This is a genomic window from Candidatus Hepatobacter penaei (assembly GCF_000742475.1).
Taxonomy (GTDB): domain Bacteria; phylum Pseudomonadota; class Alphaproteobacteria; order Holosporales; family Hepatobacteraceae; genus Hepatobacter; species Hepatobacter penaei.
The window spans coordinates 248,099-334,235 of record NZ_JQAJ01000001.1 but is presented as its reverse complement, the minus strand read 5'-3'; the positions used below and the strand labels follow the sequence as shown (position 1 = coordinate 334,235).

General features: G+C 49.4%; 77 protein-coding genes, 3 tRNA genes and 1 pseudogene (1 of these 81 only partly in view). 31 read left to right on the top strand and 50 right to left on the bottom strand.

Features of this window, described 5'->3' with window-relative positions; genetic code table 11:
* Positions 1-135: 135 nt before the first annotated feature.
* The 4 genes from rplU (at position 136) to IG82_RS0101875 (ending at position 1,801) form a co-directional block, all read left to right on the top strand.
* A complete protein-coding gene (rplU, locus tag IG82_RS0101885; protein WP_332840770.1) occupies positions 136-483 on the top strand; it encodes a 50S ribosomal protein L21 in 348 nt (115 codons plus the stop codon).
* A 13-nt stretch (positions 484-496) separates the two neighbouring features.
* Positions 497-754, top strand: coding sequence for a 50S ribosomal protein L27 (gene rpmA, locus IG82_RS0101880; protein WP_031933964.1), 258 nt, complete (start codon positions 497-499; stop codon positions 752-754).
* A 23-nt stretch (positions 755-777) separates the two neighbouring features.
* Positions 778-1,110 (top strand): hypothetical protein, encoded by a 333-nt coding sequence (locus IG82_RS07145; protein WP_156095305.1) that lies wholly within the window; start codon positions 778-780, stop codon positions 1,108-1,110.
* A gap of 127 nt (positions 1,111-1,237) precedes the next feature.
* A complete protein-coding gene (locus IG82_RS0101875) occupies positions 1,238-1,801 on the top strand; it encodes a hypothetical protein (protein ID WP_156095304.1) in 564 nt (187 codons plus the stop codon).
* A 91-nt stretch (positions 1,802-1,892) separates the two neighbouring features.
* Here the strand turns inward: IG82_RS0101875 and IG82_RS0101870 are convergent, their stop codons facing one another.
* The 6 genes from IG82_RS0101870 to nusB all read right to left on the bottom strand — a co-directional run bounded on the left by IG82_RS0101870 (position 1,893) and on the right by nusB (position 8,245).
* A complete protein-coding gene (locus IG82_RS0101870; protein WP_156095303.1) occupies positions 1,893-2,987 on the bottom strand; it encodes a hypothetical protein in 1,095 nt (364 codons plus the stop codon).
* Positions 2,988-4,281: 1,294 nt separating this feature from the next.
* Positions 4,282-5,019 (bottom strand): class II aldolase/adducin family protein, encoded by a 738-nt coding sequence (locus tag IG82_RS0101845; protein WP_052545599.1) that lies wholly within the window; start codon positions 5,017-5,019, stop codon positions 4,282-4,284.
* Positions 5,020-5,129: 110 nt separating this feature from the next.
* The gene (locus tag IG82_RS0101840; RefSeq protein ID WP_135958278.1) at positions 5,130-5,783 is read right to left on the bottom strand and encodes a hypothetical protein; all 654 of its coding nucleotides are present in this window, start codon (positions 5,781-5,783) and stop codon (positions 5,130-5,132) included.
* A gap of 373 nt (positions 5,784-6,156) precedes the next feature.
* A complete protein-coding gene (locus tag IG82_RS0101830) occupies positions 6,157-7,143 on the bottom strand; it encodes a hypothetical protein (protein WP_031933958.1) in 987 nt (328 codons plus the stop codon).
* 132 nt (positions 7,144-7,275) lie between these two features.
* Positions 7,276-7,737: a flagellar basal body-associated FliL family protein gene (locus tag IG82_RS0101825; protein WP_031933957.1), complete on the bottom strand. Its 462-nt coding sequence runs from the start codon at positions 7,735-7,737 to the stop codon at positions 7,276-7,278.
* A gap of 7 nt (positions 7,738-7,744) precedes the next feature.
* Positions 7,745-8,245, bottom strand: a complete 501-nt coding sequence (gene nusB, locus IG82_RS0101820) for a transcription antitermination factor NusB (RefSeq protein ID WP_031933956.1) — start codon at positions 8,243-8,245, stop codon at positions 7,745-7,747.
* A 166-nt stretch (positions 8,246-8,411) separates the two neighbouring features.
* On the opposite strand from nusB, the gene IG82_RS0101815 reads away from it, so the two are divergent.
* On the top strand, positions 8,412-9,269 hold the full coding sequence (locus IG82_RS0101815) for a DMT family transporter (protein ID WP_156095301.1): 858 nt from the start codon (positions 8,412-8,414) through the stop codon (positions 9,267-9,269).
* Here the strand turns inward: IG82_RS0101815 and IG82_RS0101810 are convergent.
* The 12 genes from IG82_RS0101810 to IG82_RS0101725 form a co-directional block, all read right to left on the bottom strand.
* Entirely contained in the window at positions 9,266-10,156 is an 891-nt protein-coding gene (locus IG82_RS0101810) for a LicD family protein (protein ID WP_031933954.1), read from the bottom strand. The genes IG82_RS0101815 and IG82_RS0101810 overlap by 4 nt on opposite strands.
* A gap of 412 nt (positions 10,157-10,568) precedes the next feature.
* Positions 10,569-11,075, bottom strand: a complete 507-nt coding sequence (locus IG82_RS0101800) for a hypothetical protein (protein ID WP_031933953.1) — start codon at positions 11,073-11,075, stop codon at positions 10,569-10,571.
* Between the two features lie 123 nt (positions 11,076-11,198).
* Complete coding sequence (locus tag IG82_RS0101795; RefSeq protein WP_031933952.1) at positions 11,199-11,936, bottom strand: hypothetical protein; 738 nt, start codon at positions 11,934-11,936, stop codon at positions 11,199-11,201.
* 496 nt (positions 11,937-12,432) lie between these two features.
* Entirely contained in the window at positions 12,433-13,275 is an 843-nt protein-coding gene (locus tag IG82_RS0101780) for a hypothetical protein (protein ID WP_031933950.1), read from the bottom strand.
* Positions 13,238-13,624, bottom strand: coding sequence for a hypothetical protein (locus IG82_RS0101775; RefSeq protein ID WP_156095300.1), 387 nt, complete (start codon positions 13,622-13,624; stop codon positions 13,238-13,240). The genes IG82_RS0101780 and IG82_RS0101775 overlap by 38 nt, the downstream gene beginning before the upstream one ends.
* 465 nt (positions 13,625-14,089) lie before the next feature.
* Positions 14,090-15,769, bottom strand: a complete 1,680-nt coding sequence (groL, locus tag IG82_RS0101760) for a chaperonin GroEL (RefSeq protein WP_031933948.1) — start codon at positions 15,767-15,769, stop codon at positions 14,090-14,092.
* Positions 15,770-15,783: 14 nt separating this feature from the next.
* Positions 15,784-16,092 carry a co-chaperone GroES gene (locus tag IG82_RS0101755; RefSeq protein WP_031933947.1) on the bottom strand — a complete coding sequence of 103 codons (309 nt, stop codon included), beginning with the start codon at positions 16,090-16,092 and terminating at the stop codon, positions 15,784-15,786.
* Between the two features lie 161 nt (positions 16,093-16,253).
* The gene (locus IG82_RS0101745; RefSeq protein ID WP_031933946.1) at positions 16,254-17,117 is read right to left on the bottom strand and encodes a LicD family protein; all 864 of its coding nucleotides are present in this window, start codon (positions 17,115-17,117) and stop codon (positions 16,254-16,256) included.
* Between the two features lie 97 nt (positions 17,118-17,214).
* The gene (locus tag IG82_RS0101740) at positions 17,215-18,942 is read right to left on the bottom strand and encodes a flagellar hook protein FlgE (RefSeq protein WP_031933945.1); all 1,728 of its coding nucleotides are present in this window, start codon (positions 18,940-18,942) and stop codon (positions 17,215-17,217) included.
* A complete protein-coding gene (locus IG82_RS0101735) occupies positions 18,926-19,684 on the bottom strand; it encodes a flagellar hook assembly protein FlgD (RefSeq protein WP_031933944.1) in 759 nt (252 codons plus the stop codon). Before IG82_RS0101735 ends, IG82_RS0101740 begins: the two co-directional genes overlap by 17 nt.
* A complete protein-coding gene (locus IG82_RS0101730; protein ID WP_031933943.1) occupies positions 19,681-20,658 on the bottom strand; it encodes a flagellar hook-length control protein FliK in 978 nt (325 codons plus the stop codon). The genes IG82_RS0101735 and IG82_RS0101730 overlap by 4 nt, the downstream gene beginning before the upstream one ends.
* A gap of 89 nt (positions 20,659-20,747) precedes the next feature.
* Positions 20,748-22,025 (bottom strand): HlyC/CorC family transporter, encoded by a 1,278-nt coding sequence (locus tag IG82_RS0101725; protein WP_052545594.1) that lies wholly within the window; start codon positions 22,023-22,025, stop codon positions 20,748-20,750.
* Positions 22,026-22,265: 240 nt separating this feature from the next.
* On the opposite strand from IG82_RS0101725, the gene IG82_RS07140 reads away from it, so the two are divergent.
* Complete coding sequence (locus IG82_RS07140) at positions 22,266-22,574, top strand: hypothetical protein (protein ID WP_156095299.1); 309 nt, start codon at positions 22,266-22,268, stop codon at positions 22,572-22,574.
* On the opposite strand, the gene IG82_RS06565 is transcribed toward IG82_RS07140, so the two are convergent.
* Together IG82_RS06565 and IG82_RS0101700 are read right to left on the bottom strand one after the other, a co-directional pair.
* Positions 22,496-23,800: a M20/M25/M40 family metallo-hydrolase gene (locus IG82_RS06565; RefSeq protein WP_040333048.1), complete on the bottom strand. Its 1,305-nt coding sequence runs from the start codon at positions 23,798-23,800 to the stop codon at positions 22,496-22,498. The two genes, IG82_RS07140 and IG82_RS06565, sit on opposite strands and share 79 nt — an antisense overlap.
* A gap of 5 nt (positions 23,801-23,805) precedes the next feature.
* Complete coding sequence (locus IG82_RS0101700) at positions 23,806-24,600, bottom strand: 2,3,4,5-tetrahydropyridine-2,6-dicarboxylate N-succinyltransferase (protein WP_031933940.1); 795 nt, start codon at positions 24,598-24,600, stop codon at positions 23,806-23,808.
* A gap of 104 nt (positions 24,601-24,704) precedes the next feature.
* Between IG82_RS0101700 and IG82_RS0101695 the strand changes: the two genes are divergently transcribed.
* From IG82_RS0101695 to IG82_RS06840, 8 genes are all read left to right on the top strand, one after another.
* Positions 24,705-24,789 (top strand) — tRNA-Leu (locus tag IG82_RS0101695).
* A gap of 30 nt (positions 24,790-24,819) precedes the next feature.
* On the top strand, positions 24,820-26,256 hold the full coding sequence (locus IG82_RS0101690) for a trigger factor (protein WP_031933939.1): 1,437 nt from the start codon (positions 24,820-24,822) through the stop codon (positions 26,254-26,256).
* 41 nt (positions 26,257-26,297) lie between these two features.
* Positions 26,298-26,900 (top strand): ATP-dependent Clp endopeptidase proteolytic subunit ClpP, encoded by a 603-nt coding sequence (clpP, locus tag IG82_RS0101685; protein ID WP_216476118.1) that lies wholly within the window; start codon positions 26,298-26,300, stop codon positions 26,898-26,900.
* A gap of 122 nt (positions 26,901-27,022) precedes the next feature.
* A complete protein-coding gene (clpX, locus tag IG82_RS0101680; RefSeq protein WP_031933937.1) occupies positions 27,023-28,285 on the top strand; it encodes an ATP-dependent Clp protease ATP-binding subunit ClpX in 1,263 nt (420 codons plus the stop codon).
* Positions 28,286-28,350: 65 nt separating this feature from the next.
* Positions 28,351-30,750, top strand: a complete 2,400-nt coding sequence (gene lon / locus IG82_RS0101675) for an endopeptidase La (protein WP_332840769.1) — start codon at positions 28,351-28,353, stop codon at positions 30,748-30,750.
* A 406-nt stretch (positions 30,751-31,156) separates the two neighbouring features.
* Positions 31,157-32,848, top strand: a complete 1,692-nt coding sequence (locus IG82_RS0101670; protein WP_031933935.1) for an F-box protein — start codon at positions 31,157-31,159, stop codon at positions 32,846-32,848.
* 265 nt (positions 32,849-33,113) lie between these two features.
* A complete protein-coding gene (locus tag IG82_RS0101660; RefSeq protein ID WP_031933934.1) occupies positions 33,114-34,304 on the top strand; it encodes a multidrug effflux MFS transporter in 1,191 nt (396 codons plus the stop codon).
* A 71-nt stretch (positions 34,305-34,375) separates the two neighbouring features.
* Positions 34,376-35,296, top strand: coding sequence for a helix-turn-helix domain-containing protein (locus tag IG82_RS06840; RefSeq protein ID WP_156095298.1), 921 nt, complete (start codon positions 34,376-34,378; stop codon positions 35,294-35,296).
* 172 nt (positions 35,297-35,468) lie between these two features.
* On the opposite strand, the gene IG82_RS0101650 is transcribed toward IG82_RS06840, so the two are convergent.
* The 3 genes from IG82_RS0101650 to IG82_RS0101635 form a co-directional block, all read right to left on the bottom strand.
* Positions 35,469-36,983: an F-box protein gene (locus IG82_RS0101650; RefSeq protein ID WP_031933932.1), complete on the bottom strand. Its 1,515-nt coding sequence runs from the start codon at positions 36,981-36,983 to the stop codon at positions 35,469-35,471.
* A gap of 164 nt (positions 36,984-37,147) precedes the next feature.
* Positions 37,148-39,406, bottom strand: coding sequence for an ATP-dependent helicase (locus IG82_RS0101640; RefSeq protein WP_031933931.1), 2,259 nt, complete (start codon positions 39,404-39,406; stop codon positions 37,148-37,150).
* A 32-nt stretch (positions 39,407-39,438) separates the two neighbouring features.
* A tRNA-Arg gene (locus IG82_RS0101635) sits at positions 39,439-39,515 on the bottom strand.
* 90 nt (positions 39,516-39,605) lie between these two features.
* On the opposite strand from IG82_RS0101635, the gene IG82_RS0101630 reads away from it, so the two are divergent.
* Positions 39,606-39,803, top strand: coding sequence for a zinc-finger domain-containing protein (locus tag IG82_RS0101630; RefSeq protein ID WP_031933930.1), 198 nt, complete (start codon positions 39,606-39,608; stop codon positions 39,801-39,803).
* Positions 39,804-39,851: 48 nt separating this feature from the next.
* Here IG82_RS0101630 and IG82_RS0101625 read toward each other — a convergent pair whose 3' ends face one another.
* The 6 genes from IG82_RS0101625 to smpB form a co-directional block, all read right to left on the bottom strand.
* Positions 39,852-40,568, bottom strand: coding sequence for a YebC/PmpR family DNA-binding transcriptional regulator (locus IG82_RS0101625; protein WP_031933929.1), 717 nt, complete (start codon positions 40,566-40,568; stop codon positions 39,852-39,854).
* A gap of 168 nt (positions 40,569-40,736) precedes the next feature.
* Positions 40,737-42,077, bottom strand: coding sequence for a type VI secretion system baseplate subunit TssK (tssK, locus tag IG82_RS0101620; protein ID WP_135958253.1), 1,341 nt, complete (start codon positions 42,075-42,077; stop codon positions 40,737-40,739).
* A 29-nt stretch (positions 42,078-42,106) separates the two neighbouring features.
* Positions 42,107-42,676 carry a hypothetical protein gene (locus tag IG82_RS0101615; RefSeq protein ID WP_031933927.1) on the bottom strand — a complete coding sequence of 190 codons (570 nt, stop codon included), beginning with the start codon at positions 42,674-42,676 and terminating at the stop codon, positions 42,107-42,109.
* A 5-nt stretch (positions 42,677-42,681) separates the two neighbouring features.
* Positions 42,682-43,101: an SPOR domain-containing protein gene (locus tag IG82_RS0101610; protein ID WP_168338559.1), complete on the bottom strand. Its 420-nt coding sequence runs from the start codon at positions 43,099-43,101 to the stop codon at positions 42,682-42,684.
* A 310-nt stretch (positions 43,102-43,411) separates the two neighbouring features.
* A complete protein-coding gene (locus tag IG82_RS0101605; RefSeq protein ID WP_135958251.1) occupies positions 43,412-43,954 on the bottom strand; it encodes a hypothetical protein in 543 nt (180 codons plus the stop codon).
* Between the two features lie 237 nt (positions 43,955-44,191).
* Complete coding sequence (gene smpB / locus IG82_RS0101595) at positions 44,192-44,653, bottom strand: SsrA-binding protein SmpB (RefSeq protein ID WP_031933924.1); 462 nt, start codon at positions 44,651-44,653, stop codon at positions 44,192-44,194.
* A gap of 232 nt (positions 44,654-44,885) precedes the next feature.
* Between smpB and IG82_RS0101590 the strand changes: the two genes are divergently transcribed.
* A complete protein-coding gene (locus IG82_RS0101590) occupies positions 44,886-45,278 on the top strand; it encodes a hypothetical protein (protein ID WP_156095297.1) in 393 nt (130 codons plus the stop codon).
* A 41-nt stretch (positions 45,279-45,319) separates the two neighbouring features.
* Here IG82_RS0101590 and IG82_RS0101585 read toward each other — a convergent pair whose 3' ends face one another.
* From IG82_RS0101585 to tsaE, 5 genes are all read right to left on the bottom strand, one after another.
* Positions 45,320-46,171: a phosphatase PAP2 family protein gene (locus IG82_RS0101585; RefSeq protein ID WP_082191997.1), complete on the bottom strand. Its 852-nt coding sequence runs from the start codon at positions 46,169-46,171 to the stop codon at positions 45,320-45,322.
* Positions 46,172-46,309: 138 nt separating this feature from the next.
* Positions 46,310-49,177, bottom strand: a complete 2,868-nt coding sequence (addB, locus tag IG82_RS0101575) for a double-strand break repair protein AddB (protein ID WP_172642851.1) — start codon at positions 49,175-49,177, stop codon at positions 46,310-46,312.
* A 181-nt stretch (positions 49,178-49,358) separates the two neighbouring features.
* On the bottom strand, positions 49,359-50,075 hold the full coding sequence (locus IG82_RS0101570; RefSeq protein ID WP_052545590.1) for a nucleotidyltransferase family protein: 717 nt from the start codon (positions 50,073-50,075) through the stop codon (positions 49,359-49,361).
* Complete coding sequence (locus tag IG82_RS0101565; protein WP_172642850.1) at positions 50,072-51,160, bottom strand: aminoglycoside phosphotransferase family protein; 1,089 nt, start codon at positions 51,158-51,160, stop codon at positions 50,072-50,074. Before IG82_RS0101565 ends, IG82_RS0101570 begins: the two co-directional genes overlap by 4 nt.
* The gene (tsaE, locus tag IG82_RS0101560; RefSeq protein ID WP_052545589.1) at positions 51,157-51,666 is read right to left on the bottom strand and encodes a tRNA (adenosine(37)-N6)-threonylcarbamoyltransferase complex ATPase subunit type 1 TsaE; all 510 of its coding nucleotides are present in this window, start codon (positions 51,664-51,666) and stop codon (positions 51,157-51,159) included. The genes IG82_RS0101565 and tsaE overlap by 4 nt, the downstream gene beginning before the upstream one ends.
* Positions 51,667-51,726: 60 nt before the next feature.
* On the opposite strand from tsaE, the gene IG82_RS0101555 reads away from it, so the two are divergent.
* From IG82_RS0101555 to IG82_RS0101530, 4 genes are all read left to right on the top strand, one after another.
* Positions 51,727-53,196, top strand: a complete 1,470-nt coding sequence (locus IG82_RS0101555) for a leucyl aminopeptidase (protein WP_052545588.1) — start codon at positions 51,727-51,729, stop codon at positions 53,194-53,196.
* Between the two features lie 362 nt (positions 53,197-53,558).
* Positions 53,559-54,062 carry a hypothetical protein gene (locus tag IG82_RS0101540; RefSeq protein ID WP_156095296.1) on the top strand — a complete coding sequence of 168 codons (504 nt, stop codon included), beginning with the start codon at positions 53,559-53,561 and terminating at the stop codon, positions 54,060-54,062.
* Between the two features lie 128 nt (positions 54,063-54,190).
* Positions 54,191-55,024: a hypothetical protein gene (locus IG82_RS0101535; protein ID WP_156095295.1), complete on the top strand. Its 834-nt coding sequence runs from the start codon at positions 54,191-54,193 to the stop codon at positions 55,022-55,024.
* 308 nt (positions 55,025-55,332) lie between these two features.
* Positions 55,333-56,148, top strand: coding sequence for a hypothetical protein (locus IG82_RS0101530; RefSeq protein ID WP_156095294.1), 816 nt, complete (start codon positions 55,333-55,335; stop codon positions 56,146-56,148).
* A 156-nt stretch (positions 56,149-56,304) separates the two neighbouring features.
* On the opposite strand, the gene IG82_RS0101525 is transcribed toward IG82_RS0101530, so the two are convergent.
* Positions 56,305-56,721: a hypothetical protein gene (locus tag IG82_RS0101525; RefSeq protein WP_156095293.1), complete on the bottom strand. Its 417-nt coding sequence runs from the start codon at positions 56,719-56,721 to the stop codon at positions 56,305-56,307.
* 213 nt (positions 56,722-56,934) lie between these two features.
* Here IG82_RS0101525 and IG82_RS0101520 point away from each other — a divergent pair, with 213 nt between their 5' ends.
* The 3 genes from IG82_RS0101520 (at position 56,935) to IG82_RS0101505 (ending at position 59,251) form a co-directional block, all read left to right on the top strand.
* Positions 56,935-57,537: a hypothetical protein gene (locus IG82_RS0101520; protein ID WP_135958239.1), complete on the top strand. Its 603-nt coding sequence runs from the start codon at positions 56,935-56,937 to the stop codon at positions 57,535-57,537.
* 269 nt (positions 57,538-57,806) lie between these two features.
* A complete protein-coding gene (locus IG82_RS0101510; RefSeq protein ID WP_031933910.1) occupies positions 57,807-58,412 on the top strand; it encodes a hypothetical protein in 606 nt (201 codons plus the stop codon).
* Positions 58,413-58,468: 56 nt separating this feature from the next.
* Positions 58,469-59,251: a hypothetical protein gene (locus IG82_RS0101505; RefSeq protein WP_031933909.1), complete on the top strand. Its 783-nt coding sequence runs from the start codon at positions 58,469-58,471 to the stop codon at positions 59,249-59,251.
* 46 nt (positions 59,252-59,297) lie between these two features.
* On the opposite strand, the gene IG82_RS0101500 is transcribed toward IG82_RS0101505, so the two are convergent.
* Together IG82_RS0101500 and IG82_RS0101495 are read right to left on the bottom strand one after the other, a co-directional pair.
* A complete protein-coding gene (locus IG82_RS0101500) occupies positions 59,298-59,903 on the bottom strand; it encodes a ribonuclease D (protein WP_031933908.1) in 606 nt (201 codons plus the stop codon).
* 37 nt (positions 59,904-59,940) lie between these two features.
* A tRNA-Leu gene (locus IG82_RS0101495) sits at positions 59,941-60,027 on the bottom strand.
* A gap of 304 nt (positions 60,028-60,331) precedes the next feature.
* Here IG82_RS0101495 and dksA point away from each other — a divergent pair.
* Positions 60,332-60,697, top strand: coding sequence for an RNA polymerase-binding protein DksA (gene dksA / locus IG82_RS0101485; RefSeq protein WP_245591049.1), 366 nt, complete (start codon positions 60,332-60,334; stop codon positions 60,695-60,697).
* Here dksA and IG82_RS0101480 read toward each other — a convergent pair.
* Both IG82_RS0101480 and IG82_RS0101475 read right to left on the bottom strand, forming a co-directional pair.
* Positions 60,694-62,736 carry a sensor histidine kinase gene (locus IG82_RS0101480; RefSeq protein WP_031933906.1) on the bottom strand — a complete coding sequence of 681 codons (2,043 nt, stop codon included), beginning with the start codon at positions 62,734-62,736 and terminating at the stop codon, positions 60,694-60,696. The two genes, dksA and IG82_RS0101480, sit on opposite strands and share 4 nt — an antisense overlap.
* Before the next feature lie 5 nt (positions 62,737-62,741).
* The gene (locus tag IG82_RS0101475; RefSeq protein WP_031933905.1) at positions 62,742-65,099 is read right to left on the bottom strand and encodes a tetratricopeptide repeat protein; all 2,358 of its coding nucleotides are present in this window, start codon (positions 65,097-65,099) and stop codon (positions 62,742-62,744) included.
* A 302-nt stretch (positions 65,100-65,401) separates the two neighbouring features.
* Between IG82_RS0101475 and IG82_RS07135 the strand changes: the two genes are divergently transcribed.
* Positions 65,402-65,551 (top strand): hypothetical protein, encoded by a 150-nt coding sequence (locus IG82_RS07135; RefSeq protein WP_156095292.1) that lies wholly within the window; start codon positions 65,402-65,404, stop codon positions 65,549-65,551.
* 284 nt (positions 65,552-65,835) lie between these two features.
* The gene (locus IG82_RS0101460; RefSeq protein ID WP_156095291.1) at positions 65,836-66,201 is read left to right on the top strand and encodes a hypothetical protein; all 366 of its coding nucleotides are present in this window, start codon (positions 65,836-65,838) and stop codon (positions 66,199-66,201) included.
* A gap of 341 nt (positions 66,202-66,542) precedes the next feature.
* Here the strand turns inward: IG82_RS0101460 and pth are convergent, their stop codons facing one another.
* Positions 66,543-67,193: an aminoacyl-tRNA hydrolase gene (gene pth / locus IG82_RS0101455; protein WP_031933902.1), complete on the bottom strand. Its 651-nt coding sequence runs from the start codon at positions 67,191-67,193 to the stop codon at positions 66,543-66,545.
* A gap of 160 nt (positions 67,194-67,353) precedes the next feature.
* Complete coding sequence (locus tag IG82_RS0101450) at positions 67,354-69,009, bottom strand: ribonuclease J (protein WP_031933901.1); 1,656 nt, start codon at positions 69,007-69,009, stop codon at positions 67,354-67,356.
* Positions 69,010-69,148: 139 nt separating this feature from the next.
* Between IG82_RS0101450 and IG82_RS0101445 the strand changes: the two genes are divergently transcribed.
* The gene (locus tag IG82_RS0101445; RefSeq protein WP_172642848.1) at positions 69,149-70,210 is read left to right on the top strand and encodes a mitochondrial fission ELM1 family protein; all 1,062 of its coding nucleotides are present in this window, start codon (positions 69,149-69,151) and stop codon (positions 70,208-70,210) included.
* Positions 70,211-70,285: 75 nt separating this feature from the next.
* Here IG82_RS0101445 and IG82_RS0101440 read toward each other — a convergent pair whose 3' ends face one another.
* The 6 genes from IG82_RS0101440 to argS form a co-directional block, all read right to left on the bottom strand.
* Positions 70,286-71,581, bottom strand: coding sequence for a hypothetical protein (locus IG82_RS0101440; protein ID WP_156095290.1), 1,296 nt, complete (start codon positions 71,579-71,581; stop codon positions 70,286-70,288).
* 78 nt (positions 71,582-71,659) lie between these two features.
* Positions 71,660-72,508: a hypothetical protein gene (locus IG82_RS0101435; protein ID WP_031933898.1), complete on the bottom strand. Its 849-nt coding sequence runs from the start codon at positions 72,506-72,508 to the stop codon at positions 71,660-71,662.
* Between the two features lie 262 nt (positions 72,509-72,770).
* Positions 72,771-74,075 (bottom strand): hypothetical protein, encoded by a 1,305-nt coding sequence (locus IG82_RS0101430; RefSeq protein ID WP_031933897.1) that lies wholly within the window; start codon positions 74,073-74,075, stop codon positions 72,771-72,773.
* A gap of 103 nt (positions 74,076-74,178) precedes the next feature.
* Positions 74,179-75,180, bottom strand: a complete 1,002-nt coding sequence (locus tag IG82_RS0101425; RefSeq protein ID WP_156095289.1) for a glycoside hydrolase family 3 N-terminal domain-containing protein — start codon at positions 75,178-75,180, stop codon at positions 74,179-74,181.
* A gap of 2 nt (positions 75,181-75,182) precedes the next feature.
* Positions 75,183-76,043 (bottom strand): hypothetical protein, encoded by an 861-nt coding sequence (locus IG82_RS06560; protein WP_040333044.1) that lies wholly within the window; start codon positions 76,041-76,043, stop codon positions 75,183-75,185.
* Positions 76,037-77,821 carry an arginine--tRNA ligase gene (gene argS, locus IG82_RS0101415; protein ID WP_052545586.1) on the bottom strand — a complete coding sequence of 595 codons (1,785 nt, stop codon included), beginning with the start codon at positions 77,819-77,821 and terminating at the stop codon, positions 76,037-76,039. Before argS ends, IG82_RS06560 begins: the two co-directional genes overlap by 7 nt.
* A 65-nt stretch (positions 77,822-77,886) precedes the next feature.
* On the opposite strand from argS, the pseudogene tilS reads away from it, so the two are divergent.
* A pseudogene (gene tilS, locus IG82_RS07295) lies at positions 77,887-78,534 on the top strand (tRNA lysidine(34) synthetase TilS); the annotation flags it as partial.
* A gap of 553 nt (positions 78,535-79,087) precedes the next feature.
* On the opposite strand, the gene dapF reads toward tilS, so the two are convergent.
* From dapF to IG82_RS0101395, 3 genes are all read right to left on the bottom strand, one after another.
* Complete coding sequence (gene dapF / locus IG82_RS07290; RefSeq protein ID WP_031933893.1) at positions 79,088-79,924, bottom strand: diaminopimelate epimerase; 837 nt, start codon at positions 79,922-79,924, stop codon at positions 79,088-79,090.
* Positions 79,899-83,423 (bottom strand): DNA polymerase III subunit alpha, encoded by a 3,525-nt coding sequence (gene dnaE, locus IG82_RS0101400; protein WP_052545583.1) that lies wholly within the window; start codon positions 83,421-83,423, stop codon positions 79,899-79,901. The genes dapF and dnaE overlap by 26 nt, the downstream gene beginning before the upstream one ends.
* A gap of 131 nt (positions 83,424-83,554) precedes the next feature.
* Positions 83,555-84,193 carry an alpha/beta hydrolase gene (locus IG82_RS0101395; protein ID WP_031933891.1) on the bottom strand — a complete coding sequence of 213 codons (639 nt, stop codon included), beginning with the start codon at positions 84,191-84,193 and terminating at the stop codon, positions 83,555-83,557.
* A 132-nt stretch (positions 84,194-84,325) separates the two neighbouring features.
* On the opposite strand from IG82_RS0101395, the gene IG82_RS0101390 reads away from it, so the two are divergent.
* The 3 genes in view from IG82_RS0101390 to IG82_RS0101380 are tightly spaced (at most 52 nt apart) and all read left to right on the top strand, a layout consistent with a single transcriptional unit that may run on beyond the window.
* Positions 84,326-84,796 (top strand): Rrf2 family transcriptional regulator, encoded by a 471-nt coding sequence (locus tag IG82_RS0101390; RefSeq protein WP_031933890.1) that lies wholly within the window; start codon positions 84,326-84,328, stop codon positions 84,794-84,796.
* On the top strand, positions 84,793-85,995 hold the full coding sequence (locus IG82_RS06825; RefSeq protein ID WP_052545582.1) for a cysteine desulfurase family protein: 1,203 nt from the start codon (positions 84,793-84,795) through the stop codon (positions 85,993-85,995). The genes IG82_RS0101390 and IG82_RS06825 overlap by 4 nt, the downstream gene beginning before the upstream one ends.
* 52 nt (positions 85,996-86,047) lie before the next feature.
* Positions 86,048-86,137: the start of an IscS subfamily cysteine desulfurase gene (locus tag IG82_RS0101380; RefSeq protein ID WP_031933888.1), read on the top strand. It continues 1,149 nt past the right edge of the window; the window shows 90 of its 1,239 coding nt (coding positions 1-90); the start codon lies at positions 86,048-86,050; its stop codon lies off the right edge, out of view.

Genomic DNA, 86,137 nt, shown 5'->3' with positions numbered 1-86,137 from the left:
CACAACCTAAGAACCTGTTTTTGAGGAGGGAAGAATGAAAGACAATTGCCCGCATGCGTAAGGCACAAGATTTTTGCGCGATGTCTTGACAAGGGGGTGGCTTTTTTACACCATAAAGGCTGAACCTTAGAAAGGATGAGCCTTGTGTTTGCTGTTGTTGTAACCGGAGGAAAGCAGTATCGCGTATCGCCTGGCGATGTGGTGTCTGTGGAAAAGTTAGAAGCCGATGGCGCTGTGGTGTTTGATCACGTGTTGATGGTGAATGATGGCAAGAACACACACATTGGCGCGCCCAAAGTGGATGGCGCTGAAGTGAAGGCTGATGTGATGGAAAACATTCGCACAGACAAGGTGCTGGTTTTTAAGAAAAAGCGCCGCAATAACTATCGTCGTCTCAACGGCCACCGTCAGTCTATGACGTTGGTGCGTGTGCGTGATATCCTTCTGAAAGGTCAATCTGTCAATCGTTCTGGCAATGCTTAGCTGAGGAGCAAACATGGCACAAAAGAAAGCAGGTGGAAGTTCAAAAAACGGTCGCGACTCGAAGGGTCGGCGTCTGGGCGTCAAAACCTTTGGTGGAACCCATGTGTTGCCGGGCTGGATCTTGATTCGTCAGCGTGGCACAAAGTTTTATCCCGGAACGGGCGTAGGGATGGGCAAAGACCACACCTTGTTTGCGCTTACGCCAGGGGCCGTGAATTTTTATAAACGGCGGGGCCGCTCTTTTGTGGCCATTGAGCCGCTGGCCTCATAAGTCATTGTGACCCATCGGACCTATTGACTCATCGATCTCTTGCGCTGCTGAACCGAACCTTTGGATGGGCTTCTGAGCTTGCAGCGTTGACCAGCGTACCTGAAGCGCGTATTGATGCCTTGCTATCTCAAATTTTTGGTGATCATGATCCAGAAGACCCTACGCTTGTGGAACAAGAGCACTATCTAGGAGCTCAAGGCCAGGCTTTACGGGATGAGCAGGACAATCTTTCTCCGGCGGCACCGACAGAAGCTTCACCTGCCACCATACTACCTACGCCTGAAGTCATTGAGTCACCCGCTGCCCCTGCTGGAACCTCGCCTGCTACACCTATGGTCGAGAGAGACGATTTTTAACGGGCCCTCACCCCTTTACCCCGCACAAGAAAAAGGTCAGCACCTTTTCGCCACGGGGCTTTGGGGGGGGCACGTACACACGCCTGAAGACAGCTCAGATGATGAAGAATTTTTCCTAGCCCCAGAGATGGTGCAAACTTATCCTGCGCCTGGCGGTCACAAAGACATTCTCACCCATCAAACCCAGCGTATTGAAGACCTTGATGCACAGGTGGCCGATCTTATGCAGCAATTGGCCGAGGCCAAAAGGGTTCACGCTGAAGATAAAGAACACCACGCCCAAGAGCAAGAGGAAGATGCGGATGTCTTGCAAAAAGCCCAAGAGGCCTTAGAGGTCGCTAAAGCCGAGACGGATCAAGAACGGGCGTCAAAAGAAACCGCCGAAGCGTTTATTCGTAAAAGAACAGAAAATCTGCGACAGATTGCTGTGAAAGGATGGGAAGCGGAGCATGAAAAAGAGTTGAAAGCCCTTAAAGAGGCTTTGGCACACAAGCAGGACATTATCAATGACCAAAAAGAAGATATCAATATACTGGCAAAGAGAATTAAGGACCTGCATTTTGCTATTGTTGATTTGAGAAAGAAGCATGAAAGTCGGTGTGCAAGGTGGACGGCTATAAGAAAAGAAGTGAGAGATAGGGAAGCTTCATCCGGTGAAAAAGATGCAGGCAATTGTGCTGGAGAGGACTGACTAGCTGGTCCCGTTAAGGGAGGCGCCCTTGAGGGCGCCTTGTCAGCTATGCTAGCCCTAGCCTGTGAGGCCGTGATAGGGGGGGCGTGATTTAATCAAACGGGCACACCACCACCTGTTTCACCAGCGCATAGGGCGCAGCATCATCATTGGGCATCACGTGCATGGCCCAGTTCATCCAGCACACAAAGGTCTCCCTATCGGCTATCTCTTGCACCTGGTGGTATTTCTTGAGCAAAGATCTGTAACAAGAACTGCCATAACCATTTTTGAAAAAATCACTCAAATCTTCCCATAGGCACGCGGGCATCACACCAGTCTGCGTGGGGATAATTAGGTTGTCATCCAGCATATTGTCACAGGAAAGGCCCTGGCACGTCAGCATCTGCTTGAGGGAGGCTTGAAACCCCGGCACATCGAAGGTGGGATCAAACAGTCCTTCTAGCGTGAGGGATGTGATGCCAAAAAGCAAATGACAGTCACGCCTGGCCTGCGCGGGGGCGTTCATGAGGCTGTTTACCAGAGGGCGCACGTGGGTGCGCAGGGAGGCAGCGATGGGCGCAAGGCAATCGTCAGGGGTTGATGACCCACGATGGGATGTAGCGGTTGTGCTCTTCCAACGTGCATCTTCGTGGGTTTTTTCATGTGAATCCTCTATCTCTTCCTCTGTATCCCCATAGCGCGCACGCGTCGTTTCCATACTGGTCAGCACATGTGTGGTGAGTCTATCTATGTCTAAAGAGCTCTGGGGGCCATGGGCTTGACCATGAGGGGTGGTCATATTTAAAGGCGCTTCTGATGTCGTGAGCCCCCAAGAAAAGGTGGTGAGGTCAGCAGCCTGAGCGTGAGATGAAAAAAGTTTTGTGAGTGCCATCACAGCTGTGATCACGCCTGCAACCATGCCTGTGCCTCCTGCGATCACCTTGTTTTTTGTGGTCCAAAAACGTGAAGGGGCGGGGGTCGTTTCTGTAGAAAGTGGGGAGGAAGAGGTAATAGGGCCATAGTCATTATCAGCATTGCCATAGACCCAGGCGGAGGGTGATGAAGGTGGGGTTTTGGTCGGCATTACCATCACCATCTGGTCTTTTTGTGGCGTCAGGCTGTCAGATTCGTCTAGCCGCATGCCCAACACAGGGGTTTGCCATAAAATAACAGAAGAAAGAGCAAGGAATAGAAGTCTTCTCATCAAAAATAACCTTAAAAACAATAAAACATGAGCGCACTATCTATAAAAAAAGTCCAAAAAGAAAGCTTTTTTGTATGTTTTTTATTAAATTTTTGATATTGACGGTGATTTTTATGTATGTGCCCTATAATTTTGCGTATAGGTGGGCTGTATTATCGATTTTTACAGTCAAGCAGTTGTGATAAGCAGGCTGAGCGGCTTTTCACAAAACAAGGGCAAGACAAACTATAGACTGTGTGGTGCACTGGTGAATGAAGGCTAGGTAAGCGTTTTATGAAGAGCAACATGTTCACCTAAAGGCACGGGGTTATGAGCCCCGCGCCCCAGCGTCGTTAATTTTTCGCTTAAAAAGGTGGTTTTATGCCTATCTTTGGATGATGCACCCTCTGTCTGGGCAAGAAAAGCCTTGATCGATGGCGCGCTCCAAAAGAGGAAAGTGTTTTTTGATCTCCTTTTTCTCCTCGAAAGAAAAGGTGCATAATATCCAATGCATACTGCCCACAAAATCTTTATCTTATGCCAATTCAGAGAGGCGTGAATTCCTGGCCACCTCTGTCTTTAAAAAGGAGAGCATCGTTTGACCCCACATATCGGATGTGTCACGGAAGCGTGTCATTCCTTGATGTGGAACAAGTATTTCCCTATTCACCTCCTTGTCACACTCAGGTGTGGTCTCACGTTTCAAGTATAAAACACCTTCAAAGGTGAGGTCTTTAGGGAGCCGGCCATATTGAAGATGGCATCTGACCCATTGTTGTACCGTGGTGGAGTCAAGGGTGGAGCTGGGGGGTGTGAAGGCTCTCTCTTCCGTGATGGATTCAAGGGTGGAGCTGGGGTCGTGGAGGCAAGGGGTGCAAATGTGGTAATATTGCTGGCAAGCAGGGCGGTAAGGGATGCCCAAGACCCACCCATGGCAACATAGGTCACAGCGCTTCCGACAGGGGCGCCCACAATAATGCCAATAGCGGAAGCCAAACCAAGGAAGGCCAGCTTCTTGGTTTTTGTGGTAGGAAACCAAAAAGAGTGAGAAAGTGCGCGGGAAGAGGAGCCTGATTCATCAGGGCTGTCTGACGTTGACGAAGAAGTTATGAGAGGGATAGCACCCTCTAGACCAGGATCGCCTGGATAGCATGAAAGCATGGTTCACACAGGATAAAGAAGCACTGACACAACACAATAACAAAAACGATTTTATCAATTAACACCATCTTATAAAATAAAAATATGCGCTAATTTAAGATAAAATTATTTTTTTAAAATATAAAAAAGTATCTTATTTGTTTTTATTAATTTTTTATTGGCTATTAATTTTGTGGCCAAGCACCCGTTGCCAGGCTTGCCAATCGCGCCTACCTAGGTCTTTTTCAAAAGCGAGCAACACCTCGTTGGCTTTGGTGCAGACGTCTTTGCTTAGGTGACGGAGCGGTGCGTTCATGCCTTTGGCTAAACACTGGGTTTTGCAAGCTTGTTCAAGGTGGTAGGTGTAGAATAAGGCTTCAGCTGCGGTGCGTCCTGTGGTGACAAAACCGTGATGACGCATAAAAAGCACGTGTTCTTGACCCATGTCGCGGACCATGGCTTCGCCTTGCGCGTCTGAAAGCAGAAGAGCGTCATAGTCATGATAGCGCACGCGCTGATAGAAATGGAGAGCCCACTGACTGAGGGGTAAAAGTCCGTCTTGGGTGGCCGACACCGCCACGCTGGCTGGGGTGTGGAGATGAAAAATGGCCTGCACATCAGGGCGCGCTATATAAAGGGCTTTGTGGGTGATATAGCCCGTTTGGTTATAGTGAAGCTCATGGCCTTCTAAGATATCGCCTGCCAAAGAGATGCGTAATAAAACTCCAGGGTGCACCTCCTCAAACCTAAGGCCAAAGGGATAGATATAGAATGAATCACCCCCAGGCGCACGCATGGAGAGATGGGTGTAGGTGTGATCATCGAGGCCAAGGTGAGCCAAAATGTGATAGGCCAAGCACAGCTCTTGCTTGACCGTATCATGGCGCGTGTGCGTTTTGCTGAGTGCTGTCATGGTGCCTTTGCGTTTGTTGTTTAGGCACAGGGCCATACTGAGGTCAAGGCATCATAAAAGACGAGCGCTGAAGAAACACTTAACTCTCTTTGCCCCGAGGGTGAGGGGCCTTATTGAGAGGCGTCATCCTCGTTGGTTGATAAATAATTGCGCATAGCTTTGCCTAGAAGAAGGGCATCCATTTTATGTTTATGCGCTATTTTTTGAGGCGTGAGGATCGAAAACGTTAACAAGAGCCCCAGCAGCATGACCACCATGACCACCCATCCACGCACTTTGGCCAAAGACATAAGACGGTCAGGCGAACCTGTCTCAAGCCTGACAAGGGCGATGCCATGAGCCAGCACAAAAAGAATCACCCCTACGCGTATGGTGCGAGAAAGCAAGAGAGGGTCATGGTAGAAATAATCATTGACAAGCCCTGCAATTTCAAAAGCGCCATAGGCTACGCACAGAAACCCCAAAGCATAAAACCAATAAAGACGCGTCGGTGCATCAAAGGGTATGCGCTTTTGTTTGAGAAACGTTGTTTCTAACGCCATGAGCACAAGAAGAACGAGAGAAGCCATAATCAAGGCGCCTGGATAGACAGAGGTTGAGACCCTGCCAAAAAAACTGAGGTCGGGTGGATAGGTGACCCATCCCCAATCGATGCAGGCGGCACGAAAAATGCTGGCCACAGACATAAGAAAAACAAGGCTGGCGCTGGTGAAGCCAGCATAAAAGAGACCAACAAAAATGGGTCGTGTTGATTTTGCGGACATAGCAACCTCAATAAAATGCTTTTTAAACAATTATATAACGACCATCCCTTGAAATCAACAATTTTATCTAAATTAATCAAAAATTCGATAAAAAGGGGTGAAAAAGGCACGCGGAGCCTGCAAGAAGGTTAGGGAAAAATATCAAGAGAAGCGTCTGCATACCTATCACGCGCGTGGTTTTCAGCGCCGTCTGTGCTAGGCTACAAACAATGACGTCAGGTAACACGAAACTCCTTGGGATTTGTCATCCTTTAAAGGATGTGTCCTAAACGTAGCGTATGGTTTATGAAAAGGTCTTTTCCTTAAAGGGGTCAGGCTGTGTGGAGAAGGGCTGGGCCCTCTTCTTTATCTACCAGTCAAGAGACGATCTAATCTAAGCGTTCATAAGATCAAGGAGCTCATCACGAAGTCGCTGAAGAGACGCATCTAGCGAGTGAGGGTGGTCTTTTGCTTCTAGGTTTGATGTATGTCCTTGCGGAGAAGAAATGTTGGGTACGAGGTATCCGTCCTCCATCTCTATGGTGTGATCCATGCTTTTAGGGTTAAGATCAAGGGCATTGGGGACAAGATAACCGCTTTCTTCAAGGAGAAGGCTTTTTGCCTCTGGTTGAAGCTCCGTAGCTGATAAAACAGACGGAAACGCATGATGATCTGTCTCATCGTGAGGGCAATGTTTTTGTTCTTTCTGCTCTTGTGCCCACAGTTTACAGGCCTCTGGAGAATCCCATGTTTGTTGTGAATCGTCGAAAAAAAGTGGTTCTGCGAGGATGTCACCATGTTGCGTGCAAAGGTGACCAGATCGTGTGACATATCCGCCGTGTCCGTTGGGCAAAACCTGAGGGGGCTCTTGGTTAGGTTTTTCTGCTAAGGCTTGAAGAAGCTCTTCCATGTCGTTAAGGCTTTCAAGTGTACATGTGGCGTAAGGTGTGAGCTCATCGTCTGCGGGTTGAGAGAGACTGTTTATTGAGCCGGAGGATCTGAAGTCAGAATCATTGCGCTCACTTGTGGAACCCAAAGACTCGAAGCCAGAATCAACACTTTGTTCAGATGACTGACTGGGGGGACGTTTTTTCTTGAAGCTGAAGGAAGAGAGGCTAAATGAGGATCGGCGAAAACGCTCTTTCAAAGACTGAGAGGGTGCGCTGGTTTTTGTAGCCTCTTTTTTTCTTAAGGCTGGTGCATCAGCGGGGCTAACGTTTTCGGATGAGGCACTGTAGGTTTTTTGTGTGGAAAATGATCCATATCTTTTGATTTGTGAGAAGAGCCCAGAAAAAGAGCGTCGGCTATATCTTGACGTTTTAGCAAAGCATGTTTCTCCTTCTTGCTGCAAAGAACTCTGTTTTGCCAACAAAGGGGACATACTGCAACAAAGGCTCAGCACAAGGAACAAAAACCGCATAGATAAACCTTACTTAAGAAGACGAGTATTCTTCTCACAAAAAGGTCTTCATGTCTTATTTGTGGTCTTTTTGGTTATAAAGTAACGATTTTATCAGAAAGCCTTGTCATTGCGCACGGGCGGCATGGGCTTGATGAACACTTTTTGCACAAAAACGTCGCGCACCAAGTCTTCATGAACTTCCTTGCGCACCAGGCGTTCTGTGCGGTTTTTGATGGACATAAGGTCGGGGTGATAGCCTGACCCCCACAAAAGATAGGCCAGGCCATAAAAATCTTCTAAGAGCCGGCTATAAATGCGGGGTAAAAATTTTTCCAGCTTTTTCTTTGAGGTTTCGTCATGGGTTTCCACAATAACGTCAGCGCGTAAAATGGCGATGGGCCCTTTATCACTGAGCACCATGACGCGAAAGGGTTTGAGAAGAAAAAAGGGGGCCTTGTCCACCACGGCGTGGTTTTGTATATGAACCTTGCCAACACTGGGGTTACGATTTTCAAGCTTGGTTTCCTCAGCGATGCCCAGGGCAGGAAACGTGATCCACAAAAGGATAGCCAAGGTGAGGTTAAGGCGTTTCGTTGCGTGTTTCGTGGGGGTGGCGAAAAAGGTGTGCCATTTTATCCAAAATCGTGTGCACCAAAGCTGGCTCTTTTTGATGAAAAAAACCGTGGGCCAGCGTGACATATTCATTGATGATGAGTTGTTCAGGGACATCCCTCATGGAAAAAAGTTCAGCAGATCCAGCACGTAAAATCGAAAGAAGAATGGGTTCAAGACGCTCAAAATGCCAAGGTAAAGTTAAAAAACCATTAATCCGTTCGTCAAAAAGGTGGATATCGTGTTCAAACACAGAAAGTAGTTTTTTAAAATAGGCCGGGTCTGCCACAATGCCCTCATCCACCAAAAAAGATTTTAACGGATCCTCACAAAAATCTTTGCCCAAGACATGGAGGCTGTCTTCACTATGTTCGGACTGGTAGAGCGCCTGCACAAACATAAGCCGCGATGAGGTGCGTTTTTTAAGGTCGGCGCGCCGGGCGCTCGGATCAGGTGACGTCTTGGTCAAAGAAAGCTCCTTGGTGGGGATGACATCTTTACGTCTCTAGCGTAGAAGAATAGGTAAGACTTGACAATAGACATCCGTTGCGCAGACTTTCTTGACGTTGTTCACCCCCTTCACTCGCTTTCTCTCACGTGCATGCACAGACACAGGCTATAACCATTTAAGGGGCGTGTTTTGGAAGTTTGTTTCCACAACATGTTTTGCGGTGATTTCTATGCTGGCGTGCTGGATGCAAAAGAAAGGCACGCACCTGTCGCCCAGCGTGGTGGCTTTTTTTCAGGTGGGGGTGCCGTTTTTGGGGCTTGCCCTTTGGCACATCCAATCGCCGCGGTCATTTATCGCGTCTGTGATTACCCGTGCGCCCTTGTGGGCCGTGGCGCGCAGCATGATGGCCAGTTTGGCGTTTTTAGGGTGGTTTTGCGCCCTGCGCATCTATCCCTTAAGCATTGCGGTGTCTTTTCGCTTGATGGCGCCCCTGGTCACGTTTCTGGCAGCCTTGTGGTTGTTGAAGGAAACCACCACGCGTGCACGCTTTGGTGCCTTGTGTCTTCTTTTGCTAGCAGCGCCGATTTTGATTCGTCAAGAAGTGTGGTCTGCCCAATTCCACCATCAAGGCACGCCGCTTGAAGCGTGGTTGTTGCCTGTCGTGTTTATTCTGGGCTATGTGGGTGCGAATGTGGCTGCCAAGAAAATGTTGGTCAGTGTGCCGCCCTATGAGGCCACCTTGTCTTTACTGGGTCTCAATAGCCTTTTTATTGGCACAGCCGCGGCCTTGAAGTGGTCGATGCCTACGGGGGAGGAATGGCTTTTTTTACTGCTGATTGGCGGCATTGAGTGGCTTGCGCAATGGTCCCTGGCCAAAGCCTTGTCGTTGACAGACCTCAATGTGTTGGCCCCGCTCAGTTTATGGCGTTTTGCCATCAGCGCCTTGTTTGGCGTTCTCTTTTTGGGCGAGATGGTGAGCGGCACGTTTGTCATAGGGATGGTGGTGATGATTGCGGCCACGCCTTTCGTGATTCGCCGCTAACCTTCTGGTTGTGGCGCGTTCGGGAAATCGCGCGTGATATCGATCGTGGGCGGCATGGCCGCTTGTTGGCCTGGGATATACTCAAACCCCGCCCGCCAAGGGGCAGGTTTGCGCAGTTCAGGCGTGAGGGGCACCGTGAAGGGCTCAATGGGGTTGCCAGGTTTGTGGTAATTCGAAATATACGCGCGCGTGTTCCAGCCGGGATAAGACAAATCTAGATGAGGGTAGGGATCATAGGGGACAAAAATCATCAACGGCCCAAACGGTTTTTTCTGTAAGGGAAAGACGTGACGCTTATGATAAAAGTTTGTGCCTGACCATAACGCGTCTGCGTGGGCGTTGCTGTAGGTCAAGATGCCCGGCGTTGCTTCTTGCATGGGGAAGATATCAACGCCTGTGGTCGGCTCGAGATAACGGTCGGCCTCACCTTGGCTCTGTGGGTTCACTTTCAGGTCTTTGATAAAGCATATTTTATAGCACGGCTCAACGGCAATGATGGTGCAACCGCGGGCCTCGAGGTGACGCTTCACCTCGTTCATAAGCTTGGGTTCATCTTTGTGTAAAATCGCCAGATCCACGTCATCATCTGTTAAAATCAGGCCGGCATTGCGAATCGCTCCTAACAGCGTGCCGCCATCCGCCCAATAGGTGATGTGGAGCGTGTCAAAAACCTCGTGGCTGATCTGCATTAATTGATAAAGGTCGTGCGCCAGGTCAGGAGAGGTTTGTGATGCGAGAATCTTGCTCTGCGTGTCTAAAGGAGGCGAGGCATCGGCGGTCCGATGAAAGCGCACCCGGTTCCACTTTTTGTAAAGCCGGTCGCCTGTCATGGTGAGGGCACCCCCAAGGAGAAAGATGAAGGTAGGAAATAAAAGGCGCTTCAACATGCACGCTATTCTTTTATATAAAAAACACTTTATTGGCACTTTCTGTTATTATAAACAAAAAATAAATGTATAAAAATTATTTTCTTGCTTTTTTTTAGATAAAAAAGAAAGGGTTGCGCCCAGAAAAGCGTTTTTTTACCAATAATATATTTGCCAATGTTGACTCTATCGCATTTTTTTTTGGCAAGTCAATCGTGGGTTCTTAAAAAAGAAATAAAGAGCACAGCAGACCACAACAATCTGTTTTTGGGGGGCCAAGAAAGCACATGCTATGCTGAGGGGGTGCCCCTCTAAGCGTGCCTTTATAAGGATTGAGGCGGCAGCCGGATTGAGGCAGACCTGATCCCAGACGCCCGGATTACCCCAGGTGCTCGGATTTGGGCATGCTGATGATTGACCGAGCGATGCTTTGTTAGCTGCCTGGCTCTCCCAGCAACCTATAGGCCACACAGGGAAAAAATTTTACGATGGCCTCTTCGGGGTCAAAGCCCCCTCTGTCGTTCCTATATACGTAAGGAAAAACGTGATTCATATAAAATTTTTCATAAAGTGTCTTAGTACTATAGGAATCCTTAAAATCTTTGTCTCTTTGATTGCGGGTCAACACAAAACGAGGCCCCACGGCCAACGGCCCTGCCAGGTATCGAAGCTCAAGCATCCGCAAGAGGCTGGGGATAGCCGGCCCTTCTCTTTCTGCCAGCGCATCGTATAGGCGCCCTGCACGGTGTACAGCTCTTGACCACAAGCTCGTGGGTTGTTGATAGTTAGGGAAATATTCCTCAGGAAAGGGGCCAATTTCTTCGATAGGCAGAAATCTCCGCAGAAAGGCCAGGGTAAAGGTTGTCTGATGGAGTGCCCGCGGTTCTGGGAATCTATCACATGGGATGAAGCCAGGAAAGGTGTGATCATCAAGGCGCATACCGTTCAGTTCATGGAAAAAACGGTGAATGGTGAGGGGGGCATGAAGTGCCCATTCAAGGTGGCTCAGCTTAAGATTGTCACGGTATGCGATGGGAGCCTTGATTCTGGGATTGGCACACTCTTATTTGCCATGCCACATGATATCGGGCTCTTCAAGACAAAAAGAAGAAGAGGTCAAGGGTGCGCCAGCTTCATCGTCTGAAGGATCAAACGCAACATCGCCATAGGTGCGGTCTTCATCCCCATACCCGGGGGCACGAAAAAGTTTTACCCTCACCCTTGAAGGAAATGGGGGCTCGATGCTGTGCCAGTCGGACGGAAACCTCCCCTCCTGGTTTTCAAAAAAGACGATGGCAAACCATGCGTAGCGGCCTTGATGATCACGGGTGTCAACCATCATGTCACCATAGTGAGTTAAGCGCACCACCGTAGTAAGCGTGTCATAGTTTGGGGATTGAGGGTAAAAAGGGACGTTAAAGACAGGCGTCTCAGCAGCCAAGTCTTTGGTATCAAACCATGGTTCCTGATAGCTTATCTGCCGACATGTGTTTTTTACCCTTGAAAAAAGCTCTCCACCAGATTGCAAGAATCCCTCATTAACATCTTCATTAAACTGACAGAGGCCATCCTTGTTTGGTGAAGTTAATAAGGTGTTAAGAAAGAGCTTCAGTTCTAGGTCCGTACGTTTTGCTTGTAGCAACAGCAGAAGAGTAGAAATATTTTCTCTCTCATAATGTGCTTGTTTTTCAGAAAAGCCAGGCATAAACACCATTCTTGGATCTTGCAATAAAGCTGTGATCCTATCCAGTTCTTTTTCTGCGCCTTCAAGGCAACGGATGGCAGTGGTGAAGTCATGCATATGTTTTTCAACAAAAGCAAACCCAAGTGTTGGCGCGACCTTTTTATTCAGGTGTTCTTCAGTGAAAGAAAGAGGGGCCCCTTGGGGGGCGCGCTGCGATGTTCATCGGGTTGATCTTGGTTTGAGGGCGTGGGTGGGGCCATCAGGTTGCCCACAAAACCTATCCATAGAAAAAAAGCTACCATGCGCATGAGATCATCCCTTGCCATTAATGATTTGATATTGTGTCATTTTTTGTCAAAAAGTCAAGATTGGGATGCAGGGGTGAGAGACAAATTGTTGTGCACACGTGTGAGATAAGGGCTTGAAAAGTTTGAAAAGCCTAGGCGAAGAAACAGATTGTCGATGTGCACCACATGACCGCGATGCATCACTGCCACATCATCGCAACGCCTATCCGCGTTCAAGAAACCCTCAGGCCACAGGTCAACAGAACGCATATCCATCAGGTGTGGATGCCCTCACGGGGAAGGATGCGGCTTTATGATGATGCCTTTCAGGTGTTCGTGCTTTGATCATCCACAAAAGAATATCGATTGCCAAAGACATAATGCAGGGGTTTGCGATCCTTGCGCTCCACGTTTTTTTCTTGGCCGCGTAGGGTGTTGAGCGCACGCAAAACAAAAGGATTTTTGTATTGTTCATAGCATGCCTCTGCATATCCGCCATCATCTTTTGGCTTGATGGTGACAATATCTGCCCACTTTTTGTCTTTGAGATAGGCGTTAAACACGGTTTCAAGGGTGATCATGTGACGCACTTCACTTTGTTTGTTCAGGATATACGTAAGAGGCAGGCCAACCCCAGCGCCCGCGCCAGCGCCTACACCCGCCCATAAGGCTATGAGTGGCCATGCTGTCGGCATGATCAACAGGGACCCACAGTAGCCAACCAGGAAACCCAATCCGGTACTTCTTAAAGGCATAGGTCCTGTGATATGGCCCAAGGCTGTGGGCTGTTGATATTCTGGCAGAAGGTGAGGGGGGATAGACTCACGTCCCTTCAAGCTCTTGAGAAGCGTCATGGCAAACGTCACACAATTGAGAGCGCCGCCACGTGTGTCATAGCCATACAGGTTATAGTGAGGAAAGTGACCGTCCATACGCATGTCTTGTAGTTTGTAAAAAAAACGAGAAATGGTGAGGGGGGCATCAAGGCGCCATTCAAACAAGCTGGATGCCAAGGCTTCTTGATGTTGGCTGACACATCTTTTTTCATCGATGCTTAGAAAAAGAGGATCTGGTTCTTCAAGCGTGAAAGAAGAGGCTTTCAGAGGGATATGCGCACGATCGGTGGATGTGTTATGAGCATCGCCATACGTGCCGGTCTTGCTCGCCATATCCGGGGGCACGAAACAACTTCACCAGCACTTCAGAGGCCACACACCGTGTGACCAGTGTTGTGATCCCTTTTGTTTGGGGTCTAAAAAAAACAGTGGCAAACCATGCATAACGGCCTTGGTCATCGCGGGTTTCAACCATGAGTGAAGCCCCTGTGGAGGTTAATGTATCTAAGACCATCGATGCAGCAAGACACGAATCGTCCAGGCCTGTCGTCCTATTCAGTCGCACCACGGTTTGGAGGGTGTCATAGTCAGGGGGTTCTGGGCGCAGTTTCACAGGCAAGGGGGGAGCCAACACATGATGGCTGCTGAGTAACAAGCACAAGAAGCATAGAAAACGTTTCATGGACGTTGTTATGGCATGACCTCTGAGGATAAAGATAAGGTATTGGACAATGTGTCATAAGCATTGTCAATGGCTTGGTTGTCAATGCTTGGCTTTTGTGTGGCTCTTCTACCCAAAATGATAAAAGAAAGATCAGGGAAAAGACAATAGGCTCATAACATTGCCAAGGGGAGGCTATCAAGCACGAAACTCTAGATCAGAGAGGGGTCACAAAAGGGATGGCCAATAAAAGGGGTGCGGCAACGTTCGTTACCAAAAGGGTGCGATGAAGCAGCCTTATGAGGAGGTTTTATATCCAACAAAGAGGTTCCTTGAGGGGGGAAAAGGGGCTGCCTCAAGCAGCCTGTGTAGTAAAAAAGAGGCCTGCCTTGGTAAAGCAGACCTCCTAAACTTAGCTAGGCTAGGTTAGCAATAGAGCTAGGTAAGGGGCTCAATCTCCGTAGAGGTAACCCCTTAAGGGCCGGGTTAGAAACCGCCCATGCCGCCACCCATGCTCATGCCGCCCATGCCGCCCATACCAGGATCACGGGGCGCCGATGCAGCCTCAGCCTTTTCAGGCCTGTCTGCAATGGCCACTTCCGTGGTGGCAATCAGGGAAGAAATGGAGGCTGCGTTTTGAAGGGCGGAGCGTGTCACCTTTTTGGGATCAATAATGCCCATTTTGAGCATATCGCCATAGGTGTCGTTCTGCGCATCATAGCCAAAGTTGATCTCATTTTTTGTCAACACGGCGTTAACGATGATGGAGTCTTCTTTGCCCGCGTTTTTGGCAATCTGGCGCGCGGGGGCCTGTACGGCGCGGGCGACGATGTCCAATCCGGCCTTTTGATCTGCGTTGTCAGTGACCACGCCATCAAGTGCCCGTCCGGCCACCAAGAGGGCTGTGCCGCCGCCGGCGACAATGCCTTCTTCCACCGCAGCTTTTGTGGCTTCTACCGCGTCATCCACACGATCTTTCCGCTCTTTCACTTCCACTTCCGTGGCGCCACCTACACGAATGACGGCCACACCTCCAGCCAATTTGGCCAAACGCTCTTGCAGCTTTTCGCGATCATAATCTGAGGTGCTTTCCTCAACATGGGCACGAATTTGGTTGCAGCGGGCCTCAATGTGATCTTTGGTTTTGCCTACACCGCCTTCGATGATGGTGGTTTCATCTTTGTTGATCAGCACGCGCTTGGCTTGCCCCAGCATGGCCAAGGTGACATTCTCAAGCTTGACGCCTGTCTCTTCTGAGACCAGTTCACCGCCTGTCAACACAGCCAGATCTTCAAGCATGGCTTTCCGGCGATCCCCAAAGCCAGGAGCCTTTACGGCCGCTACTTTCAGGCCGATGCGCAATTTGTTGACTACCAGGGTGGCTAAGGCTTCCCCTTCCACATCTTCGGCGATAATCAACAACGGACGCCCCGAAGCTTGGTTCACTGCCTCAAGGATAGGCACGATGGATTGAATGGTGGAGATTTTCTTTTCATACATAAGGATGAAAGGATTTTCCAGCTCGATGGACATTTTCTCTGTGTTGGTCACAAAATAAGGTGACACATAGCCCCGATCAAACTGCATGCCTTCCACAACATCAAGCTCTGTATGAAGGGATTTGGCTTCCTCCACCGTAATCACGCCCTCATCGCCCACGCGCTTCATGGCCTCAGCAATCATGTTGCCGATTTCACTTTCACCATTGGCGGAAATGGTGCCCACCTGGGCAATTTTTTCAAAATCACCCTTGATGGTGACCTTGTTTTTATCAAGCTCTGCTGTGATGACGTTTACAGCCGTGTCGATGCCGCGCTTAAGATCCATAGGGTTCATGCCAGCTGCCACGGCTTTGTTGCTTTCGGTAAGAATGGCCTGAGCCAGCACTGTGGCTGTGGTGGTGCCGTCACCGCCCACGTCCGAAGTTTTTGACGCTACTTCGCGCAGCATCTTTGCGCCCATGTCTTCAAAAGTATCATAAAGCTCAGTATCGCGGGCCACCGTCACACCATCTTTGGTGATGCGGGGGGCACCAAATGATTTTTGTAGCACCACATTGCGGCCTCTGGGCCCCAAGGTCACCTTGACGGCATCGGCCAAGGTGTTGGCGCCCTTAGCAATTTTGTCGCGGGCTCTGCCGCCAAATTCTACGTTCTTTTTTGCCATTGTGTTTTATCTCCTTAGCTTGCCTGACTAAAAACGCCCATTACGTCGGACTCTTTCATAATCATAAATTCTTCATCACCGTTCAGCTTGACTTCGGTGCCTGACCACTTGCCAAAAAGAACGCGATCACCAACCTTGAGTTCTAACGGGATGATTTGACCCCCCTCAGACCGAGCGCCGGTGCCCACAGCCACCACATCACCCTCCATGGGTTTTTCTTTGGCGTTGTCAGGGATGATGATACCACCTTTGGTTTTTTCCTCTGCCTCAACGCGCTTGACAAGAACGCGATCGGCCAGAGGACGCAGCTTCATTGATGTCATGAATGATCTCCTCGCTTCATTTTTTGTTAACGTTGGCACTCTATCACAGAGAGTGCCAGATTTCTAGGAAAAACGCCTTTTTCTTTTTTGGTCAAGACCCTAAGGGAAACCTGACAGGGTCAGCTTTAAGGCTAGAGATCATTTCTTGAGCATAAGCACCTTCAAGGGGTGGCGTCACGCGGGTCTCCACAGGGTGTTTGAGGTGTGTGAATAGCTGCAGCGCCAGAAGAAAAGGTTTCTTCACACCAAGGCGCTGGTTTGCGCAGCTCGGGCGTGATGGTCATATAAAAAGGCGGGAAGGGATGGCCATGATTCCACACATACATCACACTGTTCCAGTTTTTATAATATTTATCTAGGTGTGGGTAAGGCACGCGGGGCACCCACACGTGTGTGGGGCCAAAAGGCACTTTTTTAAGAGGGAACATGTATTTTTTTTCAAAGCGAAACGTGGGCCAGATTTTTTCAGCTTTAGGTGAGCTCAGCACCACTTCGTGTTTGCCCTCACGCACCACCTCCTTCATCACAAACAAGCCCAGGTATTGATAGCTATCCCGTGGATGGGTCATGGATTTGATTTTCACCCCACCATGCTGAATGCGGAGGCTAAACCCTTGTTGCTTCAAAGCTGCACGTGCCTTTTCTAATTTAGGCAAATCCTTCTCAAAGACACAGAGGTCAATGTCATCATCGGTGGGGATAATGCCACCATTTCGGATAGCACCAAGCAGCGTGCCACCACAGGCCCACCAGGTGACACCATGATCATCAAAAATACGGGTGAGGACAGCAAGGGTGACATAAAGTTTTGTCGCCTGAGCTTTAGGCAACAGGGCAGCCCCGATGCGCCGACTTAACGTTGGGTCATTTTCGGGGATATAGGCGTCCCAGTTATGGATGCGCTCCATCTCTGCTGCGTTGCGCATGCGCCACCAGCAGGCCTTATAGATGCGTTCACTGCCCACGGCCACAATACCGCCCAGTAAAAATAGGAAAGCCCATGAAAAATAAGAATTTTTGCCCATTTAAAAACAATGCAAACAAACTCTTGCAAATTTTTTCACTTTTAAAACAAAAAAGCAAGATAATTATGACATTCGCTACACTTATTTTTTGTGCAAGTTAGGCCGTTTGTGAGATCATGCCAATAATGAACTTGTCAAGATCCACCGCGATTTTGAACACCGTGGTGTTCATTTGCGTGGCCATCGACATTTTTTGGCTCCCTAACATGGTTTTTGTATCATCTACGTTGGATGTCACCAGAGATTTGGCCTGTGTGGCCCCCAAATTGGAGGTAAGTGGGGTAGAAAGCACATAAGGGTCGCCACACTCAATGGTGGGAAGAAGCAGGTTCCTCCCATGTTGCTCCATGGCGTTGTTGTTGGGAAAGTTCACCAAAAACAACTGCCATTCAGGTTTGGGGTCTTGACCAAAAAATTCAGAAGAAATCACCCCGGTATCGCTGATGCTAATGCCTTTGAAAGGGGCGGCCATACGCCCATCTTGCTCGGGCGTTTGCAGTTGATATTGGTTGCCAGAAAGAGCCATGGTGCTGGGATCTAGGGCAATGGTGCTGTCTGCTGATCCCACAGGCACCCCTTCGCTGTTGAGCCAGCCTTGGGCAAACACCTTAGGCGGCATGCTTTGGGGCGTGAATTGGGGAGACAGGGTGTTCCACGTGTTACCAAGGGTTGTTTGTTTGCCTGTGATGTCTGTGGTGCCCGCTGCTTTGATGGCATTGACGTTCACAAAGGGCCCGCCAACACCAATAGTGCCTGCAACACCGGTCAGGTCCGCAACAATGTCTTGAGACGATGTATATTCAATGGTATCTGCAGCAGCCAGATTTCTGGCAGGATAAGTGGCAAGCGCAAAGGCCATAATTTGAGCGTCAAAATCGGCTTTGGTCATGGTGGGGTTGGTGTCTAACAAGATGGTGGCGTGGTCGTTCACGATCTTCGCCGCTTCATAGGCACGCAAGGCATTATCCCACGCCACATAATTGGCGTCTGTGGCCGCCACGGCGCCACTATAATCCCCATTTTCTGTAAAATGAACCACGGCGCCACCGCGCGTGGCAAAAATGCCATCAGCATTGTTGCCATCGACCCATGAGTTACCACCAGCTGTCTCTTGAAACACCGGTGTGTTGGTGGAATCTTGAAGGGTCATTTGCCACACGCGTGGGGCCAAAAAGGTCCAGGTAAAGCGAAACTGGTGACCTACCCCGAGTGAATCCGCCACATCCACGGCGCTTTCATGGGTGTCACCAAGAGACACGTTATCAGCAGGTAAAATGCCGTTGAATCTGACATTTTCGGTGGCATCGGCCTGGTTAAAGGTCATGGGCATTTTTACGCGATCGAGATCAGACATGAGGCTGCAGGGATCCACGGTGCCATCGTTGTTAATTTTTTTGCCCAACAAGGTGTTGCCGCCTTCATCATAGACATAGCCGCTGGCATCCACCTGAAAACTACCGGTGGTTTTAGCGCACGGAAGGGTGTCGGCGCTTTCATCTGCGCTGCCTGACGCATCCACCAACAAAAACCCACGCCCCCGCACACCGATGTCCAGCTCGCGCTCGGTATGGCGCATCGGACCTCTGGCACTCACGTCAAAATTGTTCATCTCCACGCCGCGCACGGTTTCACCATGGGGACCATTGGTCAGATGGCACAGGTTGTCGTGCATATAGCCTATGGTTTCCACATTCGCCAAATGCTTAGCAAAATGAGCCACACCTTCTTCATATACATCCATGCCTGTGGCAGAGATATCTGAGGCATCGCCTTGGGTGCAAAAGGCGGGGACAGCGCGAACAATCTCGTTAGGTGATGTTGGCATGGCTAAGGGCTCCTTCTAGGATAGATGGAATGGCGGCGCTGTGAGGGGCAAGCCCTTTCAGGCTTTCCAAAGGAAATAGCCGGCTTGATGAAGAGCCAGACCAGATTTTGCCGCCTTCAAACACCACGCGGGTGAGCTTTGATGTGATCAGAGGTGACAATGCCACCGCGCGATCGTCATGAGAGGTGCCTGACACCTGAAGGTGGTAGCGCCCCTCAGGCAATGTGTTGACCAAAGAATCGAGGGTGTGAAATCCATCGGTGGCCGGTCCTGACAATTGCTGAATCTTTTGCCCATAGCCATTAAATACGTCAATCACAACGCCTTTCAGGTGAGATCCTTCGGGCACCTCATAAGAGACAGCATCTTTGTGGTTGGCGCTGACAGAAAAGCTGTTGGTATAGAATTGCCCACTTTTGCCCACCAAATTGGCAGCCTGAAGGCGGTTGTTGTCTTGCAAAGCCTGCACCATGTCTTTCAACCGCTCTCCTTCTTTGATAGAGGCTTGGGTGCGAATCATATCTTGGATGATCTGCATACCTTTGGAAGGGTCTGTGTCTCCTAGCGGATTGCTTGATACACTTTTGAGCATCGCCATAAACAGCTCGGTGCTGTTTTGTTGGGCGCTGTCTGCCTCCCCATGGGGCTTGGCTTGCTGTGTGTGGGCCCACACTTCAAGAGGTGAGGAAAACGTTTGGGAGGCCGCAGATGAGGTGGCCGCTAAAGGAGGTGGCAGGGTCATGCAAAAATTCCTTCTTTGAGTCGTTGATAAAGGGCGCCTACAGCTTTTTTGCCCATCCAGGGCGCAGAAGTCGGGGGATCAGGCTGCGGTGTTTCGCGTTCAGGGTCATTGTTTTTGCCAAAAGAAAGGCCCTGATCCTTCACAGCAATACCTTGATGGGAAAGCGTTTCGATCAAAAGGTGTTGGTGGGTTTTCAAAAGCTGCAGTGTGTGCGTGTTGCCATGAAAGAGGGCTTCCATGTTCGGTCCCTCAAAGTTCATTTCAATGGTTAAGCGGCCCAGCTCTTGCGGAATAAGGGTCAGTTCAAGGGTGGTGTTCTCACTTGGACCTGTATGGGTTAGCCCCTGAAGCGCCGTGGTGACTTGGCTCAACAAAAAGGAAGGCGAAATCGAGGCCACAGACACGAGGGGCGGTGCCGAAGACACTGTAGGCATGGTTATGGGAGGCGCGGCTTCTGGCGAAACGAGCCTTGAAACACTGGCCAAGGGTTTGGTGGACTTTTGTGATGGGGCCATCCCTTTCTTGTCTGATGGAGTGCTTTCTAAAGCGCGTTCGGTAACTCTTGGGGCGGCATCTTGGTTGACAGGTTGCTCTTGTAGAGGCACAGAAGAGGGATGATCCGTTGTTTCACGGCTTGACTCTGACAAAGCGGGGGGGAGAAAGGCTTGTTCGTGGGCCTTGTGAGGCGTTTTTGGTCCTGATACCTGGGTGGCTAAGGGGGGGTACGTCTCAGAGGAAGCCTTTTCTTCAGATGCCAGAACATCAGGCGGCACAGTTTCTTGGCTTAGCTTTTGAGTTTTTTCAGGGGAAAGTGCTCCAGGTTGGTCCATGTCAGGGGTGGCCTGAAACGTGTGGAGGAACAGAGAGAAACTGGATGCAAAGTCAAAATCATCTGTTTCTCCTGTGTGTGTGAACCCGCTGACAGGATTTGGAGAGGATTCTCCCAAGGAAGTGACTTCTTGGCAAACAGACATAGAGACACACGCAGGACATGAGGAAAGTCAGGCGCACTGTCTCATAAAACGCTTTATTTTTGACAAACAAAGCGTTGTAGATTGGTTGCCTAGGGGGCGTTGTCTTGGTGGTTGCCTGCATGGGTGGGGTGGAGCGTCACCTCAAGCCGGGTGATTTGATTGCGCCGTTTTTCTATCACCTTGATGGAAAAGTGATCCACATGAAACGTTTGACGGGTTTTGGGAATATACCCCGCAATGTCAAGGATGAGACCCGCCAGCGTGGTGGGTTTGGTGTCTGAAAAGTGCCACCCATGGTTGCGGCTTAAATCACGCAAGGTCATGCTGCCATCCACAAGAAACCGGTTCTTTGCCAAGGGCGTGACGCCGGCAATGGGGGCATCGTGCTCGTCTTGAATATCCCCCACAATCTCTTCCAAGATGTCTTCTAAGGTGACCATGCCTGTAAGGGCACCATATTCGTTGACCACAAACGAGAAATGCTCGCGCCGTTCTTTAAAGGCCCGCAGCTGGTCGGTGAGGGTTGTGGTTTCAGGAATAAACCACGGTTCTGTTTGAATTTTGCTGATATCCACGGGTTCTTCAGGCTCTTTTTCCAGGGCTCGTGCCAGCGCCTTGATGTGCAGCAGTCCCACAATGGTTTCGGGGTCACCTTGCCATAAAGGGATACGCGTGAAGGGTGAGCCCAGGGCGCGTGAAATCAATTTTTTTGTTTCAAGCTTTTTATTCAAGCTAAACATGTGATTGCGGTGAATCATCACCTCTGACACGGTGACCTGCGTGAGATCCAGAATGTTTTTTAGCATCATCCGTTCGTTGGATGTGCCATCTGTGGGGTGGTACAGATCAATCGCGCCACGCAGTTCTTCAAGGCCCAACAGCTGTGTCGCTCCTTTTTGCGTGGAGAACCCAAAGATTTTAAGTGACATGTGCGCTAAGCTATCTACGAGTCGTGTGAGGGGCTTAAAAACCTTTACCAACACAGAAACAAAGGGTGCCAAACCCATGGATACACGTTCAGCCCTAGAGAAAACAAAGATTTTGGGCAAGACCTCAAGATAGATCGTGATAAAAGCGCTCAGCAACAAGGCGGCATAGAACACCCCCACCTCACCCATCCATTGGGTAAAAAGGGTGGTGGCCAGTGCGGTGAGGGAGGTAAGAGACATGGTGTTGGCCAGCAATAAGGTGGCAATCACCTGTGTCATATTTTTTTGTAAAGAAAGGGCCGTTTCCGCATGGCCAAAGCCCTGGTTGTTAAGCTGGTGAAGGCGTATGCGTGATGCAGCTGTCAGGGACGTTTCCGCAGCAGATAAGACCCCTGAGAAAAGGCAAAGCCCGCCCACAACAAAAAACAAGATAATCACAATAAGATTGTCTCACCAGAGAAATCTTCGCCCACAGGGCACCACATCGTTGGCAATGTCAACAGCAAGATCACACAATGTCCACAGACAGCATAGGGAAAAATAATGGGAAGCACAAAAATTCTTCTTAAATCCTAGCAAAATCTAGAAAAAAAACCCTTGCAAAAGGTTAATTCTCTACCTTTTTATCCTAGCATCCTGTATCTTGAGGTCAAGAGTCATCACGTCTATGACCTTCCCATGATCGCACCTAAAAAAAAGAGTCAGCGCGGCCCAGCGCGTATCGTTAAATTTTCTGGTGGTGTCCGTGAAAAATTTTCTCATGATCTTGATATGCTTTTTCAGGCCGCTCTTTTGGCGGGGAATTTTGCTGCGGCCCTCAAAGCCAAAGAGCTGATCGGGAAAGAGAAGGGCTTTTTCCGCGAATCTAAGGCGTCTCACCCGTTATGGTCTTTGGACACGCTTTCAGATCAAGAGCTTGAAAAAGCCGTCGCCGTGTTAGAAGAGGCCACCTCATTGTCAAAAAAAGATGATAGCACCGAGGTGTAAAGGGCGCTAAGGGTCGCAAGGTCCTCTAATGGTACGCGCTCATTGATTTGGTGCATGGTGTCGCACTTAAGACCCAGCTCGATGGCAGGGCATAGGTTGGCAAAAAAGCGTCCATCGCTTGTGCCCCCATTTGTGATCAGCTTTGGGTCTTTGTGGGTGATCTTTGTGATGGCGTGGCTTAGCAAAGAAATCGCCTTTTCATCGCGCACAAGGTCGGCCTCGCCGTGAAGAGACAATGAGAGGTCATAGTCTTGAGAAAGCACCTGTGACACGATGTCGCGAATATGCTCTTCAAGAGTCGCTCCTTGGTGGTGTGGGTTAAAGCGTATGCCAAAGTGGGCTGTGCCTTCAGCAGGGGGCATGTTCATCACGCATGTATCGCTTTCAAGACCTGTGAGGGTCAGGTGAGACGGGGCAAAGGGACCATATCCTTCATCAAGATAACACGTGTTACCTGGGGGGGCCGTTTTCTTCCCGTGGGTTTGTGTGGAGGCAGCCACCATGGCCGGGGCAGAAGGAAGAGAGGCGGATGCCTCCAATCGTTGAGGCAACGTGCGGTGCAGATGATGCAAGGCAGCCAGCAACGGGGGAAGGGGGTTAACCCCTTTTTCTGGATAGGCAATGTGCGCACTTTTCCCCCGAATCGTTAATGTGCCCGTCAAGCTGCCCCGGCGTCCAATTTTCAGGCTATCCCCAATAAACGCATCACTGGTGGGTTCGCCTACCAAACAAAGGTCAGGAGGAAAACGGTCGGCGGCGTGGGTCGTCATCCAGGGCACCATTTTCTTGATTCCATGACAAGCTGGGCCCTCTTCATCGCTGGTAAGCAGCAAACTCAGGGTGCCGAAGGCAGGTTCATAGGTATCGAGCGCGGCCAAAAACGCGGCCAGTGCTCCTTTCATATCTACAGCGCCGCGACCCCACAGCACCTGATCATGAATCTCACCACCAAAAGGAGGGTGCGTCCATCCTTGAGAAGGGCCAGGCGGTACCACGTCAACGTGGCCTAAAAACATTAAGTGTTTAGTGTTATGTTTAACTTTAGGGTTTTGGGACAAAAAATCTTTATAAGCCCACATGTTGGTCACAGATTTATAGCGTTGAAATGTGAGGGTAAAGCCTTTATTTTTGAGAAAGGTGCCGATGATATCAAAAGTTTCGGCAGGATCTGGCGTGATACTTTGGGCGCGTATAATTTGTTGGGCCAGAGTGGTGAGCAGGTTCATGACCGCTATGTCCTCAATAGCTCATTGACTGCCGTTTTTGCGCGAACCTGGGCGTCCACGGTTTTGACAATCACGGCGCAGTGAAGGGCGAGCCCTGGCTGATGGCTGTCTGTATAGCTGCCGGGCACCACCACAGAATAAGGGGGGACCTCCCCTTGATAGCGTTTGCCCGTGCGGCGATCGATGATTTTTGTGGATTGCCCTAGGGTGGTGCCCATGCCAATGACAGATCCATGGCCAATACGCACACCTTCCACAATTTGACACCCAGCCCCCACAAAACAATCATCTTCCACAATGACGGGGGTTCCTTGAATGGGCTCAAGCACCCCGCCTAAGCCGGCCGATCCTGAAATATGGCAGCGCTTGCCCACAAATGCGCATGATCCCACATAGGCCATGTTGTCAATCATGGTGCCCTCATCCACAAAGGCGCCGATGTTGATAAAACTGGGCATCACCACGCACGATGGTGCCACAAACGCGCCGCGCCTGACGGTGGCTCCTGGCGTCATCCGAAACCCAGCGGCTTCAAAACGCTGCTCATCCCACCCTTCACATTTAAGGGGGATTTTATCATAAAAAGCCTGTCCACCCGTGTTCATGCATGTGCTTTTGTGATGCCGGAAGTAGAGCAAGATGGCTTTTTTGATCCAAGCGTTGACGTGCCACCCATTATCTTTTTTTGATACAACACAAAGCTTTCCTTCATCAAGATTGTCTAGAATGTTCTTAAAAACAGAAGCAGAAGGGGCTGTACCTTGCTCCCAACAATCGTGAATAAGGTCTTCGTGTGTCATTGACACCTCGCGTGGAAAGGATTAACTGTGGGGAGAGTGTCAACGTTTGATGGGTAAAGTCAAGAGATCTGAAAAGATATCTGGCGCGGAAAATATTTTTTAAGGCGGGCGTGGTGGAATTGGTAGACACGCCAGATTTAGGTTCTGGTGACGCAAGTTGTGGGGGTTCAAGTCCCTCCGCCCGCACCAAGGACGTTGTGTGAGAGGTGAAAGGACAACATGTCAGTCAAGGAAGTGGAAAAACGTGGGCTCTACCAAAAGGTGGAGATCACCGTGGCAACCAAGGTGGTTGAAGATTTGTTTGAGGATGAACTCCAACGCTGGGGGTCACAGCAAAAGATAGCCGGGTTTCGCCCTGGCAAGATTCCTCCGCCCATCTTGAAAGCAAAGTTTGGTGAGCACGCCTTACGTGAAGCCATTTCGCGCGCCATTTCGGATGAGGGCGCTCGTTTTTTTAAGGACAAAAACATTGAGGTGGCGCGCCAGCCTGCCTATGCCATCGTTTCACAACCTTCTCTTCAGGATATGGCCAAGCCTTTGGTGTTTTCCATCGCCTTTGATCTGAAACCTCAGGTGGGTAAGGTGTCTTTGGATGACTTAACGTTGTCGCAAGCAAAGATATCCATCAAAGATAAAGATGTGGATGAGGTCTTAGAGGCATGGGCGCAAAATTATAAAAAATCTGTGGAGATCAAAAGACCCAGCAAACCCGGTGACATTTTGGTGGTGAATGTTGAGGTGACGCCGCCAGGCAAACCTGGACAAACCATGGAAGGCATGGAGCTTTGGGTGCATGAGCAAGATATGGGGGAAGCACTTTTCAAAAAGTGTGTGGGTGTGAAGCCAGGGGATGTGGTGGAAAGAAAAACACCTATTCCCAAATCAGAGGCGGATAAAACCATTGCCGGCAAAAAAGTGCCTACTAAATATACCGTGGTGGCTGTGAAGGAGCGCACTGCCCTGGCAGGGGTCAAGGATCTGCCCGAAGCTTTGGGTGTGAAGGCGATGGATGATGTGCGTAAGAAAGCTCAGGACGAATTGAAGGCAAAGGCTGAAAAACTTTCCTTCTTTTGGTTAAAAAGACAAATCCTTGATTATTTGGCCAAACATAACACCCAGGATATGCCTGAGAGCCTGGTGACAGAAGAATATCAAAAACTTTGGCAGACAGCGTGGCTGGAGGCCGGGTTACCTGTGCGTGACATGCCAAAAACCTTTGGACAGGCTGTGCCATCATCGGCGTCCCCTGAGGAGAAAAAAGCGGCCAAGGCTCATGCAGAAGCCCTTCACAAGACGTTTGATAAAACAGAGAAAGAGCTGGACACCTTTTTTAAGAACGTATCCCACCGCCGTGTGTGCCTGGGGTTTGTGTTGTCAGGGCTTGGGGAAACCTTGGGTGTTTCTTTGACCGAAGAAGAGCTTAAAGGCGCCATTCTGGCAGAGATGCAACAGCATCCTGGCCGTGAGCAACAGGTGTTGGCCTATTATCAAAAAAATCCGGCCGCCGTTGACGCTTTGAAAGGCCCTTTGTTCGAAGATAAAATTGTACGCGCATTGATTGAAAAAAAGAAACCTCAACAAGAGGAAACTTTTTCTTTAGCAGGGATTGAAAAGCGCCTTGAAGAGGAAGAGTCTGTGCAGCCGAAAGCATCGTGAGCCCTATCAACAAGCAGAGAGGATTTATGTCAGATACTATCATGAATACACTTGTTCCCATGGTCATTGAGCAAACATCGCGCGGGGAGCGGTCGTTTGACATTTTTTCTCGCCTGCTAAAAGAGCGCATCATCTTTCTGACAGGGCCTGTGGATGATCATGTGTCCAGCCTCATTTGCGCGCAGATGCTTTTTTTGGAATCAGAAGAGCCTGAAAAAGATATTTTCTTTTATATCAACTCCCCCGGTGGCGTTGTCACCTCAGGCCTGGCGATTTTTGACACGATGCAATACATCAAGTCTGATGTGTCGACCTTGTGCTTTGGGCAAGCGGCGTCTATGGGGTCTTTGCTTTTGTGTGCGGGGGCAAAGGGGAAACGGCATATCCTGCCTAATGCCCGCGTCATGATCCACCAACCGCTGGGGGGCGCGCAAGGTCAGGCCACCGACATGGAAATCCAGGTGCGTGAAATTCTTTCTGTGAAAAAACGCATTCATGAGATCTATCGCCAGAAAACAGGAAAATCTCTGAAAGACATTGAAAATAATATGGAAAGAGATCGGTTTTTTACGGCTGAAGAAGCTGTAGAATTTGGCCTTGTGGACAAGGTGGTGACTCATCGCGGAGCCAAGAATGCCAAATAAAAAAACAGGGTGCACCTTGGATTTATCTGCCTTTTGGGATGCCCGTTTGAAACTCGTTAAGTTTCACCGGAATATAATGGGTGTAATGAGAGGGTGATTTTGTTTAGCTTAGAGGACGTGGCATGGTGAGACAAGGTGGATCTGACGTGAATGGTATTTTGTGCTGCTCGTTTTGCGGTAAAGACCAGCGAGAAGTGCGCAAGCTTATTGCTGGCCCCACGGTTTATATATGCGATGAGTGTGTTGACCTGTGTTCAGAAATCATTCGTGAAGAAGAGCGGCAAGTGCTGCGGAAAGAGGGAGGTGACATCCCTTCTCCTAAAGAGCTGAGAGAAAACCTGGATGCCTATGTGGTGGGGCAAGATCGCGCTAAATTGATTCTTTCTGTGGCGGTCTATAATCACTATAAACGTCTTCAATCCTTAGGCCATGGCGATGTTGAGCTGGCCAAATCCAATGTGTTGTTGATTGGCCCCACGGGGTGCGGTAAAACACTGCTTGCCCAAACCCTGGCCCGCACCTTGAATGTGCCGTTTACCATGGCAGATGCCACCACACTGACAGAAGCGGGCTATGTGGGGGAAGATGTGGAAAACATTATCCTCAAACTGTTGCAAGCTGCCGATTATGATGTGGAGCGGGCACAAAAAGGCATCGTGTATATTGATGAAATTGATAAAATTTCCCGCAAATCTGACAATCCATCCATCACGCGAGATGTCTCAGGCGAGGGTGTGCAACAAGCGCTCCTCAAGATTATGGAAGGCACCACAGCGTCTGTGCCGCCACAAGGGGGGCGCAAGCACCCTCAGCAAGAATTTTTGCAGATTGACACCACCAACATTCTCTTCATCTGTGGCGGGGCCTTTTCAGGCCTTGAAAAGCTGATGACCAATAAAAAGAAGAAAACGTCCATCGGATTTGGTGCTTCTATTGGTGATGAACACAAAGATGCCAACCTTTTGCATGATGTGGAGCCCGATGACCTGATTAAATTTGGCCTCATTCCTGAATTTGTGGGCCGTCTACCTGTGGTAGCCACGCTGGACTATCTCGATGAAGTGGCGTTGGTTGAAGTGCTGACAGGGCCCAAGAATGCCATCGTTAAGCAGTTTAAGCGTCTTTTTGATATGGAAAACGCACGTCTTAATTTTACGGACGAAGCACTGCTCAAAATTTCTCAACGTGCTATGAAGCACAAAACGGGGGCCAGAGGGCTCAGATCGATTATTGAAGAACTGTTGCTCAAGACCATGTATGAGTTGCCCTCTCTTAAAAATGTGGATGAGGTGATTGTCAATGAGGAGTGTCTTGATAAACAAAAAGATCCCTTGGTGACCTATACATCACGCGATATCAACAAAAGAACCGCAAAGGGGAGTTGAAATTTTTTTCATTTTTTGTCACAATAGCCTCTCTGAGTGAATCAAACTTTTGATAGGAGATGTGCTTGACACAAGAATTAGAAGAAGGTTTTCTCTCTGTTCTCGCTCTTCGAGATATTGTCGTTTTTCCTCACATGGTTGTGCCGCTGTTTATTGGCCGGGATAAATCCGTTCAAGCCATAAGATCGGTGGACAAAACCCGTGAGGTGGTGTTGTTAACACAAAAAGATCCATTGTTAAGCAAACCGTCTGTGGACGGTCTTTTTGAGGTGGGCACGCTGGCCACAGTGATTCAGGTGTTGACGTTGGCGGATGGCACCATCAAGGCGTTGGTGCGTGGTGGCGAGCGGGTGCGTGTGAAAGAGTTTGGCCCTGATGATGATTTTTTTCAGGTCAAGACGGCCCCTTTTGAAACGATCATTGAGGGTGACACCGTCCTTGAGCCCTTAAAACGGACGCTGCTCAGTGAATTTGACCATTTTATTCGTCTTAACCGTAAAGGGGCTTCAGATATTTTAGGTTCGATTAACCAAGTTGAAGATTCTTCCCAATTGGTGGACACCATTGCTGGTCATATGCCGCTGCGTAATTTGAGGCTGAAACAAAACCTTCTTGAAGAAGTGTCTTTGGCTAAGCGTATGGAGCTGTTGATTGGCTATATAGACTCTGAAGTGGAGATGCATCAGGCAGAAAAGCGCATCAAAAACAGAATTCGCAGCCAGGTGGAGCAGAATCATCGCGAATACATCCTCAATGAGCAGATGAAGGCCATTCAACGGGAGCTTGGTGAGGGCGAAGACGATAAAAATGACTTTAGCGTCTTAGAAAAGCAGATTGAATCCACCAAGCTTTCGAAGGAAGCCCGCGTCAAGGCGAAATCAGAGCTGAAGAAACTGAAAAACATGAACCCGATGTCGGCAGAAGCTTCGGTGATTCGTAATTATCTTGAAACATTGCTGGCGCTGCCTTGGGGCAAGTATACGCGGTTGCAGCGCAATTTAAGCAAGGCTGAAGACACGCTTAACAAAGACCATTATGGCCTGAAAAAAATTAAAGAGCGTATTTTGGAGTACCTCGCTGTGGGCGCACGGGTAGAAAAAATCAAAGGCCCGATCTTGTGCCTTGTGGGCCCACCTGGTGTGGGGAAAACATCTTTGGGCAAATCCATCGCGAAGGCAACGGGGCGGAAGTTTGTGCGCATTGCTTTGGGCGGCGTTCAAGATGAGGCTGAGATTCGTGGCCATCGACGCACTTATATTGGCTCGATGCCGGGGAAGATCTTGCAGGCCCTAAAAAAGGCTCAAACCTCAGATCCGCTTATTCTTTTGGATGAGATTGATAAGTTGGGCTCAAGCTGGCGTCGTGACCCTGTGTCTGCCTTGCTGGAGGTATTGGATCCAGAGCAAAATGAGCATTTTCAGGATCATTATTTGGAGCTGGGTTTTGATCTTTCGCGGGTCATGTTTGTGACGACAGCCAATAGCGCGCAGATGCATCCAGCTTTGTTGGATCGTATGGAAACGGTGTCGCTGGCTGGGTATATGGAGGATGAAAAGGTGCATATTGCGCAAAAACACCTGATCCCCAGACAAAAAACGGCTAATGGCTTGAAGAAGGGCGAATTTACCTTGAGTGAAAAGGCCATACGCACGTTGATTCGCAACTATTGTCGTGAGGCAGGTGTGCGTAACCTTGAGCGCGTCATTGCAAGCCTAGCCCGTAAAACAGTTCGTCTGATTGATAAAGGCAAGATTAAGCGCCTCAACATCACCACACAAAATCTTGAAAAACACGCCGGCGTGCCGCGCTTTCATACAGAAGAAGCGGGGCTTGAGAATGCTGTGGGTGTAACGAAAGGTTTGGCATGGACAGAAGTGGGCGGCGAGTTGTTGCACATCGAAGCCCTGATGTTGCCCGGCAAGGGGCGGATCACCGCCACCGGCAAATTGGGGGAAGTGATGCAAGAATCTATTCGTGCTGCTTCCAGCTTTGTGCGCGCGCGGGCCATTGATTATGGCGTAAAACCCACGGTGTTTGAAACGCGAGATATTCACGTGCATGTGCCTGAAGGCGCAACGCCTAAAGATGGACCCTCAGCAGGTGTGGCTATGTGCACCTCCATTGTTTCTGTACTCACGGGGATCCCTGTGCGTGGTGATGTGGCCATGACAGGTGAAATCAGTTTGCGTGGTCGTGTGCTGCCCATTGGCGGGGTGAGAGAAAAACTGTTGGCGGCGCACAGAAGCTGTTTAACAACGGTGCTGATTCCCAAAGATAACGAGCGTGATTTAAAAGATATCCCCAGTCATATCAAAAGGGGTTTGGATATTGTGCTGGTCTCACGCATTGATGATGTGCTGAAAAGGGCCCTTTCTAAGCCGCTTACACCCGTGGCGTGGACAGCAGAAGATCAACGTCTTTTTGACGAGCATCTTTCTACGGGTCGTTCCTTTTTGTCGCACTAGCCGGTTTTTCTCACGTATTTCCAAAGATACGAGGGCTCGTTGTCTCTTGTGATTAGCATGACTGGTGACCTAAAAGGCCTTATATATCTCCATGCATAATAGCCTTTCGTGCAGGGTTAAAAGGTTGCTTGAGATGCCGTAACAATCACACTCTGCCTTAATACATACGCAGGAGCGGTATGCGTAAAGACTTTTTTAATCTTCGTTTTCTTTCTTAATTCTTGTCCATTATGGAGAAACAATTTTATTCCGTCCTACTGGGTTGTAGAAAAAAATATTTCTTCTTGTGCCAAGCTGAGCGTTCTCAAGCACTTATAAAAAACATTTGATTTGAGTCTTGCCTTTTATGCTACAATATTCATGCCTGCGGCAAAACTAGTTATGTTGTGAGTGAGTATTGTTTTTTATGTATATTGTTCTTTTTTTGTGTGTCTGTTTATCTTCATCCCTTTCTTTATTTGCAACAAGACGCACTTTTGATAAGGTAAGTAATCTTCATCCTGAGATGTTAGCAGAGCCGTCCTCTAAAAAACGCTCGGCACCTTCTGAATGCTTACAAAAAGAATCAACAGCACACGGCTTATCTTGTGAAATAAGGCAGTATCAGGGCCGCTCTCCTATAGAAATGCTGCCGGCTGAAATGTTGGATAAAATCATTGATCTTGCCATTGAAGATAGCACAGATGTGAAAAACATCACATCTACATGCAAGCGGTTTCGAGACATTGTTCATGCCCGCGTTTTACCTTATCGCAAATTTTTAGATATCCATCTCGACAATGTTTCTGAAAATTCTTTCATCCCGCTGGCTCCATGGCAGCTTATGTGGAATAAGTCATCTCAAGATATGATGAAAAAAATTTCATATCTGTCTACGATATTAGCCCGAAAAAAGCATCCTCTGAAAAAACTCAACCTTTTTTACAGTCCAGGTATTTTATATCATGATGAAGGTATTTCAGAGTTACTGTCTTCTATAGATAAGGTATCTGAGAATGCTCCTTTCTTTTTGAACGGCTTGACATCTTTTGAGATGTGGGAGGTCAGTTTTACCGAAAGCGAGAGCAGCGGAATTGAACGAGGTCAAAAACTTAGATGTTTGAATAATATTCTTTCCAAAATGCCCTTGTTGAAGAGACTTTCTTTTGAGTCTACTGAGCTATCAGATGCTGCTTTTTATCCTTTAGAGACATTCAGGTCCTATTTAGATGCGATGAGGACGCTGGGGGAAACAATTAAGAATAAACCTCTAGAGTTGCTCAGTATCGACGCCAATGTGGATGATAGGAAAAGCCATGACAATAAGTGGCAAGAACAGACCTTGTTTTTTCATATGGGTGACTTTTTTCCGAAAACATTACGTTCTCTGGAAGTGCGGGATATCTATATGGCACCACAAAACGCTCTTTTTGAAAGGCGTGATCAGCTGGTAGAGCTTATATTGCAGAGTGCACTGCTAGATAAAGACCTTCTCTTGAAAAAGATTCCTTTCATGGAGAAGCTTAAGACGCTTACGATTGTAGACTGTTTTTCATATGAACAGGATAGTCGACCTCTTTTTCATACACGTGGAAGTCATCCTTTTTCTATGACGCTGCGTGAGTGGTTCACACTTCTGCCGCCCCACATTGAATCTATGGCCTTTTCGGGCAACCGTATTCGTGGGATGGGCGGTGATGTATCTGAGGTTAAATTACCCTCATCACTTGCGACACTGATTTTGCAAGACTGTATTAACAACGGGAAGGTTCTACTCGCCTTGGGATCAAAAATGGCTGATATTAAGAATCTGGACGTAAGCTCACGGGTTTATAAGAAAAACAGCGGGCTCACCGTTCAACACGTCAAGACATTTCTGGCACAATTCAGGCCTCACACACGCCAACTGTCCGTGGGCTACAATCATATTCTTCTCAAAGAGGTGCATGAGGTGATAGCGATTCATCTCGGTGTCATCTTTTTGAAAGAGGCCCATTTGCAATCGTTGGATATAGGTGCCTTTGCCCCAGAAGGGGTGGACGAAGTTACAAGAAATGTATTATGCACGCTGGCAGAGAAAGCAGGCGTAAAGTTGTCGGGTTTACCGTGGCATGGATAACCCTTGATAAGGGTCGGTCAAAAAAAATGAATATCACTTTTTTATCTTTTATTTTGCCAAATGAGCGTGGGAGTTTTGATGTGTGCACATGTAATGCAGGTCAATGACCTAGCTTCGCATAAATGGTAGATCTTCTTTTTATTTCAGGTAACCAAAAGAGATAAATTTCATGCATTGCCATAACGCTTTTTTTGTCGTTTCCTAAGGATAAGTTCCCCTTTTGTGTTGACGTCGGTTGTTACAAAAACATTTTCCTACTGGTGCGGTGCCTTCTGTCTGGCTGATTGCCATGGTTGCAGGGTTTCCTATTTTGTCGGAAACCATGTACACGCCGGCACTTCCGAATATTGCCAACAACCTGAATGTCCCGAGTGCCTGGATTGAATATACATTGTCCATTTATTTTGTAGGGACAGCTTTGGGCACAATCCTATGGGGGCGTCTGTCAGATCAATATGGCCGCAGGCCCATTTTGTTTGGCGGGTTTTTGACATATATTGTGGGGTGTTTATTGTGCTTTTTATCCACAAGCATTACCTCGCTTTTTGTGGGGCGTATTGTGCAATCCTTAGGGGCCAGTGTGGGGGTGGTGTTAGGGCAAACGATGGCACATGACCTTTATCGGGGGCGACAACGTGGCCAAGCTTTTTCAACCATTGGTTCTATTTTGTCATTAGCGCCCGCCATTGGCCCTCTCATTGGTGGTTTTGTCGATCAATATATCAGCTGGCAGGCCATCTTTTTGGTCCTGATGATGTGCGGTGTGATGGTGGCCTTCATCGCCTTTTTTCATCTTCCCGAAACGCTGGATAAAGAGCGTCGGGGAAAAGCGATGGTGCGACAACTGGTGCTTTCCATGGCGAAAGACCCGAAGATCATTATTTGTGGAATCACCGTTGGGATCTCCAATGGCCTTGTGTTTAGCTATAACGCCGAAGGCCCGTTTTATCTTATCAATATGTTAGGTCTGACGCCGATGACCTACGGTGCTGGACTTGCGGGTTTTGCGTTAGCAGGTTCTTTGGGTAACCGTTACTCAAAATATCTCCATAATTTTTATGAATCCTCCACTATTTTAAGGATGGGCCAGGTGATCATTTTTTCAGGAAGTTTGATCTTTGCGGTACTGGTGTCACTTCTTTATTTTTATGATGGTTCCCGCATGAGCTATGTGATCTTGACTTTTTTCTGTATGCTGATTGTCGCTTTTGGACGTGGATTGACCATTGCTAACTGCCTGTCTCTTGCCCTTGAGGGGTATAGCAAAGTGTCCGGCACGGCGGCCTCATTTTTTGTGTGCTTTTATTATACCATCATCTCAAGCGTAACAACGGGTATGGGGCTGCTTCATAATGGCACGTTATTCCCCATGCCTTTTTATTTTTGTGCGCTTGGCCTATTTCTTATGATTGTACGATTTTTTGTTCCTTCGCTGTCATCTCACATAAAATCGTAATACTCTGAGAACCAAAAGAGTGTAGAAAGAGGAATTGCTATATTGCATACAAGGGGGGTAGAGTGCTGATCATGAAGTGGCAGGATATAGAAGAAAAACAAAAAAAAGCAGTTTCTTTTTCTAAGGACCATGAATTGTGGGACACACTTCTTGTGGCCAAATCATTAGAATGGGCGCCTTCGCTTTCTTTTCAAAAAGCCATGGCCTTGCGCGAAGGGCAAGAGGCCGTCACGGTTGATAAACCTCGTGACGTGAACGCGTTTTTTTCCGCGCTAGCGTTGCTGAGGTGGTGCGCGCATCATAAGGGTGGAACCTTAGACAAGAAAGACCTTTTTGGGTTGGCCGCCTTGTTGGGCATTGCCCCTTTGTCTTGGCGCCAAAGTCAAGGGGATGGCGGCATGGGTGTCAAGGTGGTGCCAGCTAAAGATATCGATCCCTTGTTGACACAGTTTTTTTCTTGGCTTGCCTCAGCTGAAGATTCTCCCTTGTGGCTTGCCGCAGAGTCTGCCCATGCGCTTTTGTTAATTCAACCCTTTGAGGGACGCACTACGGACCTTGCTCAATGGATGGCTACACTGGTGCTTTTGCGACATGGATATCCGCCTCCGTTACTCTCAAAGCCTTTTCGGGGAAACAAGGAGGCTCTGCTTGCCCTTCTGGCCGAAGGGGTGGAAGCCGCCACGACGTTTACGCCGCCGCCAGTTTCACCATCCTCGCCAGTTTCCCCCTTGCGGGTGGTTAAAAAAGAACCTCTTCCCGAAACAGATGTAGATCAAGCATGGGTGAAAATTGGCGCGTTGGCCAAGCGTGTGGGGGAAACGGTTCCTACGCTGCGTTATTGGACAAAGGAAGGGTTGCTCAAAGCGGCCAGCATCACGCAGGCGGGGTATCATCTTTATGCGGAAGAAGCCGTGCAAGATGTGTTGACCATTCAAAAAATGAAAAAACGTCGGCTAACATTGCAAGAGATTAAAGAAAAACTCAACACCTGACACGTTTCATGGTCATGGATGTGTCCCGAACTCCAACATCAATAATCGTGTGAGCTGCAAGGGTGGTCAGCATCCTCACAGGAGGCAAGAAGGCTGCACCGAGTTTAAAAGGGAAGCCAAGGAGGGTGTCCACACACCGTCTCCAAGGCTATGGGTGTGTTATGTAAGGGGCTTACGCAGCGTGTTTGGCATGCCAGTCGTCAGCTATGAGTTTTGAAGAGACCATGATCAACTGAAGCTGGCGCAAAAGTTCGAAACGGGCGTTTCCTCCTTCAAGGACATGTCGATAAAAGGGCCCCACCGTTAGCAATTTTTTCTGAGGTTGGTCGCCGGGAAACAGGGTGAGTTCAATGCGTTGATAAAAGGATTGATCTTGCTTGCAAGAAGCGATGTCTGAAAGGATGTGAATGTTAAAACCTGCACGAATATTTTTTTGTGTTATCACATCCTGGTCGTAGGGTAGAGAAAGCGTACAGTCAAAAAGCCCCTCTTTACTGCGGACTTCTAGATTATTGCTAATGGTGACAAAAGGCGCTTCAAACAAAGCATTTTTCGCATTTTTTGGAAGATCGAAGCCCGAAGTGTGGGCCAGTATGTCTTGATAAAACTTTTTGTTACTTCTTTTGCCCAAGACAATTCTCTCAAAGCGTTTGCAAGTGTTTTTGAAGGCGATCACATCTCTACCAGAAAGTATTTCTATAACTCTCCTCACCATTTCATCGGGAAGACCGTTCCAGTAATTTATCTTTGCAGAATTTGTGGGGCTATACTCAGGCACACTATTTATAGAAGAATTTTTTCTAAGACCAGGATAGGTTACAGTACAGTGCTGTGCGCCAATGCCCCATGGATCTTCTCCGTGTGCAAAGAACGCTATGTGGCTTTTGACGCCGGTGCGCGGTTGTTGACCCAAATCTCCGTATCCCACATAGGCACCGGCATAGGCAAACGAAGGGGCAATGTTTTTCCAAGACGCATCATGCACAATGGACGTGTTTAAAAAGTAACCTGGGAAGAAAAAAGGAGATGCCTGTGTGTGAACGTGATTGAGCTTGGGAAAGCGCTCCACATCCCAAAAAAGAGGTTTACTTATGGTAACATAGGTGATCGAGGTGAGGGGGGCAGAAAGGTAGCGCAGGCGATGAGGTGTACGATTACTTTTTGTGAATATCACATGGGTTAGTTTTTGGCTGTTAAGGGCATGTTTTGGGTCAGCCAAGGCTATGGGGTCATTGATGAAAAGAGTATATTCTGGCATGGCAGGTATTTTTTTTTGGGTTGTGAGCGGGGTGATGAGCCAATGAAAAAGGTCATCGAGGGTCTGAGAGGAGGTGTATGATGCATCAGTCACAATCACCTCTCCAGCTTGTCTTTGGATGGCCCCAGCGAGAGCAGTAAGTTCTTGAGGCGTGTCTACATAGCGGATTTGACACAGATCATCCTTGTACGTGATATAAAGCATAGATGCCTTTCTTTCCCCATCCGACACACAATCGCCAGGAATGATAAGAGCCGGCGTCACTTTTCCTTTCAGTGAGGGGGGAAAGGGCGTGTCTTTTTCTGCGCAAGCGGGGTGGTTTGGCGTGATGCTCGCCCCATCTGTGGCTTCTGGATTGGCTATGTCCATAGCATTCATGGGCCAGGCGCTTAAAGAAAAGATACTGGTTAACAAAAAAAAGAATTTCATATAAACCTCACTGTTGATCAAGAATTATCGCTTTTTCGGCAAGCACACGTGTGTGATTTCTTGCACAAAAAAGCTTTTTTTCAAGCTACTATCACAAAAGAGCAAGAACATCGATTCTTTTTTAGCTATAAAAGCACAAAGGATTGTTTTTAGCGTTTGTTCTCTTATTTTTTTTCTAAAAAGCGCGCCATGATCTTGCGCACGCCGACGCCTACAAAATCTACCACGATAATGGGGCCTTCTGCCTTTACAACGACGCCCTCACCAAACGCCTTGTGCAGCACAGGTGTACCTTTTGCAAAAAAACCTTCTGATGGTGAAGAGGAGCCGCTTTCAGAGGATAGTGGTGTTCCTGTCTTCAAAAAGGGGGGGGTGGTTGCCTGTGACGCTGACAAGGGCGTTCTTGATGAAGGCATGTAAGGCATGCGCTTTTCATGTTCGATGGCTGTAGCTGGCAGTTCATCTAAAAAGCGTGAGGGAAAGCTGGGTTGCCAGCCGCCGCCAAAAAAGCTGCGCCGCTGGGCATAGGTGATGGTGGCTTTGCGTTTGGCGCGGGTAATGCCCACATAGGCCAGCCGTCGTTCTTCCTCAAGGCCGCGATCCCCTGATTCTTCTAGGGCCTTGGGATGAGGGAAAATATTTTCTTCCCAGCCCGGCAGAAACACCGTATCAAACTCTAACCCTTTGGCGGTGTGGAGGGTCATAAGTTGTACGGCTTCTTGCGTTTCTTGCTTGGTGTTGTCGGTGACAAGGCTGATGTGCTCTAAAAATTCATCTAAGGATGAAAAATCTGTCAGCACCTTCAGCAATTCTCGTAAATTTTCCAGGCGCCCTTGGGCCTCATCCCCTTTCGCGTGACGCCAGTGTTGCATATAGCCTGATTTCTCAAGCACATGTTCGGCTATTTTGGAAGGGGTTTCTTCATGCATCAAGGCTTGCCAGGCTTTGATGTCCGTCACGAAGGCAATCAACTTAGCCAAGGCGCTTTTGGTGAGGGGAGGGCCACCGCCGGTAAAACAATCCTCAAGACTTTCCCAAAGAGAGAGGTTATGCATGCGAGCATGGGCATAAAGCTTTTGAAGGGTGGTGGCGCCAACACCGCGTTTGGGGGTGCTAAGGGCCCGCTCAAAGGCCAAATTGTCTGTGGGGTTTACCATGAGTTTTACATAAGCAACGGCATCTTTGATTTCAAGGCGCTCATAAAAGCGCGTGGATCCCACCAGACGATAGGGAATGCCCAGCCCCAAAAGGGCTTCCTCAAAGGCTCGGGTTTGAAAGGTGGCCCGCACCAAAACGGCGATACTGGTTGGTTTATGACCAGCTGAAAGCATGGTGTGGATGTCATGGGCAATAAAACGGGCTTCAGATCTATCGTCGGTCGTGCTTTTGATGCGGACTTTTTCTTCTTGGGGGTGTGTGGCGGCGGCACGCAGTGTTTTTCCTAAACGGCCTTTGTTGTGATCAATCAAGCCAGAAGCTGCGTGCAAGATAGAGGAGGTGGAGCGATAGTTATCTTCCAACTTAATCAAGGTGGTGCCGTGAAAATCCTGCTCGAATTTTAAAATGTGGTCGACTTCGGCGCCGCGCCATCCATAAATAGATTGATCATCATCTCCTACACAGCATATATGCGGTCGCTCGCCCGCCGCCAGCAAACGCAGCCACACATATTGGGCCACGTTGATATCTTGATACTCATCCACCAACAGATAACGAAACCTTTTCTGATAGCTGTGTAGAATATCGGGATGTTCGCGAAAGAGTTTGAGACACAACAGAATCAGATCGCCAAAATCAGCGCCACCACAGCGGTGCAAGGCCTGTTGATAATCTGTATAAAGGCTGATCAGCAATTGACTTTTGTCGGCGCCCAAAAGGCGCGTGGCTTCTGTGGGCGTCACTTGATGGGGTTCGAGGGCACGATCTTTCAGGCGACCAATGGCCCACGAAAATAATTTGGGCGGATAGGCTTTTTCATCTATCTGACGGGCTTTCATCACTTGTTTCAGAAGACGCAGCTGGTCTTCGTTATCCATAATCAAAAAGCGGGGTGGCAGACCCAAAAGGTCGTGATAACGTCGGCATATCTTCAGCCCAATGTGGTGAAACGTGCCCACCCAGGGATAAAAAGTATCGTCTCCACCAAAAAAGGCGTTGAGGCGCTGCTTCATTTCGTTGGCAGCTTTGTTGGTGAACGTCACGGCCAACATATGGGAAAAAGAACATTGCTTTTCAAGGGCCAAATAGGCCAAGCGTGTGGTGAGCACGGTTGTTTTGCCCGTGCCCGCACCGGCCAAAATCAGCACGGGGCCTTCTGTTGTTTCCACCCCTTGGCGCTGCGAGGGGTTCAGCTTGTTTATTTGCGTCCACAAACGGGTTTGGGGAGAGGGGGGCTGTTGTTCAGGCGGCGGAAGTGTGGTCATGGGGCTTATCACAAATCATAAAAACAAAGGGCTGGTACGCCCGAAGGGATTCGAACCCCTGACCTTTGCCTCCGGAGGGCAACGCTCTATCCAGCTGAGCTACGGGCGCATGGTTAGTCTTTAGTTGTCTCTTTATGTATATACTTGAAAGCAAGGTGCTGAAAGGCCTTCTTTGGTTTTTTCTTTTGGAGGGGGAGTTATGATCAAGTCATCACAAGGGCGCCATGAACGCCATGGTGAATCTATCACCATCTCGATGCCCATTGCCCGTTGTCAGGGCGAAGGAAGCCACGGACACCCCGTGGTGTTTTTGAATCTCCAACCTTCAGGGCGCGTAGTGTGTCCTTATTGCAGCCAGGTGTTTGAGTCCCCCCAACATTACCAAGAGGGGGTGTAGAGACAACCCAAAGGACTTGCCCTTAGTGCTGACACGCCGTGGGGGTGGCTATTCTCCTTCAGCATTGTGCCATACGGCTTGCACATCGTCACAATCTTCTAACAGGTTCACCAGTTTTGTGAAGCTTTCTTTTTTATCGCCCAACGTCACCATCACATCGGGTACCCACACAAGGGCTGCGTTTAAAGGAGGGCCAAATTCTTTTTCCAGTTGTTCTCTCACGGTGTGCCACGCTTCCTTAGGCGCCGAGATTTCAAACCCATCGTCAAGGGCGATAAAATCGTCTGTGCCGGCGTTGAGGGATGCTTCTAGAAGGGCCTCTTCGTTGTTCTCTTGGCCATAAAGGATCATGCCCTTGTGTTTAAACACAAACGTTACACTGCCTGTGTCTGCCATGCGCCCGCCATGCTTGGTTAAAATAGAACGTACCTCTGCGGCTGTGCGATTGCGGTTGTCAGTAAGCGCTTCAATAATGATGGCTACACCACCCGGGCCATAGCCTTCATAGCGCATTTCATTATAAATTACATCAGACGCTTCCCCTGAGCCTTTTTTGATAGCTCGTTCAATATTATCTTTGGGCATGTTGGCAGCGCGGGCGGCCAAGAGGGCTGTGCGCAGGCGAGGATTGGCGTCTACATCAGCCCCCCCCATTTGGGCAGCCACCGTGATTTCGCGAATAATTTTGGTAAAAACTTTGGCGCGTTTGGCATCTTGCGCACCTTTACGGTGCATAATATTTTTAAATTGTGAATGACCGGCCATGAATTCATCTCACAAGGTATGTGCTTGAGGCAAGTGTACAAAAGGTGTGCCCGCTGTGTAAAGTGTGGCGTTAAGGGTTCGGGCTCTTGGGGTTTCCCCTCTAAAAAGCTCATGACAGGCACTTTTTTTCGTACCTATAAAGTGAACACTATCTTTTAAGAAACGGCCTCAAGCATCCTCGTTTTGAGGTGCATAAAAGATAATTTGTTCAGGTCGTTTGGCCGGGTCATCTGACATATTGAAGATGTGCAACGGCTCATCCGGTTTAATAAAATCATTGTCTGGGATGATTTCACATAACACGGTTCCTCGATCAGGAATAAGGCGGATTTTCTCTGCCGTTTGTATATAATTGCGTGTGGCCCCCAAAATACGATTTTCCTGAACGGTTTTTATGCGACTTTGCGACACAATCACGGCATTTTTAATCCACGAAACCATTCTCTCTTCTGTTTGGTTGGGTGGTGCTTTCAGGCCAATGATGAGCGGTTGGTCGAGCCAGGCTTGATCTACTGTCAGGGTGAACAAGCGATCTGTTTTTTGGAAAGCATAGACGCGATAGGCTTCTTCGATTTCAGCAAGGGATTGTTCAATAAAGGTGATGATGTCGTCAAAACACACATGAAGGTTCTCATGCTGATAAGGGGGCAGAGAGGGCGCTGCCCCGCCCCATTTAATGGCTGCGCATCGTGAGGCCACATGAAGCAGCTCGCGATAGAGCACATAAGGGCTCAGCTGTGCTTCTTGTAAGAGCGCTTCAAAATTAATCAAGGCCACAATGAGGTGTCGCCGCATGGTATCAAACTGCCAAATGGACTGTGCATCAAAAAGGGAGGTGGTGGCGCGGGCGCGTTGTCTCACTTTTTTCTGCAAATACATCACCTTATCCCGTAGCGATTTTGACAGCGTGCGGCACCTGGTGAAAAAGGGGGTGCTTTTATCAAGGTGAATGCATGGGGGCATATAAGGAGTTGGTGTTATTTTCAACCCATCTCGCGTCAGGATCGCCAGGGGCAAAAACACCCGTTGTGCTTGATTCTTTTTGTCAAAGCCCAAGGTCAGGATGGGTTTTAGCCGTGTGATGTTGATGTGAGAATCTGGTGCGTTGATGTCATGACTGGCACTTTCCACGGGTTTGTGCCGCGAAGAAAACGTGTCTTTTTTGCCTTCATGAACGCTTTTCTTAAACAGGGAAAGAAAGAGGGTATGGGGTTTTCGATCATCCTCAAGATGGTCGTGGAGAGAGAGCTCAAGAGATTCATCATGGGCATCAGGAAAGAAAATAACCGTGCCATCAGGCATGACGGCTTGAAGTTTGAGGATTTTAAACACACCCTGGGCCAAGGCTGATTCATCAAACGACATATGGGTGATGCCCCAGTGATAGGGGGCCAAATACTGTAAGTGGTGTTGCCACAGGTTTTGATGCAAGGTGTCGTTTTCTTGAAAGTGGTGCGGCATCATGAACATACCTTCATACCACTGGATGGGATGCGCATTAAATGACACGTCAGATTCTCCTTATCGCCTCATGACTCTTATGATGATGCCGTATCTGCTGAAGGTATGGCAAGGGAAAGCGTTGCATCAGTGGGATACACATGAAGGGTTTTTTGTGAAACATAATCAGATTTTTCTTTGTTTTCAACGGCTTGTATTTTTTCTACCCCCAAAATGACGCGTGTGCTTTTTGTTTCTGGCGCAATGGTGAAGCGATGATTGCCTTCTGCAGGATAGTCGGCAAACACAATCACGCCCCAAACATTGCTTTTATCGTTAAACGTGGGGGTATAATCTTCAAGAATTTGCGTGGGCACCACCTCCCAGCGGAAAATTTTAAGCAAGGAAATATTGTCTCGGCGCAATTGGTCAACATCACTGAAATACTCTCCTGAAGACATTTTTTTCAACCTTTCAAAGAGATCCTTATCATAGCAAATTACCAGATCCAAAGAGAGTGCTGAGCTGTGGTTCAGCTTTCTGTGCGAGATAACGGAAAAAGAAGATAAAGATGTGCCAGGCGGTTTTTCTGGGGCGGGGGTGCTTGAGCATCCTGAGAGAATGGCAAGAACACTCAACAACGCAAGAAAACTAAACCAAACGCGCACTCTCTTTACCCTTTACCCACCTTTACAACCGTTGCTGACAGCATGTGCTTACTGATAAGCGTGTCTGCAATCGTCTTGGCTTCCGTATAACTGGCGTACTCTTGTGTCCTGACAATGAAAAGAGGGGGCGCGTTTCGTCGTTGTTTTATGACGATTTTTGATGATATATTTTCTTGTTGCAGGTATTTTGCTAATTCTTCGGCATTCAGGCGGTTGAGCAAAGCACCTAACTGGACGCTATAGAGTGTTTCTGGTTCTTGTTTCAAGATCTTGGCGATATTTTTTTTCAAAGGGTCAAGCTTGCTGGCTGTTTTCTTTTTCGCATGTGTGTATGACGCCGATGCGTGTTTTTTAGCAACCCACAGGCCGTAAAAAAAGCCTGCACTAAATAGGCAAAGGCCAACCAGCACCAACATCAATACCATCAGAATAAGCGCTTTTTTTGAGAACAACGATTTCAATGATTTCGCCGGCGGCTCTTTCCCTCCTTCAAGGTGAGGTGGAATGGCTGAGGGCGTAGCTGAGGGGCGCGCATAAAAAGGCAGGGGTGGGTTTGAAACAGCATGAGGTTCGGGTGGGTGGTCCCACGTGATTTGACCAGCGTCAGAATGATTGTTTTTGTCTGTCATAAGTGCTGTGTGGCCAATCAATAATCAATCAATCCCCTTTGTTAAGAAAATACACATCCTCTTAAGAAAAGATAAACTAAATCCTGAGAAGTCTATGTTTGTAGATCTATTTTGTCGTGAAACATAAGGTATAAATAACACCTTTGTCTGACATATTGTTTGTCAATTTAAAATTTTTATAAGAAATATTCATATCTAAAAATTCTTTAATAGAGCCATAAAGAGGATGAGATGTGTCTTTATGGGTCGCATCACACACAAGGTGTATGTCATTTTTCTTAAAAATAGCTTGCACCTGCGTCAGGCCAGTATGCGTTTTGAGGACCCAAAGAAGCAACAGAAACAGCGGCGGTAACACCTCTTTTTCATGGGAACCTTGGGCTGTGTATGAGAACGCTACTTTTTTTGTCTGACAATAACTTGCCGCATACTGCAGGCCTTGGGGTATATCGATAAGGAGACCGGGAGGGGCAAAGGCAATTCTGAAAAAATCCACGTAAACCCGCAATTTGTGGGTGCTGTCTTTTAAGAGTGTTGAGGTTGTTTGATCAAAGGAGGGGTTGATGTCGTCTAGGCTATAAGAAAGAGCTGTGATGGGTGAGACAAGTTCATGTAAAAGAAAAGAAATAAGGTTTTCTGCTGTGGGCATCAGCATTGCCTCCTTTTTCCTCAAAAGGTACATGCAAAAATAGTTTTAAAAAAGCAATTGTTAAAAAAAAATAAAAATTCTCTTGTTTTTTTTTGTTAGTTTTTACTATGATAACGATGTCTTCTCTTGAAGACTTTTTGAGCGGCCTTGAAACAAATAGAAGCCGTGTGTATATGGGCAAGCCTGTCTTGCTGTGGGGGAGGGGGTAGTCTTCATGGTTCCATGAATTGCGTTTGGCTAGAAGCGGACGTCTTTCTTTAGGAGTCGTTGCTTCTGACGCTGCCAGTCTTTCTTTTTAAGGGCTTCTCTTTTGTCGTGTTTTGTCTTGCCTGATGCGATTCCTATCTCTGCCTTGATCCTTCCTTTGGGTGTTAGGTAGATTTGGATGACTGCTATGGTTGTGCCCGGATTGCTGGCAGCGTTTTTAAGTTTGTTGATTTCTTTGGCATGTAGGAGGATGTTTCTTGGTCTTCGGCTTTGTCCTTCGCCGCTCTTGGGCGCGTTTTTGTAGGGCGGGATGTAGAGGTTTTCTATCATCAGTGTCCCCTGGTTTTCTTTTGCAAAACTGTCTTTGACAGCCCCTTGTCCTTGTCGCAGGGATTTGACTTCCCATCCTTTCAGCACAAGGCCGGCTTCGTAACTCTTGATAATATCATAATTGTGGTGGACTGTTCTGTTTCTTAAGAGTATTTTTCTCACGGGATGACAGCCTTGGTGCCTGGGGTGTGCCTGTGGCCTGGCAGGAGTGCTAGGGGAAGAGCGCATGTGCCAGCCCCCCCTTTGGGGCCTATGAAAAAATGTGTTGGACCCGGGTATGCTAGATTGAGCCTTTTGGGGGTGGGTATATGTAATGTTCTTAGGCGCCGACCCCAAGCGTGTGTGCGTCTCTTACAGATGCAGCACGATTGTTTAAGGTTGCCCTTTGGCGACCGTGGGGGTTTCTCGTGCGTGTGTCGCCAACCGTTTTGATCCATTGTCTTTTCTGTTTACAGCAAACGTTGAGGTGTCTCTCAGCAATTTTCACAACCTACTTCACTTTTTGTGTAACATACAAGCCTTTAGAAAAAGAAATCTGAATTTTCTTTTGCTGTGCGAGGATGCGTGGTGCTTTTTATCGATCCTCAGGCTCTACAACCTGCTGAATCCTAGCCTACAGATGATGATCCATGGATGGCCCATGGCGATACAAGGCTGGTCGGGCCAGCGCTCGCGTCGATGGATACAAAAAAGAATCGATCGGGGGCCGGTGCGAAGGAAAGGGGAGCGTATCTCCAAAAAACTTCCTTCTCAAGGCCTTAAGGCAGCAAAGCTGATGACGTGTTAAGACAGGTGGGATGCTTGAGGATGGTGAGCGGCGCGGTTAGGCTAGGAAAGCGAGGGCTTCCTAAGGTCACTCAACACACAACACAGGATAATGGAGGTTGAGCCTCCTGCCATCCAGGGGAAAAGCGCCAAACCAAGGGGGAGATAGCCGCTTAACGTGTGGCACAAAAAACCAACACCCACAAAAGAGGAAAAAAGAAGCAAGACGGTGATCACGCGGTGCATGAAGGAAAGGCGAATATCAAGATAAGAGGGGTACAGGCGCGTGGCAGCTGTGAGCCCCAAAAGCGCATAGAACCCCATCCATGCATGAGCCGGCACAGAGCCCGACCAAGCCAAAAAGAAGAGAAACGGAAGCGTTGTAACCCACAGCCAGAGATCTTCCTGAAAATACTTCTTCTGGCTGCGTGTGTTCATGCGCACCTTATGATAAGTGTCAAGCAGGATAAACCCAATCACCCACGATCCCAACACATCCACGGGTTGGTGATAGCCCCGATAACAGATGGCCCCACCATAGGCAATCATGAGTAGCACGAAGAAAAGGCGTTGGGGTTGAGGTTGCCACCATAAAAGGGGGCCATAAAAAGCCATCACGGCTAGGGTATGACCGCTGGGAAAAATTTTTGTGTGAAAAAGGGCAGGAAGGCCCACGGCCACAGATAAAGCCTTAAGACTGGCCCCCACAACCATCATCCACAACATCAGCTGGAGGGACCTGACGAAAAGAAGCCGGTGCTGGCTCACAAAGCCCAAGATGAAAAGGCCCAGAATCACATACGGATTTGCCAATAAGCAGATCAAGCCAGAAATATTAAACGCGATCACAGACATCACGCCTTGCCCCTGTAACGCATGACCATGCTGGGCGTTCAGTAATAAAAAATACATCATTGAAGAAAAAGTAGTCTGTTCTTTATATGTGATTCTATGGTGAGATGATAGGCCAATAAAAGGCGTTTGTCTCTTCTTTCCTCAAGAAAAAGAGTGGGTCTGCTAGGCAAAGGTTTCATAAGGGGGGGTGGGGCCAACCTATGAACGCTGCCATGCTTGTGTGCGCGCAAGGTTGTCATACACAGGATATGTGGGCGCCTTTGACGACAGCGTTTGCACCTTAAACGGGGCTTTGCGTTCATAAAAAGGCCGAAGAAGCGCGTCGAGTTGGTCAAGCGCTTTTTGCGCATAGGATGGGGCGGGCGCTAGGGATTTACACAAAGAATGTGTGCCCAGGTGCCAAAAGCTAAGTTCGTGAAGATGTGTGACATGAGAAAAAAAGCCCCCCTTCATGAGCATGGCGCCCTCAAGGGGCAGCTGTGGGGATAACCCTTCGTCAATCTCGCGATCCGAGGGCACAGCGCCTGTTTTATAGTCAATAATGCGGCCCCCTTCAGGTGTGAGGTCAAGACGGTCGGCGCGTGCATAAATCGTGATGGGTTGGCCCACATGCACCGTCATACGCCCTGACACTTCGGGGTAGGTGTGGGATGTGAGAGGCTGTGATGCCAAAAACGTGGCGATTGAGGGAATGATGTGTTTGAGGCGTTGCCACCAAAACAAAGAGACCACCGGTGACATCCAAAAAGGATGAAGCTGGTCGTGGGCAAGTTCAAAAAGTTTTAACATTAATGTATCACGTGAGTGTTTCTGGTTTTTTTCTGAAGCCAAGATTTCCAACATACGGTGCACACGTGTGCCAAACAAGGCAGCATCCAGTGCCCCTCCCACAGGAGGTAGGGGTTTGAGATTCAGAATATAGCGGGCATAAAACGCATAAGGATCACGGCTGAGAAGCTCGATAGCAGTCACCGAGAGCATGCGCGGCAAGGCCTGAGAGGGTGGGTTGGGTCGTGGCGGTTTTGTGCGTATGGGCGGCGCGTCTGAGGCATCCATTGCTGTGACCCAAGCCAAGAGATGAGGCGCCTTAGGCAGCGCGCTGTGATGCTGCGCCAAGGTGTGCTCAAGGGCAAGGAGAAAACGAGACGGCGAGGTAGGGCCTTCTGGTCCGTGCTGGCTACGTGTTAAAAACACCTGCGGGGCAGCGGCCGTGCTCATAAAATCATGGGCTTGCAGGCTTTGTTTGCGTTCATCATCAAAAAAACCCAGGTGATGCCGCATGGATCGGTTGAGCCACGGCCCATCAGAGACATGGGTGGGCCATTCTCCTTCGTTGAGACACGCAAGGATCATCACATCCCCATGAATAAGGCGCGCTTCCCGTGTGCTTAACACTTGGACACGCGTGTGCCCTTTTTTCCCTGTGGTTGTGGCTGTTGCTAAGACATGGGCTAAAAGATCACGATAATCTTCCAGCGTGAGGGAAGAAAAAGAGGTTGCCTGTTGGCTGATCTCTTCAAGGTGAGAAAGAAATACGTTGTCGTCAGGGGATAAAGAGGCGGCATCGCCCACCATATGCTGCAGCGTGGCATAGAGTTGCTCTCCCCAGTGCGCCGCCGATTGTTGTGTGTGTTTATGGCGGACAAGGCTTTCAAGTCCTTCTCTCAGACAAGACATCAACCATGCAAAGCGCTTTGAAAAGGGCGATTGTTGGATGCGCGCATCTATATCGTCTTGCGTGAGCAAAGGCGTTGGTTGCCGCAAAATATCACACTCAAAATGACAAACAAGATGATCTTTAAGATGTTGGGGCCTATGTGCCAACCATAACGGATGTTTGAGCACGGCGAGGTTGGCTGTCATATCATGAGGAGAAAGCGCAGCTTCAATGACCAAGAACGCCAACTGCGGCCATGGCGCCACGGATAAGGGCATGCCCGTCGTATACTTTGCCTCAATATGCCAGCGCGTCAGCTGGGCCGTCAGGAGGTGACGCATAGGGGCACTGGGCACACAGGCCACCACAGAGGTGTGAGGATCCTCAAGGGCTTGTCGGATGATGAGCGCGATGGCCAAGGCTTCTTCCTGTTCATGAGACAAGGTGGTGAGCGACATGCCCTTGACCGCACTGGATACATCAGGGTCAGCCTCAGGTGCTGGCTCTTGATGCTCGTGCTGAAAGGCTGTTCTGATGAGGTGTTGGCGCTGTGTATGGTGCGGCGTTGTGTCTGTGGGGAAAAGACGTACCTGAGACGCATCCACATGCAAAAACGCCAAAAGGTCTTGTAGGTTTTTTTGAGGATGTGTGGCATGAAGCATTGCGTGATGGGTCTGTGGATCAAACCCTGGTAAGATGACATAGCCGCGCGGCAAGGAGAGCACAGCCTTCATCAAACGTCGCACATGAGGCACACTGCCCGTAGAGCCCACAATCATCACAGGGCATGTGGGTTGTTTTTGCTCAAAATAATCAACCAGCGCCTGGCTCTGGGCCACTTCATGTTCATAGGGCGTTAAGGCGTTCATTTCTTTCATCAGCTTGGGCCACACATGAGAGACAATATCCATAAACTGAAGTGTTTTTTGCCAATGGCGTGAGAAGGTTTCGGGCACCAAATCATGCAGGCGATCAAAAGACACCCCTTCCAGGGTAGCGGCATCCAAGATATCGCCTAAATCTTTGGCCAAAGCCAACATGGTGGGAAAGGTATAGGCCTCTTGATTGTCGGTCAAACGCTTTTTTTCATCAATCAGCTGAAGCAACAACCCCAAACGCTCAAGAGGAGCAAGCACTCGCTCAGACACAGGCGGTGGCAATCCTTGCTCTTGCAAAAGAGGTGCACTCTTTTTCAAGTTATAGAGCCTGGGCAAAGGCGTAGGGCGCTTTTGATGTCGACACACATGATAGGAGAAATCTTGAATAGCGAGCTGATAAGGCCACATGATGATAGTCTCTGGCCAATCGTCAGGGCAGACAAAATAAGACAGATGACGCGCCAGTGTCTTGGTGAAGGGCACACCCGGCGGCATTGCCCACAAGCCTGCTTGATGATCTGTGTTTTCCATACCCTTTGCGCTTTTATGCATAAGGCGTTGCTCTTGACCTTGACGGAACACCCCGTAAGAATCAAGCCCTCACGCCAAGATCAACGATAAAGCGTGACGAGTCTAGGAGACTCTCACCACTTTTTCTTACAAATCCACCACAAAGGGGTTCGCTTATCTCGTGCATGGGTAAGCACATACCTCACACATACCCCACAGCTTGATAGGCCTTTTTGGTGCCCACGTGATACCATGGGTCTGGGAAAACATAGCCTGCCAGCTCTTTTTTCTGCATCTGCGGTTGCCACAAATGATTGACAGGATAGGGCGCGGTCAGTCGCAACGAAGCCGCAACATGGTCATCTGCATAGGCGGGATGCACAATTTGAATCCCCGCATAAACATAAGGCGCCACTTGGTGCTTGTTGCGTTTCGGCACAATCGCCTGATCGTCATCAAGAAAAAAATCACCGTTGCCATCATAGCCCCAGGCTTTTTCCCGACCCACCAATGCCAAAAGCCCTGTGTGGGTTTGCTGCCAAGATGAGGCCATGGCATGAAGGGCGCTGCCAGCCCGCTCGCGCCACAAAACATCGCCATTGATCACAAAAAAAGGTTGACCCTCCACAAATTGGCATGCCTTCGTGACGGTTCCCCCTGTACCCAAGATTTCATCCTCTTCGATGAGAATCAGATCGGCAATGCGTTCTTTCCACGGCAAGAGATAGTCTTTCATTTGGGGCGCCAGATAATGCACATTAATCATAACCCGCTGAATGCCGGCGTTGACCACCTTTGTGAGGATATGATCCAGCAATGTTTTCCCCCACACAACCAACAAGGGCTTAGGTGTGTTTTGCGTCAGATTTTCCATGCGCTTGCCATAACCGGCCGCCAGAATCAAAGCATTTTCAATCAAAAACTCTCCAAACGTCTTTTAAAATCTAAGGATAAAAACCAATCGCGCACGTCATGCGCGGCGGGGTGCTTCAACCCTTGCTCTATAAATAGAAAGGCATTTGCCAAACAGTCAACCTTTTTTAGCTTGCCATCGCGCAACGCCAGGCGACAAAATACCCCAAAAATTTTGACCGCGCGCTGAAGGCTGAGGCGATCGTAGGTGGCTTCCCACTCATGGTTTGTAAACAGCGATTGTTTGTGAATAAAGTGGGATTTTTGGCGCATGATGCGCGGGCCGTCAAAGGGCAGCCTCACGTCTTCAATAAGTGACACCAGGTCATAGGCCGGCGGCCCCCACAACGCATCTTGAAAATCAATCACACCACAGCCTTGAGGGTTATCCTCACCCAAGGCGAGCAGATTTTCTGAGTGAAAATCTTTGTGGACACACACATACCCTTCTGTTGCCTGACAAGGCATGTGGTCAGCCAGGGGCGTTAAAAACATCTCCCACACGCGGCGCGCTTCGTGCCGTTCTGGCGCAGACAAAGAGCGCCCAATATAAGAAAGACCCCATTCTAGAAAAATATCCACCTCCTCAAGAAGTGTCTCTACCGTCATCATCTCTAAGGACGGGGGCGTAGAAGCATGATGGTGAGCCAGGGTAGAAAGCGAAGCGGAGGCAGGTGAGGCACCGGTTTGATGGCTGGCTTGCTGCAGGTGGATTAAGGTATCAAAGAGTGTTTCCCACAGGTCATCGTGGGCTGAAGGGTCATCCTTCAACACATCACGAAAACGTGTTTCGCCTAAATCCTCAATCAACAAAAACCCATGCTCTGAAGCCGCATAAATGTGAGGCACGCGAAGCCCCAGCGAGGCCAGATAGTGCGCGATGTCAGCAAAGCGCTTGGCATTGTCTGGGTCAGGGTCGTCCACAAACATGACTTGCCCATTGTTCCACATACCTTGACCTTGAAGGCGGGTGTAGACTCTGTTGGAGCAGTCTGGCACCAAAGGCTCTTGGGGTAAGTTGTTGGCTCCATACTGCCTCAAAAAAGCTTGTTTCTCATCCTCGCGGTTGAGCGAGCGCAGCGAGTTTGTCATGCCGTGCCTTCCCATCGTTGGGGCCAGGGATGCTTACCATAACAAGACAGTGTGCGTTTCCTGTGCGGTGCGTCCACGGTCAGGTCCAGCAACAGGGGGTGGGGCGGACATGCAGTCAACCGGTCCGGCCATTCAATAAAGGTGATGCGCTCGTCCCATGCTTCCTCCAACCCTAAGGAAGGTATTTCGTCAGGGGTGAGGCGATAAAGATCGGCATGCCACACAGGCCCTTGCGGCGTGTCATAGGTGAGAACCAACGGAAAGGTAGGGCTTTGCACCCTCACATCATCACCACGCATGGCTTGAAGCGTCAGGCGCACCAGGGCTGTTTTCCCTGACCCCAGATCGCCGCATAACAGCACCACATCGCCTTTTCTCACACATGCCCCTAACGCCTTTGCCACGTTTTTTGTATCTTGCCACGAGCAAAGCGAAAAGGTGTTGAGAAAATGTGAATGCCGCAATGTTTGTAAATTTTTTTTCAATTTTCCACCTGCCGTTGACATAGGGCCCCTGTTTCATTTAAGTAACAACCAAGAAATATTCTGACCTCGCAGGCCTTGTCTATGCTCTCTATCACATTCTCTCCTCAGCTGCCAAGGGATGTGCGCACCTTGGTGTTAGGCGTGGCCAAGGACCATAAGCTGGGTCCTGTTTTTGACGACCTTGATGCGCCTATCCAAGCGCTGATCAAACAACTGATAGAAAACAAAACCTTTAAGGCTGAGGCTGGGGAGGTGGTGCCTGTCTATGGTCAGGGGGATGTTGCATTGGTTATGTTGCTGGGGCTGGGGGATGACTTATCCTCTGCGCAAAAGGCCCTCACAGTGGGCGGCAAGGCTGCCGCTGCTCTTGAAAAGCACAAGATCGCGCAGGTGGCGCTGGCGGCGCCTTTTTGTGAGGATGACCCGCTGTCTTATGTGTTAGAAGGTCTGATGCTGCGCAGCTGGCGGTTTGATCGCTATAAAAAAAGCAATGCGGTGCCGCTCAAAACCGTCACGGTGGTGCGTGCCTCGTCTGAAGGCCTGGCTAGCCGCCTTTCTGCCCAAAGCCATGTGACCGAAAGCGTGCTCTGGGCAAGGGACTGCGTGAATGAGCCGGGCAACATGCTCTATCCTCAAACCTTTGTGGACAGGATCCGTGCCTTTGAGTCCTTGGGTCTTAAGGTCGAGGTGTTGGACAAAGCGCGCATGACCGCGTTAGGCATGGGGTCGCTGTTGGGCGTGGCGCAAGGCAGTGATTATGAACCCTTCTTGGCCGTGGTGCATTGGCAGGGAGGCGCAGAGCATGACAAGCCGCTGGCTTTTGTGGGGAAAGGGGTCACGTTTGATTCGGGCGGTCTTTCCATCAAACCTTCCCGGGGCATGGAAGAAATGAAGGGCGACATGGGCGGCGCGGCCGTGGTGATGGGCCTGATGCGGGCGTTGGCGCTGACCAAGGCGCCGATTAATGCCGTGGGCGTGGTGGCCTTGGTGGAAAATATGCCTTCTGGTAAGGCCATGCGTCCGGGTGATATTGTCACCAGCATGTCAGGGCAAACCATCGAAGTGCTGAACACAGATGCCGAAGGGCGCCTCATTTTGGCCGATGCCCTTTATTATGCCAACAAGCATCTCACCCCCCGCGCCATGGTGGATGTGGCCACGTTGACGGGCGCCATGCGCTTTGCCTTGGGGCCATCGTATGCGGGCCTGTTTTCCCCTCAAGATACCCTGGCACACACCTTAGATGCAGCCGGCACCACCGTGGGCGAACCTGTGTGGCGTTTGCCGCTTTGCGAAGCGTTTACCAAAGCCATGGAGAGCCGTGTGGCCGACCTTAAAAACATCTCTTCCCCCGGTTTTGGCGCGGGCAGCAGCACCGCCGCGGCCTTTTTAGAGCGCTTTGTAGGCGACACCCCCTGGGCGCACCTGGACATCGCCAATGTAGACTTTAACGCCAAAGATACAGATGTGGCCACCGAAGGTGGGTGCGCCTTTGGGCTGCGTTTACTCTATCATTGGGCCACCAAAGTGGCCCCCTCGCTCACGCTGTAAGGCCTCTGCTTTGCTTTTGGTGAGCTCCTTTTGCCCCCTCTCTGGGGGCTTTGGGGTGTCAAAAAACTATTGACATTTTGGCAATATGTGGCCACAATGCAGCGATTGTTGTGTGTAGGAAGAGGGAAAGATTATGACTATGCTTATAAACGTGCAGAGGCCCGTGAGGGGCGCGTGTGGAACAGCCTTTTTGGGTGGGGCTTTGCTTAGCCTGTTTTTATGGGCCCAAGGGGCACGAGGTGCAGATTCAGGCCCATCTTCTGACGAACCTTGTTCTCCATGGGCATTAAAGCCAGTTCCGGTAAGATTGCCTGCTGCCCCCCCCCCAAGATGTGCCTGAAGGTCCAGAAAACGATGTGCCTGTGGACTCACTGTCTAAAGATCCAACTGTGTGGGAAGATGATCAGGCTAAGGAACTTCTGCTACAATGGGTCGATGTTTTTCCTGCGTTTAGGTCAAGATATAGAAAATGGGAAAATCGACGCTGGGAAGAACACCAACAACAGCTTGGTGAAGAGGACTCCCTGGCGCCCGATGCATCCGCGACTGAGCCACAGGGCAAAAAGCGCGTGTCAGACTCTTTATTTCAAAACATGGATAAGGTGGGTAAAGGTTTTGTCATTCTTGAAAACAACCTCTTACCTATGCTCGCAAAATATGTCAACGCAAAGGATGATGCGAGGCAACGTCTGGCAACCATCAAAGAAAAACATGAGGCACATCAAGGGGCCCTCTTGCAACTCTGGAAAGAAGAGGACTCTTCAAAAAGAGAAGAACAAACCCTTAAGATCCGGGACGTGTATTTGCCGGACGTGACTGAAATCATAAGAAGCTTGAAGGAAGATCCGCTGCCAAAAGAAGTCTAGGCAAAGGTGGTTCTTAGTTAATCTCCTTCAAGAGCGGGACTGATAAGAAGCCTTTTGTGAAACGGCATTGACAATAGAGCAAAATGTCTTACCATGCCCATGGAGCGTGTGATCAAAAAGGGATTCAGATGATGCATTGGCGGGGTTTTCTTTCTGTTGTGTGGGCGCACGTTGTGGTGACCGCTTGGGCGTTCTCGCCCCTGGCCTATGGGGGTAATCCCGATCAGGTTTTTGACGTGGATACGCTTCGGGGCGCGTTGCCTCAAGGTGCAGATGAGGAGAAGCAGACGATCCACAAGGCCTTTAACGCCCTGCTTAACGAGATTGAAGCGATCATGAACGAACAGCCCAAACACGAAAAACGATGTCAAGAGATACAAGCTTTTGCGTGCGAAGTCTCCGCTAACTATCAACAGGGTGCTGAAGAAAGGGAAGAGCAATTAAAAAAGGCACTTGCCGCTGATGACAACAGCCTCTCACCGGCACTTTCTGACGCAGACGTGGTGAAAGAGGGCGAAGAGATTGATAAGATGCAGAAACCGGTCGATGACTTGGGTGCCATTGTCCATCATATGGATCCCCGTGAAGAGAGTCTTTCCATCATGTATCAAGGTTTGCGACGTGCAACGAACACTTTTGTTCAGCGCCATATAAAGGGTATAGGCATATTGCGTGAATTGTATGTACAGCTGAATGATACGTCGACTTTTAAAAGCTCTGATACGTTTGCGAATTATCTGATAACCTTGTCTTACGGTATGGACAATTATTTGGTCGGGCAAGCAGGAAGCATAGAAGACAGTGCCCTTCACAGTGCCTTTCAAGACCCTGCTTCGCAGGAACCTGTCCCAGGATTGCTTTCTCAGGAAGATCCGTCTCAACGCGTTCTTGCTCATGATCCTGCTCAAGGGGGTGAACCGGAGAGCTACCCAGAGGAAGATGAAGGAGGGGCGCCTTATTAACAGGGGGTTTGCTAAGAGGGCCCACTAGGTAGCCACCTTTGTGAGGAAAAGAAATCATCACGCCCCTCGTAACGAGGCGATAAGTCTCACAAAAATCCCGCGCATGCCTGTCGTTATACGCATAAGGCATAAAAGCCCAGCCAGGAAGACAGAATACACATCCCAGAGGCAGGCCCCAGAGCTGGGGCGCCCTTAACCAAAAAATAGCAAAAAAAGACAATAATAGAGACATAAACGCTAACCTATTGTTTTTGCTTTTTTTTGGGAGGGTCTGTATGTATCGATCCATGGTTGTGAGGGCGATGTGTGTGGGGGCTTGGTTAGGAAGCGCTTCGTGGTTGCACGGTGATCAGCGACTTCATGACCATGTGCCCGTTCACACTCATAAGCCTCATATGTTTACTGACCATCGACCGCTCGTTTATCATAGGCCTATATTTACTGGCCATGGACCGGCCGTTCATCATAGGCCCGTGCAAGACGTTGATCCTGGACCAGAGATTGCTACGCAAGACATGGGTGATGCTGTTATGGATGCCAGACAGCCGGGTCAAGAGACGCCGCAACAGGAGGGAACGCACCAGCTAGATACCCCCCCAAAAGCGACAGGGGAAGACAATGCAGGCGGGCAGCAATTCTCGCGGCGCAATTATATAAGGTTTGAGAAAAACCTTAAGCAAACACTGGGAAAATTGCATCACTCCTTTGATGTGCTCAAACGCAAAAATCACGCACAGCTTAAGGATTTTCAAGCTGTGCTAGAAAATTATGAATCGGCCATGAAAAAGACCCAAGATACGTTATCCCTGATCTTTAAGAACAAAAACGAAGAAATGATGTGGACGTCTCATGTTCTCCCCAACATTCTCGAGGCTTTCGAAAAGAGCTCAGAAATGCTGAAAAAGAACATGGAGGCGCTATCTGTGACCTATCAAGCATTGCGTGAAGGCCACCTTAAGATTTTGCCTTATCAAGGTTTGTTGCAAGCTCTTTTGGCTATACGAAGATTGCCCTTTATGCAGAAGGCAGACAAAGGGAGATTCACGGCAGAAGATCTTAAGGAGCTGGAAGAAGCATTGCGGGTTTTTACGTTTAGGGTAGAACGTGAAAGACGGTCTTCTTAACCCAAACATTTAAGGCACAGACGACCCTCACAGCTCATCTCAAATATATATGCTGCAAAATCTATGCTGAAAAGTGGGTTTTGCAGCACCTAAAGGTGCGCGGCGCCATGCAAGTGGTTTGTGGTTGCAGGTGGAGAATCGCCTAAAGGCTATTGTCTATCCTGCATCGCCTCCTTCAGCGGGGGTGGCATCCTTTTGAGAATTGAGAAAGGCGATGAAAGCGGCGGTAGCAACCCCACCCGCGGCGGCTGATTTGGCATCTAGTTTTTTCTTTTTCTTGCCACCATCTTCCGTACTTGCATGTTGTTCTTTAGCTTGTGCATAAGCTTGAGACGCGGCGCCATAAGCTTGGTTTGCCGTTGCTGCATGTTGGGACGCCTTGTCGACATGGTGTTGATACTTATGGGCGTTCGGGATTGGCGGCAAAGGCCCAGTAGCGACATGAGGATCAGGGGTGACAGTCTGCCCAGAAGGACTATGGCTTACGTCTTGGGTCGCGCCAGCATCTGCAAGGGCCGTGTGAGCCATCCATAACCCTGCACACAGCACACCCAAGGTATCGCGATACATCATAACCCATTACCCCACTTATCTCTCTGATACACCTCAGACCCCATCAAAGGTCATACCATCCTTGTCTTTATCATACAAAGCGCATGCCAATGCCAATACTGTTCTGATTGCATGAGGTTAAGCTTTTGAAAGTTAACCCCTTTTATTGACATTATGGCACAAAAAAGGAGATAATAAGGGGTAGAGTGTGAGGTTAAACGGAGTTATTGTGTCATGAGGTATGTTTATGTCGTTTTGGTGGGTTTTTTCTGTGCGTTGAGCGCTGGGTTTGGGCCCGTTCTCAAGGCACAACCTGCTGATCTTTCTTTGTTAACAGCTGAGGCGTTTGACGCGTTTTATGGGGCGAATATGAAGCCTGCCGTCCCTGATAATATTCATGATTTTAGAGATGCTCCGTGGGCACGCCCTGGGGTTTTGGCGAATGATGTTAAACGGGATTTGATCCGAGAAGATTTACGTCGTCATATCCTTGATGGCATCAATGATGGTTCATTTGAGAAAAGGGCTGATTATGGTGATATAGACCAGCTTATTCAAGACCAAAATTTGCTGGCCAACTGGCAAGTGCATAAGGACCTTGAGGACCGATCCACATACCTTGATGCGTGGACAGTCAACCTGGCAGGAGAAGATGTTGCCGATGAGGTGCGGGCTTCCAATGAAGCCATCAGAAATGAGGCAGAAGATGCGTCTGTAGGATTTTACGATCATTTATTTCAGTATCTCGCGCATGCGGAACCAGAGCCCGAAGATGCTGAAAATGCGGGTCAGCTTTTGCCCTATGATCTGTGGGTTCAAGAATATATCGGTGAATAACCAAGGGGGTTGAGGCGAAGGCGTGTTGTTTGGGGGGGCATTGTCTGTGATAATGAGCTCTCCCGAACATCAACCCTTTACCCCTTCGCGCTAACCTCGTGGGTGATAACACACACGCAGGAGCAACGTTTCTGTGAGCTTTGCCTATAAAAAAAGGACGCGCCTCTGGCGCAAGCCGCCCCTTATCATTTTTTCACTGTCTGCATTGTTTAGGGCGCGCGTGTTGCTTGGTCTTCTTTAACACTTGTGTGTGTTTTTCTCTGGCTGCCATGCGTCCAGGATCTGTGGATTACACGTGTCTGACGAATCACGATCTGTGGAATATTTATGCAAGAGAAGCGAATGTCGATGTTGAAAAGATTGACAATCAATTGCGAGAAAAATCCCACAGACCTCTTTATGCCTTGAATGTCCCCATGCCCAAAGGATGGCAAGAGGGCCTATTGGGACGCGTGATGCTTTTGCGGTTTACTGAGTTTGTCGATACACAGCTGGTCAAGAGAAAAGAGAAGTTCATCAAAGAAGAGTCCTTTAACTATCGATGGCATTTTATGGGTGACGAATCCTTGCAGCGCATGTTTCTCCATGTGGAGCACAATCTCCTTTGCCGCATGTTTTATGACCGCGTGGTAGCCATCAAAACAAAAGAAGCAACACTCGCCAGTCAGCCTTCAGAAGGACTTACAAAAAAAGAAAGGTTTTTTCTTAGCAAGCTTCAGCAGGATATATCTGATGACCTTGCGCAAGCAGGGCGTTATATAATTTACATTATCGCCACCAAATTTGGGTTGTTGCGCTATAAAGAATGGTTAAAAGTGAGCGCTACATCAAAACAACGCGTAAAGCCAGGCGTCTTCGCAGGGCCCAAATCTTGACATATAGGCATGATGGGACATATAACGCCAACAATGAAATGTCATAGGCTTTCGCAATGAGACCCCTTTTTCAATCGCTGCTCAACCTGTGTTTTGTTATGCTCTGTCAACACCAGATCTATGCAGGTTTTGGGGGAGAGCACGATATAGATGGATGCGTGGAACATTTCCACGTTGTGGCTGCCTCTTATGATGAGGAGACACATCATTATCTGTCGCATGACGTTGGTGAAACCCTCGCGATTGTGCCTCTCGGTGTGGATGGCAGGCTTACGCAATACCTAGCTGTATTGGCAGACTATTCTTGGGAGGGCTATAAGGGGTTTTATGATCTTTATGCGTGCGCCATGGTGCCTGATTTTGAGGACTTTGCCGAGGCAATCGCGTGTGATCCTTGTATTGAAAATATTGTGTGGGCGCATCCCGCAGATTCACCAGCCCTTTCGATAATGCAAACGTCTTTTCCGGGCCTATCCCTCGAAACCATGCGGTTTACATTTATGCGTGAGCGGTTGAGGCGGCATATTCATGATCAGATGTTAGCAGGCGTATTACTCAGAGAGGGGCTTCAAGAGGTGGGGGCATGGCTAGGGGACGAACACTTGCTGTTGGCCTTTGCGCATTATCAAGAGATCAGGGATAAGATTTATTTTTATGAAGATCTTGAACACCTCATCAAGGTTCAGTCCTCATTAGAAGGTGAGGAGCGTTCAGCATCCTATGACGAAGAGACCAAGCATAAGAACACAACCTTTCTTACGCGTTTGAGGGCCCTCAGCTCTGATGCATATCAACCTATCAGCGATTATTTCAGCTGTGTGCTTGCCATTGTCGGATGATCTGCCTGAGCCCACGTGAAACACCCAGGGATGAGGAAACGGGATACTAGTGCTGAAAGATGTCGTCTTGCCAGCCCCTTAAATCCAGTTTGACGCGAGTGGGCAAAAAGGTGAAGCACGCGTCTGCCAAATCATAGCGGTCTTCGCGCATTAAAAGATTGGTCAGCCTGTCTTTCAGGTTGTGCAAATAAATGACGTCTTTGGCCGCATAACGTTTTTGCTCATCCGTGAGGTCTTCGCGCCCCCAGTCTGATGTTTGTTCATATTTGGATATTTCCGTGCCGAGCAGCTCGCGGCATAGCTCTTTCAATCCATGGCGATCGGTGTAGGTGCGTGCCAATTTTGACGCAATTTTTGTACAATAAACAGGCTCAGGCATCACCCCAAAACGAAAATACAGGGCCGCCATATCAAAGCGGGCAAAATGAAAAATCTTGAGAATACGGGGGTTGGTGAGCATGGCTATCATGTGCTTCGGTGGTGGCGCCTCCTTTTGAATTTGCACAAGATAAGGTTGGCCATCTTGAGAGGATAGCTGAACCAGGCACAAACGATCTCTTTGTGTGTTAAGGCCCATGGTTTCGGTGTCAATGGCCACCGAGTTGCCATGCCAGGGCGCGGGTAAATCGTTATGGACGTGCTGAATATTCATAAAAAGCCTATGCGATACCTCTAACAGTTTAGTGATCTGGTGCCCAAGAGAAGACTCGAACTTCCACGAGATTGCTCTCACTAGGACCTGAACCTAGCGCGTCTACCAATTCCGCCACCTGGGCCGTTTCACGTATGTTTCTTATGAGGTATCGTGCTTTATCTCCCTTGTCAACCACAAGGTGGCGCAAGACACGGCAACAGGGAACATCTAAAAAAGCGTTTTTTTATGTGCAGCCTGGCATGTTTTTTTATTCTGGGCCATAACGCATTGAAATATCTTGTTGTTCATTCATTATAACCAATAAATAAATATATAATTAACTATTATACATAAAAATGTATTTACTAGATATTTTGTTTGCAGAGAGATGTGTTGTGTTTTGTGAGTTACCCGACGGTTATGAGCCGACAATTGACGAACCCTTCATGAATAAGCTTCAAAAAGAATATTTTAGAAGGCGTCTTATTGCGTGGCGCGATGCTTTGCAGCAACACTCTCTTGATACGTGTTCGCACCTGAAAGGCGACAACCTTCACGAACCAGATGATGTGGATAATGCATCTCTTGAAGAAGAGTTAACATCCGAACTGTTAGCCCGTGATCGCGAGGCTAAATTGTTGGTGAAGATTGACGAGGCGATTCAACGCTTAGAAAATGGCACCTATGGTTTTTGTGAGGCCACAGGTGACCCCATTGGTCTTGAACGCTTAAAAGCCCGTCCTGTGGCTGTTTATTGCCTGGAAGCGCAAGAACAATACGAAAAAGAAAAACATCTCTATGGCCTAAACTAGGCGTTGGTGGCAGTTGTGTCTTGATGGCCAGCGTCATCAGGTTTTTTTTCAAGAGGCAAGATAATCGAGAGGGCGTTGTCCTTTTCATCAAAAGAGAGCATGCCATCATGACCTTGAAGAATGGATATGCTTGAGGATATGGGCATAATATCACTTTTGTCTGTGCTGTCTTCCGGATGGTTCATTTTTTCAAAAAAGGCGCCTTGACGCTGTTTAGAAAAAGCAGGCCCACTATCTTGGATATGGATGACGAGGGTGTATTCTTTTTTGACAAGCGTCACAGAAACGTGCGCAACGGTGCTCTCATCTTGTTGCGTTTTATATCCATAAAGGGCTGATTCCAGCGCTTGCGCAATAAGGCTATACATAGCGCTGCCAAGCTGATGCTCAATGCCCAGGCAAATCATAGGATCTTTGGGTATATTCATCGACATGACAACAGGTTTTTTATTTTCTTTAGATAAAAAAGAGGCATAGGCGAGTTTTCCATATCTGATAAGAACAGGGCCGATGGCGAGAGGTACGAACACAGAACCACGCTCGCCTGGACATAGCAACACATCAAACAAAATGCGGCAGGCCTTGTCTATTTCTTGAGACATATGGTGAAGGATGGTCGGAAACTCTTTGCCAGCCTGAGGTTTTGTATGTGCATGAAGCTCTTGCAGGAGGTGGTGAGTCAGATGCTTGGTGTGATATAAAAGTTCATTAATTTCGTGGGCAACGCCAATGGCAATGCCGCCTAAGCTCACAAACTTTTCTTGCGAAATCAATTGGTATTGATTTTTTTCAAGATAGTCCATCATACGCCCTAAATCCCCCAGACGCTCTTTTAGGCTGTTTTCAAGCTTTAAAGAGCGGAGTCTTTTTTCCTGAAAGGATACAGCAATAAGGTTTTCCCACTGAGACCACTGTCCTTTCAGCGTGTGATGTGTTTTGATGTTGAGCCGTTCTTGATGAAGGCGATTCATCAGTGTACGCACGGGTTTGATAAAACCATAATGCACAAGGTAGGCGTTGAGGCAGAGTAAAAACAAAGCACATGCAGCGATGAGAAGCAGATCTTGGCTGAGAAACTCGAGGGAAAGCAGGCCAAGATTTTGATTCAGGACTGACACGTGATTGGCGAAAAAAATCAGGCGCCAGGGGGCATGTTCGAAGGGAATATCGTCAATCCAATAGCGTTTGGTGCGCACTTTGTGTGAAGCTCGGCCATCATGGCGATTCAGCTTGTGGATATAGCGCCTTACGGTTCGAGGCAGAGCACTGTTTTTTTGAAACCCTTTTTTGGTTTTTTCTATCAAAATATCCCCATGATGAGAAACCAATAACAATTTGCCAAAGGGCACATGGATGGTTTCAAGATGATGCTTGAGAAAAGCTTTGCCGATGTGAACAGAAAAAAAACCTATCAATGCGTTGTTATGCTCGCACGGATAAACATAGCGAATGTGCCACGCATTGTGCTGTGCTTGAGGTACGCTCCATCCTGAGAAATAGTGACTTAATTGAACCAAAAGGTCATAACTGTATGCCATGTTTTTCTTCACGACATCGCTTTTAAGGGTTGGGTCTTTCTGGGCAAACGGTGACACAAAAGAAAAGCCCTTAGAGAAAAAATAAAGACCCTCAATGTGGGGAAAGTGGCTTAAGAACGTGTTGATAAAGGAGGGGGCATGGGCCCGAAATGTTGAAAATATTTCTGAAGATGCAGGCGTGAGAGGCAACGAGGTGGTGAGCAACCCTTGATAAAAGGGGGCCTCGAGATCGAGGGGATAAGGCCCCGGATCCGGAGTAAAAGGATCTTTGGTTTTTTCATGAAAAATGTGGCGTAATTGCCTGACGCTTTCTTTGAAATGCCTCAGGGTCACATCAATAGCGTCTTTTTCTCGCAAGAGGTGTCTGTGAAAGTGGGTGAAGGACGACTGGGTGGTGCGTTTCCAAAACAGAAATCCAATCAGCAGAAAAAACCCCAGAAAGCACACCAATAACAGGCGCAAATATTTTTGCCCAGCGAGCAGATCAAGGAAGTTACGCATGGTTATTAGGGGAGGTTTTGTGCATAGTCTTTTATGAATTCATAGTGTTGGAGTTGTTCCCTCAGCTCTTGCACGCTTTTGGTTGTCTGGGCATGGGGTTTCATCATGAGAAGCGATATAAACGATGTTTTTGGCGCCTTGGCTTTGGTAAGAAACGTATCCAGTGCCGTCAGGTTGTCTTGTGCATAAAGCAGCATGCCTAGCTGGTCGACATAGTCAGGGTTTTTTGTTTCCTGAATGAGATATTTCAATACATGCGACATGTCATCGACATCACCCGTCGTGCGATAAATAGCCAACAAAACCTTGGCCTTTGCCGGGGTGAGGGGGAGGTTTCTCACCGTGCTTAAGGCTTCCTGTGCCTTATGAAGACGCGTCAGCGCCGTAGCTTTTTGAAGCGTCCACGTATCTTGAAGCGTTTCTGGGACAGGGATATCCTTATTTAAAATCCACAACGCTTCTTCATACCGCCCTTCTTTGACATAGTGTTTCACACACGCCAGCAAAAGCTTCGTGTTTGCTGTGGGCGCTTGAGGCCGTTTTTGGAAAAGAATCGGCACGATGTGGTCGATAAATCCTTTCTCAATAAACAGCATCGTAAAGGTAGATAAAACGCCATCTCCCCGTTTGTCAGCATGTAAAAACGCTTTATATTGCTTAAAAAAACCACAGCGGGTGAGGGTGTCCCACTCTTCGCGATACAGAGCCTGAATATAGATATCTTGCGCGGCTTTTAAAAAAACTTCACGCTTGGGGTCATCTTCGGGCGAATAGCGCAAGAGTTTGTCATAGGCGCGCATGGCGCGTGTGTAGTCTTTCTTTTTTTGATAGAGAAGGGCGAGCTTTTCAAGCACCTCAAACTCGACAACACCCCCTCGTCCTTCTTGGGAGAGCTTCTCAAGCTCAAACAGCGTGTGCGATAGGGTGGCTTGGCGGGTTTCATAGCGCAACAAGATTTTTCTTAATTTTTTCCGCACCTCCATGTGATAGGTTTGCCACGCAATGCTGGCCGCAGAAGCCCCCGCAATTTGCCGCTCAATAAAGGTTTGATCCACAAGCGTGTTATTTTTGAGCAAGGATAATAGGGCTTTTTTCTCATGGTTGAGGGGGGATTTTTCCAGATTAGATAAGAAAAAGTCTGCTTTTTTCTGACTGCCCAGCAAAAGGCTGCTTTCGGCGCCTAGAAAGAAAAGATTGCATTGAAACGTCATGGGCATCTTTTTAATTCTGGAAAAATACCGATTAAGCAGTTTCACACCTGTTTGATGGTGGCCACTTTTGATGTAAGGAACGGCATGGAAGGGTTGTGAGGCTTTCCACAGGGAAGGTGATGTTCCAAACGCCGCCAGGGCGCCCGAAGCGCATCCTCTAAAAGCTAGGATGATGCCCTTAAGGGCATTAAAATCTTGACTGCTTTCAAGCAAAGCGTTGTGGCTTTCAAGCTCGCAGATCCATTGCCAAGCCCTATCTGTGTGGCCGGAAAGAAGCGCTCTTTTGGCATGTTCAATGGCGGGATGTTCGTATTTTTTTCTTTGAAAGAAGTCATGAAAAGAAAAGGGGGACGTTTCTTTTTGACTGACCCAAGGGCGAAATCCATCGTCAAGAAGAAGCTGCTTATTTTTGAGCCCAAGCGATGGATGGTGGCCAGCGATGAACAATCCTTGATAGGTGGCGTGAAGAGAAAACTCATCACGACGAAGGGTGGGGCCCATGCCTGTATAATAATCATGTGTCAACATCACAAAAGCTGGATTTCCATCTTTTTGTGTAAACGAAATTGTATGTGAAACGTCGCACGTAATATTTATGCTTTTACGCCCCGCAAGCTTCAGGATTGAGGGGGACAGAAAGCGGGGATTTAAGTCCATCAGTTTGGGTTTTTTGTCCATCACAATCTCAATGCCCTGCGGGGTACGCTTGAGGGAGGGAAAGGTCTCACTATCTACCGCCAGGCTGTACAGATCCCCGCCGTTTGCTGCCACGCGTACAAACCGTGGATCCAGGGACGTGTCAGACAACGTGCCGTAAGGCACCCCCACCCAAATTTTATTTTGCCACTTAAACAGGGCAAAGGGCGTACCTTTTGGGAGTTTCATCACCAGTCGATGTTCTGGCAAAGCAGGGGAAGAGGTCGGGGCATGGGATGCTATGTCATGAGCAGGGGGGGTGTGTGGATCGGTAGGGGCTACGGAGGATGTGGGCAAAGCACCGGCCAATAATGGGGGATTCGTGCCAGAGCCTTCTGAGGCGCTTACGTTTTCTTCACCCCATAGGTAGGGCATGCTGAGTGTGCCTATGTGAAGCGGCAATGCCAAAACACAGGCTAGAAAAAGCGACATCACAAAAAGGCGGCCCAAGGGCATGGTTCCAAACCTGCGGCAGGGGGTGGTGTGCCCCTATTAAGATGGGGATAGGGTTAAGAAAAACTAAAATACATGGCATCTGTCCACTGTTTTGGCGCTATGGATTCTTTGGGAGCTAATGGCTCTTTGAAAGAAAGGGCCTTTAGGGAGGTTCAGAAGACAATAACAATAAGAAGAAATGATGATGATGCCCCTATGGGGCGCCATTCCTATCTTGCCTATTGAACATCAAGGAAACCACGTCTCAAATACAGGCGCTGGCAAATGATACAACGGTGGGTGGTGCTCAGAAACATGGCCGCATGATGACTCTATTTACCAACTGGGAGCGTGATATTCATCTTCTGGGGCTTGCCAACGCACACCTTGAAGAGGTGAGAAAGATGCCGATTGAAGAAAAGTCGATGACAAAAAGTGCCATGAAAAAAACCGCACACAACTCATCATCTTGAACCATTGTGCATCGGATGGGAGACATAGCTTTGGCAGGGCTGTCTTTGTGACGTTGTGTCGTGCCTTACCCGTTCCCGCTTGCCTGTATCTTGCCTATTTACGCTTTGTTGACAAAAAAAATCGTAAAATGTATGTATGTATTTGTTTTTCTTAAGATGTTAGGTGATTTATGAAAAAGATAAGCCAACTGTTAACAATCATGATGACAGGTGGGGCCTTGACGTTATGCCCTCTGTGTGTTGGGGCGCTCTCCCCAGAAGAGGAAGAGAAACTCAGGCATATTGTGCATCAACAGGATCAGCAGGTTGAAGAGGCTAAAGAGGATGTGTCTCAGGTAGAAAAGCATATAGGCAAGCTAGAGAATCGTGTAGAGATGTTAAAGCTTGAGATTGATCATTTAGAAAGCCCAAACAAATTCCCAAACACAGGACCTCACGCAAGAAAAGTGGCATTGGAGCGTCAAGAGGCATTAGCGCATAAAGAGCAGCATTTAGAGAGTGCAGAGAATGAATTAGAAACAGCAAAGCATGAACTCGCGGCTACAAAAGATAAATTGCAGGGTGAAATAGACGCGCGTTCAGAAAACATGAAGCTACTGGCCCCAAAGACAAAAGGAGCACATAAAAAACCAAAGAGCTCAAAGGACTAGGCCACTAGGCAAAAAAGGCAGGAAAAACAGGAAAAAAGAAAAAGAACTAGGCGCAAAAAAAATCTAGGCGCAAAAGAAGCAAAATAAAAGAATATATATTATGTAATATAATTATTCCGCCAAAACAGACAAATAAATCTTTTTTTATGGCTGAAAAAGATATCTTTATGCGCCATATCTAAAAAGGATAGTTTGAATGCGATGGTTTGGATTTTAACACCCCCTTGTTGCCGAGTGAAGCATCGTTATTTATTCCCAGGTTAAAGATGTTGATGTTAATAGCTGGATAATACGGCAAAAGCCTGCCCAAACACCCTGGTGCTTTTTGGGTTTCGCTGTTCTTAGGAAGACGTGGCGGCTTTGGTGCTTTGTGCCAGGCTTTCCTTCACCTTTGTGAGAAACATGCCGGCATCAAAGGGCTCACTTAGCATCAGCGGTGCATGGGTTGCCACATCGTGCACCACCGCGTCTAGAGTGTGGGCGTCTTCACGCGAAGGTCTCTCCAACACATAGCGCACAACATCGGTTTTGTAGGTGGGCCGACCAATGCCCAAACGCAAGCGCCGATAGCCTTTGCCGATGCGGCTGTCTATGTCTTTCAATCCATTGTGACCGCCGTGGCCGCCCCCTAGTTTGAAACGCACCGTGCCTACCTCCAGATCAAGATCATCATGAATGGCAATGATATGCTCAGGCTTGATTTTAAAGAACCGTGCCACCTCAGCCGTGGGGCCGCCCGAGCGGTTCATAAAGGTCATGGGTTTAAGAAGAAGAATACGCGCGGGTTCTGTGTTTGCAGGCCGTGTGTTGTGGCGACCCAGCGTTCGGGGCGTTAACGTGCCTTTGGCGATGTGATAGGCTTCTTTTTTGTCAGCCTCACGCACGTCATAGCGGCGCGCCATTTCATCAATAAACCAAAACCCGATGTTATGGCGGGTGTCAGCATAGGTGTCGCCAGGATTGCCTAGCCCCACAAATAACCACGTTGTCATTCGGCGCCCCCATTAGAGAGAACAGCTCACCCCTACGTTAACACAAATGAACGCATGGCTGTATAGATGATTAACAAACTATTAATGTAATCGTTAAGTAGATAAAGTGGAGGTTTGCTCGAGGCGGGGTCAATTGCTTGAGTGTGCTCTTTACGCCCCTTTATGTGAGTACATGAACCACCACCAAAGGTCGTTTACCGATTGTGTCATAGCAATAGCTGCTCACCTCTTTGGCCACGATGGCTTGCATTTTGTCTGGGTCATCATAATGTTTGGCTGACATATGCCCGAGCGTGCGTTTCACCAGCGCGGATAACTCGTGGGTGGCATCATCTTTATGATCTGCGCTGCAAAAAAGGCCCACGGTGTGAACCTTAAGCGCTTCCAAGCGGTCGTCATGAAAAACACCTGACACCAGCACTACCCCATCGTGAGAAAGGCGTTTGCGTTGGCTGAGGAGCGGGTTGTCCATAGAAATCAGACGTGACCCGTCAAGCCCCACACGGCCCGTGGGCACATGACCCACCTTTTTGGGTCCCTCTTTCGCATCAAACAGAATCACATCCCCATTATGGGGCGCGATGGAAGCAATCCCCAAATCATGGGCCAGCTGTTTGTGCGCTTCTAGGTGGCGATCTTCACCATGCACAGGAATCACGTTTTTGGGGCGCGTCCAAGCGTACATTTGCTTAAGCTCTTCACAGGAAGGATGCCCTGAGACATGGATATCCGGCACATCCTTGGGGGTAATCACCCGAACGCCTTTTTGGGTGAGTTTATTTTGAAGTGCAAAAATCTCTTTCTCATTGCCAGGGATAATGCGTGATGAAAAAATAACCGTGTCGCCCGCATCAAGCTTGAGAAAGGGATGGTGCCCTTCGGCCATGCGCCTGAGAGCGGCTTTGGGCTCCCCTTGGCTTCCTGTGGCCACAATGAGGGTTTTATCGGCTGCCAAACCCTTGCCTTCTTTGGGGGTAAGAGCCGTGAGGTTATCATCAAGATAGTCCGTTTCCCGAGACGCGGCCTCCATACGCTCGAGAGAACGACCCGCCAGCACAATGCTGCGCCCCGACTTCTTGGCAGCCTCAAAGCACGAGACAAGACGTGCCACGTTTGAGGCAAAGCAGGCAATGACCACGCGCCCCTTGGTGATGGATGACACCTGGTGAACAAGGGCATCTTGCACCGTTTTCTCCGACCCTGACCACCCCTTTTCAAACACGCAAGTAGAGTCGCATACAACGCCCAAAACACCTGCATCACCGACGGCTTGAAGGGCTTCTTGGTTTGTGGCTTCCCCCACCAACGGGTTGGCGTCAATTTTCCAATCGCCTGTATGCACCACAATGCCGGCCTCTGTTTGAATCGCCAGTGCGGAAGGTTCAGGGATAGAGTGCGTCAACGAAATAAAGCCCACACGAAACGGCCCCAAAGCCACTTCTGACGAAAGCGGCACTTCATGCAGAGGCGCGCGCACCCGGGCCTCGCGCAATTTGTGCTTGATGATCTGCGATGTAAAGGGGGTAGCATAAAGCGGCGCTTCCAGATCCGGCCACAAATGGCCAATGGCACCGATGTGATCTTCGTGGGCATGGGTGAGAACAATGCCTGCAATGTGTTTTTTTTGCTTTCTCAGCCATGACACATGAGGCATCACCACCTCAACGCCAGGAAGTTTTTCAAAGGTGACCCCCACGTCTACCACCAGCAGTTTCCCGCCATAGGCATACACATTGAGGTTCATGCCAATCTCCCCTGACCCACCGAGGGGAATGAAGTAGAGTCGATGAGGGTCGAATTGAAGTGTTTTTGTCATAAAAAATAGCTCTTAGGTATTGTACTTTTCATCAATGCGGGGCTAGATTGGACTAAAAAGAAGAGAAAATGGTGTCATACCTGGTGTTTCTCTTGCAAGAAACGGGGATAACATGGGCGTTTTGCCTGGGCCACACGCTATGACCACACATTCAAACCACCATCCTTCGCCCATTAATGCGTCCTCTTCCTCGCCTATAACATGGATTATAACAGATAATGGGAAGGTCGGTACAGAAAATCAAGCCCTTGGATTGGCAAAGGCCCTTTCTCTCGAGGCAAAAACCTTCTATGTCAAAGCCAGGCCTTTGTTTTTTTGGTGGCCACGCCGTTCGTGGCGTTTGTGGTCAGCCAAGGTTTTGCGTCGCGACACCCTCTCGCCCCCCTGGCCTCATATGCTGATCACGGCGGGGCGAAGCGCCACAGGCGTGGGGGCATGTCTCAAACGGCTGTTAGGCAGGCGCGTGTATCACATTGCGCTTATGGACCCCAAACTTCCTGAGGTTTTTTTTGATGCCATCATTGCGCCGGCCCATGACAAGCGTGAGGGGGGTCATGTCATTAACACGACCTTGTCTTTGCATGATATTTCTTCTCCCCAGCTGGCTTCAGAGAAGGTGGCCTGGCAAAAGCGTTTAGAAGGCTTGCCCCTGCCTTTTCTGGGCGTGATGTTGGGGGGATCCACCCGCTCTTTCTATTTTTCATCCGTATTTGCCCGCCAGTTGGCAGAAGATATTCTGGCCATCGCCCGCAGTCATAAAGTGACGCCGCTGATCATTCCTTCACGGCGCACGCCTCAAGCTGCCCTGGCCATCATAAAAAAAGCTCTCGAAGGCACGCCCCATTTTGTGTGGACGCGTGAGGGGGATAACCCCTATCATGGGGTGTTGGCCCTGGCTGATTATGTGTTGGTGACGGGTGATTCGGTGCAGATGATTTCAGAAGCTGCAAGTTTAAGAACGCCCCTGTTTGTTTATCCGCTTCCCTATACTTCAGATAAACTCAAGGCCTTTCACACCTCTGTGTTTCAAAAAAACATTGCCAGGCCCTTTGAGGGCAGCCTCTTTTCTTGGGCGCGCGAGCCTTACCGGGAGGAAGAGCATGTGGCGAACGCCTTAAAGAAAAAAATCAACGCGCACCTGCAAAGGTTAAAAGAAGCGTCAGACAAAGAACTGCCTTCTTTAAGGCACAAGGAGCCTTAGAAGGCCCCCCGCATCGCATCTCCCCCTAACGTAAAGTGCCAAAACACAAAAATTGCCCAACACAAGTGATGCGTTTTAGAAAAGCTCTCTAACAGCATTGAGCGCTTGCTGGACTCCCTTTTTTACATTGCCATACAAAGGCTCTCCGCCCTCTTTTGGCCATTGATCATGGTCATTGCGTACAATACGAATGCCCACAGACTGTCTCACCGGGGAGGGCACATCCTTGGGCAAGGTCGCCACATCAAGCAACCTTCCCGTTACAGACCGTTTCAGCCAATGGATGGTGGGTTCCGGTTTAAAGGCCGCGGTTTCAGAATCTGTGTCATATGCTGCCCCAGGTGTTTTTTCAAGCGTGCTATCAAGTGATTTCTCAGGCGTTTTGTCGGGCATGTTATCAGATGCCTTCTCAGGCGCTGGGGCAGACGTCGGACTCGCCAGCATGCTGTCAGGAACCAGGGCCCACGCATCAAAGCGAATCTCAGCCGTGACGTGTTGATATTTATCGTCTTCTGTCACCACACAATAGTGTTTTTTTTCTCTATCCCCAAGCCCTTGGAGCGGAAAGTCATGATCGTCAGCTTCTTTCTGACCGGCACAGGTCAGCGCGGCAAACTGAAGGTGCACCAGATCAAACACAGGGTCTAAGGGGCGGAATGTGAGATCTGTAACCTCGCCCCCTTCCATCAGTTGAAAACGTGTCTTATAACGCATGATGTTCACATTAACGGGGGTGTTTGTGTTCATGGTCCGTGTGTTTTGCCACACATAAGCATCCTTCCCTTTGCGCGTGGCCAAGAGGGTGCTCACATCCCACCAATCCTCCGCTATAAGCCAAGCTGAAGATTGGCGCATCACCTTTGTTACCACCTGATCATAAACCCTGTCGATCCACGCAGGTGATAAAGGCGCTGGGGCATGCCCCTCCCCTTCAAAAACATCATAATCCAAGTTCATCCCAAAATAATCCACCACACTGGTGACGCCCTCTTTATCGGCAGCCTCACCTATCGTTAAGATATTGTTGTGTTCATAGATCTTACCAGGTAAATAGAAGGTTTCACTCACGTCACCCGCTTTGGTGGCGGCTTCGCCTTCTTTTGGGGGGGCGGGCTGCAAGAAACCGACGTCTCTTGTCTCTACGTCTTTTTTTGTGGCGCTTGCAGGTTGGCTTTCGCCTTTGCTTTCATCGGGCCCTTCATCGCTTCTTAATGCCCCCTCTGATGCAGGCATGGCGGGAGAAAGTGAGGACGTCGCACCACCGCTCCCCTCCTCAGGAAGCGGCGCATAGACAGGCTGCATCACAGCGCCCATACAGAAGCAAAACACAACCCCACAAAGGGCCACCATCTTGAAACGATGTTGATGCATACACGCCCCCCCTTCTCATGTATTTTTTGAGAGGTTGTATGCCCATTATGCCGATATGTCAATGTTTTTCTTGGGGCCTCAGTTTATAAACAGAGATGCATCCGGGAGCGGGGCTTTGCCTTGTTCATAGGCCTCCAGCATGTCTTCAATCCTTTCCACCTCTTTATTCAAAATGCCAAACTCCTCTTGCAGGGAAGCCAACTTTTTTTGCGCAGGGGAGAGCGCACTTTTTATATTTTCGTGATTCTCTGATTCCTTCACTATCGACTTTTCGAGTGCGTCTATCTGGGTTTGTGTATAGAGCTTCTTCTGGGCTAAGGGGGTGAGCACATGCTTGGCAAGCATCTCAGCATCTAAAACGTCAAGCATACCAGGCAATGAGAGTTTCTGAATGAGGTCATCTCGCGCCGCTTTAAGGACGGCGGTGGTTTCTTCATCCGCACCTTCTTCACGGCCTGCCTCAATAACGCTGTTTATGACCTCTTGAAGCTTGGCGACGGAAAGGCCTGCCTCCTCACCGTCTCTGGCCTGATTAATGCTTGTTTCTAGGCCTGTGATCATAGTCTGAAGCAACTGCTTGTTTCTAAGTTTTTTTGCAGAACCTTTGATGAATTCGTCATACCATGTCTCATCCTCTTTCCACGCATCTACATCTGTTTGTGCCTCTTCCATTTGATGTTTGATGGAGGACCGCGCGCGCCACGCATAAGAATCTTCTATTTGGTAAAGAAGCAGGTTGTCTCCTTCATCATCGGTTCCTTCTTCCACAAAGATCGTTTGCATGGAAGGAGCAAGAGAGCGTTCGTCTGAAGGTGTATCTAAACGTTCGGGCTGGCCAGCCTGCACGCTGTGAAGCGACAGCGCCGTGGTGGTTACAAAAGCCGCCATCATGGGCAGCCACATCCAAATGCGCGTCATGTTATGCATACACAAAAACCTTCAAAAAAAAACCATTGGATACAACAACTTATACCCTTATTTCTAGCACATTTTCTTAATTTTGTCAAAATTTGACATTTGAGGAAGCGCAGTCGCATGACATCATGCAAAGGGCATGGAGGAAAGGCTTTCTTTAACCGTCAGGAAGTGGCCCCTCCCCCTCTCTTGCAAGGGTTTTGATAAGGCATGAGGGAGATTTTTGAGGGCATTGTGCGTTTAGGACACCTTGGAGAAAGCTTCAGAAAAACCTTTAAGAGGATTTGGCAGATGACGCCTCTTCACAAGGTTTGCCGGTGGCTGGGGCCTTTGCAGCCGCCTTTGGGGCCGTTGTTGACGCCTCACTCTGGGCAGAGGATGGCGGTTGGTGCCCTACAAGCACGCGTACGCCCGAAGCCAGCCGCAATGGACATGGGGCAAAGGTAAGGTTTGTTAAGGTGGCTACGCGAGACATCACCAATTCATTATGTTTATTCCACGGACCCACACCACGCAAGGACAACAGCTGAAAAGCAGGCATGCTATCGCGCCCTTCAGGGGGCACAATCATGCCAGAAGCCGCGATATCGAGAAACGTGAGCACGTGCTGATTATGCTCTTTTTCTGCCAGCTGCGCTGAGAATGTCTGGGTATCAGGGTCACCCTCAAACACCCATGTTTTATCCTGTTGTCCTTGCCATCTGTTGGCGATCTTTTCATCATCCTTGTCTTTGACCAGGCGGGCTGCATAGTGAAAATCGCGCACGCCGCTGCCAAAGGGGCCGACCAGGTCATTTTTGCCGCAACAAGACAACGTTCGCGCCCACACAAACATCACGCCGCTGCCCTTGGTCTCTTTTTTGCCGTTTTTTGATTCATACACCACGCGCAAGGGAACATCCGTTTTGCGCCCCTGAGGCCCTGTGAGACGCACCGTGCCTGCAAACAATTTGAGACACAACACATTAGGCACTTTGGTTTCCGCTTGATCTCGCGTATAGAGCCAAAGATGGCTTCCATACCCTTTGGGCGTCATGTTCCGCGGCACACGCGGACGGGAGAGGTAGCCATCCCCGCGCAAGCCACCGCCTTCATACTCTTGCTCTATATCCCACAGGCCAAAAATGGTGTCATACTCGCGTGGTTTACCGAAGGCCTGTGCGATGCGCCCTTTTTCATCCGATGACAGGGGTTTGCCATAAGGCTCCGCAGAGGTGAGCGAGGCATTGCCCAGCGATTCGATCATATTTTTTCGCCCGGTAAAGCTGAGAATTTCCTCGGCCTCCACCTCTAGGTCAAGATAGTTTTTGGACCAAAAAATCTGTCTCGGCGGCAGTGCTTTCAGCAGCACAGGCACCACAGACGCCAGTGTGCTTTTGTGGAGCACCTTTTTGCCCACCATAAAGGCCACGATAACGCACTGTCCTTTGCGGGGTTCGGTTATTCTTAAGATAAGCTCTTTAGGTTTGGTGTTAAGAGAGACAGGCCCCAGTTGATAACGTCCAGCCGCACAGAGGTGCGTAGATGACAAGATCCCTAAGAAGATCGAAAGAAAGAGAGCACCAGCAAGACGAAACACGGCCGATAGAAACCAGGCTTACATAGATCTATCATAGATAAAAATTGATTAAAAAAATCTTAAAAAAAAGATTTTATAACCAAAAAAGGGTAAGCCACTGAATTTAAGATAAGAAAAATGAAAGACGCTTTTTTGTGGCTTCAGACAGAGGGATAGCCCCTTTAAGGGCCTGAGCATACACCGCCACACCGCCTTTGCCAAAAATAACGCCATCACACCCTGCCGCCAACGCTTTGCGAACGCGCACGTCCGGTGGTTCGTGAGATACAGCGCCCATGGCCAAATCATCGCTCATTAAGAAACCTTCAAACCCCAAGGTTTGACGGAGGGTGTGCTGAATAACGCGCGGTGAAAACGTAGCCGGCACCTGAGGGTCAAGCGCGTCATAGGCCACATGGGCCGTCATTCCCCATAAAGGTACGGGAGATGCCTTCACCTCGGCGTGGGAAAGAACGGCGTGAAAAGGGTGCCTGTGGCGCTCAAGCTCTTGGGCCGTCAGATGAATGCTGGGACAGACAAGGTGAGAATCTTCTCTAGCAGCGCCGTGCCCGGGCATATGCTTGATCACAGGCACAATGCCTGCGTCTTGCAGAGCCCGCACCGCAGATAACCCCAAATCAGCCACAACGTGTGGGTCATCAGAGAAGGTGCGGTCCTCCAACGCATCTGTAGCGCCCGCTACAGATAGATCCAAAAGCGGCGCACAGTTCACCGAAAGGCCCAGCGTTTGAAGATAGCGCCCCATGGTGTGATAGTTCTCATAACAGGCGCGGCGCGCCTTCTCAGGAGACTGGGTATACACATCACCAAAATGTCGCGGCGGTGGTGGCGTTTTCATCATGGCGCTCGGCAAGCGAAATACCCTCCCCCCTTCACAATCCACCAACAGCGGAAGTGAAAGCCTGCCGGTGACAGTGGCCAGCTGGTGCACCAAATTTTTGAGTTGTTTCTCAGATTCAATATTGCGGCGAAACAAAATAAAGCCCAACGGGTTGCTGTTGGCAAAAAACGCTTGCTCTTCTGGGGTCAGGGAGAGGCCTTCTATACCTAAAAAAAGAGGCATGATGGGCTTGGTGGCAAGTGATGCAGCGTCTGTATGATGCATGGTCACCGTGTGCGCTTTCTGTTGTTCATTGTTGACAAGAGACTATCAATAGATCGTGCCGAGGATTTTGAAGAAAGCTTGGCAGATTGTCTTGAGGAAGGCCTGGTAGAAGTGTGGGAAGAGCGTTTTGCAGAAGGGCGCGCAAAAGGACGTTTCTGTTTTTTGACCCGAGGCAGAGAAGTTTTTTTGGATAAGGGCCAACCTGCACGTGATGACGCCGCACTTCTTGGCAGAGGGCGGCGAGACGCGGATGAGCGCGCATGCGACGACGCGTGGGGCGTACGCGGATGGGCATAGGTTGCTTTTCTACTCACGCGCCTTGGGGGGATCGATGCCTTCCCAGGCACCAGTTTTTTTGTGGAGGCTGCAGCAGAAGAAGAACGTCCCTTTGCTGAAAACTCTCTTTCTGAAGGCCCTTTTGCTTGAGGAGAGGGCACTTTTGGGGGATAAGGCGCGGCGCGAGGGGCCCCTTGGACAGGGGATGTGTTCACCCGCTTGTTCACCCTCGTTTTGCTTTTCTGTTTCACCTCAGGTTTCCGTGGGATCGCAGGGGGCCTTTCCTCCCCCACATTAAGGGTGTCTGGCATTTTTTTCTTAGCAGGTGCGACATGATCATAGACGCGATAAGAAGGCGTTTGGGAAGGCTCTTGGGGCGGGATGCGCATGGGCCCTGCAGGGGGATAAATCACAGGCAAAGGGGTGCGCGTTGGGGGGGCCAATACAAAATGGGCTATATGCCACAGCCCGACCCCAAGCCCTAACAGCAACAGACCACCCCATACGAAGGAAAGCTTTTGAGATCCCCTGAGACCGCCGATCCAAGAAAATAGCTTGGCTTTTGTGTGCGCGAAATGGGTTACCATGTCAGTGTTTCCTTGGGGGTAATGCCCAGTATCGCAAAGCCTGAGGCCAGCACATAGAGCATGGCTTGTACCAAAGCCAGGCGCGCCAGGCTGACGTCAGGGTCATCTTCACGCAAAAAACGCAAGGTTGTCTGTTGATTGCCTTGGCTCCACAGGCTGTGAAACCGTGTGGCCACATCTGTGAGAAACGTGGTGATGCGATGCGGTTCACGGGCGCGCGTGCTCCCTTCGACACAGGCCGGCCAGAAAGCCATTTTTTTGATAAGGTCTTGCTCGCCTTTCGTGCACAAAAGATCAAGACGGGCCTTCTTCAGGCGGGATGTGTGGGTGACATCATGTCCCCAGATTTTTTGCGCCTCTTTCAACACAGAGTGGCCCCGGGCATAGGCATAGTGCACATAAAACACGGGGTTGTTTGACGATGTTTCTTTCACCACGTCAATATCAAGGGTGAGGTGCGTAGTGTGCTCTCGTGACACCATCATAAAGCGCAGCACATCGGCACCAACGTCTTGCACAATGTCTTCAAGTTCTACATAACTGCCGGCACGTTTCGACATTTTGACGGGCTTGCCCCCCTGCAACACGTGCACAATTTGGCACAGCACAAAAGAAAGATCGGCTTTTCCTTCAGACAGAACGTCCACAGCGGCTTTCAAGCGCCCCACTTGGCTGGCATGATCGGCGCCCCACACGTTAATCAGCAGGTCAAACTGCCGCGACAGCTTATCTGTGTGATAGGCAAGATCTCCTCCCAAGTAGGTGGGGCTGCCATCACTTTTGCAAAGTGGAGCATCTTGGGTCTCTCCCAGCTTTGTGGCTTTAAACAGCAAGAGCGGTTCAGCGGTCCACCCTTCAGCCTTTTTCCCTTTTGGCGGGGGCAATGTGTCTATAGCCGTTAATTGGTGGGCATCAAGACTCGCTTTCACCTCGTCAAAAAGCCCGCGGTCAAAAAGGTCCTGTTCTGACACAAATACATCGTGCTTGATGCCCACAACGTCCATGGTGTGGCGGATCATAGCCATCAGGGCTGACATCGCAAAAGCCTTGAATGGAGAAAGCCATGCTGACTCGTCTTTATCCAACCATGTGTGCCCGTCACGTGCATAAAGATCTTGGGCAATATCTATTAAATAGGCACCGGGATAGGCTCCTTCCAGCACGGTTTCGCAAGAAACGCCGCAAACTTCGCAATAACGCATATAAAGAGAACGGGCCAGCTTATCCACCTGCACACCGCGATCGTTGATATAATATTCGCGGGTCACATCAAACCCTGAGGCTTCAAAAAGGTTGGCAAGCACGTCCCCCACTACGGCTACACGTCCATGCGCCATATGCAAAGGGCCCGTCGGGTTGGCAGACACATACTCCACATTCACAGATTGACCTGCGCCCCAGACGCCATGGCCAAAGGTTTTTTCTTGCGACAAAATGGCGCGCACGGTGTCTGCCCAAAAACCCTCTTTCAGGGTGAGATTCAAAAACCCCGGCCCTGCGACGCTCACCTCTTCCACATAAGGGGATGCAGACAAAACGGGCACCAACAAATGTGCCGTGTCTCGTGGTGACAGAGAAAGCCTGCGAGATAAGATAAAGGCAACATTGGTAGCGATATCTCCTTCTGTGCCTTTAGGAGGAAGTTCACATGTCACCTCTGCCAAGGAAAGGTCTGTCCTCGCCAGGCTTCGTAGCGGATGGTCTGAGGCCAGGTCAAAATCACACGTTTCGCGCCCAAGGGCCGAAAGTGCATCGAGAATAACGTGTCGCGGTGTCATAGTCAGACAATCTTCACACTCGCTTCAACATAGCACTGCCTTGGAGAAAAGGCCATGTTCACGCTATGATCTTTCTAAAAAAAATCTTCACGGTGCTTGTGGATCACGAATCGCCTTTATCCCATGCGTTGGCGTTGTTTTGTGAGCCCCTCTGGGCTGCAATGATCAACAAAGATGTCACGCATTACGCTGTGGCTACATCAGGTGGGCCGGATAGCTTAGTGCTTACGGTCTTACTTGATGCCTATTTGAAAAAACATCATCAAAAACTCACCGCCCTTACCGTTGACCATGGCTTAAGACCTGAGTCTTCCTATGAAGCGCAGCATGTGGCCACTTTTTGCGCCCAGCAAGGCATTCCCCACGTGACGCTTAAGGCCACAGATCTTCCTGTGGGCACTATGCATGCCAAGGCGCGGAAACAGCGCTATCGCGCGTTATCTCTTTGGTGTCACCAACAAGGGGTTAAGCACCTTTTTTTGGGTCATCACCGTGATGATCAACTTGAGACGTTCGGCTTTCGTGTTTTGCGCCGAAGTGGCGTTCATGGATGGGGAGGCATGAAGGCACACACACTTCTTTGGGGACTGCATCTTCTGCGCCCCCTGCTTTCCTTAACAAAAAAAGAGATTATGCATGCGGCTCATCTTCTTGATCTTCCCTTTGTGCGCGATCCATCCAACACCCATCCGCGATTTACACGCGCGCGCATCCGACAAAGCCTTCAGGGCCTATCTTCTGATCAGCGCGCCCTTTGGTCTCATATTGCCCACACGTATAGACAACGGGGTGAGCAAGAAGATCATGCCAGTGCGCAGGTGTTAACGCGTCATCTCATCCATTGGCAGCAGGGGTATGCCCGCGTGTCAGCCGCGCGCCCCCTCCTTACCCATCCCCAGGGTGTGCCTATATTACGCATGCTTCTCACACACATACGCGGCCACACTCCTCACCCCTTGACCACAGATCGTTTGCGCCATGTGCATGCGCAACTATTGTTGAAAAAAAATGTCACCTATGGCGGGTGTTTGATGCAGTGGTGCCAAGAGGAGCTGTGGGTGATGAGAGAATGGCGACGTATCGCATCTGTACCCCTTAAACAACCCTTCATGCACATGCTGTGGGATGATCGCTTTTATCTTCACATACATGCGCCCCCTCACCTCCTGAAACCATGGATAGCTCCATTAGGCTCTCATGAACGCTATCGCCGTGCGCCCCTTATGATGCAAAGTTGGCCAAGCCTTATGGAAGAAGCCGGCGAGGTTATCCCGTGCTGGAACAACGATGTGTTTGTGGCTTGCCGTTGGATGCAAGCTGAATGCTTCCCTCAAACACCAAAGCTACGGAGCCACGATGGGCAATGGGCGCATCTGGGCGACAGGTAACCCACAAATCTCCACCTTCAAGGTGAACCAACACGGTGTCATGCTCAAGGATGCCTTCATGCTTCAGGGCAAACACCGCGGCGCATGTGCCCGAAGCGCAGGCCTGTGTGCGCCCTGTGCCGCGCTCCCACACCCATAGGGTTAAGGTGCCATCAGGGTTTTGACGCACAAACTCAACGTTGGTTTTGTCTGGAAAAAAAGGATGGGCCTCAAGGCGCGGGCCGATGCGGGTCATATTGTCAGGGCTAAAACGCGTCACAGGCACAACAAGATGCGGGTTGCCCATGGTCACGGCATACCCTTCATCGCACCCAAAATCATCCAGCGGCAAGGCCTCGTCAGACAACAAGTGCGGCATGCCTTGGGTTACCTCGACCTCCTGATGATCCATCACGCGCCCAGTTAACAGACCTGATGAGCTTTCAATGGTCACGCATGAAGTGCCATAGGTTTGTGCCAGGTTCCACATCACACAACGAGTGCCGTTGCCGCAGGCCTCAGCCTCTGTGCCATCTGCGTTAAAGATACGCAACGCCGCATGCACATTGTCACGCGATGAGGGCAACACCTCAAGCACCTGGTCGCACCCAACGCCCAAACGCCGATCACTTAGGAAGCGAATCATGTCAGGGGTGACATGGGCTGGCTCATCAAAAATGACGAAATCATTGCCCAGGCTATGCATTTTCTTAAAGGGAAGCATGTGTTGGCTCATAGTGGTTCGTGTCCTTTGCTGCGGCAGAGGTTGTCAAAGATGCCTCGCCTAAAGTAATCGATAAAGAGTTGGCAAGCAAGCGATCCATCACCATCGGGGTCAGACATATTTTTTGAGGCACAACAAGGGTGACATCCACAGGCTTGCCCCCCACGTTCTGCACGGGAAGCTGCACATGAACCGAGGTATGCCCTGTGGACAGCGCTTCTCCTTGCAGAGCCTTGGCCACCTCTTCTATCTCAGTCGGGGTATGCACATGGATTGTGCATGTTGGGGCGGCAGCAAAAAAATCATCCCGCACCACCAAGCCTTCTACCAGTAAGCGAAGTTGGTCCCCATCCGTGCGCCCAGACACCTTCACCTGAAATAAATCCCCTGCCACAAGGCGCTCACGCCATGAGGCAAGCATATCTTCAAACATGATGGCCTCAAACGTCCCCCGTGGATCTGAAAAATGAAGAAAAGCAAAGCGTTTGCCGGATCGTCCCATTTTGATTTTTGACGAAATAAGCACTGCCGCTAGCCACGCATGAGGCATATTCGCCAATGTTTCTTTAAGGGTGTGACTGCTTACGACATGGGGGAGAAAGGGTGTATAGGGTGTGATGGGGTGATCATTGAGGTAAAAGCCAATGGCATCATATTCAAGGCGCAAGCGCTCAGAACGTGGATAGGGATCTTTGGGCGTGATCACCGGCCGCGTATCTTCCTGGTGAAACAGTGTGGGCGCTGTGTCAAGGGCGCCATAGCTCATGAAGGTGTCAAGATGCGCCATCAACGTGTGCCTGTCTGTGCCCAAAGCATCTAAAGCCCCTGCGGCGATCAAACTCTCGAGCTGTCTTTTGTTCAACACTTTGGTGCCGCGCAAACGCTCAAAAACATCATAAATATCCTTGAAGGGGCCATGCTGGATGCGCGCGTTGACAAGCTCGTCCATAGCGCTTTTCCCCACATTTTTCAAGGCGGCCAACCCATAACGAAGTGCTGGCCCTGAAGGCGTATCTTCAAGAGAAAAATCAGCCATGGAGGCGTTAATATCGGGGCCCAACAGGGTAAGCCCGTTATCTTGCATATCTTGTGCAAACAGCGCCAAGCGATCGGTGTTGTGTATGTCTTGATTCATGGATGCCGCCATAAACTCGAGGGTATGGTTGGCCTTCATATACGCGGTTTGATAGCTAAGCAACGCATAGGGCGTGGCATGGGCCCGCACAAAGGCATAGCCTGCAAACTTGGCAATTTGATCAAACAGGGCTGCCGCTTTTTCCGCCGGACCACCTTCTTTGCTGAGCACCCCGTCAATAAAATGCTTGCGCTGGGCCTCCATCTCTTTCTTGATTTTTTTACCCATGGCGCGCCTAAGAAGGTCGGCCTGCCCTAATGTATAGCCGGCCAATCGCTGGGCAATCTGTAAGACTTGCTCTTGATAGACCATCACGCCAAACGTCTCTTTCAATATATCTTGCAAGCACGGATAGGCATAGGTCACCTCTTCCCGTCCATGACGACAGGCGAGATAGTAAGGGATGTCATCCATGGGGCCTGGGCGGTAAAGGGCGACTAAGGCAATAAGTTCTTCAAAGGCATGGGGCTGAAGTTGATAGAGCACATCCCGCATGCCCGCACTTTCAAGCTGGAATAGGCCCACCACGTTAACATTACGCAGCAAAACAAAGGTGTTGTCATCATCAAGGGGCAACGTTGAGAGATGAAGGTTCGCCCCCCGTTTGTTGGCAAGGTTCACCGTGTCTTGCAGCACGGTGAGCGTTTTGAGCCCCAAAAAGTCAAACTTCACCAGACCCATTTTTTCTACAAAATGCATGCTAAAGCCTGTGGCGGGTAAAGAGGATTTAGGGTCTTTATAAAGGGGCAGCATCTTCACAAGGGGCTGTCCCCCAATCACCACACCAGCTGCATGGGTAGATGCGTGACGATAGAGCCCCTCCAAACGCTTAGCATAATCAAAAAGCTGGCCCACAGCACCATCTTTGGCGCACATATCCCTCAGCTCAGCATCTTGTGCCAGCACCTCTTTCAGCGTCACCGGATTGGCGGGGTTAAAAGGAATGCGTTTGGCCAGTTTATCCACCTGACCATAGGGCATGCTGAGCACGCGCCCCACATCACGAAGCACGGCGCGGGCTTGCAGTTTTCCGAACGTCACAATATGGGCCACGCTGTCGCTGCCATATTTTTTTTGCACATACGCAATCACGTCATCCCGCCGCTCGGGGCAAAAATCGATATCAAAGTCAGGCATAGAAACACGTTCGGGGTTGAGAAAGCGTTCAAAAATCAATTTGAAACGAATGGGATCCACATCGGTGATGGATAAACACCATGCCACCAAAGACCCGGCCCCCGAGCCACGGCCTGGCCCCACGGGAATCCCCTGTTCCTTCGCCCACTGCACAAAGTCTGAGACAATCAAAAAATAGCCATCAAACCCCATCGAAATAATCACGTCCAGCTCTGTGTTCAGACGCTCTTGATAGACGTCCGGCTTGGCAGCGTCAGGAGGCAAGGTTTTCAAGCGTTTTTCAAGGCCTTCTTCAGCTTTGGCCCTTAACAGATCGGCCTGGCTTTTGCCCTCAGGCAAAGGATAGGGTGGCAACACAGGCGCTTGTGTTTCCAGCAAAAAAGAACACCGCTTGGCCACATGAACCGTGTTGATCAAGGCCTCTGGAATGTCGGCAAAGAGGCTTGCCATCTCAGTCGGAGATTTAAGGCGGTGATGAGGGGTTTCGCGTCGCCGTTCTTTTTCATTGACATAGGTGGATTCTTTAACACAAATCAACGCATCGTGGGCGGCATAATCATCCTCATGGGCAAAAAAAGCTTCATTAGTGGCCACCAGCGGCCACTTTTCCTTAAAAGCCGCAGCTAACAAAAAAGACTCTTCAGAAGCCTGTCCCCGGGTCCGCTCAATTTCAATATAGAATCGATCCTTAAAAAGTTGACCCAGCTTTGTGAGCAACATCCCCGCCTTTTCTGGGTTGTTCTCATATAAAAAGGGGATGGGCCCGCGCGCGCCCCCTGAAAACGCTAAGAGCCCTTCGGTGCGCCCCACCAGTTGTGAAATATGCACGCCGCCCATCCAGCGATCTTCTTGCCTTACGCTGGTGAGCGTGAGAAGCGCCGATAGATGTTCATAGCCTGTCTTATTTTGGACAAAAAGAGGCAATAAAAAACAAGGTGATGGCGAAGAGGTAAGGCCCTCCCCTGTGGGTTGTTTGTCGAAATCTTCAATAAAAAGGGGCAGCAAGCTCCCCAACACAGGTTTAATACCGGCCTTTTGTGCGGCCAGCGAAAATGCCATCGCGCCGAACATGTTGCCTGTATCTGTCATGCCTAAAGCAGGCCAGGCTTCTTTCTGAGCTTTGTGGATCAGTGCCTCAACCGTGATGGCGCCTTCAAGCAATGAATAATTTGTGTGGTTTTTGAGAGGCACATAAGGCACCGTGCCGTCAAAGCCTGCATCCTCACCCCATTGCGTCACACGCGTCCCCCCTCAACAACAACAGCCCTAGTTTAGGCCAGAATGTGGAAGGGTTCAACAGAATAACGCCCCAAGGCGCGGCCTTTCAAAACGGCCTCACTTTTTTACGTGTCGCACACATGCCCTACGTTTCAAGGCAATTCAGGCGTGTTCTCTTGAACATACCGCTTGGTAATCTGAAACATGTCCTTCAAAAAGCCTGTAAAGGAGTGGTCAGCGGCGCGAATGACCTTCAAGTCAATGTCGGTGGATTTTTGCACCTTAAGACGCGTGACAAGACGCGTCACAGATTCTTTGGGCACCAGGCCATCTTGGCCGCCTTGCACCACAAGACCTGGTTTAGGACAGGGCGCAAGAAAACTGAAATCATAAAGATTGGCGGGCGGTGAAATAGACACAAAGCGCTGAATCTCGGGCCGCCGCATAAGCAGCTGCATGCCCACCCAGGCGCCAAAGGAATAGCCTCCCACAAAACAGGTGGAGGCATTGGGGTTGTGGGCGCAAAGCCAGTTGAGGCAAGCAGACGCATCGTCAAGCTCCCCATCCCCAGATGTGCCTTCCGAGCGGCCCACACCGCGAAAATTAAACCGCAATACAGAAAAACCAAGATCCACAAAGACCCGGTACAAAAGATAGGCCACGTTGTGGTTCATATCCCCACCGTGCTCAGGATTGGGGTGTAACACCAGCGCCAGAGGTCCACCTTTTTTCCCCGCATGATAGCGTCCCTCAATACGTCCCGCAGGACCTCTCAACATCACCTCAGGCATTCAGACCACTCATGCATACTATGAATTTTCTTGACTTTTTTAATCAGGTTTTTAAGATTAACAATCATTATACAGGAAATGCAAGAAAAAGCTAGCTCTAGTAACCTCTTTGAGGAACCGTAAGTTGATTTTATGAAAATAAGTGCCCGCAGCCGTTATGCCATTATGGCCCTCGCCGACTTGACGTTGAATAGGGCTCAAGGCCCTGTGTCTTTGCGAGATATGGCCCATCGACAGGGATTGTCTCACGTTTATCTCGAACAATTATTCTCTACGTTAAGACGTCGGGGCCTTGTGGACAGCATTCGTGGCGCTAAGGGAGGATATAGACTTTCGCGTTCGCCTAAAGACGTGACGATTGGGTGCATTATGAAGGCTGTGAACGAGCCTGTTCGGGCCATGCGTTGCAACGGCCACGGCGACAAGGGTCAAGGATGCCAAAAAGATGGCGATATGTGCATTACTCATCATTTATGGGCGCGTTTTGAACAACACATCTGGCGCTATCTTAACAATGTCACCCTCGACGACGTTGTGAACAACACCCTCACATCTGAAGACCTTTCTGAGGGGTTTTCTGCGATGCGCGAGGTGTGTTCATGAAGAGAATTTATCTTGACAGCAATGCCTCCATGCCGCTGAGGCCTGAAGCCAAAGAGGCCATGAATCACTATGTCCACTATTTGGGAAACCCCTCATCAGCTCATCATTTTGGTGTGCAGCTTAATCAATGCTTGACGCAAGCACGCGAAGCGCTGGCCGAGCTTTTGAATGTTAAGCCCTCAGAAGTGGTGTTCACCAGCGGTGCGACCGAAAGTAATTTTCTGGCTATTTACGGCATGCTGCCCCGCGTCTCGGCCCTGTTCACAGGCACCACAGAACATGCCTCTCTTCTTGAAAACGTGAAAGAGGCCATCACACGTTCACACAACAAAGATCTCTATCTCTGCGCTGTGGGGCCCTCGGGCTATGTGACAGACAAGATCTTTGATGCCACCTATAGAAGCGTGCAACAAGAGATCACCCAAAACATTCCTGGTGACGATCATCGCTATCCTTTCCTGGCCTCCTTTATGATGGCGAACCATGAAACCGGCATTATCAGTGATCTCTCCCCCTTGAGCAAGATCATCAAGTCTTATGGTGGACTGTTCCATACAGATGCCAGCCAAGCGTTAGGGAAAATCCCTGTTGATTTTTCTCATGTGGATATGGCGACCCTCTCGTCTCATAAACTGGGCGGCCCTTGCGGTGTGGGCGCCTTGATGATTAAAGAACATGTGCCGTTTTCCCCTGTTTTGTGTGGAGGTGGTCAAGAGCACGGCCTTCGGTCAGGCACGCCGTCTCTTCCCCTCATTTGGGGATTTGTGGAGGCTGTACGCGCCTCTCTCTCTGAAGCCGGTGTCCGCCATTTTCATGCATGCCAAACATGGCGCGATGAAGCTGAGCAAAATATTCACGCTCTTGCGCCACATGCGCGCATTTTTGGCCAACACACCCCCAGACTTCCCCAAACCTTATGCCTGTCTATGCCTCACATCTCTAAGGATATTCAGTTGGCTGCTTTTGACCTTGAGAGCGTGGCCGTCAGTGGCGGCAGTGCCTGTCATTCGGGCGTTTCTGAGCCATCCGTGGTGCTGAGCGCCATGGGCGTTGGAGAAGAAGAAGCCAGCACAGCTATTCGCATGTCTATGGGGTGGCACACCCAAGAAGATGACGTCAAACATTTCGTGTGGCTGTGGAAAAAAATATATCAACAACTCAACAAAAGAGGAAAGACTCGCCATGTCCATGCCGCTTAATCACGCTGCTAAGCACTCTGCATCTGGCCCCACGTCAAAAATGGGGCCGGCCATGACGCCTTATGACGCAACGGATCTGACAGCGCGTCCTCTTTATTTTGATTATCAAGCCACCACGCCCCTGGATCCGCGTGTATTAGAA

Excerpts from the sequence above, each read along its gene's own strand:
- rplU (WP_332840770.1), top strand. The coding sequence starts at position 136 with ATGAGCCTTGTGTTTGCTGTTGTTGTAACCGGAGGAAAGCAGTATCGC.
- rpmA (WP_031933964.1), top strand. The coding sequence starts at position 497 with ATGGCACAAAAGAAAGCAGGTGGAAGTTCAAAAAACGGTCGCGACTCG.
- IG82_RS0101875 (WP_156095304.1), top strand. The coding sequence starts at position 1,238 with ATGGTGCAAACTTATCCTGCGCCTGGCGGTCACAAAGACATTCTCACC.
- IG82_RS0101870 (WP_156095303.1), bottom strand. The coding sequence starts at position 2,987 with ATGAGAAGACTTCTATTCCTTGCTCTTTCTTCTGTTATTTTATGGCAA.
- IG82_RS0101845 (WP_052545599.1), bottom strand. The coding sequence starts at position 5,019 with ATGACAGCACTCAGCAAAACGCACACGCGCCATGATACGGTCAAGCAA.
- IG82_RS0101840 (WP_135958278.1), bottom strand. The coding sequence starts at position 5,783 with ATGTCCGCAAAATCAACACGACCCATTTTTGTTGGTCTCTTTTATGCT.
- IG82_RS0101830 (WP_031933958.1), bottom strand. The coding sequence starts at position 7,143 with ATGTCCCCTTTGTTGGCAAAACAGAGTTCTTTGCAGCAAGAAGGAGAA.
- IG82_RS0101810 (WP_031933954.1), bottom strand. The coding sequence starts at position 10,156 with ATGTTGAAGCGCCTTTTATTTCCTACCTTCATCTTTCTCCTTGGGGGT.
- IG82_RS0101800 (WP_031933953.1), bottom strand. The coding sequence starts at position 11,075 with ATGCGCCTTGATGATCACACCTTTCCTGGCTTCATCCCATGTGATAGA.
- IG82_RS0101795 (WP_031933952.1), bottom strand. The coding sequence starts at position 11,936 with ATGCATGACTTCACCACTGCCATCCGTTGCCTTGAAGGCGCAGAAAAA.
- IG82_RS0101780 (WP_031933950.1), bottom strand. The coding sequence starts at position 13,275 with ATGGCGAGCAAGACCGGCACGTATGGCGATGCTCATAACACATCCACC.
- IG82_RS0101775 (WP_156095300.1), bottom strand. The coding sequence starts at position 13,624 with ATGAAACGTTTTCTATGCTTCTTGTGCTTGTTACTCAGCAGCCATCAT.
- groL (WP_031933948.1), bottom strand. The coding sequence starts at position 15,769 with ATGGCAAAAAAGAACGTAGAATTTGGCGGCAGAGCCCGCGACAAAATT.
- IG82_RS0101755 (WP_031933947.1), bottom strand. The coding sequence starts at position 16,092 with ATGACATCAATGAAGCTGCGTCCTCTGGCCGATCGCGTTCTTGTCAAG.
- IG82_RS0101745 (WP_031933946.1), bottom strand. The coding sequence starts at position 17,117 with ATGGGCAAAAATTCTTATTTTTCATGGGCTTTCCTATTTTTACTGGGC.
- IG82_RS0101740 (WP_031933945.1), bottom strand. The coding sequence starts at position 18,942 with ATGCCAACATCACCTAACGAGATTGTTCGCGCTGTCCCCGCCTTTTGC.
- IG82_RS0101735 (WP_031933944.1), bottom strand. The coding sequence starts at position 19,684 with ATGACCCTGCCACCTCCTTTAGCGGCCACCTCATCTGCGGCCTCCCAA.
- IG82_RS0101730 (WP_031933943.1), bottom strand. The coding sequence starts at position 20,658 with ATGTCTGTTTGCCAAGAAGTCACTTCCTTGGGAGAATCCTCTCCAAAT.
- IG82_RS07140 (WP_156095299.1), top strand. The coding sequence starts at position 22,266 with ATGATCGCACCTAAAAAAAAGAGTCAGCGCGGCCCAGCGCGTATCGTT.
- IG82_RS06565 (WP_040333048.1), bottom strand. The coding sequence starts at position 23,800 with ATGAACCTGCTCACCACTCTGGCCCAACAAATTATACGCGCCCAAAGT.
- IG82_RS0101700 (WP_031933940.1), bottom strand. The coding sequence starts at position 24,600 with ATGACACACGAAGACCTTATTCACGATTGTTGGGAGCAAGGTACAGCC.
- IG82_RS0101690 (WP_031933939.1), top strand. The coding sequence starts at position 24,820 with ATGTCAGTCAAGGAAGTGGAAAAACGTGGGCTCTACCAAAAGGTGGAG.
- clpP (WP_216476118.1), top strand. The coding sequence starts at position 26,298 with ATGAATACACTTGTTCCCATGGTCATTGAGCAAACATCGCGCGGGGAG.
- clpX (WP_031933937.1), top strand. The coding sequence starts at position 27,023 with ATGGTGAGACAAGGTGGATCTGACGTGAATGGTATTTTGTGCTGCTCG.
- IG82_RS0101670 (WP_031933935.1), top strand. The coding sequence starts at position 31,157 with ATGTATATTGTTCTTTTTTTGTGTGTCTGTTTATCTTCATCCCTTTCT.
- IG82_RS06840 (WP_156095298.1), top strand. The coding sequence starts at position 34,376 with ATGAAGTGGCAGGATATAGAAGAAAAACAAAAAAAAGCAGTTTCTTTT.
- IG82_RS0101650 (WP_031933932.1), bottom strand. The coding sequence starts at position 36,983 with ATGAAATTCTTTTTTTTGTTAACCAGTATCTTTTCTTTAAGCGCCTGG.
- IG82_RS0101640 (WP_031933931.1), bottom strand. The coding sequence starts at position 39,406 with ATGACCACACTTCCGCCGCCTGAACAACAGCCCCCCTCTCCCCAAACC.
- IG82_RS0101630 (WP_031933930.1), top strand. The coding sequence starts at position 39,606 with ATGATCAAGTCATCACAAGGGCGCCATGAACGCCATGGTGAATCTATC.
- IG82_RS0101625 (WP_031933929.1), bottom strand. The coding sequence starts at position 40,568 with ATGGCCGGTCATTCACAATTTAAAAATATTATGCACCGTAAAGGTGCG.
- IG82_RS0101610 (WP_168338559.1), bottom strand. The coding sequence starts at position 43,101 with ATGGTATTGATGTTGGTGCTGGTTGGCCTTTGCCTATTTAGTGCAGGC.
- IG82_RS0101605 (WP_135958251.1), bottom strand. The coding sequence starts at position 43,954 with ATGCCCACAGCAGAAAACCTTATTTCTTTTCTTTTACATGAACTTGTC.
- IG82_RS0101585 (WP_082191997.1), bottom strand. The coding sequence starts at position 46,171 with ATGATGTATTTTTTATTACTGAACGCCCAGCATGGTCATGCGTTACAG.
- addB (WP_172642851.1), bottom strand. The coding sequence starts at position 49,177 with ATGGAAAACACAGATCATCAAGCAGGCTTGTGGGCAATGCCGCCGGGT.
- IG82_RS0101565 (WP_172642850.1), bottom strand. The coding sequence starts at position 51,160 with ATGACAAACTCGCTGCGCTCGCTCAACCGCGAGGATGAGAAACAAGCT.
- tsaE (WP_052545589.1), bottom strand. The coding sequence starts at position 51,666 with ATGTCAACGGCAGGTGGAAAATTGAAAAAAAATTTACAAACATTGCGG.
- IG82_RS0101555 (WP_052545588.1), top strand. The coding sequence starts at position 51,727 with ATGCTCTCTATCACATTCTCTCCTCAGCTGCCAAGGGATGTGCGCACC.
- IG82_RS0101535 (WP_156095295.1), top strand. The coding sequence starts at position 54,191 with ATGATGCATTGGCGGGGTTTTCTTTCTGTTGTGTGGGCGCACGTTGTG.
- IG82_RS0101525 (WP_156095293.1), bottom strand. The coding sequence starts at position 56,721 with ATGATGTATCGCGATACCTTGGGTGTGCTGTGTGCAGGGTTATGGATG.
- IG82_RS0101520 (WP_135958239.1), top strand. The coding sequence starts at position 56,935 with ATGAGGTATGTTTATGTCGTTTTGGTGGGTTTTTTCTGTGCGTTGAGC.
- IG82_RS0101510 (WP_031933910.1), top strand. The coding sequence starts at position 57,807 with ATGCGTCCAGGATCTGTGGATTACACGTGTCTGACGAATCACGATCTG.
- IG82_RS0101505 (WP_031933909.1), top strand. The coding sequence starts at position 58,469 with ATGAGACCCCTTTTTCAATCGCTGCTCAACCTGTGTTTTGTTATGCTC.
- IG82_RS0101500 (WP_031933908.1), bottom strand. The coding sequence starts at position 59,903 with ATGAATATTCAGCACGTCCATAACGATTTACCCGCGCCCTGGCATGGC.
- dksA (WP_245591049.1), top strand. The coding sequence starts at position 60,332 with ATGAATAAGCTTCAAAAAGAATATTTTAGAAGGCGTCTTATTGCGTGG.
- IG82_RS0101480 (WP_031933906.1), bottom strand. The coding sequence starts at position 62,736 with ATGCGTAACTTCCTTGATCTGCTCGCTGGGCAAAAATATTTGCGCCTG.
- IG82_RS0101475 (WP_031933905.1), bottom strand. The coding sequence starts at position 65,099 with ATGCCCTTGGGCCGCCTTTTTGTGATGTCGCTTTTTCTAGCCTGTGTT.
- IG82_RS07135 (WP_156095292.1), top strand. The coding sequence starts at position 65,402 with ATGATGACTCTATTTACCAACTGGGAGCGTGATATTCATCTTCTGGGG.
- pth (WP_031933902.1), bottom strand. The coding sequence starts at position 67,193 with ATGACAACGTGGTTATTTGTGGGGCTAGGCAATCCTGGCGACACCTAT.
- IG82_RS0101450 (WP_031933901.1), bottom strand. The coding sequence starts at position 69,009 with ATGACAAAAACACTTCAATTCGACCCTCATCGACTCTACTTCATTCCC.
- IG82_RS0101445 (WP_172642848.1), top strand. The coding sequence starts at position 69,149 with ATGACCACACATTCAAACCACCATCCTTCGCCCATTAATGCGTCCTCT.
- IG82_RS0101440 (WP_156095290.1), bottom strand. The coding sequence starts at position 71,581 with ATGCATCAACATCGTTTCAAGATGGTGGCCCTTTGTGGGGTTGTGTTT.
- IG82_RS0101435 (WP_031933898.1), bottom strand. The coding sequence starts at position 72,508 with ATGCATAACATGACGCGCATTTGGATGTGGCTGCCCATGATGGCGGCT.
- IG82_RS0101425 (WP_156095289.1), bottom strand. The coding sequence starts at position 75,180 with ATGCATCATACAGACGCTGCATCACTTGCCACCAAGCCCATCATGCCT.
- IG82_RS06560 (WP_040333044.1), bottom strand. The coding sequence starts at position 76,043 with ATGGTAACCCATTTCGCGCACACAAAAGCCAAGCTATTTTCTTGGATC.
- argS (WP_052545586.1), bottom strand. The coding sequence starts at position 77,821 with ATGACACCGCGACACGTTATTCTCGATGCACTTTCGGCCCTTGGGCGC.
- dapF (WP_031933893.1), bottom strand. The coding sequence starts at position 79,924 with ATGAGCCAACACATGCTTCCCTTTAAGAAAATGCATAGCCTGGGCAAT.
- IG82_RS0101395 (WP_031933891.1), bottom strand. The coding sequence starts at position 84,193 with ATGCCTGAGGTGATGTTGAGAGGTCCTGCGGGACGTATTGAGGGACGC.
- IG82_RS0101390 (WP_031933890.1), top strand. The coding sequence starts at position 84,326 with ATGAAAATAAGTGCCCGCAGCCGTTATGCCATTATGGCCCTCGCCGAC.
- IG82_RS06825 (WP_052545582.1), top strand. The coding sequence starts at position 84,793 with ATGAAGAGAATTTATCTTGACAGCAATGCCTCCATGCCGCTGAGGCCT.